The sequence below is a fragment of the Bradyrhizobium manausense genome, from assembly GCF_018130615.1.
In the GTDB taxonomy this organism is placed as follows: Bacteria; Pseudomonadota; Alphaproteobacteria; order Rhizobiales; family Xanthobacteraceae; genus Bradyrhizobium; species Bradyrhizobium manausense_A.
The window spans coordinates 1-114940 of the sequence record NZ_JAFCKB010000007.1; the positions used below are offsets into that span (position 1 = coordinate 1).

Consider the following 114940-nt stretch of genomic DNA (forward strand, 5'->3'; position numbering starts at 1 on the left):
GGCTGATAGAGGCGGGAGAGGCAGTTGAACAGCGTGGTCTTGCCGGCGCCGTTGGGGCCGATCAATCCGAGGATCTGGCCCTGGTGCATGTCGAAGGACACGCCGTTGAGCGCAACGATGCCGCCGAACACGACGCTGACGTCGCGAACAGCGAGCAGGGGCGATGTCCCCTGCGCGAGCTGTGCCTGCGTCATCTCGTCTCGCCCACACCATTCAGTGGGCGATGGGGCGATGCGGACCGCTCCCGATGATCACACAGGCTATCTGAACCCCTCGGCCACTCGCGCAACTTTTCCTCCTGGCTTCAGCTTTTTGCTGATTTCTTTTTTGGATTGCGGCATCAGACCCCCAAGTGCCGCTTCGATGTTTCTTACCATCGCAAGCAGACGTGGTCCAATGTCGTTGATCAAACGCTCTTCCGTGAAGCGGAATGCAGGCGCGCCACAATTGAATGCGTAAGGTCCGGTTCCATCGTTGAGCTTGAGAGCGACGCCGGCCGCGCCGATGTCGTCGTGCCAATCGCCGACGGACAGGGCGAAACCGTATTTCGCGACCGTCTCGCCCGAACGTTCCAGTCCGTCGCGCATCTTGGGCCAGCGGCTGCCGTAATGTTCGCGCAGGATGCGCGTGACTTCGGCGCGGTCCTCGTCGCCGAGCGCCCAGAAATAGGCGCGGCCCATCGCGCTGGTTGCAATCGGCACGCGGGAGCCGACGTCAAGTTGAACGCCGACCGTCTCGCTGCCGCGGCTTTGCCCGAAATAGATCATGCTATGGCGGTCGCGGCCGCCGATCGCCACGGCCCCTCCGGTCGCGCGCATCAGTTCCTCGCGGAACGGTTCGGACAAATGCCGAACACCGAGATTGGCCAGTGCGGCATAACCGAGCGCCATCGCGGCGGGCGCGAGCTGATATTTCTCGAAACGGGGAACGGGTGTCAGGTAGCCGAGCTTCGTCAGCGTATAGGTCAACCGCGAAACCGTCGGTTTCGGCAGGTTGGTGCGGGCGGCAATCTCCTGATTGCCGAGAAGTCCGTCGCTCGGTTGGAATGCGCGCAATACATCAAGCCCGCGGGAAAGCGCGACGACGAAATTCCGATCGGTCGCAGTCTTCTTTCCTGTACGCTTCATCCCTGATCTGCTTCTTGCGCGGAGTCGTTGACAAGCCACGTGCTTCAAAATAACCCTGCCGTCAAGATGCGGAATTAAATTCCGCACCGCGAAATCGAACAAAAGTAAATTCCCCACCAAGGAGGGACACCGTGAGCGAAGTGGTCAAGCTTGAGCGTCATGACGAAGTCGGGATCGTCACGATCGACAGCCCTCCGGTCAATGCGCTGAGTGCCGCAGTCCGCGGTGGCATCTTGGAGTGCATCAAGGCCGCCGTCGCCGATCCAGCGATCAAGGGCATCGTTCTGACCTGCGCCGGGCGTACCTTCATCGCCGGCGCCGACATCACCGAGTTCGGCAAGCCGCCGAAGGCGCCCGCGCTCAACGATGTGCTGGCCGAGATCGAGAATTCGTCCAAGCCCGTCGTTGCTGCGATCCACGGCACTGCGCTCGGCGGCGGCCTCGAGGTCGCGCTCGCTTGTCATTTCCGCGTCGCGGTCAAGGAAGCCAGGCTCGGCCTGCCCGAGGTGAAGCTCGGCCTCTTGCCGGGCGCGGGCGGCACCCAGCGCCTGCCGCGCGCGGTCGGACCGGAACTTGCGGTCAAGATGATCGTCGGCGGCGATCCCATTGGTGCTGCGGAAGCGCTGAAGAACGGCCTGATCGAGGAGATCGTCGAGGGCCCGGCGTCGGGCGGCGAAGCCTTCGTCCGCAAGCTGCTCGCCGAGAAGCGTCCGCTTCGCCGCCTGCGCGACGACGATTCCAAGATCGCGGCGGCCAAGGCCGACCGCTCGATCTTCACCAATGCCGTCGCCGCCATGACCAAGAAGTCGCGCGGCCTCGAGGCGCCGTTCGCGGCCGCCGACGCCGTCGGCTATGCCATCGACTTCCCGTTCGACGAAGGTCTGAAGAAGGAGCGCGAGGGTTTCCTCAAGCTCGTCGCCAGCGACCAGTCCAGGGCGCAGCGTTATGCCTTCTTCGCCGAGCGCGAGGCCAACAAGATCGCGGGCGTGCCTGAAGGCACCAGGTCGCGTCCCGTTAACCGTGTTGCCATTCTCGGCGCCGGCACCATGGGCGGCGGCATCGCGATGTCCTTTGCCAATGCCGGCATTCCCGTCACCCTGATCGAGACCGGCGAGGAGCAGCTCAAGCGCGGCATGGGCATCATGCAGAAGAACTGGGAAGCGACCGCCGCGCGCGGCGGCATTCCGGCGGACGCGCCCGCCAAGCGCATGGCGCTGATCAACGGCGTCGTCGGCATCGAGAACGTTGGCGACGCCGACCTCGTGATCGAAGCCGTGTTCGAGACCATGGCGGTGAAGCAGGAGGTGTTCGGCAAGCTCGATCAGTACGTCAAGCAAGGCGCCGTGCTGGCCTCCAACACCTCGTATCTCAACATCGACGAGATCGCGAAGGCGACCAAGCGTCCGCAGGACGTGCTCGGCATGCACTTCTTCTCGCCGGCCAACGTCATGAAGCTGTGCGAGATCGTGCGCGCGGACAAGACCGCGCCGGATGCATTGGTCACGGCGGTCTCGATTGCGCGCAAGATCGCCAAGGTGCCGGCCGTGGTCGGCGTCTGTGACGGTTTCGTGGGCAACCGCATGCTGGCCCAGCGCAGCAAGCAGTCCGAGAAGCTGCTGTTCGAAGGTGCCTTGCCGCAGCAGGTCGATGCCGTCGTCACCAAGTTCGGCATGCCGATGGGGCCGTTCGCGATGGGCGACCTCGCCGGCCTCGACATCGGCTGGCGCTCGCGCAAGGACCGCGGCATCAAGTCGGAGATCGCGGATGCGCTGTGCGAAGCCGGCCGCTTCGGCCAGAAGACCGGCAAGGGCTACTACAAATATGAAGCTGGCTCCCGCTCGCCGCTGCCCGATCCGGAAGTCGAGAAGCTGATCGACGAGACGCTGCTGCGTCTCGGCCGCAAGAAGCGCGTCGTCAGCGACGAGGAGATCCTCGAGCGCATGATGTATCCGATGGTCAATGAAGGCGCGAAGATCCTCGAAGAAGGCATTGCGGCGCGCCCGTCCGACATCGACGTGGTCTGGCTCTACGGCTACGGCTGGCCGATCTACCGCGGCGGCCCGATGTTCTGGGCCGACACTGTCGGCCTCAAGCACATCGCCGATCGTCTGGCCTTCTACGCCAAGGAGACCAACGACCCGAACCTCGAGCCGGCTCCGCTGTTGAAGAAGCTCGCAGCCGAAGGCAAGACGTTCGCCTCGCTGGCGGCGGCGACGAAGGCGGCTTGATAGGATTGGCGGTGGCCGCAACTTCGTCCTCCGAGGCACGCTCCCGGGCGAGGTTCGAGTTTGTGGCTACCCCTCTCCCCAACCCTCCCCCACAAGGGGGGAGGGAGCCCCAACCGCCAGTGCCAGCCTCACATGGAATTGCTGCCCAGGCAGTGAAGAGTAACGAACTTCAATGACCCATCCCGGCGAACAGTTTTACCCCGAGGGCGTGCATTGGGACGACACCATCGTCCAGGGCACGCTGCCTGACCTGCTTTCGACGGCCGCGGCAAATTTCGGTCCGCGTATCGCGCTGGAATTCCGCGATCGTCCGATCAGCTACACCGAGCTCGCAGCCCAAGCCGAGCGCGCGGCCGCCGCGTTCCTGCGCGCGGGCTGCGGCAAGAACACCTCGATCGCGCTGTTCCTCGGCAATACGCCGGATCATCCTGTCAATTTCTTCGGCGCGCTGAAGGCAGGCGCCCGCGTTGCGCATCTGTCGCCGCTCGACGGTGAGATCGCGCTGACGCACAAGGTCTCGGACTCCGGCTCGCGGCTGCTGGTCACCTCGAACCTCCAGGCCTTGTTGCCGACCGCGCTGAAATTCCTGGAGAAGGGGCTGATTGATCGTCTCGTCGTCTGCGAGGACGACGATTGGGGCAAGGCCGGCACGCCACAGGCGGCGATCCCGAGCGATCCCCGCATCGTCACCTTCAGGGCCTTCGTCGAGGGCGCGCCGCTGCCGGCGCAATGGCCCGCCGTTGCGGTCGATGACGTCGCGCTGCTGCAATATACCGGTGGCACCACCGGTCTGCCGAAGGGCGCCATGCTGACGCACGGCAATCTCACTTCGGCCGTGTCCATCTACGACGTCTGGGGCAAGCCGGCACGTGCCGCGCGGGGCGATGCCATCGAGCGCGTGATCTGTGTGCTGCCGCTGTTCCACATCTATGCGCTCACCGTCGTGCTGCTGTCCTCGCTCAGTCGCGGCAATCTGATCTCGCTCCATCAGCGTTTCGATGTCGAAGCCGTGATGCGCGACATCGAGGTCAAGCGCGCGACCTACTTCCCGGGTGTGCCGACGATGTGGATCGCGATCGCCGCACTGCCTGATCTGGCCAAGCGCGACTTCTCCTCGCTCGTCGCCATCGGCTCCGGCGGCGCGCCGCTGCCGGTCGAGGTCGCAAGGTTCTTCGAGAGCAAGGTTGGCAAGAAGCTCAGGAGCGGCTGGGGCATGACCGAGACCTGCTCGCCCGGCACCGGCCATCCGCCCACGGGCCCGGACAAGCCCGGCTCGATCGGATTGATGCTGCCCGGCATCGAGCTCGACGTGGTCTCGCTGGAGGACCCGACAAAAGTGCTGCCGCCGGGCGAAGTCGGCGAGATCCGCATCAAGGGCCCGAACGTCACCAAGGGCTACTGGAACAAGCCGAAGGAATCCGCTGAGTCGTTCGCTGATGGCCGCTTCCTGACCGGCGACATCGGCTATGTCGATACCGATGGTTATTTCTTCCTGGTCGACCGCAAGAAGGACATGATCATCTCCGGCGGCTTCAACGTCTATCCGCAGATGATCGAGCAGGCGATCTACACTGTTCCCGGCGTGCACGAGGTGATCGTGCTCGGGATTCCCGACCAGTATCGCGGCGAGGCCGCAAAAGCCTTCATCAAGCTGAGGCCGGACGCAAAGCCGTTCTCGCTCGACGAGCTGCGCGCGCAGCTCGCCGGCAAGGTCGGTAAGCACGAATTGCCGGCGGCGGTCGAGTTCGTCAACGATCTGCCGCGCACGCCGGTCGGAAAGCTGTCGCGCCACGAACTGCGCCAGCAGCAGAAACCATCACAATCCACCCAACCAGGAGGTCGCTCTTGACCGACGCCGTCATCGTTTCCACCGCCCGCACGCCGATCGGCAAGGCCTATCGCGGCATGCTCAACGCCACCGAAGGCGCCACGCTGCTCGGCCATGCCATCGGCGAAGCCGTCGCGCGCGCAAAGGTCGATCCGAAGGAGATCGAGGATGTCGTGATGGGCGCAGCGCTGCAGCAGGGCGCGACCGGCGGCAATATCGCTCGCAAGGCGCTGCTCCGCGCCGGCCTTCCCGTGACCGTGGCCGGCACCACGATCGACCGGCAGTGCGCCTCGGGCCTGCAGGCGATCGCGCTTGCCGCGCGCTCGGTGATCTTCGACGGCGTCGAGGTCGCGGTCGGTGGTGGCGGCGAGTCGATCTCGCTCGTGCAGAACGACAAGATGAACGGCTTCCACGCGCAAGATCCCGCGCTGCTCAAGATCAAGGGCGAGGTCTACATGCCCATGATCGACACCGCTGAAATCGTCGCCAAGCGCTACGGCATCTCGCGCGAGAAGCAGGACGAATATTCGCTGGAGAGCCAGCGCCGCACCGCGGCAGCCCAGCAGGGCGGCAAGTTCAAGGACGAGCTCGCGCCGATCACGACGCAGATGGCGGTCACCGACAAGGCGACCGGTGCGGTGTCGATGAAGGAAGTGACGCTGTCGCAGGACGAAGGTCCGCGCCCCGAGACCACCGCCGAAGGCCTCGCCGGGCTGAAGGCCGTGCGCGGCGAGGGGTTCTCCGTCACCGCCGGCAATGCCAGCCAGCTCTCCGACGGCGCCAGCGCCTCGGTGATCATGAGCGACAAGGAAGCGGCAAGGCGCGGCCTCAAGCCGCTCGGCATCTTCCGCGGCTTCGTCTCCGCCGGCTGCGAGCCGGACGAGATGGGCATCGGCCCGGTCTTCGCCGTGCCGCGCCTGCTCAAGCGCCACGGCTTGAAGGTCGATGACATCGGTCTCTGGGAGCTCAACGAAGCCTTCGCGGTGCAGGTGCTGTATTGCCGCGACAAGCTCGGCATCGACCCTGACAAGATCAACGTCAATGGCGGCGCGATCGCAGTCGGCCATCCCTACGGCATGTCGGGCGCGCGCCTGACCGGCCACGCCTTGATCGAGGGTCGCCGCCGCAAGGCCAAGTATGCGGTCGTCACCATGTGCGTCGGCGGCGGCATGGGCGCGGCGGGCTTGTTCGAGGTGCTACAGTAACTTTCTGTCGTCCTGGCGAAAGCCAGGACCCATACTCCGCAGCAGGAGTGTGTCGGACAGACGGCAGTTGCCTTCGCAAAGCGAAGGCCGGTGGTTATGGGTCCCGGCCTTCGCCGGGACGACAAGGGAAGCTCACAGGAGGATCCGATGGATCTCGCATTCACGAAGGAAGAGCAGGCGTTTCGCGAGGAAGTGCGATCATTCTTCCGCGACAACGTGCCGCCGGATACGCGGCGCAAGCTGGTCGAGGGCCGCCACCTCTCGAAGGACGAGATGGTGACATGGTGGCGCATCCTCAACAAGAAGGGCTGGGGCGTCAGCCACTGGCCGAAACAATACGGCGGCACGGGGTGGACCTCGGTGCAGCACTACATCTTCAACGAGGAGCTGCAGTCCTATCCGGCGCCGCAGCCGCTCGCCTTCGGCGTCAGCATGGTTGGCCCCGTCATCTACACCTTCGGCAACGAGGAGCAGAAGAAGAAGTACCTGCCGCGCATCGCCAATGTCGACGATTGGTGGTGCCAGGGCTTCTCCGAGCCCGGCTCCGGTTCGGACCTCGCCTCGCTGAAGACGAAAGCCGAGCGCAAGGGCGACAAGTGGATCATCAACGGCCAGAAGACCTGGACCACGCTGGCCCAGCACGCCGACATGATCTTCTGCCTCTGCCGCACCGACGCCTCCGCCAAGAAGCAGATGGGCATCTCCTTCATCGTGTTCTCGATGAAGTCGAAGGGCGTCACCGTGCGTCCGATCCAGACCATCGACGGCGGCCATGAAGTCAACGAGGTCTTCTTCGACGACGTCGAGGTGCCCGTCGAGAATCTGATCGGCGAGGAGAACAAGGGCTGGGATTACGCCAAATTCCTGCTCGGCAATGAGCGCACCGGCATCGCGCGCGTCGGCGTCTCCAAGGAGCGGCTGCGCCGCATCCGCGATCTCGCCGGCAAGGTCGAATCCGCCGGCAAGCCGATCATCCAGGACGCTGCGTTCCGCGAGAAGCTGGCGGCCTGCGAGATCGAGCTGAAGGCGCTCGAGCTGACGCAGCTGCGCGTCGTCGCCGACGAAGGCAAGCACGGCAAGGGCAAACCCAATCCGGCCTCCTCGGTGCTGAAGATCAAGGGCTCCGAGATCCAGCAGACCACCACGGAGCTGCTGATGGAAGTGATCGGCCCGTTCGCCGCGCCTTACGACGTGCATGGCGACGACGGCTCCAACGAAGCCATGGACTGGACCGCCCAGATCGCGCCGAGCTACTTCAACAACCGCAAGGTCTCGATCTACGGCGGCTCCAACGAGATCCAGCGCAACATCATCGCCAAGGCCGTGCTGGGGCTGTGATGCTTTCTTCCCCCTCTCCCCGTTCTTACGGGGAGAGGGTCGGGGTGAGGGGCCTCCCTCCGCGCAAAGATCGTCGAGAGAGCGGTACCCCCTCACCCGGATCGCAAGAGCGATCCGACCTCTCCCCGCAAGCGGGGAGAGGTGGAGAGGGAGCCCCACGCAACGCACACACTGGTTACTTGAGGAAACAGAAATGGATTTTGATCTGAACGAGGAGCAGCGGCTTCTCAAGGAAAGCATCGACGGCCTGCTGACCGATTCCTACGATTTCGAGAGCCGCAAGAAATACATGAAAGAGAAGGGCGGCTGGAGCCAGGCCGTCTGGGGTAAGCTCGCTGAGCAGGGCCTGCTCGGTCTGCCCTTCGCGGAGGCCGATGGCGGCTTCGGCGGCGGCGGTGTCGAGACCATGATCGTGATGGAGGCGCTCGGCAAGGCACTGGTGCTCGAGCCGTATCTGGCAACGGTTGTGATCGGCGGCGGCTTCCTGCGCCACGCCGGCAGCGATGAGCAGAAGGCCGCGCATGTGCCCGGGATCATCGACGGCAGCAAGACGCTGGCGTTTGCCCAGCTCGAGAAGAACTCGCGCTATGATCTGTTCGACGTCACCACGACGGCGAAGAAGAAGGGCGACGGCTGGGTCATCGACGGCGAAAAATTCGTCGTGCTCAATGGCGAGAACGCGGAAACATTGATTGTCACCGCCCGCACCAAGGGCGGCCGCCGCGACAAGACCGGCATCGGCGTGTTCCTGGTGCCGGCGAACGCCAAGGGCGTCACCAAGAAGTCCTACCCGACCCAGGATGGCCTGCACGCCGCCGACATCACCTTGACCGGTGTTGAAATCGGCCCGGACGCCGCGATCGGTAATCCCGAGGACTCCCTCGCGCTGATCGAGCGCGTGGTGGATGAGGCCCGCGTGGCGCTCTGCGCCGAAGCGGTCGGCCTGATGGACGAGTCGCTCAAGACCACGGTCGAGTACATCAAGACGCGCAAGCAGTTCGGCGTTGCGATCGGCTCGTTCCAGTCGCTGCAGCACCGCGCCTCCGACATGTTTGTGGCGGCCGAGCAGGCGCGCTCGATGTCGATGTTCGCGACCATGGCTGGTGATTTCGAGGACGCCAAGGAGCGCTCCAACGCCATCGCCGCCGCCAAGGTGCAGATCGGCAAGTCGCTGAAATTCGTCGGCCAGCAGGCGATCCAGCTCCATGGCGGTATCGGCATGACCATGGAGGCGAAGATCGGCCACTACTTCAAGCGCCTCACCATGATCGAGAACACCTTTGGCGACACCGAGTATCACCAGCGCCGCGTCGCGGATGCGGGCGGGTTGATCTAGGCGCTGTATCGCCGAAGCGGCAGCCACACAAAGATCGTCATGCCCGGGCTTGTCCCGGGCATCCACGTCTTGGCGGCACGAGGAACGTTGATGACCGGGACGAGCCCGGCCATGACGGCGGAGCAAGCGAGCACGAAAAAGAAGAGGGAGACAGACAATGAAAAACACCCCGTTCGATCTCACCGGAAAAGTCGCGATCGTCACCGGCTCCAGCCGCGGCATCGGCCGGTCCTCCGCCGAACTGCTGGCCAAGCTCGGGGCAAAAGTCGTGGTCTCGTCCCGCAAGGCCGACGCCTGCAAGGAAGTCGCCGACGGCATCAATGCGTCAGGCGGCGATGCCATCGTCATCCCCTGCAACATTGCCCGCAAGGCCGAGGTCGAGGCGCTGATCGCAGGCGCCACGAAGCATTACGGCAAGATCGACATCCTCGTCTGCAACGCCGCGGTGAATCCGTATTACGGCCCGCTGCTCGACATCACCGATGAGGCCTTCGACAAGATCATGGGCTCGAACGTGAAGAGCAACATCTGGCTCTCCGCGCTGGCCATTCCGCAGATGGCCGAGCGTGGCAACGGCTCGGTCGTCATCATCTCCTCGATCGGCGGCCTGCGCGGCTCGACCGTGATCGGCGCCTACGGCATCTCCAAGGCCGCCGACTTCGCGCTGTGCCGCTCGCTCGCCGGTGAATGGGGCCCGAAAGGCGTGCGCGTCAATTGCATCGCGCCCGGCCTCGTCAAAACCGATTTCGCCCGCGCGCTGTGGGAAGACGAAGCCATGCTGAAGCGCCGCACCGCCACCACGCCGCTCCGCCGTATCGGCGAGCCCGACGAGATCGCGGGCGCCGTCGCCTATCTGGCCTCGGATGCCTCGAGCTTCATGACCGGGCAGACCATCGTCATCGACGGCGGCGTGACCACGGCGGCGGCCTAGCCGCTATTGGCCGCGCTCGGCGAGGGCGTTTTCGATGGCGCGCACGACGAGCAGGGCCGATCTCTCGTCGAGATGCACGCCATCGGCCCAGCGCAGCTCGCGCATCGGCGGATCGATCGGCAGCCAGCGATCGCGATCCGGGAATGCCGCATGGACGATCGCCTTGCTCATTTTGACCATGCGCGAGTCCTCGATCTCCGCCGCGAAGGGAATTTCGAGCAGGAAGGCCCGTGATCCCCGCCGCTCGATGTCGTCGACCAGCGCCCTGATGCGCGCCGCATTCACCTGTGCCGGAACGGTGGGGTCGTCGTCATTCATCTGTTGCACGGCGCGGTCGAGATAGACCTTGTTGTCGAATGTGCTCGCCGGCTCGTCGAGCAGGCGATCCCGCCCGGCGCGCGCCTCGGCGGGATCTGGCGGCGTATGATTCCAGGTCTCGTAGGCGGCAACGGCGGTTCGCACCGGGCGCAGGAACAGCGCCTCGCTGCGCGTGCCACCCGAGAATTTCGCGATCAGCGCGTCGTCGGGCAGGCGCGTGAGAACATTGGTCTCGATCAGGACGATTTTCGGCAGGCTCTTCTGCTTCGCCACGATCTCCAGGCTGGTCACCGGCGAGCCGCCGGCGAGAGCGAGATTGCGGACGCGGGGCCGCGAGAAATATTCCTCCTTGAGCCGCCAGGCGACCGAGCTGCCGACCATCACGACGTCGGGCACGGGGTCTCCGACATAGCGGTTGAGGGTGATGATGGTGCCGTCGCGGGTCGTGACCGTCGGCTGCTGCACCGCTGAGCCGAATCGCGCTGTGGCAAGGCCGCAGGCCAGCAGCAGCGCTGCGGCGACGCCAGCGCATTTGATCAGCCACGATTGCCCTGATGAATGCCGCATGGTCAGAACTGGAAATAGATGAAGGCGGCCTCGGGGCCGGCTTCGAGAAAGGCCATCGCCGCCAGCGCGCCATACAGATACGGCTCCCATCGCCGCAATCTGCCGTCGAAGAGCGCGCCGATGCCGAGGTGCTGGATCAGCACGGGCAGGGCGTAGAGCAGCGCCATGTTGCGATACAATTTTGTCGGGTTTGGATTGTCCGTGGCTAAGAACATGCCCGAGAGGTAGCCGACCGCGTGATCGAAGTTCGGCAGCTTGAAGAAGATCCAGAGCATCGTCACGCAGAAGAACACCAGGCCCATGCGGGCAACCCGCACCACCGGTCCGGCGTCGCCGAGAAGCTTCAGGAACGGGCGCTCGACGACGAGCAACAGGCCATGCAGCATGCCCCACAGCGCGTAGCTCAGGCTCGCGCCGTGCCAGAGCCCGCCGAGCGTCATCACGATCATCAGATTGAGGCCGGTGCGGACCGGCCCCTTCCGGTTGCCGCCGAGCGGGATGTAGAGATAGGTCCTGAGCCAGGTGGACAGCGAGATGTGCCAGCGCGTCCAGAACTCGGAGAACGAAACCGAGATGTAGGGCAGGTTGAAGTTCACGGGCAGGCGGTAGCCGAACAGCAGTCCAAGGCCGAGCGCGATCGCCGAATAGCCGAAGAAATCGGCGTAGATCTGGTAGCTGTACAGGAACACGAGCAGCCAGCGGTCCGGCGTGGCTACGGTCTCATAGAGCGGATAGTCCATGTAGGACGTCATCTCGTTGAGATTGTTCGCGACGTAGAGCTTGAAGAAAAAGCCGGTCAGGATCCATTTGGCGGCCTCGACGAGGTCGATATCGGCGAACCGCTTCGGCGCGATCTGCGGCATGAACTGGCCCGCACGGGTGATCGGGCCCGAGACCAGCTGCGGGAAGAAGATGATGTAGAGGAACACGTCCCGCAAGCGAGGTGGCCGCTCCTCGCGCGTCAGGTCCACCAGCAGGCTGATATTGTGGAACACGAAGAACGAGATGCCGATCGGCAGGGGCAGCCGCAGCAGCACATCCAGCGGCGTGACGCCGGTCGGGTAAAGCGCGCTTAGGTCGACGAACAGCAGCTTGTATTTGAAGAACGCCAGCAGCGCGAGATTGAAGACGATGCCGGCCGGCATCCACACCGCGCGGTTGTCGAACGCCCGCACCAGGCAGAGATAGGTCCCCAGCACGGCAAGCAGCAGCAGCGGCAGCAAGGCCGGCTGGCCGGAGCCGTAGAACGCCAGGCTTGCGAGCACCAGCAGCTGGACCTGGAAACGTCGGAGCGGCGGCCAATAATAAGCGCCGAACACGACCGCAACGAAGATGCCGAACTGAAACGAAGTGAACGTCATGCCGCCCCGGATTGCCCGGTCCGGCATGTACCATCTTCGCCTCCGCCCTCCTAGTGTCCCGGCCCGAGCTGGATGTGATGGCCACCTGCCCCGGTGCCCCGCAAGCGGCCTTGACCTTGCCGCCCTAATCCGCTCCCTTTGGCCCGACACAATGCCCCGTCACCGGGAAAACGCCCAAGAAACCCACAAGAGAAAACCCCAAGAGAAACGCCAAGGTAAGCTTTCATGTCTTTCGTCCTCGCCATCGACCAGGGCACCACCTCCTCGCGCGCGATCGTATTTCGCAGTGACATTTCCATCGCGGCCAAAGCGCAGCAGGAGTTTCCGCAGCACTTTCCGGCCTCGGGCTGGGTCGAGCACGAGCCGGAGGATATCTGGACCTCGACCGTGATGGTCTGCCGCGACGCGATCGAGAAGGCGGGCATCGGGCCTAAGGACATCGCCGCGATCGGCATCACCAACCAGCGCGAGACCACCGTGGTGTGGGACCGCGCCACGGGCCAGGCCGTGCACCGCGCCATCGTCTGGCAGGACCGCCGCACCGCGGACATCTGCGCCAAGCTGAAGCACGACGGCCGCGAGCCGTTGATCTCGCAGAAGACCGGCCTGATCATCGATCCCTATTTCTCCGGCACCAAGGTGGCCTGGATCCTCGACCACGTCCCCGGCGCCCGCGCGCGCGCGGCCCGTGGCGAGCTGATGTTCGGCACCGTCGATTGCTATCTGCTCTGGCGCCTCACCGGCGGCAAGGTGCACGCCACCGACGCCACCAACGCCTCGCGCACGCTGCTGTTCAACATCCACACCGGCCAGTGGGACGACGAGCTCTTGGAGATCATCGGCGTGCCCCGTTCGATGCTGCCCGAGGTGAAAGATTCCTCCGCCCGCTTCGGCGAGAGCACGCCCGACTTGTTCGGCGGCGCGATTCCGATCTCGGGCATCGCCGGCGATCAGCAGGCTGCGACCATCGGCCAGGCCTGCTTCCGCCCGGGCATGATGAAGTCGACCTACGGCACCGGCTGTTTTGCGCTGCTCAACACCGGCACGACTCCCGTCGTCTCCAAGAACAAGCTGCTCACCACCATCGCCTACCAGCTCGACGGCAAGCGCACCTACGCGCTCGAAGGCTCGATCTTCGTTGCGGGCAGCGCCGTGCAATGGCTGCGCGACGGCCTCGGCATCATCAAGCACGCCGCTGAAACCGGACCTCTTGCCGATCAATCCGATTCCATGCAGAGCGTCTATCTCGTGCCGGCCTTCGTCGGCATGGGCGCGCCCTACTGGAATCCGCGCGTGCGCGGCGCGCTGTTCGGCCTCACCCGCAACACCGGCCCGGCCGAGCTCGCGCATGCCGCGCTGGAAAGCGTCTGCTACCAGACCTTCGATCTCTGGGCTGCGATGCGTGCGGACTGGCCGAGCTCGGAAACCGCGAGTGTCGTGCTCCGCGTCGACGGCGGCATGACCGCCTCGGACTGGACCATGCAGCGCCTCGCCGATCTGCTCGATGCGCCGGTCGATCGTCCCGTGATCCAGGAGACCACCGCGCTTGGCGCGGCCTATCTCGCCGGCCTCAATGCGGGCGTCTATCCCGAGCCGACGAAGTTCGCCGACAATTGGCGCCTCGAGCACCGCTTCAAGCCGAACATGAGCCAGGCGACCCGCGATCGAAAGCTCGCCGGCTGGGCGCGCGCGGTGAAGGGCGTGCTGGCGAGCGACGAGGGGGAGGAGTGATCCTCCCCGACGGCTATTCCGACATCCCCGCCGGCAAGATCGCGGCGGTCGTTACCCATCTGGAGATGACCGCGCGCCCCGCCCTCCGCGACGATCCGCCTGGCGCGTGGTCCCTGCGCAAGGTCGATGCGCCCGCGCTTGATTGGTATCGCGATCTCTTCCGTCGCGTCGGCGAGGAGTGGCTGTGGTTCTCGCGCGCCCGCATGAACGATTCCGAGCTCGCCGCGATCATCCACGCGCCGGGCATCGAGATCTATGCCCTCGCCGCCGACGGCCGCGACGAAGGCCTGCTGGAGCTGGATTTTCGCGAGGCCGGCCAATGCGAGCTGGTCTATTTCGGTGTCACTACGAGCCTGATCGGACGAGGTGCCGCCCGCTTTCTGATGAATCGCGCACTGGAGCGTGCCTGGTCCGGCGAGGTGGGCCGCGTCTGGGTGCACACCTGCACCCTCGATCATCCCTCGGCCGTTGCCTTCTATCAGCGCTCGGGCTTCCGTCCGTTCCGGCGCCAGGTCGAGGTGGCAGATGATCCGCGCCTCGACGGCACGGCGCCGCGCGATGCGGCAAAGCACGTGCCGCTCATCGGGTAGCGTGCGAAGCTGCCTCCTCACCGTCATGGCGAGGAGCTCTTGCGACGAAGCAATCCAGGCTGCATCCGCGGATAGATCTCTGGATTGCTTCGCGGAGCCCGTCATCGGGCCGCGCTTCGCGCGGACCCGTTGGCTCGCAATGACGGAGCAAGTGGAGCAGTCGCCGCCCTCCCACTCACATCGTCTTCAGAAACTCCACCAGCGCCCGCCGCTCCTGCGGCGTCAGGAGACGCCCGATCACGCCGTCCTTTCCGGTGTTGAATTCGTGCCCGGTGTTGGTGTTGCCCCGGATGCTCGTATCGAGCTCGAATCCCCCGTCCAGCCTGTCGATGCGATATCCGACATTGACCGGGTCATATTCGCGGTTGCCCAGGTAGAATTTCGCCGGCCGCTCGCCAACCGGTGACAGCAGGGCGTAGAGGTTCGGCACCGAGCCGTTGTGCAGGTAGGGCGGCGTGGCCCATATGCCGTTGAGCGGACGCGCCTTGTAGGCCAGCGGCGCCTGGATGCCGTTTTCGCGGTATCCGTTCAGCTCCTCGCGCTGCTCCGGTCCGATCGGCGGTGTCTGGCTGTCGTACCAATGCTTGATGGTCTTTGCGGTGACCTCGCCGAGCGCCAGGCCGAAACTGTCGGAGGCAATGTCGAGCTCCCTGGGAACGATGACCTTGCGATTGATCATGTCCTGGGCCTGCGCCGGGTCGGTGCCGATCCGCGTGATGGGGACGACGTTGAGGCGGAGATAACGCTCGCCTGGATAGCGCGCATCCTTCCGGTTGTCCGGCAGCGACCAGCGGTCGGAGGTCCAGAACTCGGCACTGCTCACCGGCGGCAAATGGCATGCCTGGCAATGGTCCTTGTAGAGCGCCGCGCCTTGCTCGGCGAGCTTCTTGTCGATGGGAGGAAGCTCGGATGGCCATTGCGGCGACTTCAATCCGGAGAAACCCGTGCTTTCATTCGGCTGCTTCCCGGCCAGCGATTTCTCGATCCTGTCCAGGTTCATGATCTCGACGCCCGAGTTGAAAAGCCCGCCCCGCGCGCTCGTCAGATTGATCATCGCGGAGACGCCCATGGCTTCACCGACGTTACGCACCATGGGCTGCTCGATCGATGCGTTGTACTGCACCCAATCGAACCACGAGGCATCCCAGATGCGCGGGAAATGCACGGGCGCCGAGGTGGCGGCATAGTTGGCGGGAATCTTGAGGTCGACCGCAAAGACCTCGTTGCCGATGCGGTTCAACGCGTCGAGCCGGCCGAACCCTTCGACGACGCTCTGCGGAGCAACCATGGTGTCGAGATCGGAGAGTCCCTTGCCCTGCGCCAGGATCTTGTCGAGCTGCGCCAGCAGCTGGCCCTTTTCCACCTCGCTCGGATCTGGTCCGATCACCTTTTCGGCGAACCGGTCGAAGCGGAAGGGCACGAAACGCGTGAACGCCAGCGAGAGGCCGAGCGCGGTTCTGAACTTGCCGAGGTCCGTGAGGGCCGGGCCGCCGTCGACCAGGAATTCCGTCCCCTGATAGGTGAAGCGTCCGGTGTGGCACGCCGCGCAGGTCAGCCCGATCCGCGTCATGTCATTGTAAGGGGCCCGAGGATTTTTCCAGGGTTGTGCGGTGGCATCGACCATCGCCCTGCCGCGCGCCATGCCGACAGGCAGTCCGAGCTTGGGATCGGCCGGATCGGGAATGAAGCCGAAACGATCGAGATAAGCCGGGTCGCTCAAGAGCCCCACCGACGTCAGCGATAGCTCCGGCCGTTCGAGCGCCATGAACCATTCGTAGGGGATGTGGAACGTCGCCGTGCCCTGATCGGCGTGGTGAACCCATGCGCGCTGTTCCGCCCAGTTCTGGTCGAGCCAGCGGGTCTTCTGGGCTGTCGGATAGTCCGGCAGCTTCACCCTGATGCCGTCATAGACCTTGGCGACATAGGGGTAGCCCACCACGCCCGCGACCGCGATGACCGCGGCAACTGCGACCGAGAACAGCAGGGCCAGCGAGGCGACGATCGAATTCGGTTTCCACGCCATTGTGTTCTCCAATCAATTATGAGGCCGTGTCGGCAAGGGAGACGGCAAGGGAGTCGGCAAGCGACCGCAACGCCGCGATGCCCGGCAGGAAGAAGTATTCTCCGCCGCGCGTGCTCACGAACGCCGGCAGGTTGGGCAATCGGCGCCGCGGCGCTCCGGTGCGCGGGATCGTGAAGCTGCCGCTGCCGTCGTTGCCGCCGATCATCGGATCCTTGTCATTCCCGAGGCCGGCGAAGTCTCCGTCGTTGATCCAGACTTTCTGGACGAATTCGAATTGACGGGCGATGTCGGCGTTCACCAGCAACATGATGGCGCCGCGCGCGGCGCCGTCATCGGCGGTCGCGTCCGGAGGCAGGCGCGAGCCATAGGGCAAGCCCTGACGCAGCAGCCGATGCCGATGGACGGATGCGCCATTCGGGCCCGTCAGCCCCGAGCGCGGATTGAGCCGCCGCACATGGGCTCCGACCGGGCAGTTCAGTCCCCGCAGATCGTCAGAATACGTGAATTGATTGTTTCGCATCGGATCTCCGGCGAGCGCCGGGTCGTCTCGCTCGGCCGCCAGGGCCAGCGGTGCGCCACTTGGCCAGCGTCCCATCATCTTCGCCGCCAGCAGCGCGACGTCGATCTCATCAGTGGCGGAGCGCCGCAGAAAATCCCTGAAGGCAAAGACATGCTGGTGCAGCTTGCGCAACACCACGAAAGAGCCGTTGCGGCTGAGACTTGCAGGAGCAGGCAAGTCGGGGACGACACCGGTCTCATCGGGCTGACCGAGCACGAACTCACCAGCCTTGAGGGCTCGCCAGCCGTCGGTATCCGGAATGCCCGCGCCGGGCAGGGCGGGCTCGCCACTGCCTTCGATCGCGGGCTGCGTAATGCCGTCACGATAGCCGAAGTGCTCGATCGGGACAGGCCGGCCATCCGGCCCGGGCAGCAATTTCGCATCGATGGCAGCCAGCGCCGTCAAGCCGTTGTCGCTGATGTCGGACAGCAATGCCTGCGAAGCGGCATCGCGATCCGCTGGCGTCATCGCGCTGACCACGACAAGCGCGTGCACGCTCTTGTCGAACGGTGGATCCCAGCGCGCCGGGGCGCTGTCGCCGACATCGTCGAGCCGGTCGGCGCGCGCCGCCATTCCCTGCTGGAATTCCTGCGGGAAGCTCGACAGGCTGGACTCCGGCGTACCGATCGCCGACAGACCTTGCCATGAGAGGGCGAGGTTGAAACCCAGTGACGGCGATGCGTCCAGGCCCGCCACGGTCGTGCATCGCCCGGCAGCGCCACCGAACCATCGCCGGGCCCGAGCGGGGTCGCTCACGCCGAGCAGATGATAGTGCGCCGCCGGGAAGCGATACGGCCGCATCGCCATGCCCTGGATATCGTTCCGATCCAGGTCGCTGGCATCGGACGGGGCCGGCATGTCCGTCAACCGATCTGGTCGAGGAACGCGTCGAATTTGCCCTTCCAGTCCAGCGCCTTGTTGATGTCCGCGACGGTCGAGTTTGGATAGGCGCAGTAATAACCGGTGGTCTCGATGGCGCTGCCGAGAATGTAATCGCGCAGCTTTGGATAATCGCGCGCGCCCGGATACCCTTCGCAATGGCCCCAGATCGCGTCGATGCCATCGGGAGCCCGCTCGGCGAAATCACGCATATAGTCTTCGACGCCGCCGTCGAAATTCGTTGCAAACAACAAGCGCGTGTCGTTGTCGAAAATGACCCAACGCACGATATGGATCGTGCCGAGAGAGGAGATCTTGCCGCCGTTTGCGGCGGTGAGCCCTTGAAGCGTCCTGCGTAATGCGTCGGCATGATCGGGAAGGATCTTGGTAATCGCGGTCAGGGCGCTGATCTTACCCGTGGTCAGTACAACGGACATGGCAATTCCTCCCTGTTGTCCGCCAGAACCGTTGCGAACGGTTCAAATGCGGCGTGGCTGCATCAAGTCCCCCGATTGCTTCACGCAGGTATTTTATCACGTTTGCAACTACAGTGTGTGAAGTGCTTCACGCATCTCCAACGACATTCCAGCCGCGACGCGCGACGCGATGTCGTGAGGCATCCGATCGTCGAATGGTGCAGCGCTGCTTCCCCACCGTCATTGCGCGGAGCTCTTGCGACGAAGCAATCCAGAATCTCCCAGTACAAAGATTCTGGATTGCTTCGCGGAGCCCGTCATCGGGTCGCGCTTCGCGCGGACCCGGTGGCTCGCAATGACTGAGGGTGGTGCCGTCGCTCAGCGATCTACGGCGAACGGGATGCTCGCAACGAGCGTGAGCGCAGCTACGGCGACCTCAATAATTATACCGCACGCCGACGCTGAATCCCTGTGCGAGCAGGTTCGTCGTGTTGAACGCGGGCAGCGGCCGGACCGGTCCGATGCCGGGGCCCGGCACCAGGGTCGGATTGAGCCCGGTGTCGACCAACCCGCCGGCACGCTGCACGCCGGTCCAATAGATGACGTCATAGCCGGCGATCAGCCGCCAGGCCGGTGCGATCTGATAACCGGCCTTCAGCGCGATCTCCGGCACGACGGCAAAGCGGGTCTGATCGAAATGGCCGATATTGCTGGGGGCGGTGAGGGCACCGCCCGCGGTGGTCGTCGTGACAGCTCCGATCGTGCTCGTTGTCGAGCCCGAAATATCGGCGCTGTTGAGGTTGGCGCCGAGCGCGACCTTGCCGCGCCATTCCAGCGACCAGGGACCATTCTGCCATTCGCCGGTCAGGCCGAGATCGACGCCGTGGAAATTGCTCGTCGCCTTGAAACTGTCGGTGGGCGTGAACACGCCGAAAGCAGGGCTGTTCAACGTGTCGGTGATCCACAGCGTGTCGGACGAGCGCAGATAGCGATAACCGATCAGCGCACTCACGCGCTGTCCGCTCCACATTCCGACATCCTGCCGATAGAGCGCACCCGCGCCAAGGAGGCGTGACGTTTCATTGGCATTGATGCTGCCGGTGCCGAGACCCGGGAAGCCGACGATCATCGAGTCCTGGGCGCCGGTCGCGACGTTCAGGAACGGCCGCGTCAGGATCGGATAAGTGCCGGTGTCGGCGGCAAAGCCGGTCCCGATATTTTCCAGTCCGAAGAACGAGGCCTCGATGCCGCGGCTGCGCTGCGGATCGAACCAATAGCCGGCCGTGATGCGGCCGCCCGAGCGCCAGTCATCGTTCACGCTGGAATTGCCGAACAGCACCGTCGTGGTCGGTTGCCCGAGCACGCCGGCCACGCCCAGCGGCGTGCCGATCGGGGCCGTGGTGACCAGCGCCGGAAGCTTGTCGCCAGTCACGCTCCAGGCGAGGTAATCGACCTCGGCCCAGAACGGATTGAAATCGACCGGCTCGGGCGCAGCTTTCAGCGGCAGGTCGGCGGCCAACGCGCCGCCATTCAGCGAGATCGCCGCGAGCGCCAAGCCAATCGCCGCCGCCGACTGCCGATTCATCGACCTTCCCCAAGGTTCCCCGGAATGAACCATGCGACATCTTGTTCGGCAAGGTGGAGTGGACCGCGGCGCCAAAGGAAACCAGCGGCTGTTGCCGTAAAGCCTCTCATTGCCGATCGGGTCTGCGCGGCTGGATCCACGCCGTCATTGCGAGCGCAGCGAAGCAGTCCAGGCTGCCACCGCGGGAGGATTCTGAATTGCTTCGCTGCGTTCGAAATGACGAAGTGTCAGAGGTGCCGCCCACCGCTAGCTAGTTGTCAAAATTCACCGCCGTCGTATTCGCCCCGCAGACCAGCACCGCGATGCGCTCGCCAGGCGAGGGCTGATAGCGGCCGGAAAGCAGCGCAGCGAACGCGGCGGCGCCGCCGGGCTCGGCAACCACGCGCAGGCGCGACCACAGCGCGGCCTGCGCCTGCCGGATCGCATCGTCGCTGACCAGCACGACGCGCTCGACATGGGCGCGCGCGATCGGAAACATCAGCGCTCCGACGCGTCGCGGCGCGAGGCTGTCGGCGGCGAGGCCGCCGGCCGGCGCGTCGACCGGAGCTCCGGCCGCGAATGCGTCGTGCAGGGTCGGCGCGAGCTCCGGCTCCACGGCAATGATGCGGGTCCTGCCGGCGCTCCAGGCGGCGATGCCGCCGATCAGTCCGCCACCGCCGACGGCCACCAGCAGCGTGTCGATATCAGGCGCGTCCTGCTCCAGCTCCAGTCCGACGCTGCCCTGACCGAGCAAAGTCTCGGCCTGGTCGTAGGCGTGAACCGCCATCGCGCCGGTCCGCGCGACATGCGCTTCGCTGGCCGCGAGCGCATCGGCGTAGCGGTTGCCGGCGATCACGAGCTGGGCGCCATAGCCCCTGATCCGCTCGGCCTTGGCGGGCGAGGTAATGTCGGGAACGAAAATCGTGGCGGGAATGCCGAGCTGCTGCGCCGCATAGGCGACCGCCGCGCCGTGATTGCCGCCGGATGCGGCGACGACACCGGCTTGCGGCACCTGCCGCAGCAACAGATTGGCAAACGCGCCCCGCGCCTTGAACGACCCGGAATGCTGCAGCATCTCGAGCTTGAAAATGACGGGCGCGGCCGGCAGGCCGAAATCGGCGAGATCGGCCTGGACCAGCGGCGTACGCCTGATGTGCGGACGGATGACGGCCTCGGTCGCCGCGATCCGCTCCCGATTGATGTCTGATGTTGCTGTCATGGTGGCGGATGCTAGCGCGTCCGGGTGTTGACATCAATTAGGTAATTAGCAAAATGACGAAATGAAATTTGCGACCGCCATGCGCGCGCTGGCCAATGAGCGCCGTCTCCAGATCCTGGAATGGCTGCGGGATCCGCGGCGGCATTTCCGTGCGCAGGTCGACGGCGATCTGGTCGAGGACGGCGTTTGCGGCCTGCTGATTGCCGAGAAGCTCGGCGTCAGCGCGCCGACCGTGAGCGAACACATGCGGGTGCTGACCTCAGCGAAACTGGTGCGCGCCAAGCGCATCAAGCAGTGGACCCTGTACAAGCGCGACGAGGCCGCAATCGCGGCATTCAAGCGCGCGGTGCGGGACGGGCTGTGAGCAGGGCGCGAGTGTTTTGCTCGTCCTTTTCTCGGCTCCAGACGCAATGCTCCATTTCGAAGATTTCTCTTGCGCGGCACCAACCGCGCCGTGGAAACTGGCCGGCCCTGCCTTGTTCAACGCCAGAGAAGAGCGAGAACCATGTTCCTGATCGGCCAATATGATTCCCCCTTCGTCCGCCGCGTCGCGATTGCGCTGCGGCTCTACGGGCTCGCCTTCGAGCACAGACCGTGGTCGACCTTCGGCGATGCCGACAAGATCGCGCCCTACAATCCGCTGCGCCGGGTGCCTACGCTGGTGCTCGACGACGGTGAGGCGCTGATCGAGAGCGCGATCATTCTGGATCATCTCGACGAGCTTGTTGAGCCCGAGAAAGCGATGCTGCCGCGAAGCGGCGCCGAGCGTCGCCGGCACTTGCGCATCTGCGCGCTCGCGACCGGCCTCGGCGACAAGGCGGTCAGCCTGCTCTACGAGCGCGTGCTGCGGAAGGAGCAGCTCGCGCTCTGGGTCGAACGCTGCCAGGCCCAGATCGGCGACGTGCTCGCCGTGCTGGAGGCCGAGCGCACGAAGGTGACGACGCCGTACTGGCTCGGGGCGCGCATCGGCCATGCCGACGTCGCCGTCGCCTGCGTCGTGCGCTTCACCCGCGAGGCGCATCCGCAATTGTTCGACGCGACGCGCTATCCGGCGCTGTCAGCGCATGCCGATCGCTGCGAGGCGCTGGCGCCGTTCAAGGAGATCGTGCAGCCGCTGGCGCCGCCGAAGGGGTGAGGCACCGCGACCGGACGCGCTTGCCTCTCCGAGGTCGTCCTGGCTTTCGCCAGGACGACACCGAGGGTGCGGTACGCGCCCCGGAATGACCGGATGGGCGAGGCGGCCGGTGTCAGGCACGACCTCCGATCCTGCCTTGATACAGGTGTTTTGCCCGACGGAGCAAGCGATTTTCGGTAAGGCCGAAAAATCGTCAAGCCTGTCAACCCCAGCCCTACTGTGCATGGGGTTGTTTTCGCGTTTCGAGGTCGGGGCGCCTAACCGGCGCCCGCGCGCTTCTTCTGCCAGACCAGATGCACCGCGCAGGTGCAGCCGGGCGGATGCGAGGCGAGGTCGCTCGGCGCCTCGTCGTTCGCGGCCGTCGCGGCAAACGCCTTGTCGGTCGCCTGCTGCGAGGGGATGTAGTTCAGCACCGGCGCGAGCCAGCGCTCGGCCTCGGCGACGCTCATGCCCTTGCGCGCAGCGTAGTCCTCGACCTGGTCGCGCTCGATCTTGCCGACGCCGAAATAATAGCTCTCGGGGTTCGCGAAATAGAGCCCCGACACGGACGAGCCCGGCCACATCGCAAAACTCTCGGTCAGCTTCACGCCGGCGGTGGCTTCCGCATCGAGCAGCTCGAACAGCGTCGCCTTCTCGGTGTGATCGGGCTGCGCGGGATAGCCGGGCGCGGGGCGGATGCCCTGATATTTTTCGAGGATCAGCTCGTCGTTGGACAGCGCCTCGTCCGGCGCATAGGCCCAGAACTCGCGGCGGACGCGGGCATGCATGCGTTCGGCAAAAGCTTCGGCGAGACGGTCGGCCAGCGCCTTGCACAGGATCGAGGAGTAGTCGTCATTCGCCATCTTGAAGCGGTCGGCGACGGCGTCCTCGCCGATCCCTGCGGTGACGACGAAGCCGCCGACATAGTCGGGCACGCCGGCGGGCGCGATGAAGTCCGACAGCGCCGCGTTGAAGCGGCCCTCGCGCTTCTCGAGCTGCTGGCGCAGCGTGTGCAGCGTCGCGATGCTGTTGGTCCGGCTCTCGTCGGCATAGAGCACGATGTCGTCGCCTTGCGCGTTCGCCGGCCAGAAGCCGACCGTGGCGCGCGCCCGGAACCATTTCTCCTTGACGATGGTGTCGAGCATCTTGCGCGCATCGTCGTAGAGCGAGCGCGCAACCTCGCCGACCTTTGCGTCGTCGAGAATGGCGGGGAAGCGGCCGGCGAGCTCCCAGGTCTGGAAGAACGGCGTCCAGTCGATATAGGGCACGAGCTCGGCGAGATCGTAGTCGTCGAAGCTGCGGGTGCCGAGGAAGGTCGGCTTCACCGGCTTGTTCGCCGCGAAGTCGACCGGCACCCGGTTCTTGCGCGCGGCCTCAAGCTTCAGCCGCTTCTTGTCGGCCTGCGCGCGCAGATGCGCTTCCGAGATCTTGGCGTATTCGGCCCGCACCTCGGCGGCATAGGCCTCGCGCTTCTCAGGGCTCAGCAGCGAGGACGCGACGCCGACGGCGCGGCTGGCATCGTTGACATGCACAACGGGACCGGCGCGATAGCTCGGATCGATCTTCACCGCCGTATGCACGCGGCTTGTCGTCGCGCCGCCGATCAGGAGCGGCAGCTTGAGGCCTTCGCGCTGCAGTTCGCCGGCGAAGAACGCCATCTCGTCGAGCGAGGGCGTGATCAGGCCTGAGAGCCCGACGATGTCGGCCTTCTCGGCCTTCACGGTCTCGACGATCTTGGCCGCGGGCACCATCACGCCGAGATCGATCACCTCGTAATTGTTGCACTGGAGCACGATGCCGACGATGTTCTTGCCGATGTCATGGACGTCGCCCTTGACGGTCGCGAGCACGATCTTGCCGGCCGACGAATTGGCGCCCTCGTCGACGCCGTTGGCGGCGTTGCGCGCCTTTTCCTCTTCCATGAACGGCATCAGCCAGGCCACGGCCTGCTTCATCACGCGCGCCGACTTCACCACCTGCGGCAGGAACATCTTGCCGTCGCCGAAGAGGTCGCCGACCACGTTCATGCCGGCCATCAGCGGGCCCTCGATCACGTCGAGCGGGCGCGAGGAGTTCTTGCGGGCTTCCTCGGTGTCCTGCTCGATGAACTCGGTGATGCCATGGACCAGCGAGTGCGACAGCCGCTTCTCCACCGGCCATTCGCGCCAGGCGAGGTCGGCTTCCTTGCTTTCGGTCTTCTTGCCGCGGAATTTCTCCGCGAGCGCCAGCAGGCGCTCGGAAGCGCCCGCGTCGCGGTTGAGGACGACGTCCTCGCAGGTCTGGCGCAGCTCGGGATCGATGTCGTCATAGACGATCATCTGACCCGCATTGACGATGCCCATGTCCATGCCGGCCTTGATGGCGTGATACAGGAACACCGAGTGCATGGCCTCGCGCACCGGCTCGTTGCCGCGGAACGAGAACGACAGGTTCGACACACCGCCCGAGATGTGCGCGCCGGGCAGGTTCTGCCGGATCCAGCGCGTCGCCTCGATGAAGTCGACGCCGTAATTGTTGTGCTCCTCGATGCCGGTCGCGATCGCGAAGATGTTCGGATCGAAGATGATGTCTTCCGGCGGGAAGCCGACGCGGTTGACCAGGATGTCGTAGGCGCGCTTGCAGATCTCGGTCTTGCGCGCGAACGTGTCGGCCTGGCCGACCTCGTCGAACGCCATCACCACGACGGCCGCGCCGTGACGGCGGGCGATCTTGGCCTCGTGAATGAACTTCTCTTCGCCTTCCTTCATCGAGATCGAATTGACGACCGGCTTGCCCTGCACGCATTTCAGGCCGGCCTCGATCACCGAAAACTTCGAGGAGTCGACCATCACAGGGACGCGGGCGATGTCGGGCTCGGCGGCGACGAGGTTGAGGAACGTCACCATCGCGGCTTCGGAGTCGAGCAAGCCCTCGTCCATGTTGACGTCGATGATCTGCGCGCCGTTCTCGACCTGGTCGCGCGCCACTTGAAGAGCGGCGGTATAGTCGCCGTTGGTGATCAGCTTGCGGAATTTCGCAGAGCCCGTGACGTTGGTGCGCTCGCCGACGTTGACGAAGGGGATCGCATCCGTCAGCACGAACGGCTCGAGGCCCGAGAGCCGCAGCTTTGGCGCGATCTCGGGAACGACGCGCGGCTTGTGCGGGGCGACCGCGGCGGCGATCGCGGCGATATGGTCCGGCGTGGTGCCGCAGCAGCCGCCGACGATGTTGACGAGGCCGTCGCGCGCAAACTCGCCGACCAGGCGGGCCATATATTCCGGCGTCTCGTCATACTGGCCGAACTCGTTAGGAAGGCCGGCATTTGGATAGGCGCAAACCAGCGTATCGGCGACGCGGCCGATATCGGCGATATGCGCGCGCAGATCTTCGGCGCCGAGCGCGCAGTTGAAGCCGATGGTGACGGGCTTGGCGTGCCGCACCGAATTCCAGAACGCTTCCGGCATCTGGCCGGAGAGCAGGCGGCCGGATTTGTCGGTGATGGTGCCCGACACCATCACGGGCATGTCGATGCCGAGCTCCTCGGTGATCTCGGCGATGGCGTAGAGCGCCGCCTTGGCGTTCAGCGTGTCGAAGATGGTCTCGACCAGCAAGAGGTCGACGCCGCCATCGATCAAGCCGCGGATCTGCTCGCCATAGGATTTGCGCAGGTCGTCGAAGGTGACGGCGCGGTAGCCGGGATTGGCCACATCGGGCGAGATCGAGGCGGTGCGGTTGGTCGGACCGATGGCACCCGCGACGAAGCGCGGCTTGCCGTCTTCGGCGGCAACGCGCTTGGCGGCATTGCCGGCGAGGCGGGCGCCTTCGCTCGCCATTTCATACACAATGTCGGTGAGGTCGTAATCGGCCTGCGCGATCGACGTGGTCGAGAAGGTGTTGGTGGCGACGATGTCGGCGCCGGCGCGCAAATAGGCGGCGTGAATGTCCTCGATCGCCTGCGGCTGGGTCAGAATCAACAGGTCGTTGTTGCCGCGCAAGTCGCGATGGAAGTTCTTGAAGCGCTCGCCGCGGAAGGCAGCTTCGTCAAACTGGAGGTTCTGGATCATCGTGCCCATGGCGCCGTCGAGCACGAGGATGCGTTCGCGCGCGGCGTTGATGAGGGCGGTACGCTTCGGAGCGGGAGATACGGTCATGGTGTCTTAAGCCGCCTTCTGCGCGCTCTTGGCGCGAATGCCGAGCAAATGGCTGATCGCGAACACGAGATCGGCGCGGTTCATGGTGTAGAAATGGAAGGTGTCGACGCCGTGCTTGGCGAGCTTCTGCACTTGGCCCGCCGCGACGGTTGCGGCCACCAGCTTGCGCGTTTCGGCGTCGTCGTCGAGGCCCTCGAATTTCGCGGCGAACCAGTCCGGCACGGTAGTGCCGGCGCGGGTGACGAAATTGCGAGCCTGCTTGAAATTGTGCATGGGCATGATGCCCGGCACGATTGGGATGTTGATGCCGCGGGCGCGCACGCGGTCGAGATAACGGAAGTAGAGATCGTTATCGAAGAAGACCTGGGTGATTGCGCGCGTCGCGCCGGCGTCGACTTTTGCCTTCAGCGTGTCGATATCGGCATCGAAGTCGCGCGCTTCCGGGTGCTTCTCGGGATAGGCCGAGACGGACACCTCGATATCGGCGTGTCGCTTCTTGATCCCCGCGACGAGCTCGGCCGAGCTCTGATAGCCGTCGGGATGGCTCGCATAGGGCGTGCCGATGCCGCCGGCGGGATCGCCACGCAGGCCCACGATGTGGCGAACGCCGACCTCGTGGTAGCGGTCGACAATCTCGTCGATCTCGCCGCGCGAGGCGCCGACGCAGGTCAGATGCGCAGCCGGCAGCAGCGCAGTCTCCTTGAGGATGCGGGAAATGGTCGAGTGGGTGCGCTCACGGGTCGAGCCGCCTGCGCCATAGGTCACCGACACGAATTTCGGATCGAGCGGGGCGAGCCGGTTGATGGTCTCCCAGAGATTCCGCTCCATATCTTCCGTCTTGGGCGGAAAGAACTCGAACGAGATCGCAGGCCGCTTGGCGGCGAGGTGCCCGTCTTGCCCGTCAGTCTGGGCAGGCGTCGTCAAATCAATCATGGCACCACTCACTGCAGGGGCTCACCAGCGGTCTGGCGGTGGCCGGGTCTAACCTTGGAAGCGGCTAAGATAGGACAAACGCGGATTTCTCGACAGCCCATCGATGATGGGAAATAGCCCACTTTTCACGGAATTATGTCAGATATTGCGATGCAGAGGCCTGGAGTGGGAATGGGTTACGTTGGATAAATATTTCAATAAAATCAATTATATGATATTTTTCTGTTCGGAAATTTGATGCTCAATATTCAGTGGGCAGTCTGAATTCAGAGTAGCATGACCTGCATTTGTCCCACGTCTCGTTCTCGCCGCTCTCTCCGCCGCTCGGCCGACACACGCCAGATCTGCGCCGTTGGCCCATTGCCGCGGCGCGACCCTCCTCTACCTTAAGGCGCCATGATCCCGCTTTCAGTCCTTGACCTCTCCGTCGTCACCACAGGCACAAAGCCCGCCGCGGCGCTGCGCAACAGCATCGACCTGGCGCGCCATGTCGATGGGCTCGGCTATGTTCGCTACTGGCTCGCCGAACATCACAACCTGGCCTCGGTCGCGAGCCCGGCGCCCGACGTGATGATCGGGCAGATCGCGGCGGTGACCAAGCACATCCGCGTCGGCTCGGGCGGCGTGATGCTGCCCAACCACGCCCCCCTGGTCGTGGCCGAACGCTTCAAGATGCTGGAGGCCCTGTTTCCCGGCCGGATCGATCTCGGCCTTGGTCGCGCCCCCGGCACTGACGCTGCGACGGCCTACGCCCTCAGAAGCCGGCTCGATCGCCGCGAGGGCGACGATTTTCTGGAGCGGCTGCATGAGCTGATTTTGTGGGAGACCCGTGAATTCCCCGCAGGCCATCCCTACCACAACGTCGTCGCGATGCCGGATGATAGTCCGCTGCCGCCGATCTGGCTGCTCGGCTCCAGCGACTATTCCTCGGAGCTCGCCGCGCAAGTCGGCATGGGCTTCGCCTTCGCGCATCACTTTGCGTCTCACGATGCAATCGATGCGATGGTGCATTATCGCAACCGCTTCCAGCCTTCGGCCTGGCGCGCGACCCCGCACGCGATCCTCGCCGTTGCCGTCATCACGGCTGACACGGACGAGGAGGCCGAAAAGCTCGCGGCCTCGTTCGACCTCAATCGTCTGCGCCGCGACCGCGGTCAGTATCTGCCGCTACCGAGTGTCGAGGAGGCACTGGCCTATCCCTATACGGATTCCGAGCGCGTCTCGATCGCGCGCAACCGTTCGCGCCTGTTCGTCGGCAATCCGGCAACGGTGCAGAAGAAGCTTCAGCCGCTGATGGACGCGAGCAAGCCGGACGAGTTGATGGTGATCACGGCCGTTTACGACCACGAGGCGCGCAAGAAATCGTATTCGCTGCTGGCGGAGGCGTTTGGGCTGAAGCAGGCGGCCTAGTTATTGATTGTCGTTCCGGGGCGATGCGAAGCATCGAACTCTGGTGCGCACTCGCACCATAGAATCTCGAGGTTCCGGGTTCACGCTTCGCGTGCCCCGGAGCGACGGCATCAATCCTGTTGCGTCTCGCTGAACGTCGCGCGGAACGGGTGGCCGGGATAGACGCCAACGATCCGGAATTCGCGCGAGAAGAATTTTAGCTCCTCGATCGCAAATGCCAGGCCCTTGTCGTCGGGATGGCCGTCGACATCGGCATAAAACTGCGTCGCGAAGAAATTGCCGTCGACCATGTAGCTCTCGAGCTTGGTCATGTTGACGCCGTTGGTGGCAAAGCCGCCGAGCGCCTTGTAGAGCGCGGCGGGGAGGTTACGCACCCGAAATACAAAAGTCGTGACCAGCGGGCCGGAGCCTTGTGCGGCCCATTTCGGCTCGCGCGCCAGCACCACGAAGCGCGTGGTGTTGTGCGCCTCGTCCTCGATGTCCTCGGCGAGGATATCGAGGCCATAGATCTTCGCGGCGAGGCGCGAGGCGATCGCTGCGACCGTCTTGTCGTTGCGCTCGGAGATGTCGCGGGCGCTGCCGGCGGTGTCTGCGTGGACGATGCCCTTGATACCGAGCTTGCGGATGATGCGACGGCACTGGCCGAGCGCATGCACGTGGCTCTCGACGGACTTGATGTCGGAGATCTTGGTCCCCTTCACGGCCATCAATTGATGCCGGACCGGCAGGAACCATTCACCGATGATGAACAGGCCGGAGGCCGGCAGCAAATGATGGATATCGGCGACACGGCCGGCGACCGAATTCTCGATCGGGATCATCCCGAGGTCGGCCTCGCCCGAGGAGATCGCCGACAGCGCGTCCTCGAAGGTGGCGCAGGGCATCGGCTCGGCGTCGGGATAGGCCTCGACGATGGCGATGTGGGAATTGGCGCCAGGTTCGCCCTGGAATGCGATCTTCATCTTGCTCATGACGGGCCTTGTAGCAGCGGCTCAGGATTTGGAAAGGATGCCGCGGGCGGTCTCGAGGTCCGCCGGCGTGTCGACCCCGCGGGGGACGGTGTCGACGATGGTGAAGTCGATGCGCATCCCGGCCTCCAGGGCGCGGAGCTGCTCGAGCTTCTCCTGCAATTCCAGCGGCGAGGGCGGCAGGGAGACATAGCGCTCCAGCGCAGCGCGGCGATAGGCGTAGAGGCCGATATGGTGGTAACGCGGTCCGTCGCCGGTCGGCGCGGTTGCGCGGGTGAAATAAAGTGCGCGCATGCGCCGGCCACCGAGCGAGGTTCCGATCGCCTTCACGACGCTTGGGGCAAGGTCCTCCTCCTCGGTGTGGATCTGTGACGCCAGTGTGGCGATGTCCACGGCCGGGTCTTCCAGCGGCGGCAGCACCTCGCGAATGTTGTCGACCGTGATCGTGGGGAAATCGCCCTGGAGATTCACCACGATCTCGGCTTTTCCCGCCGGATCGAGCTTCTGCATGGCCTCGTGGATGCGGTCGGAGCCGGAGGGATGCTCCGGGCGGGTCATCACGGCCTCGCCGCCATGGGCGGTCACGACCGCCGCGATTTCCGCCGTATCGGTTGCCACCGCAACGCGGCCGATACGGGCGGCCTCTGCCCGCCGCATCACGTGCACGATCATCGGCAGGCCCGCGATGTCGGCGAGCGGCTTGCCGGGCAGGCGGGTGGCGGCCATGCGGGCCGGGATCAGCACCAGGATGCGAGGATCGGTCATTGGTTCAAGCGACTGGGTTCAAGGGCCTGGAAACGGGCGTTTTCCGCATCGAGAAATAGAGTGGGGACGGGCTGAAAGCGGGACCGCTTATACGGGTTGCCAGACCCCGGGCAAACCGATATCTCAATGGCAAAACTCGGGGAAACAATAAGGAACGTTTGATTCTCCCGAGGCTCGTCCTGGCGGCCGCCCGGCCGCTTTTCCTTCTTGCGGTGTGGGGCCTAGCCGGAAATGGACTCTTTCGAACTCAATAAGATTCTCGGTGCCGTGCTCGGTACCTGTCTCATCCTGCTGGTCACGAGCTTCACCGCGAGTGCGCTGTTCTCGCCCAAGATGCCGGAAAAGCCGGGCTTCGAGATCGCCGTGAAGGAAGAGGCTGGTGACAAGGGCGGCGCAGGCGCTGCCGCAGCGGCGTCCGAGCCGATCGAAAAGCTGCTCCAGACCGCCTCCGTCGAGAAGGGCGCTTCCGCCGCCAAGAAGTGCGGCGCATGCCACACATTCGAGAAGGGTGGCCCGAATCGCGTCGGTCCGAATCTCTACGGCATCGTCGGTGACCATGTCGGCGAAGGCCGCGGTGGTTTCAATTTCTCGGCCGCGATGAAGGGCAAGGGCGGCGCCTGGGACTTCGACGCGCTCAACAAGTTCATCGCCAATCCCAAGGCCGCCGTTCCCGGCACCGCGATGGGCTTCGCCGGCATCCCGAAGGACTCGGAGCGCGCCGACGTCATCGCCTACCTGAACAGCCTCTCCGACAGCCCGAAGCCGCTCCCGACAGCTGCGAAATAAGGCTCAACGGTACATCATCTTGGATATGCGGCCAGGCATGAAAGCCTGGCCGTTTCCATATCCGCGCCTCGCGGCGTTGTTATCGGGGCGTTTGGCCGCATCCGATAGGCCGTCCGGCCTTTCAAGATGAGGAAAAAGCAACATATTCCGTCGAAACCTCGCCTATATTGGGAACTTAAAGGAGTAGCCTCCTTCAAGACAGGGATGTTGATTTGGCCATTACCCGACGCGATCTCCTGCTCACCGGCGCGGCCGCTGCCGCGCTTCCCGCCCTCGGCTCCGTGGCGGGTGTTCCCGTCGTCAGGACGGCAGAGGCGCAATCGGCGGGAGAACTTCCCTGGCGCCATGCGCTGTCGCTGTTTGGCGACATCAAATACCCGGCCGGCTTCAAGCGCTTCGATTACGTCAATCCGGATGCGCCCAAGGGCGGCGTGGCGCGCCTGATTTCGCTCGGCACTTTTGATAATTTCAACATTGCGGTCGCCGGCATCAAGGGCTCGCTCGCGCCGGCGGCGGCGCTGATCTACGAAACGCTGATGACGCGCGCCCAAGACGAGGTCGCCACCGAATATGGCGAGCTAGCCGAATCGGCGCAGCATCCGGACGATTTTTCCTGGGTGACCTATCGCCTGCGGAAAGAGGCGCGTTGGCACGACGGCAAGCCGGTGACCCCGGAGGACGTGATCTTTTCGCTCGAGACGCTCAAGAAGCAGTCGCCGATGTACGCCTCCTACTACCGTCATGTGGTGAAGGCGGAGAAGGTCGGTGAGAGCGACGTCAGGTTCACCTTCGACGCGCCGGGCAACCGTGAATTGCCGACCATCGTGGGCGAGTTGACGGTGCTGCCGAAGCACTGGTGGGAAGGCACCGATGCGCAAGGCCGCAAGCGCGATGTCAGTGCGACCACGCTGGAGCCGCCGCTCGGCTCGGGTCCCTACAAGATCAAGGAGTTCGTGGCCGGACGCTCGATCAAGCTCGAGCGGGTCAAGGATTATTGGGGGGCCAACGTCCCGAGCCAGATCGGCACCAACAATTTCGACGAGCTGCGCTTCGAATTCTTCCGGGACAACCTCGTCGCGCTCGAGGCGTTCAAGGCCAACCAGGCCGACTGGATCGCGGAGAACTCCGCCAAGCAGTGGGCGACGGCCTACGACTTCCCCGCGGTCGCGGACAAGCGGGTGCTCAAGGAAGAATTCCCGATCAACGATTCCGGCCGCATGCAGGCCTTCATCTTCAACATCCGCCGCGATCAGTTCAAGGACGCCCGGCTGCGCCGCGCGTTCAACTACGCTTTCGATTTCGAGGAGATGAACAAGCAGCTCTTCTTCGGCCAGTACAAGCGCATCAATAGCTATTTTGAAGGAACGGACCTCGCTGCAACTGGTCTGCCGCAAGGTGAGGAACTGCAGATCCTAGAGACCGTAAAGGACAAGGTGCCCCCAGAAGTCTTCACCACTCCCTACCAGAATCCGGTTGGCGGCAATCCGGAAGCCGTGCGGGCTAATCTGCGCGAAGCAGCAAGACTTCTGAAGGAGGCCGGCTTCGAGATTCGCGATCACAAGCTGGTCGACGCCTCCGGCAAGCCGCTCGCTGTTGAGATACTGGTACAGTATCCTCCTGACGAACGCATCGCTCTGTTCTACAAGCCGTCGTTGGAGCGCATTGGCGTCACGACCTCGATACGCATGGTCGATGATGCGCAGTACCAGAATCGATTGCGCAGCTTCGACTTCGACATGATCATTCACAGTCAGGGTGAGTCCCTCTCGCCCGGTAACGAGCAGCGTGAGTTTTGGGGGGCGCAGGCGGCTGACGTGCCCGGTTCGAGCAACCTGATTGGCATCAAGAATCCCGCAGTGGATGCACTAATCGAGAAGGTAATCTACGCCAAAGACCGTCCGGGTCTGGTTGCCGCGACCCACGCGCTGGACCGTGTGCTGCTGTGGAATTTCTATCTCGTGCCGCAGTTCACCTATCCTTTCTTGCGCTACGCCCGCTGGGACCGCTTTGGCCACGCCGATCCGCTGCCGAAATACGGTCGGTCCGGCCTGCCGACGCTATGGTGGTATGACGCTGAAAAGGCGGCACGCATCGGAAAACGCTCTTGAGGAAGCAATTGCGCATGGCGCAGCTTTCACGCCGGCATGTGCTGGCCCTAGGTGCAGGCGCCCTGAGCGCGCCGCTATTGCGCGGTGCGCGAGCGTCGGAGGCGGCGGCCGAAGCCCACGGCATGTCGGCATTTGGCGATCTCAAATACCCGGTCGACTTCAACCATTTCGACTACGTCAATGTTGACGCGCCGAAGGGCGGCGCGTTTTCGCTGATCCCGTCGGTCCGCGCCTACAACCAGTCCTATTTCACGTTCTCTTCGCTCAATGCCTATATCCTGAAGGGCGAGGGCGCGCAGGGCATGGATATGACCTTCGCGTCGTTGATGGGGCGAGCCAATGACGAGCCCGACGCGATGTATGGGCTTGCGGCAAGATCGGTGCGGATCTCGCCGGACAAGCTGTCCTACGCCTTCACGATCCGATCCGAGGCTCGTTTCCACGATGGCTCCAAGCTCACGGCGCATGATGTCGCCTTCTCGCTGACCGCGCTGAAGGAGAAGGGGCATCCCCTGATCGTCGTGCAGCTCCGCGATTTCGTAAAGGCCGAGGCGCTCGACGATTCCACCGTGGTCGTCACCTTCGCGCCTAACCGCGCACGTGACGTTCCGCTCTATGTCGCGAGCCTGCCGATCTTCTCGAAGGCATATTACGCCACGCGCGCCTTTGATGAATCGACGCTCGATACGCCGCTGGGCTCCGGTCCGTACAAGGTCGGCAAATTCGAGGTCAACCGGTACATCGAATACGACCGCGTCAAGGACTGGTGGGGCGCCGATCTGCCGGTCTGCCGCGGCAGTTACAATTTCGATACGGTGCGCTACGAATTCTACCGCGACCGCGACGTTGCGTTCGAGGGGTTCACTGGCAAGAACTATTTGTTCCGCGAGGAGCTCACATCCCGCATCTGGGCCACGCGTTACGATTTCCCGGCGGTGAAGGACGGGCGCGTCAAGCAAGAGCAACTGCCGGATGAGACCCCGTCAGGCGCGCAGGGCTGGTTCATCAACACGCGCCGCGACAAATTCAGGGATCCGCGCGTGCGTGAGGCGCTGATCTATGCTTTCGATTTCGAGTGGACCAACAAGTCGATCATGTACGGCGCCTATGCGCGCACGCGCTCGCCGTTCCAGAACTCCGACATGATGGTATCAGGCCCGCCTTCGCCTGAAGAGCTTGTGCTGCTGGAACCCTTCCGCGGCAAGGTGCCCGATGAAGTGTTCGGTCAGCCTTTCGTGCCGCCGGTGTCGGATGGCTCGGGACAGGACCGCGGCCTGCTGCGAAAGGCGGGCGAGCTGCTCAATGAAGCCGGCTACCTCGTCAAGGAGCGCAAGCGGGTGCTGCCGAATGGCGAGCCCTTCACCATCGAGTTCCTCAACGACGAGCAGTCGATCCAGCCGCATCACGGGCCGTACTTGAAGAACCTCGCGACGCTCGGCATCGACGCGACATTCCGGCTGGTCGACGCGGTGCAGTACCGCGCCCGACTGGAGGATTTCGATTTCGACATGACGATCGAACGGTTTTCGATGTCGGCGACGCCAGGCGATGCCATGCGGGCGTTCTTCTCCTCCCAGGCGGCAAAAACCAAGGGGTCGTACAATCTCGCTGGTATCTCCGATCCGATCATCGACGCGCTGATCGACAAGATCATCGCAGCCCAGACCCGGGCGGAGCTGACCATTGCTTGCCGGGCTTTTGACCGCGTGTTCCGCGCCGGGCGCTATTGGGTGCCGCAATGGTATGCGAACTTCCATCGGGTCGCCTATTGGGACCAGTTCAGCCATCCCGACAAGCCCCCCAAATACGCGCAAGGCGTCGGCGCTCCGGAAAACTGGTGGTACGACCGCGCGAAGGCGGCCAAGCTCGAGCAGGCGAAATGACATGAGCGCCTATATCGCCCGCCGTATTCTCCTGATGATTCCGACGCTGCTCGGAATCCTCTTTGTCTCCTTCGTGGTCGTGCAATTCGCGCCGGGCGGTCCGGTCGAGCGCGTGATCGCGCAGCTTTCGGGCGCCGACACCGGCGGCAGTTCCCGCATCTCGGGCGGCGGCGACTTTGCGCAACGCGCGCCCGGGCAGCTGGGTGCCGGTGGAGATGCCGTCAACTCGAAATATCGCGGCGCTCAGGGCCTCGACCCCGACTTCATCAAGAAGCTCGAGGCTCAGTTCGGCTTCGACAAGCCGGCGCCGGAGCGTTTCGCTCTGATGGTGTGGAATTTTGCGCGCTTCGATTTCGGCAAGAGCTATTTCCGCGATGTCAGCGTGATCCAGTTGATCAAGGAGAAGCTGCCGGTTTCGATCTCGCTCGGCATCTGGCTGACGCTGATCACCTATCTGATCTCGATCCCGCTCGGCATCCGGAAGGCCGTCAAGGACGGTACGCGCTTCGACACCTGGACTTCGGCGATCATCATCATCGGCTTCGCGATTCCAGGCTTCCTGTTCGCGATCCTGCTGATCATCCTGTTCGCCGGCGGCTCGTTCTTCAACCTGTTCCCGCTGCGCGGCCTGACCTCGGACGGCTGGTCGCAATTCCCCTGGTACTGGAAGATCATCGACTATTTCTGGCACCTGACCTTGCCGCTGCTGTCGATGGGGCTGAGCGCATTCGCCACGATGACGCTGCTTACCAAGAATTCGTTCCTGGACGAGATCCGCAAGCAATACGTCATGACCGCGCGCGCGAAAGGGTGTAGTGAAAGCCAGGTGCTCTACGGTCACATCTTCCGCAACGCGATGCTGATCGTGATCGCGGGCTTCCCGGGCGCCTTCATCCACGCCTTCTTTTCCGGCTCGCTGCTGATCGAGACGATTTTCTCGCTCGACGGGCTCGGGCTGCTCAGTTTCGAAAGCGTGCTGAACCGCGATTATCCCGTGGTGTTCGGCACGCTCTACATCTTTTCGCTGGTCGGTCTTGTGGTCAACCTGATCTCGGATCTGACTTACATGTGGATCGATCCGCGGATCGATTTCGAGGCGAGGGAGGTCTGATGACGCTGACCGCCCCGACCCCGATTGAGACGTCGGCCAAGACGCCGCTTGGCGCGGCCGTGCCGATCACGCGCAAGCCGTTCGCACCGTCGCCGCTGAACAAGCGGCGCTGGGAGAATTTCAGGGCGAACCGGCGCGGCTACTGGTCGTTCTGGATCTTCATGGTCCTGTTCGTGGTCTCGCTGTTTGCCGAGCTGATCGCCAACGACCGGCCATTCCTGATCAAATATGACGGTCATCTCTATTGGCCGGCCTTCGTGACCTATTCGGAGACGACCTTCGGCGGTGATTTTGAGACCGCGGCCGACTACCGCGATCCGTACCTGCAGAAGCTGATCAAGGACAAGGGCGGCAGCATCGTCTGGCCGCTGATCCGCTACTCCTACGACACCCACAATCTCGATTTGCCGACGCCGGCGCCGTCGGCGCCGACCTGGATGCTGACGGAAGCGCAGTGCAAGCCGGTGGTCGAGAAGAAGGGTCTGAAGAGTTGCCGCGACCTCGAATATAACTGGCTCGGCACCGACGATCAGGGCCGCGACGTGGTGGCGCGGCTGATCTACGGCTTCCGTATCTCGGTGCTGTTCGGCCTCTGCCTCACCATCGTCTCCTCGATCGTCGGCGTCGCCGCAGGCGGTATCCAGGGCTATTTCGGTGGCTGGATCGATCTCACGTTCCAGCGCTTCATCGAGATATGGACCGCGATCCCCTCGCTCTATCTGCTACTGATCCTATCGTCGGTGCTGGTGCCCGGCTTCTTCGTGCTGCTCGGGATATTGCTGCTGTTCTCCTGGGTGTCACTGGTCGGCCTCGTGCGCGCGGAGTTCCTGCGCGGACGCAATTTCGAATACATCCAGGCGGCGCGTGCGCTCGGCGTGTCGAATAAAGTGATCATGTTCCGGCATCTGTTGCCGAATGCGATGGTCGCGACCATGACGTTCCTGCCATTCATCGTCTCGAGCTCGGTGATGACGCTGACGGCGCTGGACTTCCTCGGCTTCGGCCTGCCGCCCGGCTCGCCGTCGCTTGGCGAGCTGCTGTCGCAGGGCAAATCCAACGTGCAGGCACCGTGGCTCGGCTTCACCGGCTTCTTCTCGGTCGCGATCATGCTGTCGCTCCTGATCTTCATCGGCGAAGCCGTGCGCGACGCCTTCGATCCGCGCAAGACGTTCAAGTGAGGGCGTGATGGACGCGATCAACCAGCCCCTGCTCGCCGTGCGTAACCTCTCGGTGGCCTTCCACCAGGGCGGCAGCACGACGCTTGCGGTCGACAAGGTCTCGTTCCAGATCAAGCGCGGCGAGTGCGTCGCGCTGGTCGGCGAATCCGGCTCCGGCAAGTCCGTCAGCGCGCTCTCGATCCTGAAGCTGCTGCCCTATCCGAATGCCTCGCATCCCTCGGGCAGCATCCGCTTCAAGGGGCAGGAGCTGATTGATCAGACCGAGCAGCAGATGCGGGAGATTCGCGGCAGCGATATCTCCATCATCTTCCAGGAGCCGATGACATCCCTCAATCCGCTGCACACGATCGAGGCGCAGATCGGCGAGATCATCCAGCTGCATAATCCCACCAGCCATGCGCAGGCACGCCAGCGGACGCTCGAGCTGCTGACGCAGGTCGGCATTCCCGAGCCGGAGACCCGGCTCAAGAGCTATCCGCATCAGCTCTCGGGCGGTCAACGCCAGCGCGTGATGATCGCGATGGCGCTCGCCAACGAGCCGGATCTGCTGATCGCGGACGAGCCGACCACGGCGCTCGACGTCACGGTGCAGGCGCAGATCCTGGCGCTGCTCGCCGAGATCCGCGCCCGGCTCGGCATGAGCCTGCTCTTCATCACCCATGATCTCGGCATCGTGCGCCGCATCGCCGACACCGTCTGCGTCATGAAGGGCGGCGAGATCGTCGAGCAGGGGCCGGTCGAGCAGGTCTTCAAGACCCCGAAGCATCCCTATACGCGCGATCTGCTTGCAGCCGAGCCGAAGCCGGATCCGGCGCCGCCGCAGCCGAACGCGCCGGTGGTGATGTCGGCCGACGACTTGAAGGTGTGGTTTCCGATCAGGCGCGGCCTGATGCGCAAGACGGTCGGCCACATCAAGGCAGTCGACGGCGTGAGCGTCGCCGTGCGCAAGGGCGAGACGCTCGGCGTCGTCGGCGAATCCGGGTCGGGCAAGACCACGCTGGGGCTGGCATTGCTGCGGCTGATCTCGTCGAACGGTCGCATCGTATTTCTGGGCAAGGACATCCAGGGTCTGCGCTTCAAGGAGATGCGGCCGTTCCGGCGCGACATGCAGATCGTGTTCCAGGACCCGTTCGGCTCGCTCAGCCCGCGCATGTCGATTGCCGACATCATCGCCGAAGGCCTCTCCGTGCATCAGCCAAAGCTGTCGCGTGACGAGCGGGAGGCGCGCGTCGTCAAGGCGCTCGAGGATGTCGGGCTGAAGCCGGATACGCGCTTCCGCTATCCGCATGAATTTTCCGGCGGCCAGCGCCAGCGCATCAGCATTGCGCGCGCGGTGGTGCTGGAGCCGGACTTCGTCGTGCTGGACGAGCCGACGAGCGCACTCGACATGCTGTTTCAGGCCCAGATGGTGGAGCTGCTGCGCGAGCTTCAGCGCAAGCGCGATCTCACCTACATGTTCATCTCGCACGATCTGCGAGTCGTCGCCTCGCTCGCAAGCCATCTGATCGTAATGCGCAGCGGCAAGGTGGTCGAGGAAGGCCAGGCAGCGGAGCTGTTCAAAAATCCCAGGACGGATTACACCCGCGCGCTGTTCGCGGCGGCGTTCCGCCTGGAGACGGCCGGGAACGGCGCGGTCGCGACCTGATCCAGCGTGATTGCGATCACGGCAGCAGCGCGATCGCTGCGGCATCCTGTGCGCACGGTCGCGAGATGGTCTCGCGATCGCGACAGGAGGACGGAGATGACATTTTCTGAAGTCGACGCGCAGGCGAAGCGCGAGCTATCCGCAGGCGAACTTGAGCAGGTTGCCGGCGGCAACGTCTGGAACTTCGGTCCCCCCGGCCGGTTCTTCGAGCCGCCGCTGCCGCCGCGCTTTGAGAACGCGCCTCAATTGGGTGGCGGTGGTTTGCTGAAAAATCCGCATCTGCGTCTGTTCTGAGGAGCAGACTCTGAGATGGGTGGAGTAAGCAATGGGTTTCGCAGAGCTCCACCCATCCCACGAGGTGCCGCTAGAGCCGTTTGACCGCGACGATTTCGCTGCCCGCCTGCTTGATCCGTGCAATGGCCGGCTCGATCGGTTCGATCACGGTGGCCATGTGATGCGCGTTGGCGTGAACCATGGTGCCGCCGTCGCGGACGATGGCGACGTGGCCTTTCCAGAAGATCAGATCGCCACGTTGCAGCGTGCTTCGCTCGTGCGGCTCCAGCGCGCGGCCAAGTCCGGCCTGCTGCATGTCGCTGTCGCGCGGACAGCCGGTGCCTGAAGCCGTCAACGACACCTGGACGAGACCCGAGCAATCAATGCCAAGGCTGCTCTTGCCGCCCCAGAGATAGGGCGTGCCGACGAAGCGCTCGGCGATCGCGACGAAGTCCGGCTCGCGATGGTCGAGCGGCGCGAGATGGGCCTTCGGCAGGAACGTGCCCTCGCGCGTGACCGCGAATGTGCCGTCCTCGCGCGTGATCGTGAGCTTCGATCCCAGCACCAGCGTGTCGGCCGGTGGCAGCTTGATCGAGGGGCCGGGGAAGGCGAGCGTCCGCAGCGCGCTGACCTTGTGCGTCGGTGCGGCCACCGGCTTCAGCAGCGCGGCGTCCGGCAGCCAGCCGACATAGCCGTCGTCGCCGAGCTGGCCCCAGGCCCAGCCCTCGCCGTTGCGGTCGTAGACCGTGACCCGCTCGCCGCGCAGGGCCTCCGTCATCAGCATCGCGTTCGAGGAGGGCTGTTCGCGCACCGGCGCAATCGGCGCGACCACCTCGAATTCCTCGCCGGTGACGAAGCGGTCGGCCTGCACCTTGCCCTCGAGATATGTCGCGGCGAGGTCGCTCCGCGCCGGTGTCAGCCGCGGATCGTATCTCGGATCAGGCATAGCGCTCGCTCAGCACCTTGTAGATGGCGCGGGCAGCCTGGCATTCGCCGCCCTCGGGCCGCGCCGGCTTGGCCGATGGCGTCCAGCCATAGATGTCGACATGCAGCCAGCTGCCGGCCTGCTCGACGAAGCGTTGCAGGAACAGCGCGCAGGTGATCGAGCCGGCAAAGCCGCCGGATGGTGCGTTGGTGATGGTGGCCGTCTTGGAGTCCAGCCACGCATCGTAAGGCGGCCACAGTGGCATGCGCCACAACGGATCGTTCTCCTTCACCGCGCAGCGCGCGACGTCGGCAGCCAGCGTCTCATCATTGGTGTAAAAGGGCGGTAAATCCGGCCCCAGTGCGACGCGGGCGGCGCCGGTCAGCGTGCCCAGATCGATCAGCAGTTCGGGCGTCTCCTCGTCGGCCAGCGCCAGCGCGTCGGCGAGCACCAGCCGGCCTTCCGCGTCGGTATTGCCGATCTCGACGGTGATGCCCTTGCGCGAGGTAAAGATGTCGAGCGGGCGGAAGGCGTTGCCGGCGACGGCGTTCTCCACGGCCGGGATCAGCACCCGCAGCCGGATCTTCAGCTTCGCATCCATCACCATGCGCGCGAGCGCCAGGACATTGGCAGCGCCCCCCATGTCCTTCTTCATGATCAGCATGCCGCTCGACGGCTTCAGATCGAGCCCGCCGGTATCGAAGCAGACGCCCTTGCCGACCAGCGTCACCTTGGGATGATCAGGGTCGCCCCAGACGATGTCGATCAGCCGCGGCGCGCGATTCGAGGCCATGCCGACGGCGTGAATCAGGGGAAAGTTCGTCTTCAGATCCTCGCCGATGGTGCAGGCGTAGCTCGCGCCGAATTCGGCCGCGAGCTCTTTCGCGGCTGCGGCCAGCTCCTCCGGCCCCATGTCGTTGGACGGGGTGTTGATGAGATCGCGCGCCAGCATCGCGGCATCCGCCATGCGGTTGATTTCGGCGGGATCGACACCGTCAGGCGGCACCAGCCGGACGTCGGGCCTGTCGGCCTTGCGGTAACGGGCAAAGCGGTAGCTGCCGAGCGCGAAGGCGAGCGCCGCCAGCCGCGTATCGTGCGGTGCGTTGGCAAAGCGATAAGTGCCCGGCGGCAGCAGGCCCGGCAGGGCGCCGGGCCGGAACGGGTCGCGCGATTTGGCGCCGTCGTCCTCGAGGCCGAACAGCACTTGCGCGATCGCACCGTCCGGCGCGGGCAGCGCAAGATAGCTGCCCGGCTTGGCGGTGAAAGCGGTCGCGGTGGCGAACTGGCGTTGTGCCGGCGGCAGCGTCTCGCGCACGGCCTGCCAAGTCGATTGGGTGACGAAAGTGATCGGCGTAGCGGTGGCAGATGTCTCGAAGACGGAAGGCATTGGCGGGTCCGCTGGGTCATTCGGTTGGAGGAGACTTCGCAGAGTTTTGCCATGGCTGCAATCGGCTTTGCGGTCACCGCTCGTGAGCCGCTACTCGCGGAGCAGGAGCCATGCTAGGTTCCGGCCGTGGTTGCCAAGCGGGCTGTCAAGCGCGCAGAAAACGCCGGTGACCAAGACGAAGCATGCCGGGAGGACGTGCAATGGAATTTGTGTGGAGTGTGGTCACATTCGTCGGCCAGGCCATCGAGGCCATCTTTGGCTATGTCGAGCATCACCACTGGGTCTTTGCGTTTCTGGCCGGTGGCTACGTCTTTTATCTCCATGACCGTTCGATTCATGCGCGGTTCGATGCGCTCGACAAACGCATTGACGAAATCCGCAAGCGCCTCGCCATCGAATACTGATCGGCTCGCGAAACCATCTGCGGCCAACGCACGTATCTCCGCCGAGAACGGCCGTTCACGAGGGCGTCGCCGCAGGGCTTTACTGGCGTCGCGGTTGTGGCATTATTGATGAATATTTTTAGGTTGCGCAGCGTGTCTCTGCACGGATGCAGCGCAAGAGAGCGTTGAAGTTCGGCTGATGCCGATCCCGGGGCGTTACCCGACAGGACTCTTTGTCGAAGGCATTTCTCTCAATCGTTTGGGCGACGCAGCATTCGCGACGAGCGGCGCAAAATGGATAGATCGTTTGTCGTTGCGCAAATCTCCGATCTGCATCTGGATGGCTCAGGCCGGCTACTTTCGGCGATCGAGGCCCTCGTCGCCGATCTGCGCGAGCGGATGGCGGCCTTCGCGGATGTACCTGACCGCATCCTGCTGATCACAGGAGACATCGTAAACGATCCGACTCCGCCTGCGCTCGACGAAGCGCTCTCCGTCATCGCGTCCTTGCGGCAGACCGGCCTGTTCACCGATATCCAGGCGGTCGCCGGCAATCACGACGTCAAGCGCCCGAGCCAGCGCAGTGGCCGCCACGACGCCTACGACTATCTGCATCTGCCGCGGACCTCGAAGAGCATCTATTACCGCCAGGCCGGTCTCGACCTGGTGCTGCTCGACTCCAACAGGGCAAGCCTGGCCACGCTTGCTAACGGCAGCCCCGACGAGCGGGCCTACAATGCGATGGTCGCGCAGTCCGCCCGGCTGAGCGTTGAGCTCGCAGGCAGCATCGGCTCGGCCGGACGTGCCGATTATTCCGAGCCCGCGGAAAACCTGGTGCGTGTGCTGGCGCTGCATCATCATCCGCTGCCGCAGGCGACCGGCGAGGGCAAACGGTTTCTCGGCGTTCCGGACGAGCCGCTGATGTATCTCGCCGCGCCCGCGACCTTCCTCGAGGCGGCCACCTCCCTCAACGTCAACCTGGTCCTGCATGGGCACCGGCATGTCGAGGGGCTCAGTCGCTATTCGATTCCCGATCCTCGCGCGCCCCGGAGCGGCGGTGAGGATTTCTGGCGCACGATCTATGTGCTCTCTTGTCCGTCCTCCACCGGGCAGGGCGGCGACGATGCCGGCTTCAACATCATCCATTTTGGTCCGACAGCCGAGCCCGAGCGGCCCGAGTATCAGTTCACAATCGCCCGCTATTCGCGGCTGCGCAGCTATGGCGGCTTCAGGCCGCTCGATTCGAATCTGCCGGATGGGCTCATCAGGCTTCCCATGGGGCGAGATCTGTCCCGCGATCCCGCCATCCAGTCATCGATCGAGATCGCCTCATGCGCGTCGCTGAAACGAGATCAGGTTCTGACGCTGGTCCGCCGGTTGCTGTCACGCCCTGCGTTCTACGACGATGGCGAGCAGAACTGGGCGGACAATCTCTACATCTATCTCATCACCTCCCATGCCTGGGCCGATCTTGACGGCAGGTTCGCCAACGCGGCGTCGAATCCCGACGTTGCGGCGCTGGCGGAGGTGAGGGCGCTACTCCGCCGGTTGATCGGACAATCCGCGGACATGCTCGGCATCGACCACGCCGCGCGCGACGAGCTTTGCGCCGACCGCCTGGTCAATCGTGACGACCTCTCGCGCCGGTGGCCGCGGTTGCCGCGTGAGACGGTCGATGTTGAAGCGAGGGCGCTGCAGCGGCTGCAATTGCTGCGGGACCTGAACGATCAGGTCAAGCTGCTCGGCCTCGATCTGGGCTTGGGCGGTGCGGTGCCGCCGCAAGCCGGCCGATCCCCGCGTTAACCGGCCATTAGGGTTAACAGTCTATTGCTGGCGCGTTCGGCTCGATCAATAGGCTCGAGAGTCAAAGCGTCATGCGTCAACGGTTCCGTCCCGCCCGGCTTCTTGCCTCCGCCTCGCTGATTGCACTGGTGGCCGCGAGCCTCGGCGGCTGCACGGCAATGTCAAAACTTTCCGACGTCACCGGCTCGATCGGTCCGAAGGCGGAAGCCGCGCCGGTTGATCCCGCGCGCGCCACCGAGGTCTATGGCGAACGGTACCGCGCCAATCCCAAGGATCCCGACGCCGCACTGGCCTACGGCCAGGCCCTGCGCGCCAATGGTCAGCGCGCCCAGGCCGCCGCCGTGCTCGAACAGGCGACCATCGCCAATCCCGGCAACAAGCCGCTGCTGGCCCTATACGGCCGCGCGCTCGCCGACAACGGTAATTTCCAGCAGGCCTTCGACGTGTTGTCGAAGGCGCATTCGCCCGATAATCCGGACTGGCGTCTGCTCTCGGTGCAGGGCACCGCGCTCGATCAGATGGGCCGTCACGATGAGGCGCGCGCCTATTATGCGAGCGCGCTGAAGATCGCGCCGGGCGATCCCGGCGTGCTCTCCAACCTTGGCCTGTCCTACATGCTGTCGCGGGACCTGCCCAAGGCCGAGGAGGCGCTGCGGCAAGCCTATGCTTCGCCGCGGGCAAGCTCGCGCGTGCGGCAGAATCTGGGGTTGGTGGTCGGCCTTCAGGGCCGCTTCGCTGAAGCCGAGAGCATCGTGAAGGCGGACTTGCCGCCGGACGAGGCCGCCGCCAATGTCGCCTATCTCAAGGACATGCTGAACCGCAAGGATGGCCCGCGCGGCGCATCGAGGCGGACGCCGGTCGCTGCGCTCAGCCAGCCCGACTGATCAGACCTGATTTTTCGATCCTGAAATTGGCTGCGGACCGCGCGCGGTCCGCAATCCCTGTGTCAGTGCAGCTCGGAGATCTTGATGCCGGTCGGTCCGAGAATGACGACGAACAGCACCGGCAGGAAGAACAGGATCATCGGCACAGTCAGCTTCGGCGGCAGCGCGGCGGCCTTCTTCTCGGCCTCGTTCATGCGCATGTCGCGGTTTTCCTGCGCCATCACGCGCAGGGATTGGCCGAGCGGGGTGCCGTAGCGTTCCGCCTGCTGCAGCGCCAGACACACCGATTTGACGCCTTCGAGCCCGGTGCGCTTCGCCAGGTTTTCGTACGCCACCTTGCGGTCCTGCAGATAGGACAGCTCGGCGGTGGTCAGGGTGAACTCCTCCGACAGTGCGATCGACTGGCCGACGATTTCGGTGGCGACCTTGCGGAATGCCATTTCCACCGACATGCCGGATTCGATACAGATCAGCAGCAAGTCGAGCGCATCGGGAAAGGCGCGTTTGATCGACAGCTGGCGCTTGGAGATCGCGTTCTTGAGGAACAGCATCGGCGCCTGCAGGCCGAGATAGGCCGCGCCGACGCAGATGCCGATCTTGATCGGCATTGGGCGGTCCATATGGGCGATCAGGAACACGTACACGACCGAGCCGACGAACAGCACGATCGGGGCCACCATACGCGCGAACAGGAACGTGACGTAAGGTGCGTGGCCGCGATAGCCGGCCATGATCAGCTTGTCGCGCGCGGCTTCCTGCGCCAGCCATTTTGTGAGGTTGAAGTCCTCGACGACCTTGGAGACGAGCTGCTTCGGCGTCTGGCGCAGGGACACCTTCTCGCTCTTGTTGAGGCGCTCGCGCTCGCGCTGCCGGATGCGCTCGCGTTCGCTTGCCACCGCCTTCATCCGCTTGGAGAGGCCCTCGCCTGCGAACAGCGGCATCACCAGCGTGTACACGGTGGCGCTGGCGGCGATGGCCGCCAGCAGCATGGTCATGAAGTGGGGGTCATGCAGTTTCGTAACGAGGAACTCGACCATGCGGCACCATCAGAAATCGAAGTTGATCATCTTCTTCATCACCATGATGCCGACCGACATCCAGACGACGCAGCCGACCAGCATGAGCTGACCGGTGGGATGGGTCCACAGCAGGGAGATGTAGCCGGGCGTCGTGAGGTAGACGAGGAACATCACGATCGGCGGCAGCGAGCCGATGATGCCGGCCGAGGCCTTGGCTTCCATCGACATCGCCTGGATCTTTTCCTTCATCTTCTTGCGGTCACGCAGCACCTTGGAGAGGTTGCCCAGCGCTTCGGAGAGGTTGCCGCCCGACTTTTGCTGGATCGACACCACGATGCCGAAGAAGTTGGCCTCGGGCAGCGGCATGCGGTCGTAGAGGCGCGAGCAGGCCTCGCCGAGCGGCATGCCGATCGCCTGCGTCTCGATGATGGCCAGGAATTCGCTGCGCAGCGGCTCCGGCGCGTCGGCTGCCACGACCTTGATCGATTCGAACAGCGGCAGGCCGGCCTTGATGCCGCGGACGATGACGTCGACGGCGTCGGGCAGGGCCACCAGGAACTTGTTCTCGCGACGCTTCTTCAGGAAGCCCAGCGCCCAGCGCGGCAGGCCGAAGCCGCCGGCAAAGGCGAGACCGACGGCGCCGAGCAAGCCGCCGCCACCGAACAGCGCGCCAAAGAAAAACACCCCCGCGACGACGCCGGACACGATCCAGAATTTCTGCGTCGTCCAGTCGAGCCCCGCCTGTGAAATGCGGATGTGGAGCGGAACGCTCTTTTCCTGTGCTCGCCGCGCCTCGAGATCTTTGAGCGAGCTCTCGACTTGCTCGCGGCGCGAGCGCTGACTCTTTTCAGCCTGCTTGGCCGCGGGCGCGTCGGCGCGCCCGATCGATGCGCGGCGGCTCTCAGCCTTCCGCTCGCCTGACAGCATGGGATAGAGGAAGACCCAGGCGATGCCGCCGACGGCGGCGGTGGCGAGGAACGCGAGGGCGAGGACCTGAATGTTCATGATTGCGCCAGCCTGCTCACGTCTTTGGTGCCTTCTCCGCGGCGTCGAGCGCAGCAGCAAGGCGCTTCTCCTCGCCGTAATAGCGGGCACGTTCCCAGAATTTCGGGCGGCCGATGCCGGTCGAGCGGTGCTGGCCGATGATCTTGCCGTTGGCGTCCTCGCCGACCAGGTCGTAGAGGAAGATGTCCTGGGTGATGATGGTGTCGCCTTCCATGCCCATCACCTCGGTGATGTGGGTGATGCGACGGGAGCCGTCGCGCAGGCGCGCGGCCTGCACGATGACGTCGATCGAGGCGCAGATCATCTCGCGAATTGTCCGCGAAGGAAGGGAAAAGCCGCCCATCGTGATCATGGATTCGCAACGCGACAGCGCTTCGCGGGGGTTGTTGGCGTGCAGCGTACCCATCGACCCGTCATGGCCGGTGTTCATGGCCTGGAGGAGGTCGAAGGCCTCCGGGCCGCGGACTTCGCCGACGATGATGCGTTCGGGGCGCATACGCAGGCAGTTGCGCACCAGTTCGCGCATTGTGACCTGGCCCTCACCCTCGATGTTGGGCGGCCGGGTTTCAAGGCGCACCACGTGGGGTTGCTGCAGCTGGAGCTCGGCCGCGTCCTCGCAGGTGATGACGCGCTCGTCGTGCTCGATATAGTTGGTCAGGCAGTTGAGCAGGGTGGTCTTGCCCGAGCCGGTACCACCGGAGATCAGCACGTTGCAGCGAACGCGCCCGATGATCTGGAGGATCTCCGCGCCTTCCGGCGAGATTGCGCCGAACTTGACCAGCTGATCAAGCGTCAGCTTGTCCTTCTTGAACTTACGGATGGTGAGTGCGGGGCCGTCGATCGCCAGCGGCGGCACGATGGCATTGACGCGAGAGCCGTCGGCGAGGCGTGCGTCGCAGATCGGCGAGGATTCGTCGACGCGCCGGCCGACCTGGCTGACGATGCGCTGGCAGATGTTGAGGAGCTGCTGATTGTCGCGGAAGCGGATTCCGGTCCGCTGGATCTTGCCGCTGACTTCGATGAAGACCGTGCCGGCCCCGTTCACCATGATGTCGGCGATGTCGTCGCGCGCCAGAAGCGGTTCGAGCGGGCCATAGCCGAGCACGTCGTTGCAGATGTCGTCGAGCAGCTCTTCCTGCTCGGCGATCGACATCACGATGTTCTTGATCGCGATGATCTCGTTGACGATGTCGCGGATTTCCTCGCGCGCGGACTCGGAATCGAGCTTGGCGAGCTGGGCGAGGTCGATGGCCTCGATCAGCGCGCCGAAGATAGTCGCCTTGACCTCGTAGTAATTGTCCGAGCGGCGGGTCTCCATGGCCGGGGCGGGCCGGGCGGGGGCGAGCGGGGGGGAGGCGACCACCGGCGGGGGCGGCGCGCGCGACGCTGTCGGCGCCGGAGCCGGGGCTGGCTCTGGCGACACGGCGCCGGGCTTGGGAGCCCGAAAATCGGTGTCTGTTCCGCTACGCTTACCGAACACTTAACGACTCCATGCGGCGGCCTATTTTCCCCGCAACTTCTCAATCAGCGGTGAAAGCAAGGACGACTTTTGTTTCTTCGTCTCGCTGCGGCCGGTCAGGCGCTGGGCGATCTGGAGAAACATCTCGATCGACTTGTGGTTGGCGGAGATCTCCGCGATCATCTGGCCGTTGTTGGCCGCTGCGCCGAAGATCTGCGGCTCGAACGGGATCGAGACCACCGGCTGGCTCTCGATCGCCTTGGCGAATTCGGTGGCGGCGATCTCCGGCCGCTTGGGAATGCCGACCTGGTTCAGGCAGTACAGCGGCGGGCGGTCGTTGGGGCGGGCGGCCTTCAGCAGATCAAACAGGTTCTTGGTATTGCGCAGATTGGCAAGATCCGGTGCCGCCACGATCAGGATGTCGTCGGCGCCGATCAAGGCGCGTTTGGTCCAGCCCGACCATTGATGCGGGATGTCGAGCACGATGCAGGGCATGGTGGCGCGCAGCGTGTCGAACACCGCGTCGAAGGCGTCGGTACCGAAATCATAGACCCGGTCGAGCGTCGCCGGCGCCGCCAGCAGGCTCAGATGGTCGGTGCATTTCGAGAGCAGGCGGTCGATGAAGGCGGTATCGACGCGATCGGGCGAGAACACGGCGTCCGCGATGCCCTGCGGCGGGTCCTGGTTGTAGTCGAGCCCGGCGGTGCCGAAGGCGAGATCGAGGTCGGCGACCACGGCGTCCATCGCGAGGTCCCGCGCGATCGCCCAGGCGACATTGTGGGAGATGGTGGAGGCGCCGACGCCGCCCTTGGCGCCGACGACCGCGATGATGCGGCCCACCGCCTTGGCTTCCGGCGCAGAGAACAGGTTGCAGATCGAGCGCACGACGTCGATCGGACCGACCGGCGCGAGCACGTAGTCGCTGACACCGCGGCGCACCAGCTCGCGATAGAGCATGACGTCGTTGATGCGGCCGATCACGACCACGCGGGTGCCGGCGTCGCAGACGGTGGCGAGCTGGTCGAGTCCGGTCAGCAAATCGTTGCGGGCGTCGCTCTCGAGCACGATCACATTGGGAGTGGGAGCAGACCGATAAGCCTCGATCGCGGCCGCCATGCCGCCCATCTGGATCTTCAGATGCGCCTTGCCCAGACGGCGATCCTCGCCGGCCGATTGCACGGCCGCAGCGGTTTCCACGGTCTCGCAGAAAGCCTGGACCGACACGCGGGGCGCTGGCGCAATATGCTCCTCCATCGGCGGCGGGGAGGCCTCCGGCTGCTCTTCCTGAGTCTGGCGCGCGTAGCTGATCATTTGCCGGTGTCGCTGAGTTTGGCCTTGTCGGCCTCGGGATAGGTGGTGGTCGTCGGCGTGCCCTTGCGGTATTTCTCGAAGGCGGTGATGCGCCGCGGCGTGTAGGAGGGAGTTTCAGGCCGCGGCTGTTCGAGATCCGACGGATTGTCGATCATGGCCGCCATGTTGCGCTGATAAGAGCAGCCGAAATTGTAATAATCCTTGTTCTCGAACCAGCTCTTGTTCTTCATCGAGGGGCCGAGATCCTCTGGCCACAGGCCGCAGGGGCCGGCGACAGCGGCGATCTTCGAATAGGTCAGCCTGATCGGCGGCAGGAAGCGCTTGTCTTCCGGCTGGTAGGGGCGGGTGGTGATGCCGCGCGGGGGAACGCCCGCTGCTGCCAGCATCGCCTGAATCTCGTGCAGCGATTCCGCCGCCGGCCGCGCATTGGGCGTTCCGGACGGCACGTCGATGTGGATGGCGCCGGTGCCCTCGTGCAGCCAGGTCGAGGCCAGACCCATCACGTCGGCGCGCTGGGCGGCGGTCAGGCCGCCGCGGGCGTGACCGACGAACACGACGATCGAACGGTTCTGTTCCTCGATCGCGATCGGATGACGCTGCTTGTAATCGTCGGGAATGGACGCGGTGGCCACTTCGTCGTGCTGGCAGCCGCCGAGCGCAAGCGCGATACCGACGAGCGCAGCACCGAGGCCGGCGGCGCGGTAGCGGATCTGGGGTCGTGCTGTGTTCATAATTATGTCCCCGTTCCGCGTCAGTCGGTGATGAAGCCGTAGGTGCCGCGGTAGTTCTTTGCCGGCTCGGTCCGGCCCGGCACGCCATAGATCCGATTGATGTTGCCAATCAGCTCGGCCTGCGGATCCGAAGGCGCCGCGAAGCCGTCGTCCGGCCGCGACAGGTCCTTTGGCGACGCTGCACGAACGACATAGGGCGTCACGATCACGACCAGTTCGGTCGTGTTGTTGACGAAGTCGCGGCTGCGGAACAGTGAGCCGAGGACCGGGAGCTGCATCAGCCCCGGCAATCCGCTGATCGCCTGCTTGGTCTGCTGCTGGATCAGGCCGGCCATCGCCATCGCGCCGCCGGAGGGAATTTCCAGCGAGGTCTCGGCGCGGCGGGTCCTGATCGAAGGCACCGTCAGCGAGTTGACCGCGGTCGATGTCACGGCCTGAGACAGCGTGATCGAATTGTCGTTCGACAGTTCCGAGACCTCGGTCATCACCCGCAGGCTGATCTTCCCCTCGCTCAAAACGACGGGGGTGAAGTTGAGCGAGATGCCGAACTTCTTGAAGCTGATCTGGGTGGTACAGACATGCGTGGTGGGGTCGCAGGCATAGCCTGCCGGCACCGGGAATTCGCCTCCCGCGATAAACGTCGCGGACTCGCCGGAAATCGCGGTCAGGTTCGGCTCGGCCAGGGTCCGGATCACGCCCGCGGTTTCCATCGCGCGCAGGGTTGCCTGCACCGACGGGGTCGCACCGAACTTCGTGGTCAGGCTGTTACCGTCCACCAGATTGTGGCCAAGCGCCGTGAACGGGTTGGAATTGGTGAAGCTCACCACGGAGGTGCCGTAGTTGAGGTTCGCGGTGAGGTCGATGCCGAGCTGCTTGACGATGTTGCGCGCGACTTCCGCGACCGTCACCTTCAGCATGACCTGGTCGCGCCCGCGGACCACGATCGAGTTCACGACCTTTTCCGGGCCGCCGGCAAGCCGTGCGGCGAGATCGTTGGCCTGCTGCGCTTCGGCCGGATTGGCCGCGGTGCCGCTCAGGACGACGCCGTCGCCGAGGCCGTCGATCTGGATATCGGAATTGGGCAGGATCTGCTTCAGCGCCGCGCGCACGCCGTTGAGGTCGCGCTTGACCGCGATGTCATAGGCGGCGATCTGCTGGCCGGCGGAATCGAAGAACACGATGTTTGTCTGGCCGACCGAAGCACCGATGATGTAGGCGCGCTGGGACGAGCGCACCACCGCATTGGCGATCTTGGGATCGGCGACGAGCACGTCCTTGATGTCGCGCGGCAGGTCGATCACGATCGACTTGCCGACGCCGAGCGAGAGGAAGCGCGCATTCATCTGGCCGTCGGCCGCGACCGGCGCCGCGGGACGGTAATCCGCTGCGATCACGGGCGTCAGCGCGGGGTTGAGCGTCAGCGCGAGAGCGGCCGAGAACGACAGGGCGCGAACCATCGAGGTCCGCAGCGTCGCCAGATCTGCCCTGCATTTCATGTCGCTTGTCCTCATTGTGCCTTCGACGCCTGGCTCTGAACGCCGTATCGAATGATCGAAATGCCGTCGCGCTTCAGTGCGGTGTCATCGAGCGTGATCTCGCTCATCTTGGTGTCCGCGATGCTGCGCAGCGCCAGCGAGATCGTTCCAGCCTGGCGGGACGAGGACAGCAGCTGGGTTTGTGCAGCATTGAGCTCCAAGGTCACGGTCTTGCCGACCACCGTGTTCTGGCCGTCCTTTTCCTTCGGCGCCTGGTCGATCGCCAGCACGCGGACATTGACCAGAATGACCTCGGACTTGATGATATCGTTGGCGCCGGCGTTCTGGTCCTTCAAGCGGCGCGTGAGCAGCACGTCGACGCGATCGTTCGGCAGGATGAAGCCGCCGGCGCCGGTCTCGGGCGAGATCTCGGTGGAGATGGCGCGCATGCCGCTCGGCAGGATCGCGGCCATGAAGCCGGAACCATCGGCCTTAACCAGCTTCTGGTCGCGGATCGGCTCGCCCTGGATGAAGGGAGCGCGCGCAATCGAGCCGGTAACCTGGGTCGCGCCGTCGGGGCGCTCGCTGCGGCGGATGAAGGCGGCGCTGGCAGTCGCGGTCGGCCAGGTCTGCCACTGCACGTCTTCCGGCTTCACGGTCTGGCCGAGGCCGATATCGTTCTTGGCGACCAGGACGTCGGTGGTGGGAAGCTGCGCGACCGGAGCCGCCGGAGGCGGCGCAGAGTCCGAACTGCTCGCCAGGTACGCGGCGATACCGCCGGCGCAGATGGCGACCGTCAGGACGACTATGCGTGCCCTATTCATACGCTTCACTTTCCACAGAACGCCGCGACGCTGCCGCCGCCGTAATCGGCAGTTGACCAGCTATTCGTCAAAGCATGGTTAATGAGGCGTATCTAAATCGCCTTAACGCCTGGTTTATCCGGACTGTTCAGTGCAGTGCGAGGTGAGCGAGGTCGATCGCTTTCACCCATTCGGTCTCGGGGTAGACCATCAATGCGCCAAGCGCGAGCGCGATGCCGTAGGGAATGCCGGTCTGCTTGTCGTGCAGCCGCGCGAGCCAGGCCTGGCCGGCAAGCCCGTATGGCAATGGCCATTGCCGGAACTGGAGCAGGAGCAGCGTCAGCGCTCCGCCGAACAGCGAGGCGTAGAGCAGGAAGTCCATCAATTGGGCGAAGCCGAACCAGAGCGCCACGGAAGCCGCGACCTTGGCATCGCCGCCGCCCATCCAGCCCATCGCAAAGCAGGTGAAGGCCACGACAAGAAGCAGCGCGCCGGCGCCGACATGGCTCAGCATCTCGTAAGGTGCCATGCCACCGGCAAAGGCGAGCACGAAGAAGCCTGCGATCAGCGCCAGCGAGACGCGGTTCGAAATCGTCATGGTGAAGAGATCGCTGGCGGCTGCGAACGCCATCAGGGCCGGGAAGAGCAGGAGGCGCGCGAGGTCGAGGATCATGGGCTGCGTCTTGAGGCCTGGGTCTGTCGCCGGATCGGGGCGTCGGCGCATGCTAGCGGGCAGTGCTAAACAAACCGAAAACGGCCGCGGCGGCCTCACCACAGGCTGGCGATGCGCATCGCGAGCGTGACCATGGCGAGCAGCAGCGCAAGGCAGACCCAATAGGTCGACGCGTCGATGCGCGTCGTGTCTGCCTCGTTCGCCGCAATCGCGGCATCGGTTCTGTGCTTACGCAACGCCACTGGAACTCGCACACTCCAGAAAAACAAAGGCCCCGGAGGTCCGGGGCTTTTGCGTCGTTTGCCGGTCGGCTTACTTCAGCGACGAGCTGATCGAGCCGAACTTGGTGTTCAGCGTGCTGCCGAGGTTGTTGACGACGGTGATGATGGCCAGCGCGATGCCGGCGGCGATCAGGCCGTATTCGATGGCGGTGGCGCCGGATTCATCCTTCGCGAAACGCGCAATCAGGTTCTTCATGAACTAAACTCCATCTGGGTGTGTGGTCGCCACGTTCGGCGCTGCATTGACGCAACGACCATGTGAGCCGAGCTCTTTCGGTGAAGTTAATTCGGTAGGTCAAACCCGCGTCGAGTGCGATGCTTTTGGCCAAAGTGAATTTCGCCTTAAGGCGGCCGCTGCAATTCGCTCCGGTTGCGAACACGCCGTCAACTTCACCCTCCTTTAAATTTCGCGGAGTAGGCCTAGACGAGATCAGCAGCCTGGAAGCGAAGCGATGATGTCGAGCCTGCCCATGCAAGTCGCCCTGATGCTGGGCGAGACCATAGAGAAGGTGATCCCCGTCACTCTCCTGCTCGCGGCGGTCTTCACGGTGCTCGAGCATTTCTGGGCCTGCAATCCCGGTCCGTCATGGTGGCGCAAGCGGGAGATCGTGACCGACATCTGCTACTGGTTCTTCGTCCCCGTGTTTGCCCGCACCATGCGGATCGGGCTCCTGATCGTCACCGCCGGCATCGTTTTCAACATCCACGACGCCGACGAGCTGATCGCCTTCTACGACAACGGCCACGGTCCGTTGTCGCAACTGCCGCTCTGGGTGCAGGGTGTGCTGTTCCTGGTGCTGGCCGACTTCATGCTGTACTGGCTGCACCGGCTGTTTCACGGCGGCGGGTTCTGGAAATACCATGCGATCCATCACTCCTCGGAGGAGATCAGCTGGATTTCGGCGGCCCGTTTCCATCCAGTCAATCTGATGCTCGGCACGATCGGCGTTGACGTCGTGCTGCTGATGGCCGGCATCTCGCCGAACGTGATGATCTGGGTCGGCCCGTTCACGACCTTCCATTCGGCTTTCGTGCATGCCAACCTGAACTGGACCTTCGGGCCGTTCAGATATGTGCTGGCGACGCCGGTATTCCACCGGTGGCATCACACCGCGCTCGAAGAGGGCGGCGACACCAATTTTGCCGGTACCTTCCCGATCTGGGACGTGCTGTTCAGAACCTTCCGCATGCCGAAGGACGAGCTGCCGCAGGACTACGGCAAGGACGAAGCGACAATGCCCAAGGAAATTGCGGGCCAGCTTGCTTATCCATTCCGGCACTAGGCGTCCTGGGCGACAAAACGCCGGTCCGTTCAAACAATACGTGCCGAGTTTGCGGATCGTTCACGAATTACAGGCAGGTTAATCGGGTCGGGCACCGGCTCCGCTTCTTGACCGATCATGCCGGTTTGTAACGTCCCGGGGTAAGAGTATGCGTAAAGAGTTTCTGCGCCGTCATGCGCGCATCTGTCTCCTGGCTGCGGCCGCTGTGCTGGCTTCGCCGGCCATCGGCCTGGCCGAGCCGACCGTCGATACCATCGCCGTCAATGTCGACCAGGCCAAGCTCGTGCGGCTGCCCGGCAAGGTGGCAACGATCGTGGTCGGCAATCCGCTGATCGCCGATGTCACGCTTCAACCCGGCGGGATGATCGTCGTGACCGGCAAAGGCTACGGCGCCACCAACTTCATCGCGCTCGATCGCGGCGGCGAGATCCTGGTCGACCGGCAGATCCAGGTCGAGGGTCCGAGCGACCGGCTCGTCACCGTCTATCGCGGTGTCGAACGGGAATCCTATAGCTGCATGCCGCTTTGCCAGCGCCGTGTCACGCTCGGCGACAGCGACAATTATTTCAACACCACGATGAGCCAGGCCGGTTCACTGAGCGGCAACGCCAGCGGCAGTGCCGGTGCCAAGCCGAACTAACACGACGAAAATACCGCCAATCTGCCGCGATTTCCGCGCCCCGCGTCGGCTTGCGCGGACGTCGCTCGGAAAGCTTTCCCCGATTTGGGATTCGCTTCGAACATTTAAGCTCGGTTAATGATGTCGGTTCAATCCCGCGATGGGATTCCTCGCAGACCCGTGTTCACACATTCGAAGTAAGCATTGTTTAAGTGGCCATCCCCAGATTGGCCCCTGCTGGAACCGTCCGGCAGAGCAAGCGGCGATGCCTCTCCCTCTGAATGAGAGAAGCGCTCATGCTCCGCCGGCGCCAAACGGGATAAGGGTCATGTTTCGCGGTGCAATGCGACGTTTCGCGAGAGATCGGCGGGCCAACGTCGCCATTATCTTCGCGCTCGTGATCGTTCCGACCATCTTTCTCCTGGGCATGGCGCTCGACTATACCCTTGCCTTGCGCAAGAAGTCGCAACTGGACGCCGCTGCGGACGCCGCGGCGGTCGCCGCCGTGAGGCCGGCGATGTTGACGCAGAGCGACGACACCGTCGTCCAGGCAACCGCGGCGGCTGTCTTTGCAGCGAAGGCGAATCTTCCAGGCCTGTCGGCAGTGCCGACCCCGACGATCAATATCGTCGATTCCGGGCTCCAGCGGACGATCACGGTTTCCTATACCGCGCAATCCGTCAATAATTTCCCGGGCATTCTTGGCAAGCAGACCTGGCAGATTCAGGGAACGTCGACGGCGCGAGCCTCGAGCGCGCCCAACATGAACTTCTATCTGCTGATGGATGACTCGCCGTCGATGGGTATCGGCGCGACCACGACCGACATCAGCAATCTCATCAAGTACACGGCCCCGGCGTACCAGTCAGCGGGAGCCTCGCAGAACTGCGGCTTTGCCTGTCATCAAACCAACATCGCGCACGACGGCGGGACCAAAGATAACCTCACGATCGCCCGCAACAACAATATCACCTTGCGGATCGATCTCGTGACGAGTGCCGTCAATCAGTTGCTCAACACATGGTCGAACTGCCCGCAGTCGGGCGTTTCGGGGGGCGTCATGCAGTGCATGGCGGCGTTGAACAACACCACCTACAAGGCGGCGCTCTACACGTTCGACCTCGGCTTGAATACACTGGCGACCCTGACCACCCCGACCTCCGCCGGAGCCCAGGTTTCCAACATTTCGCTGATGTCGGTCGCCTATCAGAACTGCGTCGTTCCCACGACCAACTGTAAGACCGACAATGGAACGAATATTCTAGGCGCGCTCACGACCCTCAACGGGATCATGCCCGCCCCCGGGCTCGGGAGCAACACGTCGGGCGATACGCCGCAGGAAGTGGTGTTCCTGGTCACCGACGGCGTCGAGGACAAGATCTCCGCGACTTGCCCCAACGCGAGCTTCGCCTCCAACAGTCGATGCCAGCAGCCGATGGACACGTCGATGTGCACGACCATCAAGAACCGGGGCATCAAGATCGCTGTGCTCTATACGGAGTATCTGCAACTGATCGCCAATGTTTCCACCGGCATCCAGAAAACGGATTCCTGGTACATGAGCTGGATCGACAAGTACGACCAGCCTACGTCCTCAACCGGCACGATCGCGCAAAACCTTCAGGCGTGTGCCTCGCCCGGCTTCTATTCTCACGTTCAAACCGGCGGCGATATCTCCGCGGCCCTGACGGACCTGTTCATCAAGGTCGCGTCGAGCACAGCCAGCCTTTCGCAGTAGGACAGCCGCATGACCGGAGTTGAGTCCGTAACAAAGAAGAGGCGCCGCAGTCGCTGCGCCGCTTTCCTTGGCGACAGCAAGGGTGCAACGGCCGTCGAATTCGCGCTCGTTGCCACGCCGTTCCTCGCCCTCATCGTCGCGCTGATTCAGACGTTCCTGGTTTTCTTTGCTCAGCAGCTGCTCGAGTCCGTGGTGCATCAATCCGCCCGCCTCATCATGACGGGGCAGGTCCAGTCTGCGCAGATGACGCAGGCCGCATACAAGCAGAAGGTCTGCGATCAGATCGTGATCTTCTTCAGCTGCACGGGCATCATGGTCGACGTGCAGGTCGCCAACTCCTGGACGACGGCGAACACCAGCATGCCCACCCTGACGTTCGACAGCTCGGGGAACGTCACGAATACTAACTGGCAATTCAATCCTGGAGATGCCGGCGACATCGTCGTTCTCCGCGTGACCTATGTCTGGCCCGTGATGCTCGGACCGCTCGGTTTCAATCTCTCGAATCTGTCGAACGGCAACCGGCAGCTCATGGCGTCGGCCGCTTTCCAGAACGAGCCCGCATCCTAGAAGGAGTTGAGCTATGATCGCCGGCCTGTCGTTTCGCCCGCGGCACCTGTGGACCGACGTTCGCGGCGTTGCAGCGACGGAGTTTGCCATCGTGGTCCCGTTCATGCTGGTGCTCTATATCGGCGGCGTCGAGCTTGGGAACGGGCTGGCCATGAACGTCAAGGTCAGTGCAACAGCCCACAGTGTTGCCGACATGATTTCGCAGAACACGCAGATCAGTACGTCCAGGATGGACAGTATCCTGTCGGCTTCCACCGCCATCATGGCTCCCTATCCCGTCACGGGTGCCGGTGGCGCGTCCCTGATGACGATCACGGTGTCCGGAGTCTCGACCGACGGTAACGGCAACGCGACGGTTCAATGGAGCCGGTCAACCAGTGCGACGGGAGCAAGACTGGTCGGTCAGGCGATGACACTGTCGTCGTTTACCGCACCTGACCCGAAGAATCCGACCAATGCCAATATCTCGCTCGTTCTCAGCGAGGTTTCCTACGACTACACGCCCAACCTCGGTTACACGATCAGCGGCACCGTGAAGCTGACCGACAGCTATTATTTGTTTCCGCGCTGCTCGACGAACAGCCCGAGCAATTCGAGCTTTCCCTATTATGACGTGAAGTATCCGACCACGACGACTTGCACCTGCATCCAGCACTTGCAGCAGAAGACCTGTTAGTCCGCTCGATCGCGGCTACGCGTTGATCTTCCCTGATGATGTCGTGCGTCCACGATAGATGATCGTGTCCGGAGGCCGGTTACGCCCCGTCGCGGCGACTGCGCGAGCAGCATTGATCCTCGACACAAAAAAGGCCGCGCATTTTGCGCGGCCTTTTCCGTTGGTCTGTCGCGCGATCCGGGCCTAAGAGCCCGGCAGGATCAGCCTGCGTCGCGGAGGTTGTCGGCGGCCGACTTGCCGGACCGGCGGTCGGCGACGATCTCGTAGGAGACCTTCTGGCCTTCGCGCAGCGAGCCGAGGCCGGCGCGCTCGACGGCGCTGATGTGAACGAACACGTCCTTGCCGCCGTCGTCGGGCTGGATGAAGCCATAGCCCTTGGTCGCGTTAAACCACTTCACGGTTCCCATGCTCACGGGGGTAGTCCCTTCTCAGATACACAATGTAAGGGCCCGCTTGCGCAGGCCGGTTAGATCGAATTTTTGGAAGGGTCGTCAGCGTGTCTGAACCGGCTGTACCGGTGGATGCTAATATCGTCCGGCCGAAAATCGATGTGTTCATTTTATTGGAATTAAGGCACCAAAACAATCCTGGCGCGCACGATTTTTTGATCCGCCGTGATGCCCACGGCGGATCAGCACACAAATCAGCATTTTAGTGCCGCGCATACGCGCGGAAGAACCGTTAACGGCGCCGGAACTGGCCGCCGCGCTGTCCAGGACGCGGAGGTCCGCCCACCCCACTCGGGCGTTCGTCCTTGTGACGGAAAATCAGCCGGCCCTTTTCCAGGTCGTAGGGCGACATTTCCACCGTCACGCGGTCACCCGCCAGCGTCTTGATGCGGTTCTTCTTCATCTTGCCGGCGGTGTAGGCGACGATCTCGTGCCCGGCGTCGAGCTGCACGCGGTAGCGCGCGTCGGGGAGGATTTCGGTGACCAGTCCTTCGAACTGGATCAGCTCTTCCTTAGCCATGAATTTCTCCAGGTCGTGGACGGCTAGTGCGAATGGGGTTTGCGGTTCGGGTGGCCGTTCGGCCGACTCTCACGGCGCAAAAAGGCCACGCCTTGTATCCCATCAGGCGCTCCGGCGCCATGCGCGGAACGCTGTTCCGAGCGATCGGCTGGCGAAGAATGCATCTTTCCACCGGAGCGGCGGCGGCGAGGCCCCTTTGAGCCGTTGCCGGCCCGTCCGTCGACATGCCTGCCGTCAGCGTGCCGCGCCTCGCCGTGCCGGCCCTCACCGGGCCGCCCGTCGCTCGGCTTGCCGGAACTGCGGTGGCGTCCGTCGGCGTGCCTTTCATCGCCACGCCGTCCGTCACCGTGCCGTGCGCCCTGCGGACGCTGGCCCGGGCGGCCGCCCGGCCGGCCCTGCCGTTGCTGCGGCGCCGGCGCCCCCGGATCGCGGCGGCCGGCATCGGTGCGCAGATCCTCGCGCGGCAGCGCCACGCGGATCAGCTTCTCGATGTCGCGGAGATAGCTGAGCTCCTCGCCGCCTGCGACCAGCGAGATCGCGGTGCCGTCGGCGCCGGCGCGCGCGGTGCGGCCGATGCGGTGCACGTAGGTCTCGGGCACGTTGGGGAGGTCGAAATTGATGACGTGGGTGATGCCGTCGACATCAATGCCGCGGGCGGCGATGTCGGTGGCGACCAGGGTGCGAATCTCACCGGAGCGGAACTGCGCCAGCGTCCGCTCGCGATGGTTCTGCGACTTGTTGCCGTGGATGGCGCTGGCGGGGATGCCGGCCCGCTCGAGCGTCTTCACCACCTTGTCGGCGCCGTGCTTGGTGCGGGTGAAGACCAGGGCGCGGTTGATCGGCTCGTCCTTCAGGAGCTTGGTCAGGAAGGCTGGCTTGGACGCGAAGTCGACCTGGATGATGCGCTGGTTGATGCGCTCGGCGGTCGAGGAGACCGGGGTCACCGCAACGCGGGCAGGGTCGCGCAGCATGGCATCGGCGAGCTCGGCGATGTCCTTCGGCATGGTGGCCGAGAAGAACAGCGTCTGCCGCTTGATCGGCAGCTTGGCGACGATTTTGCGGATGTCGTTGATGAAGCCCATGTCGAGCATGCGATCGGCCTCGTCGAGCACGAGGAATTCGACGCTGCCAAGCTTCAGCCCGTTGCTCTGCACGAGGTCGAGCAGGCGGCCGGGGGTGGCGACCAGCACATCGACGCCCTGCATCAGGGCGCGGACCTGGCGGCCCATCGGCACGCCACCGATGGCGAGCGTCGAGGACAGGCGGATGTGGCGGCCATAGGCGTTGAAGCTGTCGAGGATCTGTCCCGAAAGCTCGCGGGTTGGCGACAGTACCAGCACCCGGCAGGTCTTAGGCTGTGGCTTGATGCGGTTCTCGAGCAGGCGGTGCAGGATCGGCAGCGCGAAGGATGCGGTCTTGCCGGTGCCGGTCTGGGCGATGCCGACGACGTCGCGGCCGGTCAGCGCCGTGGGAATCGTCTGAGCCTGAATGGGGGTGGGGGTGACGTAATTCTCTTCGGCGAGAGCACGTGCGATGGGTTCGGCGAGGCCGAAGTCCTGAAACGAAGTCAAAAGATGGGTTCTTTCCATGTCAAATGCGGACGGCCGACGCAGGCAGCGTGGCGCGCGCACAAGGGTGTCGAGAAGACACCTGCGTGTTTGGGGTGTCGGATGGCTTGGGTGATATGGGGCAAGCCAGAGGCCCGTACGGGCTTAAGAACACGCGGCTCGCAACGACCGCTCGATTCGCAAGCGATCTCCCCCGTCATATGGAACATTGACGGGGCGCTTTCAAGGCAGGTGTTCACCGGGTGTCGATTGCGGTGCAAAAATAGTTATGCCGGAATTTTAGCCAGAGGCAATATTTTGCTCAAAAAATGAACTGTCTGCCGCATAAGCATACATTTTATCCGCCTAAGTTTTAAGCAGAGAAGCTGTGGCCAAACTTTGATTGCAGCGAAATTACCTAGATCGACCAATCACTTGGCAGGTGCCTAGGCCATGGCATGGTTCTTGCGATTCCGTTAATCGCAGGCGGCCGTGGGGCCGTTTCGCAGCGTCTTTTTCACGTCTGCGTCAGGGAGATGATACATCCATGCCTACCAAATCCATTCACGATATAGCGGCGTCATTTAGCCGCCGCGGCGTGCTCGCCGCGTCCGCCGGACTGATGCTCGGTCTGGCGTCCATTTCCGGCGCGAAGGCCGCGGACGACACCATCAAGGTCGGCGTCCTGCACTCCCTCTCCGGCACCATGGCCATCAGCGAAACCACGCTGAAGGACACCATCCTCTTCCTGATCGACGAGCAGAACAAGAAGGGCGGCGTGCTCGGCAAGAAGCTCGAGGCCGTCGTCGTCGATCCCGCCTCGAACTGGCCGCTGTTCGCCGAGAAGGCGCGCGAGCTGATCACCAAGGACAAGGTCTCGGTCGTGTTCGGCTGCTGGACTTCGGTGTCGCGCAAGTCGGTGCTCCCGGTGTTCAAGGAGCTCAACAACATCCTGTTCTATCCCGTGCAGTACGAGGGTGAGGAGTCCGAGCGCAACGTGTTCTACACCGGTGCTGCGCCGAACCAGCAGGCGATCCCCGCCGTCGACTACCTTATGAAGGAAGAGAAGGTGAAGCGCTGGGTGCTCGCGGGCACCGACTACGTCTATCCGCGCACCACCAACAAGATCCTGGAAGCTTACCTGAAGTCCAAGGGTGTCGCCCAGGAAGACATCATGATCAACTACACGCCGTTCGGTCACTCCGACTGGCAGACGATCGTGGCCGACATCAAGAAGTTCGGCTCGGCCGGCAAGAAGACCGCGGTGGTCTCGACCATCAACGGCGACGCCAACGTCCCCTTCTACAAGGAGCTCGGCAACCAGGGCATCAAGGCGAAGGACATCCCGGTGGTCGCGTTCTCGGTGGGTGAGGAAGAGCTCGCCGGCATCGATACCAAGCCGCTGGTCGGCCATCTCGCCGCCTGGAACTACTTCGAGTCGATCAAGACCCCGGCGAACGAGAAGTTCATCAAGGACTGGCAGGCCTTCACCAAGAACCCGAAGCGCACGACCAACGACCCGATGGAAGCCCACGTGATCGGCTTCAACATGTGGATCAAGGCCGTCGAGAAGGTGAAGTCGACCGATCCGGACAAGGTGATCGATGCGCTTCCCGGCATCGAGGCGCCGAACCTGACCGGTGGCGTGTCGAAGATGCTGCCGAACCACCACATCACCAAGCCGGTGTTCATCGGCGAGATCAAGGGCAACGGCCAGTTCGACGTGGTCTGGAAGACCCCCGGTCTCGTGGCGGGCGACGCCTGGTCGAAGGAGCTCGACGGCTCCAAGGACCTGATTGGCGACTGGGTCGGCAAGAAGTGCGGCAACTTCAACACCAAGACCAACAAGTGCCTCGGCTCCGGCTCTTGATCCGGATCTGACATTCGACTGCACGACGGGAGAAGACGGCTATTCCGCCGTCTTCTCCCCACTTCTGCCGGGGTGATCCACAGTGCCAACCAATCTATCCGCTCGTCTCTGCACGCTCGTCCTCTCGCTAGTCTTAATCGCGTTCGCGCTGCCGGCCTTCGCCGGTCCGTTTGAGGATGCGGTCGCCAAATTCGCCAACGACGATTATTCCGACACGGAAGAAGCGATCGGTGCGGTCGCCAGCAGCGGCAACAAGCTCGCTTTCCCGATCATCAATGCGCTCCAGGACGGCCGCCTGATGGCCGACCCGGACAGCAAGAAGGTTTACGTCACCGGCACCGACGGCAAGTCGATCGACGCCGCGACCGGCGAGGCCGTCGCCAGCGTGCCTGACAGTGCCAGCGCCGTCCGGCTCAACAACCGCCTGCGCCGCAGTGTCGACGCTGCGCTCGGCAGCCTGACGCTGCAGTCGCCGGATCTCGGCGCGCGGCTCCAGGCCGCTCAATCCGTTTTCAAGTCGCATGAAGAGACGGCGCTCGACCCGGTCGAAAGCGCGCTCGCCAAGGAAACTAACCGATCGGCCAAGACTGCGCTCGGTGAAGCGCGCGCGGCGATCCTGCTGTTCAAGTCTGACGCCACGGAAGTGCAGAAGCTCGAGGCCGTCGCCACCATCAAGGCGCGCGGCGACCAGGAAGCGCTGGCGCTGCTGTCCGACATCGGCACCGACCAGCCGGCCTCCGTCGCGAAGGCTGCGACGAGCGCGATCGGCTCGATCCAGAATTCGCTGGCGGTCTGGTCCACGGTGCAGAACGCCTGGTACGGCCTGTCGCTCGGCTCGGTGCTGCTGCTCGCCGCGATCGGGCTCGCCATCACCTTCGGCGTGATGGGCGTCATCAACATGGCCCACGGCGAGATGGTGATGATCGGTGCCTACACCACCTTCGTGGTGCAGGAGGTGATCCGCACCCGCTATCCCGCTCTGTTCGACTATTCGCTGCTGATCGCCGTGCCGCTCGCCTTCCTCGTCGCCGGCGCCATCGGCGTGTTGATCGAGCGCAGCATCATCCGCTTCCTCTATGGTCGCCCCCTGGAGACGCTGCTCGCGACCTGGGGCCTGTCTCTGGTGCTGCAGCAGGCGGTGCGCACCATGTTCGGTCCGACCAATCGCGAGGTCGGCAACCCCTCCTGGATGAGCGGTGCATTTGATCTCGGGCAGATCACCATCACCTACAATCGGCTCTGGATCCTCGTCTTCACGCTTGCAGTGTTCATGATCTTGCTCGCCATGCTGCGCTACACAGCGCTTGGCCTGGAGATGCGCGCGGTGACGCAGAACAGGCGCATGGCCGCGTCCATGGGCATCGCCACCTCCCGCGTCGATGCGCTGACCTTCGGTCTTGGTTCGGGCATTGCCGGCATTGCCGGCGTGGCACTGTCGCAGATCGACAATGTCAGCCCCAATCTCGGCCAGAGCTACATCATCGACAGTTTCATGGTCGTGGTGTTCGGCGGGGTCGGCAATCTCTGGGGGACGCTGGTTGGCGCCTTCACGCTCGGCATCTCCAACAAGTTCCTGGAGCCGGTCGCCGGCGCGGTGCTCGGTAAGATCGCAATCCTGGTGCTGATCATCCTGTTCATTCAAAAGCGGCCGCGCGGCCTGTTCGCGCTCAAGGGCCGTGCGGTGGAAGCATGACCCCTCACATGCTGACGCGATCGCTGGACCGCGGCGCGGCGATTTTTCTTGCGATCGTCGCTGCCTGCGGCATCCTCATTCCGCTCTCCAACCTGCTGCTGCCGGCGGGCTCGTTTCTGCAGGTGCCGACCTATCTTGTCGCGCTCTGGGGCAAATACGTCTGCTACGCGATCCTGGCGCTCTCGATCGACCTGATCTGGGGCTATTGCGGCATTCTCTCGCTCGGCCACGGCGCCTTCTTCGCGCTCGGCGGCTACGCGATGGGCATGTACCTGATGCGGCAGATCGGCACCCGCGGCGTCTATGGCAATCCGATCCTGCCCGACTTCATGGTGTTCCTGAACTGGCAGAAGCTGCCCTGGTACTGGCACGGCTTCGACATGTTCTGGTTTGCCGCGCTGATGGTGCTGTTCGTGCCGGGGCTGCTCGCCTTCTGCTTCGGCTGGCTCGCCTTCCGCTCGCGCGTCACCGGCGTGTATCTCTCGATCATCACGCAGGCGATGACCTATGCGCTGCTGCTTGCCTTCTTCCGCAACGATTTCGGCTTCGGCGGCAATAACGGCCTGACCGATTTCAAGGACATCCTGGGCTTCAACGTCCAGGCCGAGGGCACGCGCGCCGCGTTGTTCGCGCTGAGTTGTTTGGCACTGATCTTCAGCTTCCTGATCTGCCGCTCGGTCGTGTCCTCCAAGCTCGGCAAGGTGCTGATCGCAATTCGCGACGCGGAATCGCGCAGCCGTTTCCTCGGCTACCGTGTCGAATCCTATAAGCTGTTCGTGTTCACGCTATCGGCCTGCATGGCCGGTGTTGCCGGCGCGCTCTACGTGCCGCAGGTCGGCATCATCAATCCATCCGAATTCGCACCGGGCAATTCGATCGAGGCGGTGATCTGGGTCGCGGTCGGCGGCCGTGGCACGCTGGTCGGCGCGGCCCTCGGCGCCATCGTCGTCAACTACGCCAAGACGTTCTTCACCTCCGGCGTGCTGGCGCCGTACTGGCTGTTCATGCTGGGTGCGCTGTTCATCCTGGTGACGCTGCTGTTGCCGAAGGGCATCGTTGGCACCTTCAACGCCTGGCGGGAGGCGTCGAGAGAGAGGCGCCCTGCTGCGGCGAGTGCGGCGGCCGAAGACGGCGTCACCGAACCCAAGATGGCGGAGTAGCGGTCATGAACGTCATGGATACCCGCGTGACCTCTGCGATGCTCTATCTCGACGGCGTGCACGTCTCGTTCGACGGCTTCCACGCCATCAACAATCTGTCGCTGACGCTCGAGCCCGGCGAGATGCGCGCCATCATCGGCCCGAACGGCGCCGGCAAGACCACGATGATGGACATCATCACCGGCAAGACCAGGCCGGACGAGGGGACCGTGCTGTTCGACGGCGTCACCGATTTGACGCGGCTGGACGAGACCCGCATCGCCGAGCTCGGCATCGGCCGCAAATTCCAGAAGCCGACGGTGTTCGAGAGTCAGACCGTGCAGGACAATCTCTTGCTCGCGCTCAATGTCGATCACAGCGTCAGGGGCACGCTGTTCTGGCGCGGCAGCAAGGCAGAGTCCGAGCGCATCGACAAGGTGCTGGAGACGATCCGCCTCACCGACGCCCGCAACCGCCTCGCCGGCAGCCTCAGTCACGGCCAGAAGCAGTGGCTCGAGATCGGCATGCTGCTGGCGCAGGATCCGAAGCTGCTGCTCGTCGACGAGCCTGTCGCAGGGATGACCGACGTCGAGACGCATCTCACCGCCGAGCTGCTGAAGGAGATCAATAAGACACACACCGTGATGGTGGTCGAGCACGACATGACGTTCGTGCGCGAGCTCGGCGTCAAGGTGACGTGTCTGCATGAAGGTGCGGTGCTCGCGGAAGGAACCATCGACCAGGTTTCGTCCAACGAGCGGGTCATCGAAGTCTATCTGGGACGCTGAGCGATGCTTGAGGTCAAGGACATCAACCTGTTCTACGGGGCGGCGCAGGCACTGCGTGGCGTCTCGATCGCGGCCGAGCCGGGCAAGGTGACCTGCGTGCTCGGGCGCAACGGCGTCGGCAAGACCTCGCTGCTGCGGGCCATGGTCGGCCAGTACCCGATTTCCTCGGGCGCGATCGTGTTCGACGGCAGCGACATCACCGGTCTCAAGCCCTATGAGCGGGCGCGCAAGGGCATCGGCTTCGTGCCGCAGGGCCGCGAGATCTTTCCGCTGCTGACGGTCGAGGAAAATCTCAAGACCGGCTTCGGCCCGCTCAAGCGCGAAGACAAGCACATTCCGGACGACGTGTTCTCGTTGTTTCCGGTGCTGGAGTCCATGCTCGGCCGGCGCGGCGGCGACCTCTCCGGCGGCCAGCAGCAGCAGCTCGCGATCGGGCGCGCGCTGGTAATGCGGCCAAAATTGCTCCTGCTAGACGAGCCGACCGAAGGTATCCAGCCCTCGATCATCAAGGACATCGGCCGGGCCATCTCCTACTTGCGCAACCTCGGCAACATCGCCATCGTGCTGGTCGAACAATATCTCGACTTTGCCTGCGAGCTCGGCGACAGTTTTGCGGTGATGGATCGCGGTGCGGTGAAATTTACCTGCGACCGCTCCAATCTCGACCCAAGCGAGATCAGCCGCCAGATGGCGCTGTAAGCCTGGACATCGTAGGCTTGTGAAATCCTGCCGCGGCCGGCTGGGGGAGACGGATGCGCAGCGACGTCCTAGTGACCTCTTTGGCAACATCTTCGGTGTTCGACGCCAATCGCGCCCGCGGCGCGGTGCGCTTCGACGTGCATGCCCGCGAGGGCGTGACGCGGCGCGGCGCTTTGCATGAGTCCGGCTCGCTTCGCGTGCGCTTTCCCTCGCCGGAGGACGATGGCCTGTCCGGTGTGTTCGTGAACACGGCCGGTGGTGTCGCCGGTGGCGATCGTTTCGATGTCGAGATCTCGGCCGCGGACGCCGCGCGCCTGACGCTGACCACGGCAGCCGCCGAAAAGGTCTATCGCGCGCCTGGGGCCGCGGCGCAGCTCAATATCTCGCTGAAAGCCGGCGCGGGCGCGCATCTTGGCTGGCTGCCGCAGGAGACGATCCTGTTCGACCGCGCCCGGGTGCATCGCCGTTTCGACATCGAGCTCGACGACGCCGCCTCGCTCCTGCTCTGCGAGATCGTCGTATTTGGCCGCACCGCGATGGGCGAGCGCGTGGAGCAGGGCGAGTTCGTCGACCGCTGGCGGTTGCGCCGTGGCGGCAGGTTGGTCTTCGCCGAGACGATCCGGCTCGACGGCAATATCGGCGCAAAACTCGCGCGAGCGGCGGTCGCCAAGGGTGGTGCTGCGATCGGCACGGCCCTGATCGTGCCCGGTGGCGAGGCGCTGGTCGAGCGCATTCGCGAGGCATCGGATCGTTTCGCCGGCGAGGTCGGGATCTCCGCGTGGAATGGCTTTGCAATCGCGCGGTTCTGTGCCCAAGATGCGGCGCGTTTGCGCGCCGACATGATGACCGTGCTGGCGCGCACCGGCGCCGCGCTGCCCCGGCTGTGGTTGAATTGACGTGTTGAACGGAAGAGATTCTTCATGAACCTGTCTCCCCGCGAAAAGGACAAGCTTCTGATCTCGATGGCGGCCATCGTGGCCCGCCGCAGGCTCGACCGCGGCGTCAAGCTGAATCATCCCGAGGCGATCGCCATCATCTCCGATTTCATCCTCGAAGGCGCGCGCGACGGCCGGACCGTCGCCGAGTTGATGCAATCCGGCGCGCAAGTCCTCACCCGCGACCAGGTGATGCCGGGCATTCCCGAGATGATCCACGATATCCAGGTCGAGGCGACGTTCCCCGACGGCACCAAGCTCGTCACCGTGCACGAACCGATCAGGTAGCTTGAGTTCGTCATTCCGAGGCGCCCAAGGGCGAACCCGGAATCCAGAGGTTTTTAGTTTCGAGATTCCGGGTTCTCGCTTCGCGCGCCCCGGAATGACGGAGGAAGACAGACATGATTCCCGGTGAACTCTTCATCCAGGACGGCGAGATCGAACTCAATGCCGGCCGCAAGACGGTGACGCTGACGGTGGCCAACACCGGCGACCGCCCGATCCAGGTCGGCTCGCACTACCATTTCTTCGAGACCAATCCGGCCTTGAAGTTCGACCGCAAGAAGTCCCGCGGCATGCGCCTCGACATCGCCGCCGGCACCGCCGTCCGCTTCGAACCCGGCCAGACTCGCGACGTCCAGCTGGTCGCGCTCGCGGGGAAGAAGACGATCTACGGCTTCCGTGGCGACGTGATGGGGAAGCTGTGACGTAAGCCGAGGCGAGTGCCGTGATCTACAGTGAGGTGAGCACGCCGGTCGGGCTCCCTCCCCCCTTGCGGGGGAGGGCTGGGGAGAGGGGTATGCCGCACGACGAGGTCCCTCAGTTCCAAAGAAGCCGCGCCAAGCGACTGAGGCGCGCGATGACTCGCGCGGAGACGTTGCTGTGGCGTTACCTGAAGGCAGATCGACTCGCGGGCCTGGCCTTTCGCCGTCAGACCCCCATGGGCAACTACATCGCCGATTTCGTTGCCCATTCCTGCAAGCTCATCGTTGAGGTCGATGGCGAGAGCCACGACTTCGAAGAGCGCATCCGTCACGATGAACGGCGCGACCAATGGTTCGTATCCCGTGGATATCGCGTGCTGCGGTTCACCAACGACGATGTGATGAAAAATCTCGAGGGTGTTGTTCTTTCAATTGCCGAGGCGGCGGAGCAAGCGGCACCCCTCTCCCTAACCCTCCCCCGCAAGGGGGGAGGGAACCCTTCCAGCGATGCGTCCCTGACTGACGATGAGAGTGGCGCGTCTCACGGCGTCGAGGAGGTTTGACGCGTGCTGCCCGCCGTCCACCTCATCTCCGAAGCTGCTGAGCTGGCCGCGCGCCGGCACAATGGCATGGCGCGCAAGGGGCGTGGTGACGAGCCTTACGTCAATCATCTGGCCGAAGTGGCAAATCTGCTTGCGACAGTCACGGGCGGTCGGGACGCCGATCTGGTGGCCGTGGGCTGGCTGCACGATACGATCGAAGACACGGCCACCACGCAGGAAGAGCTTGCGGATAAGTTCAATCCACACGTTGCGAGCCTCGTGGCGGAAGTAACCGACGACATGCGGCTGCCGAAGAGCACGCGTCGTCAGTTGCAGATTGTAGATGCGCCGGGAAAGTCACCCGGAGCTAAGCTGGTCAAGATCGCCGACAAGATCAGCAACATCCGTGCGCGCATTCATTCCGATCCTAGCCAGGAAGAGCGCGAAGATCTCGCCGACTATGTCGAATGGGCTGAAAAAGTTGTTGCGGGTTGCCGTGGCGGCAACGCGACGCTCGACCAACTGTTCGACGACACCGTCAAGCTTGCAAGGAGTTCACTGTGAGCACGAAAATCAAACGTTCCGTCTATGCCGACATGTTCGGCCCGACCACCGGTGACAAGGTGCGGCTGGCCGACACCGATCTGATCATCGAGGTCGAGAAGGACTTCACCACCTATGGCGAGGAGGTGAAATTTGGCGGCGGCAAGGTGATCCGCGACGGCATGGGGCAGTCGCAGGTGACCAACAAGCAGGGCGCGGCCGACACCGTCATCACCAATGCGCTGATCGTCGATCACTGGGGCATCGTGAAAGCCGACGTCGCGATCAAGGACGGCATGATTTCCGCGATCGGCAAGGCCGGCAATCCCGACATCCAGCCCGGTGTGACCATCATCATCGGTCCCGGCACCGATGTGATCGCGGGCGAAGGAAAAATTCTCACCGCCGGCGGCTTCGACAGCCACATCCATTTCATCTGCCCGCAGCAGATCGAGCACGCGCTGATGTCCGGCGTGACTTCGATGCTGGGCGGCGGCACTGGCCCCTCGCACGGCACCTTTGCCACCACCTGCACGCCCGGTCCCTGGCACATGGGGCGGATGATCCAGTCGTTCGACGCCTTCCCGGTCAATCTCGGCATCTCCGGCAAGGGCAACGCCTCACGTCCCGCCGCGCTGATCGAGATGATCAAGGGCGGCGCCTGCGCGCTGAAGCTGCATGAGGATTGGGGCACGACGCCGGCCGCGATCGACAATTGCCTGTCGGTGGCGGACGATTACGACATCCAGGTCATGCTGCATTCCGACACGCTGAACGAGTCCGGCTTCGTCGAGGACACCATCAAAGCGTTCAAGGGTCGCACCATTCACGCCTTCCACACCGAGGGCGCCGGCGGCGGCCATGCGCCCGACATCATCAAGGTCGCCGGCCTGAAGAACGTGCTGCCGTCCTCGACCAACCCGACGCGCCCCTTCACCCGCAACACGATCGACGAGCATCTGGACATGCTGATGGTGTGCCACCATCTCGATCCCTCGATTGCGGAGGATCTCGCCTTCGCCGAAAGCCGCATCCGCAAGGAGACCATCGCGGCTGAGGACATCCTGCACGATCTCGGTGCGCTCTCGATGATGTCCTCGGACTCACAGGCGATGGGTCGCCTCGGCGAAGTCATCATCCGGACCTGGCAGACCGCCGACAAGATGAAGAAGCAGCGCGGGTCGTTGCCGCAGGACAAGGGCAAGGACAACGACAATTTCCGCGTCAAGCGCTACATCGCCAAATACACCATCAACCCCGCGATCGCGCATGGCGTGTCAAAGCTGATCGGCTCGGTGGAGAAAGGCAAGCTTGCCGATCTCGTGCTGTGGTCGCCGGCCTTCTTCGGCGTCAAGCCGGACTGCATCGTCAAGGGCGGGACCATTGTCGCGGCGCCCATGGGCGATCCCAATGCCTCGATCCCAACGCCCCAGCCGGTGCACTATCAGCCGATGTTCGGCGCCTTCGGCAAGGCGCGCACGGCGTCGTCCGTGGTGTTCACCTCGAAGGCCGCGGTTACCGGCGGTCTCGCGCGGAAGCTCGGCATCGAGAAGAAGCTCTATGCGGTCCAGAACACCCGCAGCAAGATCTCGAAGAAGAGCATGATCCACAACGACGCCACGCCAAATATCGAGGTCGATCCGGAGACCTATGAGGTGCGCGCCGACGGCGAGTTGCTGACCTGTCCGCCCGCCGAGGTGCTGCCGATGGCGCAGCGATATTTCATGTACTGAAATAGCGCCTCAACGCATGTCCCCAAAGCATTCCCGATTGCATGCCTCGGGGGCGGCTTTTTCCGGTTTTGCGTTCGATCCCGGCTGGTCTAATGTCCCGCCCGGTATCTAACCCTTCAGAAGAAAAAGCCGGGAGGATTTCTCGTGATCTACGTCGTTGCGACCTTGACCATCAAGCCCGAAACGCGTGCCGAATTCATTGCGGCCGCTATTGCCTGCATCAAGGAGACTCGGAAAGAGCCCGGCAACATTGCCTACGACCTGCATGAGAGCGTCACCGACCCCAGCAAGGTGGTGTTCGTCGAGCAGTGGGAGAACATGGAAGCGCTGGGGCCGCATCGCGCCGCCGAACACATGAAGACGTTCGGCCGGGTCGCCGTAAAATGCTTCGCGGCGCCGCCAAAGATCGAATACATCACGCCCGAGAAGGTCGAGACGAGGTAACAGCGCATGATCCGGGCGACGCAGGTTAAGGGACAGCACCGCTTCACCGAAACGCCGGCCGATACGGTCGTGCTCGATTTCGACGATCGGCACCGCCGCCGCATGGCGATGACGGGAACGCGGGGGCTGAACTTCTTGCTCGACCTGGAGAACGCCGTCGCGCTCCGGGGCGGCGATGCGCTGGTACTGGAGGACGGAAGGCTGGTCGAAGTGGTTGCGGCGCCCGAGCCGCTGCTCGAGATCCGCGGCCGCGACCCGCACCACCTCATCCGCGTCGCCTGGCACCTCGGCAATCGCCATTTGCCGACACAACTCATGGCCAAAGCCCTGCGTATCCGCCGGGATCACGTCATCGAAGCCATGGTGAAGGGGCTCGGTGCGAAGGTGATCGAGATCGAGGCGCCGTTCGATCCCGAAGGCGGCGCTTACGCCGAGGCCGGCCACGCGCATGGACACGATGACCATGCGCATCACGATCATGCACATCATGATCACGGTCACCACGATCATGGCCATCATCACCATGATCATCACGGCCACGACCATCATCATGCCGCGCATGACCATGGGCACGATCATCATCACCACGATGAGCATTGCGACCATCCCGACCATCACCACGGCCACAAGCATGCTCACGACCACAAATGAGCCCGTCGGTGCCGGCGACCTCGCCGAGCGCGAGGCGGCGGCGCTGTACCGGCTGATGACGTGGCTGTCGCCGGCGTTTCCCGTCGGCGGCTTCTCTTATTCCAGCGGTATCGAGTGGGCGGTCGAAGCCGGAGACATCACGGACATTGCCACGCTCGCCGACTGGCTCGATGCCATGCTTGGTGACGGTTCGGGCTTTTGCGACGCGACGTTTCTGGTCCACGCCTATCGTGCCGCCGATGCCGGCGAAGGCACGTCCTTGAACGACATCGCCGAGCTCGCTGCCGCCTTCGTGCCGTCGCGCGAGCGGCAACTGGAGACGACCTCGCAGGGCCGCGCCTTCATCGACATCACCCGCGCCGCGTGGGATGCGGACGGTCTGGATGCGACGGTCGCGGCGTGCCGCACGCCAATGGTCTATCCCGTCGCCGTCGGCGTCGTCGCCGCCTTGCACGGCGTGCCGCTGGCGCCAACGCTGCACGCCTTCCTGCACGCGCTGGTCTCGAACTGGATCTCGGCGGCAAGCCGGCTCATTCCGCTCGGGCAGACCGACAGCCAGCGTGTGCTGGTGTCGCTGGAAGCCGCCGTCGCCGCGACGGCCAACCGGGCGCTGAGCGCGACGCTGGACGATCTCGGCGGCGCGACCTTCCGCGCCGATCTCGCCAGCCTGCGGCACGAGGCGCAATATACTCGGCTGTTCAGGTCATGAGAGGCGTGAAATCTAACCGCTCGTCGTCCCGGCGAAGGCCGAAACCCATAACCACAAATGTGTGTGGTTATGGCAGGACGCAGCCACAGCCTGTCCCATCAATTGAGTTCGGTGGCTATGGGTCCCGGCCTTCGCCGGGACGACATTAGGAGAGAGTATGTCGAAATCTCACGGCCCCTTGCGTGTCGGCGTCGGCGGCCCCGTTGGATCGGGCAAGACCGCGCTGATGGATCTGCTCTGCAAGACCATGCGCGAGCGCTACGATATCGCCGCGATCACCAATGACATCTATACGAAATGGGATGCGGAATTCCTTGTGCGTTCGGGTTCGCTGACGCCGGACCGCATCGCCGGCGTCGAGACCGGCGGTTGCCCGCACACCGCGATCCGCGAGGATGCCTCGATGAATCTCGCCGCAGTGGCTGACATGCGCGCGAAATTCCCCGGCCTCGACCTGGTGCTGATCGAATCCGGCGGTGACAATCTCGCTGCCACTTTTTCCCCGGAACTCGCCGACCTCACCATCTATGTCATCGACGTTGCCGCCGGCGACAAGATTCCATCCAAGGGCGGCCCCGGTATCACCCGTTCCGACCTCCTGGTCATCAACAAGATCGACCTCGCGCCCCATGTCGGGGCGTCCCTCGAGAAGATGAACACCGACGCCAAACGCATGCGCGGCGAGCGCCCCTTCGTCATGACCAATCTGAAGAAGAGCGAGGGGCTCGACCGCATCGTCGGCTTCATTGAAACCAAAGGTGGACTGAAGCGAGCGGGTTGAGACGGGCGGCCCGACGGGCCGCGGCGACATGGCACAGGCATTTTCCGCCGTTAAGGTCTGAGGCAAAGCGGGCCGGACGGAACAAATTTCGGACATGGCGATTGTCTACCTCCGGTGCCCGGGGCAAAGCCGCGATTGGCCAGACGATCGGCCGGGCGGATTAAGCTTTTTGGGCGACCCAAGTTGCGTACAGATGCCTCCTCCGTCATTATCTCTGCCACTGGGCTCCACCCCTGTTTCGGTACATGGCCGTTCGAGCGGCGTTGATATGCTCCGTGTTTATTGCCGACCTCCTGCGTTCGCCTGAGTAGTCGCGTGGTCCGGCTGGGTTTCATCATCGGCTTCATCGCTCTGCTCGGAGCCTTGCTCTCAGGGCTGGCGGCTTATCGCGTCCACGACCAGGAGCTGGCGCTGGACCGGATTGCGCTGGCGCGCGCGATCGACGTTCATGCGAGCCTGGTCCAGGACAGGTCGACCGAGCGTGAGCTGCTGGCGCGTGTCGCCTCAGGCCTGTTCCGCGCGCCGTCGGTGCTGAAGCCCAACATGCTGGAGCCACTGCGGTCGGCGATCTACGCCTTCAAGACAGATTTCGTGGTGGCTGGCTGGGTCGCCCGGCTGCAACCGCGCGAGCTCGGCGCGGCGCAGACCGCGATTGCGGCCGCCGGCTTTCCCAAGCCGCAGATCCGCGACTACAACGACAAGCCGATCGACCCGGCGAGCCTGACCCAGCCGATCGACGTGCTGATGGACCTCGAGCCGCGCAGCGACGAGACCAAGACGTTGCCGGGCCGCAGCTATGATGACGACCCGGTTCGCAGCGCGATGCTGACGCGGGCGAGGGTCGAGAAGCGGTCGGTCGCCTCCGACCCCATACCGCTCTTGCGCGGCAGCGGGCCGATCGGCGTCATCGTCGCGGCTCCCGTCATTCCCGAGGGTGCGACCGAGCCGGTCGGCTTCGTCACCTTTTCGTACGAGTTGGCCTCGCTGATGTTGACCAATGACGATCTGTCGTTGTTCTCTGTCGCGCTCAAGGATCCGCGCAAGGAAGGCAGCGAGCTCGTCGCCAACGACCAGGGTGTCGTCTCCACCCGCATGACGACGCCGGACGGGCCTGCACCGTCAGCGACGCGCACCGTGAGCTTTGGTGGCCGTGACTGGCAGCTCGGCTATTACGCCAAGACCAATTCGGCGCGGCGTGCCGAGCAGACCGCGATCATCGTTGCGGCGATCGGCTTCGCCATCACGGCGATGGTGTGCGGCCTGTTCGGCTACGTCGCCTACAACAATCTGAGACTCAGCCGCGAGATCCAGGTCCGGATCGGCTTCGAGCGGCGGCTGACGGCTGTCATCGACGAGCTCAACCACCGCGTCAAGAACATCCTCGCGGTGATCCAGTCGATCGTCACGCGCACGCTGCGCCACGGCTCGGACATCGATGTGGCGCGTGAGCTCTTGATCGGCCGCATCCACGCCATGTCCAACGTGGTGTCCCTGCTCAGCGAGAGCCAGTGGCAGGGCGTCAAGCTGAAAGGCCTGTTCGAGGCGCGCGCCATTCCGCATGCCGATCGCATCGCCGTCAGCGGTCCGGACATCGCAGTCAGCGCGCGTGCCGCCCAAAGCCTGTCGCTGCTGTTCTTCGAGCTGGCCTCGCATTCGGACGAAGGCCTGTCGCTGGTCGGCAAGCATCCGCACATCACCGCGAACTGGACGGTGACGGGCGAGGAGCCGGAGACGGTGTTTCATTTCCGCTGGGAGGAGTTCAACACCAGCGAGGCGACGCGCCGGCCGGATTCGGATTTCGGCTTGATCCTGCTCGATCGCGTCGCGCCCGAGGCGCTCGGCGGCACCGCCAAGCGCTACTTCACCGATGTTTCCTACGTTTATGAGCTGATAGCGCCGATGGAAACGGTCGTTGACATGACCGAACGCGACCGCACGGACAAGATTTCTGCGCCGGTCAGGCCGGCGAAGTAAATCGCACCGGATGCTGATTTGGCGGCTTTCCTAACGCGGATCGCCACGTCCTGCTTAAATGCCTCAGCTCTTCGGCCTCAACACCAGGTCGACCAGGTTGCGCGCATAGGTCGGCGTGATCGGCGCGATGCCGAAGACGTAGCGATAGAACAGGCTGCCATAGATCGCGTCGTAGAGATCCTCCGCCGGCCCGCCGGCCTGGATGCTGCCGTCGCGCTGGCCGGTCGCGATCATCTCTACCAGCGCGTCGCGCCGGAACTGGAGATAGCGCGTATAGAACAGCTCGGCTGAGCCGGTCTTGGAAATGCATTCGGAGATGACGGCAAGCTGCACCTTGCCGAACTCGCTTTGCAAGGCTTCGGCATAGGCGGCGGCATGGCGGCGCGCGCGCGTCGCGGGCGTGCCCGCGCTCACCGGGGGCAGCGGCAGCATTTGGGCTGCGTGATGGAGAAAGGCGTCGATCAGCAGCGCCTCCCGCGACGGCCACCATTTGTAGATCGTCATCTTGGAGACGTTGGAGTGGCGCGCGACCGCATCGATCGTCGTCGCGGCAAGGCCGGTCGTGGCCATCAGCGCATAGGCGCTCTCGAGGATGGCGTTGGTGGTCTCGATCGAGCGCGGCCGGCCGCGCCGGGGTGCACCCTCGGCTGCATCAGACGTGCCTTTCGCCATGATCAAGCCGGTCTCCTTAGCGACGAGCCGCGGGTCGCTGCGGCCGTTCCGTCTCGCATAGCGCAGGAGCGGCGCCCGGCCTAGCGGAATCGCGCGGCTTGGCGAGCGCGTTTTCGAGCCGGGCTCTAAGCCCGCTGCCGCAAGGCCGCCGGCTCGTCCTGCCGCTTCGACCAGGAGATATAATAGGCCACCGCGGTCATCGCCGCGAAACCGGCAAGGCTCACCCCGATCTGCATCACGACCAGATTGGCGCCGGTGATCAGGATGAGATGGCCGGCGAAGGACAGGAATACGCCGACGCAGAACACGGCGAGCCATTCCTCGCCGCATTTGATCACCATCTGGAGCGGCTTCAGTTGCAGCCCCGGATGGCCGGCCGGAATGTAATGGGTTGCGATAAAGGCAAGCGCAAGGAAATGGAGCACGCGATAGGGCGCGAGGTTTTCCTTGTCGGTCGGTGTGATGCCGTTGAGCACGATGTCCGGCAGATAGGCGGACAATGCGGGTGAATGGCGCATCAAGGTGATGGCCATCGCCGACACCAGATAGGCACCCGCGAGCGCGCGGAGCCAGGACAGGTTGCGCAAGCCGCGGCCTGAGGCGCCGGTGACGGCGAACCAGCCGCCCAGCACCATCAGCATCTGCCAGCAGAACGGATTGAACGTCCATTCCCGGTCAGGATAAGCGTGAAAATTCCAACCGAACCAGCGCGCCGCGAGATACAGCGCGACCGATGCGGCCAGCGTCAGGTTCGGGTGTCGCAGCAGACCCCACAAGGCGAACGGAAAGAACGCCATTAGCGGAATCATCAGCTGTAGAAGGTCGAGGTTGAGCGGCTCTTCCTGGAGCACCAATCCCTGGACCAGGATGCGCAGCGGGTGCTCGAGAATTCCCGAGATATTGTATTCCTCAATGATTTCCGGCGCCATCGATTGTGAGGCGACATAGGCGATGGTGTCGATGTAGAGCACGAACAGCACGACATAGGCGGCATAGAGCCGCCACACGCGGCGGAAGATGCGGGTCGCGGCGACGATATAGCCGCGCTCCAGCGTCATCCTGCCGTGGATGATGGCGACGCCATAGCCCACCACGAACACGAACAGGTCGGCCGCGCCGCTGAAACCGAAATTGCGTAGCGTCAGCAGATTGACGACATTGTTCGGGATGTGGTCGACGAAGACCGACCAATTGGCAATGCCGAGCGTCAAATAGAGCCTGGCGTCGTGCTGGAATGCGGCAAGGTTCGCCTTGACGGACGGTTTCATCGCGGAAAATGACTTCTGGAATCAGGGGCGATGCTTTTAGCGGCAACCGCCTGCCTATCCGAGTAGCGTTTGCGTGAGCGGAGTGGATTGACCGCGCCTGATGAATTATTGCGCAGAGGCGGGCCGTTGAACTCCAACCGGCCCGCTCGTCCAGCCTGCGGCGCAACTTTCTTAATGTGGCATTGCCCTCACTCGGCCGGTTCAGCCGAAGGCTCGTCCGTCGTGCCGACGCGGCTTGCCATGATTCCCAGCGCGACGCCGCCGATCGCAAGGATCGGCAGCAGCCGCTTGACCCCGATAGCGCGCACGATCTGCAAGCCTGTTGCGATCAGCATGGGGTCAGCAAGCATGCTGGGAGCCGCCTTCGCGGCGCGCTCGGCGGCGATGCGCGCGCGCGTCCGAATTTCCCGCTTGTAACCCCAATAGCTCCCTGCGGCGGCGAGCGTCAGCAAGAAGAAGATGCCGGCGCCCGCGAGGCAGGCCGGCACGGGGCCGTATTTCTCCAGCACCGAGATGAAGGCCGCCGCACAGAGGAAGCAGGTGGTGATGAACAGCGCGAACGCTGCGCCCGCCGCCAGCGAGGTCAGCCGCACGGTCGTGCCAGTCGATGTGCTGATGCCGTCGATGATGCGCTGAAACACGGTCTTGCTCCTCGGATCCCCACAAGCCAATTCGTCACCAGCCGGTCACGGCGGCGTAGCCGTCGTGGCCTCAAAATCCTTTGCGCGCTCTAGCGGCGCCAGGCAAAACCGATCAGGAAGCCGATGCCGAGCGCAACACCGACGGTCGCGAGCGGCCGCTGCGTGATTGCGTCTTCCAACGTCTCCTCGAGCGAGCCGTAGGCATCCTGTGCCGCGTCCATCATTGCGCTACCGCGCTCCGAGAAGTCGTCGAGCGTCGAATCCATGTTGTCGCGCGCCTGTTTGTAGCCACGCCGGGCCTGCTTGCCCGTGGCGTTGGCAAACGTATTGAGCGCATCGGTGATCTGGTCGGTGAGGGCGGCGATATCGCTTTTCACGGCTGTTACATCCTTCTCGAGGCGTTCTGCGGTGGCTTTGTCGATCCAGTCTCTCATCCCGGTTTCGTCACTGGTTATGGACATCGGGGGGCTCCAAAACTGTCGGCGGAGATAGCCGGAAAACGCCTCGTCTTCCGGTAAGTTCCGTTCGCGGCAGCCGTCACTCCTGCGGCAGCTGCGGCGAATTCTCCGGCAAGAGATGCTCCTTCAGGATCAATCCGACGATCAGCAGCGGAGACGACAGGAATGCGCCCATCGGCCCCCATAGCCAGGTCCAGAAGGCCAGCGCGACGAACACGGCGAGCGCATTCAGCGCCAGCCTGCGGCCGATGATGGTCGGCGTGACGAAATGTCCTTCCAGGAAAGTGATGCCGCCGAAGGCGATCGCCGCGGCGAGGCCACCGCCGATCGTCGGGAAGGCCAGAATACCGACGACGGCCAATATGAGGAACATCGCGACCGGCCCGATGATCGGAATGAAGTTGAGCGTTGCCGCGAGGGCGCCGAGGCCGGCCGGATTGGGCATGCCCGTAATCGCGCAAACGACACCGGCGGCAATGCCCACGCCGATATTGATGACGGTCACCGTCAGCAGATAGTTACCGAGATGGACTTCGATCTCGTTCAGGATCCGCAGCGTGCGCAGCCGGGCGTCGCGCTCACCGAACGTCATGATCAGCGCGCGCCGCAGGTCGCGCCAGCTCGCGATGAACAGGATCAGGGTGGCGAAGAACAGCAGGAATTCGGTAAAGGTCGGCGACAGGAATTCGAGCGTCGGCTGCACCCATTCGATCTTGGGGAGCTGGAGGCTCGGCAGCGCTTCGGAGCCGCCCACCATGATTTGAAGCTCCTGCCACAGCGCGAGAGGTCGGTCGAAGACGTGCATCTTGCCCTTGAGCTGGCCGGCGAGGTCCGGCAGGCGTGAGCTCCAATCCATCACCGGTGAGGCGATGAGTGCGACGATGAAAGCGACGATCGCGCTCACGGCGGCCACGATCAGCACGGCGCCGACAGCTCGCGGCACCCTTCGCTTTTCCAGGAAGGTTGCGGCCGGTGACAGCATGGTACCGGCGACGACAGCCATCACCACCGGCAGGAAGAACGCTTTAGCGACGTAGAGCACGGCGACGACGGCGATCACGAGCAGGCCGGCCAGCGCAAAGGCAACGAATTCGGTGCGCCGGATTATCGGCGGCAATTCGCTGTGGCTGTCGGGAAGCGGGGTACCCTCGTCGGGCCCGGAAATCAGTCGTTCACTGGGAAGGACGCGCACAATCTCTCTCCCGCACGGAAGCCTCCGCGCGCCCATGAATGTCGGGAAAACGCGCGAGAACGGTCGGGGTTCCATCGCGGCTTCGTGAAGTTGGGGTCGCTTGACTGTGACTCGGCTGGCGCACACGGCGTCGGAACTTGAGTCGGCACTCCCGCGTTGACGGGACAGCAGCATCACCCAGATGCACACATCCAACGGGGCAGCACATGACAACGTTCTCCGTAGTCCGCCGCAGCTTCTCGCCGCGCGTCGTCACCGCTTGTGCATTCGCGACCACTTTGCTGACCGTGCCGTGCGCGGCTCAGGCACAAACGCTCGGCTATGCGCCGATGCAGCCGCAGGCGTATCAGCAGGATCCGGCCTATTCGCAGGGCTATGCAAGCGAAGCGCCGCAGGCCGCCGACGAGGATGCAGTGTTGCCGGATCGTCTCCGCCGCCAGGTCGTGAGCTTCGACCGCAATGAGCCGGCCGGCACCATCGTGATCGATACCGCCAACACCTATCTCTATTACGTGCTCGGTAACGGGCGTGCCATGCGCTACGGCGTCGGCGTCGGCCGCGAGGGCTTCACCTGGTCGGGCGTGCAGAGCATCAGCCGCAAGGCGGAATGGCCTGATTGGCATCCGCCGGCAGAGATGATCGCGCGCCAGCCCTATCTGCCGCGCTTCGTGGCCGGCGGGCCCGGCAATCCGCTGGGTGCGCGTGCAATGTATCTCGGCTCAAGCGAGTACCGCATCCACGGCACCAACGATCCCACCACGATCGGCAAGTTCGTCTCCTCCGGCTGCATCCGCCTCACCAATGAGGATGTCACCGACCTGTTCAGCCGGGTCAATCTCGGCGCCAAGGTCGTGGTGTTGCCGAAGAACGCGCCGCTGATGGCGCGTGGCGGCGATAAGGGCGGTGAATCCTGGCGCAAGCGGCCGGCGGCGACGCCGCTGCCCGCGGGGCGCCAGGCGCTGAACATCTCGGCGTCGTCGGTGGACTAGGAGTTGGGTGAGGTTACATGGTGAGACATTCGATCAGCAAGTCGTTTTGCGGAACGGCGGCGTTCGTCGCGATCGCTTCCCTCGGCCTGGGGCTGACGCCTTCGGCGCATGCGGAGGATTTCTTCTCGGCGCTGTTCGGTGGCTTCCGCATGCGGCCCGCGCCGGAGATCCGCATGCCGTTCCCGAACGACGACATGCCGCGCTACGACGCGCCGCGCCAGCGCGCGTCCTATGGCGGCGGCATGGCCTATTGCGTGCGCGGCTGCGACGGCCGCTACTTCCCGGCGCAAGGTGCGGACGCCGAGAGCAAGGCGCAATCCTGCAAGAGCTTCTGCCCGGCCTCGGAGACCTCGCTGGTCTATGGCGGCGATATCGACGACGCCACCACGGACAAAGGCAAATCCTATTCCGACCTGCCCAACGCCTTCCGCTACCGCAGTGAGATCGTCGCTGGTTGCACCTGCAACGGCAAGGATCCGGTCGGGCTCGCGCAGGTCAAGATCGACGAGGATCCGACCATGCGCAGGGGCGATATCGTTGCAGGCAGCGAAGGCCTCGTCGTCGCCAACCGCAACGCCAACGATCGCCGCGGCGTCGCGATGAACTTCTCGCCCTTGCCGGACTCGGTGCGTGCCAAGTTCCGCCAGGTGCCGGTGGTGGCGAAGGAGTAGGGAGCCTTACGCCGCGCGAATCTTACCGCGTACGCCCCGGCAAAGATCGAGAAAACAGGGCGCGACAGGATCGGCAATCACGTACCGTTCCTGCCTCGCAGACCGAACGGTTTCGACATCTGAAGTGAAAAGGGTAAAATTTTAGGCAGCCGCCCGCCGGTAGAATTACGCATTTACTAGAAGTTGCAATGGGTTGCGCGAATGGAACCGGCGCGCGAGACGGGCGTTAGGACCTCGTTAGCAATTTGCCTGAAGGGGGCCTTGCAATGCTTGTCGGCGTACTCGTCACCTTTCTCGTCGTCATTCTCGTGCTTTATCTCATCAACATGCTGCCAATGGACGGCCGCGCCAAGCAGATCGCGCGCGTGATCGTCATCATCATCGGCATCGTGTCGCTGCTGAAATATCTCGCAGTGTTTTAGCGGGCTCGCGTGCCCAACAAAAAAGCCCCGGCTGAGCCGGGGCTTTCGATGTCAGCACGACGGAACTCAACCCACCGCCTTGGCCTCGCGGCGGCGGGCGGTGAGGATGTACTCGGTGTAGCCGTTCGGCTGCTCGCGGCCCTTGAAGATCAGGTCGCAGGCGGCCTTGAACGCTGTGCCGTCGAAGGCGGGGGCCATCGGCTTGTAGATCGGATCGCCGGCGTTCTGCTTGTCGACGACGACGGCCATGCGCTTGAGCGATTCCATCACCTGCGCTTCCGTGATCACGCCCTGATGCAGCCAGTTGGCGAGATGCTGGCTGGAGATGCGCAACGTCGCGCGGTCTTCCATCAGGCCGACGTCGTGAATGTCGGGCACCTTGGAGCAGCCGACGCCCTGGTCGATCCAGCGCACGACGTAACCGAGAATGCCCTGGCAGTTGTTGTCGATCTCCTGCTTGACGTCGTCTGGCGCCCAGTTCGACTTCGACACCGGAATGGTGAGGATGTCGGACAGCTTTGCGCGCGGGCCGCCCTTGGTCAGCTCCTGCTGGCGCGCGATCACGTTCACCTGGTGATAGTGCAGCGCGTGCAGCGTCGCGGCGGTCGGCGAGGGCACCCACGCCGTGGTGGCGCCGGCCTGCGGATGCGCCAGCTTCTGCTGCAGCATGTCCGCCATCTTGTCGGGGGCAGCCCACATGCCCTTGCCGATCTGGGCGTGGCCGGGCAGGCCGTCGATCAGGCCCATGTCGACGTTCCAGTCCTCATAGGCCTTGATCCAGGCCTGCGCCTTCATCTCGTTCTTGCGGATCATCGGGCCCGCTTCCATCGAGGTGTGGATCTCGTCGCCGGTGCGGTCGAGGAAACCGGTGTTGATGAACATGATGCGCTTGGAGGCGCGCTGGATGCAGGCCTTGAGGTTGACGGTGGTACGCCGCTCCTCGTCCATGATGCCGACCTTGAGCGTGTTCTCGGCCAAGCCCAGCATCTTCTCGACGCGGTCGAAGATCTCGCAGGTGAACGATACTTCGTCCGGGCCGTGCATCTTCGGCTTGACGATATAGGCAGATCCGGTGCGGCTGTTCTTGACCTTGGAGTTGCCCTTGAGGTCGTGAATGGCCAGCAGGCCGGAAACGGCGGCATCGAGCAGGCCTTCCGGCACTTCCTCGCCGGTCTCGTCGAGCACCGCGTCGGTGAACATGTGGTGACCGCAATTGCGCATCAACAGCAGGCTGCGGCCGTGCAACTTCACTTCGCCCTTGCCGTCAGGCGTCTTGTAGGAGCGGTCAGCATTGAGCGAGCGCGTCAGCGTCTTGCCGCCCTTCTCGAAGTCCGCCGACAGCGTGCCGTTCATCAGGCCGAGCGTGTTGCGGTAGACGAGCACCTTGTCCTCGGCATCGACGGCGGCGACGGAGTCTTCCATGTCGAGGATGGTCGAGACCGCAGCTTCCATCATCATGTCGGCGACGCCGGCCGGATCGTCCTTGCCGATCGCGCTGTTGCGGTCGATCGTCACCTCGACATGCAGGCCGTTGTTGACCAGCAGCACGGCGCTCGGCGCCGCCGCATCGCCCTGGAAGCCGGCGAATTGCGCGGCGTTCTTCAGTGCGGTGGCGTTGCCGCTCTTGAGCTTCACCGCGAGCTGGCCCGCGACGACGCTGTAGGCGGTGACGTCGGTGTGGCTGCCGGTCGCGAGCGGTGCGGCGGCATCGAGGAACGCCTTGGCCTTGGCGATCACCTTGTCGCCGCGCGCCTTGTTGTAACCCTTGCCGCTCTCCGACGGATCGTGGGGAATGGCGTCGGTGCCGTAGAAGGCATCGTAGAGCGAGCCCCAGCGCGCGTTCGCCGCGTTCAGCGCATAGCGTGCGTTGGTGAGGGGCACGACCAGCTGCGGGCCGCAGATCTTGCCGATCTCTTCGTCGACATTGGCGGTCTCGACCTTCTGCGTCGCGGGCTCTGGGACGAGATAGCCGATCTCCTTCAGGAAGGCGGTGTAGGCGGCGAGGTCGAACGCCTTGCCCTTGTTGGCGCGGTGCCAGTCGTCGATCTTGGCCTGGAGCTGATCACGGAAAGCGAGCAGCGACCGGTTCTTCGGTCCCAACTCCTTGATGATGGCGGCGACCCCGGCCCAGAACGCATCCGGCGCGATCCCCGTTTTCGGGGCGGCTTCCTTGGCGATGAAATCGAAAAGGACGGGGGCGATCTTCAATCCGTGGGCGTCGACGCGTTTCATGATGGGCTTTCTTGTTGGAAATGGCTGTTTTTGGCTGCTTTTGACCCGTCAGCAGCAAAATGCGCCCGCAAGGGGCGACTTTCGGGACCTATTAGCCCCAAAATCGGGGCTGTGAGAAGACCCCCGGGGGCTTGTCAAAATGTCAAGAAAAGGTGGGGCGGTCTGCTCGGGCCGCGCCCGAGTGCGCAATGCCAATGCAATGGGCGAGGTCCCTCCCCGGCGTCGTCCTGGCGAAGGCCAGGACCCATTACTCCAGGGAGAAGTTTGAGTGGTTCGGGACTGCTGTCGAGCCCAACCGATAGATCACGCGGTGGGTCCTGGCTTTCGCCAGGACGACACCGGTGATGTTGCGCGCAGCCGTGCTCCCTCAAGCGAAGCACACGCCTCAAATATTCGCGGCGAGATCCACGACTTCGTCGAACAGCACGCCTGACGTCTTCAGCATCTGCTCGATTTCGTCCGCCGCATCCGCGACCGTCCGCTTCGACGTGTCGATCACGAGCTCGGCCGCCTCGGGCCGCTCGTAGTCGTTGCCGATGCCGGTGAACGATGCGAGCGCGCCGGCGCGGGCCTTTTTGTAATGGCCCTTGGGGTCGCGCTCTTCGCAGATCTCGGCCGGCGTCGCGACATGGATCTCGCGGAACGCCGTGTCGGCGATGCGGCGCGCGGTGGCGCGGTCTTCGCGCGCGGGCGAGACAGCGGCAACGATCGCGATATGGCCATTGCGGGCGAGATGCGTTGCGACTTCCGCAAGGCGGCGGATGTTCTCGCTGCGATCGGTGGCGGAGAAGCCGAGATCACCGTTGAGGCCGGCACGCAGCGTGTCGCCGTCGAGCAGGATCGGCGAGCCGCCATTGGCGAACAGCCGCCGCTCCAACGCCTTCGCCAGCGTCGACTTGCCGGAGGCGGGCAGGCCGGTGAGCCAGACCACGGCGCCGTTGTGACGATAGCGTGCGGAGCGTTCGTCGGCGCGCAACGCCGATTCCACCGGCACGATGTCGACAGGCACGGCGCGTTGGCCGGCATCGACCGACAGCACCAGACCGCCGCCCGCGATGCGGCCGGAGACCTCGATCACGAGGCGGCCGGTGCGCGGATTCTCGGTGTAGGGATCGGCAGCAATCGGGCTCGACAGGGAGATGTCGATCTCGCCGACATGGTTGCGGCCGATCGCCTTGTTCTCGCGGCTCTCGAGCTCGCCGGGATCGACGGCCTTCTCGATCGCCACCACGGTGGCGCGGCTTTCCTTCGGCCCCGAGCGAACCAGGATCTGATCGCCCTTGGCGAGCGGCTTGTCGTGCAGCCAGAAGATGCGTGCGCGCAGCCGGCGCGTCTCGCGCGGGGCGGCGGCGGTGTGCGCGATGATGTCGCCGCGCTCGATGAACAATTCGCGGTCGAGCGTGATACCGACCGAGCGGCCGGCGCCCTGACGCGTTGTGACCGGGGTCACCGGCCAGCTCTCGACGGTCTTGATCTTGGCGATCTTGCCGGCCGGCATGATCACGATCTCGTCGCCGGCAATCAGGCTGCCGGATTCAATGCGGCCTGCGACGATGCGGCGGTCGTCGAACTTGTAGATCGCCTGCACCGGCAGGCGCAGCGCCAGCGTTTCGAGCGGCCGCGCCGGTTCGAGGCGGTCCAGCGCCTCGACCACGGTCGATCCCTTGTACCAGCCGATCCGGTCGGTGCGTTCGGCGACGCCGTCGCCGTCACGTGCGGAGATCGGGATGATCGCCGCCGGCGTCACGCCGAGGCCGTTGAGATGCGCGGAGATCTCGTCGCTGATCTCCTTGAAACGTTCCGCGGAGAAGTCGACGCGGTCCATCTTGTTGACGACGACAGCGACCTGCTTCACGCCGAGCAGATGCAGCAGGTACCCGTGACGACGGGTCTGGTCGCGCACGCCTTCGAGCGCGTCGATGATCAGCACCGCGCCGTCGGCCTGCGAGGCCCCGGTGATCATGTTGCGCAGGAATTCGGCGTGACCGGGTGCGTCGATCAAAACGATGTCGCGCGAATTGGTGCGGAAGCGGATCTGCGTGGTGTCGATGGTGATGCCCTGGTCGCGCTCGGTCTGCAGTGCGTCGAGCAGGAACGACCATTCGAACGGCATGCCGCGCCGTGCGCTGACGGCCTTCAGCATGTCGAGCTTGCCGTCGGGCAGGCTGCCGGTCTCATGCAAGAGGCGGCCGACCAGCGTCGACTTGCCGTGATCGACGTGGCCGACAATGACGATGCGCACTTGAGGACGCGTGGTGCCGTTCGGAGTGGCGGGCGAAGCGGGGGTGACGATCATGTTCATAGCCGTGATGCGTCCTTGATCAGAGATAGCCGGCGACGCGCAGGCGCTCGAAAGCGTCCTCGGTCTCGTGGTCGAGCGCGCGGCCGGAGCGCTCCGGCACCTTGGTCTGCTCGAGCTCGACCAGGATTTCGTCGATGTTCGACGCGGTCGACGCGACCGGATTGGTGATGTCCTGATCGCCCAGCGAGCGATAGCGCTTGCCGTCCTTGGCGAGATACAGCGGGATGATCGGGATGTTCTCGCGCTTGGTGTAGGCCCAGATGTCGGCCTCGGTCCAATGCAGGATCGGGTGGATGCGCAAATGCGCGCCCTGCGGCGGCGATGCGTTGAAATGATCCCAGAACTCCGGCGGCTGGTCGCGGACGTCCCAATTGCCCTCCAGGCCGCGCGGCGAGAACACGCGCTCCTTGGCGCGGGTGGCTTCCTCGTCGCGGCGGATGCCGGCGATCAGGCCATCAAAGCCGTATTTGGCGAGCGCCATCTTGAGGCCCTCGGTCTTGCGCGCCGCGGAGCGGGCGGCCGGCGGCAGCGTCGGATCGACGGCATCGATCGGCGGGCAGGGCTCGACGCGCAGATCGAGCTCCCACTCCTTGCCGTAGTGATCACGAAATCGATACATCTCCGGAAACTTCTTGCCGGTGTCGACATGGAGCGCCGGAAACGGCAGCCGGCCGAAGAACGCCTTGCGCGCCAGCCAGATCATCACGTTGGAGTCCTTGCCGAGCGACCACAGCAGGGCGATCTTTTTCAAACGACCAAAGGCCTCGCGGAAGATGTAGATGCTTTGCGCTTCCAGCTGGTCGAGATGGTCCATGCTGGGGGCAACATCAGCAGAAAATTCTTGCGAGCCCGAGCGTCCGACGGGGGCGGGGCTGCTCACTCCGGCAACTGCGGAATCGTCCTTGAGAAGATGCATCTCTGCCACTTTGCGTTTGGAGGCTAAAATTCTATAGTTGCGCCGCAGAAGAGAAGAAAAAATTTTCTCTTTGCGCGCTTGAAACGACACATATATAGAAAATAATTCCAGTCAACCCCGGGTGTGGGGGAAGCGAGTATCGTATGCGGTTCTTGCCGGTATTCCTCGATCTCAAGGCCGGCCCGGTGGTCCTCATCGGCGCGGGCGAGCTTTTGCGCGCAAAACTGCGCGTGCTTGCCGCTGCCGGCGCGCGCATCCGCCTGCATGCGATCGATGGCAATCAGGACCTGGGTCTGAGCACTGAAGACGCGGCGCGTATCGAGATCACCAGCGGCGATCCGCTGACCTCTGATCTTGCCGGCGTCATCGCCGTGGTCTGCGCGGGTGCGGGCGATGTCGGTGTGGCGATGTCGGCTCGCGCCAAGTCGCTCGGCCTGCCCGTCAACGTGATGGACGATCTCGAACATTCCAGCTTCATCTTTCCGGCGATCGTCGATCGCGGCGATGTCGTGGTTGCCGTTGGCACGGGCGGCACCTCGCCGGTGGTGGCGCGGCGCGTGCGCGAGAAGATCGAGGCACTGCTGCCGGCGCGCATCGGCGAGCTCGCCGAGTTCATCGGCGGCTTCCGCAAATCCATCAACGAGCGCATCGCCGAGTTTCCGCTGCGTCGCCGCTTCTGGGAGCGCGTCATCGACGGTCCGATCGGCGCGGCCGTGTTGGCCGGTCGCAAGGGCGAGGCTGACACAGCGCTCAAGGCAATCTCCGATCCGTCCGATTTCGCGCGCGCCGACAAGCCGGAAGGTTCGGTCGCGCTGGTCGGCGCCGGTCCTGGCGATCCCGACCTTCTCACCATCAAGGCGTTGCGCGCGCTCCAGGATGCCGACATCGTCTTCCACGACGAGCTGGTTTCTCCAGACATTCTCGACCGCATCCGCCGCGACACCGCGCGCGTTCCGGTCGGCCGCCGTGTCGGCAAGCCGGGTATCGGCCAGGACGCCATCAACGAGCGGATGATCGCGGCCGCGCAATCAGGTCAGCGCGTCGTGCGGCTGAAGGGTGGTGATCCCTTCGTGTTCGGCCGCGGCGGTGAAGAGGTCGAAGCGCTGCGCGCTGCCGGCGTTGCCTATTCGATCATTCCCGGCATCACCGCAGGCCTTGGCGGCGCCGCCGATTTCGAGGTGCCGCTCACCTATCGTCATGAGGCGACCAGGATCACCTTCCTTACCGCGCACAAGGCGCGCGATGCGGAGACGGTGGATTGGTCGATGCTGACCGATACCAAGATGACCGTCGTTGTCTACATGGGCATGACGGCTGCGCCTGCCGTTCGCGCCGGCCTCCTTGCCGCCGGCCGCTCGGCAGAGACGCCGGTGGGCGTTTTTGCCCGCGTCACGCGTCCGGATGCGCAAGGCGCAATCGGCACGCTGCGCGACCTGCCCGAGCTCGTGCGGCAGACCAGCGGTGGTCCCGCCATTCTCATCATCGGCGACGTGGTCCGGCATGCCGGTTCGCTTCGCCGTCAAACACCAAAGCAAATCATCTCTGACCTATTGGATGCAGCCGAATGACCTCTCCGCTTGAACAGAAGAAAATCAAAATCGCCGGCCCCTCGGTCGTGACCGCGAACCGCACCTGGGACGGCATCGTGGTGTATCGCACCGCCGCCAAGAGCTGGTCCGCGGACCTCTCGGAAGCTGCGATCGTGCGCAACTCGGACGACGCCAAGGCGTTGCTTGCAGAGTCGGTGGCCGATGACGTCGGCGCCATCGGTCCCTATATCGCCCCGGTGCAGGTCGGCGTGGACGGCAAGGTCGAACCCGGCAATCTGCGCGAACAGATCCGCCGCACCGGTGTCACCATCGGGCAGCCGGCCCAGGTTTAAGGCATCCTCTTATGTACGCTTACGACGAAATCGATCGCACGCTCGTCAACGAGCGCGTCTCGGAGTTCCGCGACCAGGTCAAGCGCCGCCTTTCGGGCGAGCTCACCGAGGACGAGTTCAAGATCCTGCGGCTTCAGAACGGCGTCTATCTGCAACTGCACGCCTACATGTTCCGTGTCGCGATCCCCTATGGCACGCTGGCGACGAACCAGTTGCGGGCGCTCGCCCATGTCGCGCGTAAATATGACCGCGGCTACGGCCATTTCACCACGCGGCAGAACATCCAGTTCAACTGGATCAAGCTCGCCGAGCTGCCGGATGCTCTGGCCGATCTGGCCAAGGTCGGCATCCATGCGATGCAGACCTCCGGCAACAACATGCGCAACGTCACCTCGGACCAGTGGGCCGGCGTCGCGCCTGGCGAGATCGAGGATCCGCGCATCTGGTCGGAGCTGATCCGCCAGCACACCACGCTGCATCCGGAATTCTCGTTCCTGCCGCGCAAGTTCAAGATCGCGATCACCGCGTCGGACCATGACCGCGCCGCGATCAAGATCCACGACATCGGGCTCAAGTTGATCAAGAACGAGAAGGGCGAGACCGGCTTCGAGGTTCTGGTCGGCGGCGGTCTCGGCCGCACGCCGTTCATCGCCAAGACCATCAAGCACTTCGTGCATGGCCGCGATATCCTGAGCTATATCGAGGCGATCCTGCGCGTCTACAACCAGTATGGCCGCCGCGACAACATCTACAAGGCGCGCATCAAGATCCTGGTGCACGAGCTCGGTATCGAAAAATTCTCGCGCGAGGTCGAGGAGGAGTGGCAGCACATCCGCAATTCCTCGCTGCAGATCGACGACGAGGTGATCGAGGACATCCGCTCGCGCTTCACCTATCCCGCTTACGAGAAGCTGCCGCACATGCCGGACGAACTGCGCCAGGCCGCAGCCGATCCCGAGTTCGAGGCATGGCGCAAGAACTCGGTCGCCCCGCACAAGGTGCAGGGCTATTCCATCGTCACCATTTCGCTGAAGCCGATCGGCAAGCCTCCGGGCGATGCCACGGCCGAGCAGATGGATGCGCTCGCCGATCTCGCTGACAAATATTCCTTCGGCGAGATCCGCGTCGGCCACGAGCAGAACCTGGCGCTGCCGCACGTCGCCAAGCGCGACCTGCCGGCCCTGTGGAAGGCGCTGGACAAGCTTGGGCTCGCGACGCCGAACGTCAATCTGATCACCGACATCATCGCCTGCCCGGGTCTCGATTACTGCTCGCTGGCGAATGCGCGGTCGATCCCGATCGCGCAGGAGCTGACGCGGCGCTTCGCCAACCACGAGCTCGCCAACCTGATCGGCCGTCTCCACATCAATATCTCCGGCTGCATCAATGCCTGTGGCCACCACCATGTCGGCCATATCGGCATCCTCGGCGTCGAGAAGAACGGCGAGGAGGTCTACCAGATCACCATCGGCGGCCGCGCCGACGAAGGCGCTGCGCTGGGCAATCTGATCGGCCCCGGCGTCAAGTTCGACGAGGTCGCCGATGTCATCGAGGACGTCGTGGAAGCCTATCTGGCGCTGCGTGAGCGGCCGGAGGAGCTGTTCATCGATACGGTCAAGCGCCTCGGCGTCGAACCCTTCAAGGAGCGCGTTTATGCCACTCGTTAACGGCGGAAAAATCGCCGACGACAGCTTCGTCAAGCTGGCCGTCGATACGCCGCTGCCCGATGGCGGCGACATCCTGGTGCCGGCCGAGCGTTTCGTCGGCGAGGCGGAGGCGTTGCTCAAGCGCGCCGGCAAGGTCGGTGTGATCTGGCCGAACAATCGCGACATCGACGAGCTCGTGCCGTATCTCGGCAAGATCGCCGCCGTTGCGCTGGTGTTCCCGACCTTCCGTGACGGACGCGCCTACAGCCAGGCGCGGCTGCTGCGCGAGCGTTACAACTACCGCGGCGAACTGCGAGCCACTGGCCAGATCCTGCGCGACCAGTTCGTGTTCATGCTGCGTGCCGGCTTCGATTCCTTCGAGGTCAAGAAGCAGGCGGATGCGGAAGCCTTCATGCAGACAGCCAAGCGTTACTCGGTGTTCTACCAGCCGACCGGCGACGGCCGCATCACGGCGTTGCACCGGCGCATGCAGCTGCGCCACTCCGAGGGGGTCGGCACATGAACGCCATCGCAACCAAGGTCTCGTCCGTATCCACGCTGCCTTCGGCTGCAGAGCTCGATCGCGCCTTGCGCGATGCCTCGCCTCAGGAGGTCGTTGCGGCCGCGTTGAAGGCGGTCGGGCGCGAGAAGCTCGCGCTGCTGTCGTCGTTCGGCACGGAATCGGCGACGCTGCTCAAGGTGGTGGCAGATGTCGATCCGGCCATCCCGGTGATCTTCCTGGACACCGGCTGGCTGTTCGAGGAAACGTTCGCCTATCGCGACAAGCTCATCGCGATGCTCGGCCTGAAGGACGTTCGCTCGGTCAGGCCCACCGAGGAGACGCTGTCACGCGAAGATCCCGACCGCGATCTCTGGTTCTCCGATCCCGACGCCTGCTGCCGTATCCGCAAGGTGGAACCGCTGGCGCGTGCGCTGAAACCGTTTTCAGCCTGGCTCAACGGCCGTAAGCGTTTCCAGGGAAATGCGCGCGCCGACATTGCCGTTGTCGAGGATGACGGTACGCGGTTGAAGTTCAACCCGTTCGCCAACGTCTCGCGCGAGGAACTCGAAGCGATTTTCGTCCGCGCCAAATTGCCGCGTCACCCACTTGCGGCGTCCGGTTTTCGCTCGGTTGGGTGTATGCCTTGCACGAGCAGAACAGCCGAAGGCGAGGATGAGCGCGCGGGTCGCTGGCGCGGCCGCACCAAGACAGAATGCGGCATCCACACGATGAAGATTTCGTAGCACAGCCAAGCTGCGCGGTTGCGAACAAGAAAATCCGGTTCCGTTGACTCGGGACCGTTTCGCCACGAGTTTCGCCTGCATGCCTTCGTCGACACTGGCGTCGTCGAGGTAAATGGAGATGGACATGATGCGTCGTATCGTTCCGCTCGCTGCAGGACTCCTGGTTACGAGTTTCTTGGCAAGCTCGGCTCTCGCCGCTGACATCAATCTGCTGAACGTGTCGTACGATCCGACGCGCGAGCTCTATGTCGAATTCAACAAGGCGTTCGCGAACGCCTATCAGAAGGAGACCGGCAAGAGCGTCGAGATCAAGCAGTCGCACGGCGGCAGCGGATCGCAGGCGCGCGCGGTGATCGACGGCTTGCAAGCGGACGTGGTGACGCTCGCGCTGGCCTACGACATCGACGCCATCGCCGGCAAGGGTCTCACCGCGGCGGACTGGCAGAAGCGGCTGCCGCAGAATTCATCTCCCTACACGTCGACCATCGTGTTCCTGGTGCGCAAGGGCAATCCCAAGGGGATCAAGGACTGGGACGATCTGCTCAAGCCCGGCGTTGCCGTGATCACGCCGAACCCGAAGACGTCGGGCGGTGCGCGCTGGAATTATCTTGCCGCCTGGGGCTTTGCGCAGAAGAAGTATGGCTCAGCCGACAAGGCCAAGGATTTCATCGGAAAGCTCTACCAGCAGGTGCCGGTGCTCGACACCGGCGCGCGCGGGGCGACCGTGACCTTCGTCGAGCGCGGCGTCGGCGACGTGCTGCTCGCCTGGGAGAACGAAGCCTATCTCGCACTGAAGGAATTCGGGGCCGGGAAGTTCGAACTCGTGGCGCCGCCGCTCTCGATCCTGGCCGAGCCGCCGGTCGCGATCGTCGACAAGGTTGCCGACAAGAAGGGCACCCGCAACGTCGCCGATGCTTACCTCCAGTACTGGTACACCAAGGAGGGGCAGGAGATTGCCGCACGCAACTTCTATCGCCCGCGCGATGCCGAGATCGCCAGGAAGCATGAAAATTCCTTCGCCAAGGTCGAACTATTCACCATCGACGATGTTTTCGGTGGTTGGACCAAGGCGCAGAAAGAGCATTTTGCCGACGGCGGCGTCTTTGATCAGATCTACAAGAACTGATCGGGCGCTGTCGGAGGATTTCAGCAGGGGGCTTGGTGAGCGTAATCGCAGCACGACGGAGGACATTGCCGGGCTTCGGTCTCACGATGGGACTGACGCTGACCTGGCTGTCGGTCATCATCCTGATTCCGCTCGCCGGGCTGTTCCTGAAGTCGCTGGAGCTCAGCCCTGAGCAGTTCTGGAACATCCTCTCCAGCCGCCGCACGCTGAATGCGCTCCGCGTCTCGTTCGGCCTCGCCTTTGCCGCTGCCTGCGTCAATCTGGTCATGGGTAGCATCATCGTCTGGGCGCTGGTGCGCTACCGCTTTCCCGGCCGCCGCATCTTCGACGCCATCGTCGACGTGCCGTTCGCGCTGCCGACGGCCGTTGCGGGCGTCGCGCTGACCGCGCTGTTCGCCGAGAAGGGGTGGCTGGGAGCGCCGCTCGCCGCGCTCGGCATCAAGGTGGCCTTTACGCCGGTCGGTATCTTCGTCGCCATGATCTTCATCGGCATCCCCTTCGTGGTGCGTACCGTGCAGCCGGTGCTGCAGGATCTCGACCCCGAGATCGAGGAGGCCGCGGGGAGCTTGGGGGCCAGCCGCTGGCAGACCATCATTCGCGTGATCCTGCCGTCGCTCGCACCGGCGCTGCTCACTGGCCTCGCGCTCGCCTTTGCGCGCGCGGTCGGCGAGTATGGCTCGGTGATCTTCATCGCCGGAAATCTACCCAACGTCTCCGAGATCGCACCGCTCCTGATCGTGATCCGGCTCTCCGAATTCCGCTACGCGGATGCGACCGCCATCGCGGTCGTCATGCTCGTCGTTTCCTTCGTCATCATCTTCGCGGTCAACCGGTTGCAGCGCTGGGCGCAGAACCGGATTCCGGCGCGCTGAGGGCGGACCATGACGATGCAGATCGCCGATTCCGTTTCGTTGTCCTCGCCCGAGGCGAGGGCGCGTGCGCATGCCGCGGCCGCGCGCAACAATCTCCGCTCCGAGCCCAGGGCGGTGCGCATCGCGATCATCGCGCTGGCAATGATCTTTCTCACGGTCTTCGTCGTGCTGCCGCTGGCGCTTGTGTTCGCGGAGGCGTTCTCGAAGGGGATACTTCCCTACCTCTCCGCGCTTGCCGAGCCGGAGGCGCTGGCTGCGATCAAGCTCACGCTGCTGGTCGCGGCGATCTCGGTCAGCCTCAATCTCGTGTTCGGCCTCGTTGCCGCCTGGGCGATTGCCAAATTCGAATTCCCGGGCAAGACCTTCCTGATCACGCTGATCGATCTTCCGTTCTCGGTGAGCCCGGTGATCTCCGGCCTCGTCTTCGTGCTGCTGTTCGGCGCGCAGGGCTATTTCGGTGGCTGGCTCAGGGATCACGACATCCAGATCCTGTTCGCGGTACCCGGCATCGCGCTCGCCACCACCTTCGTGACCTTCCCCTTCGTGGCGCGTGCGCTGATCCCGCTGATGCAGGAGCAGGGCACGCAGGAAGAGGAGGCCGCGATCTCGCTCGGCGCCTCCGGCCTGCAAACCTTCTTCCGCGTCACGCTGCCCAACATCAAATGGGGCGTGCTCTACGGCGTCCTGCTTTGCAATGCGCGCGCGATGGGCGAATTCGGTGCGGTCTCGGTCGTCTCCGGCCACATCCGCGGCGAGACCAATACCATGCCGCTCCTGGTCGAGATTCTCTACGACGAGTACCAGTTCGTCGCCGCATTCGCGATCGCCTCGCTGCTCGCGATGCTGGCGCTGATCACGCTGATCGCCAAGACCATTCTTGAACGTCAGCTCGACGAAGGACAGGACGTCAATGACCATTGAAGTCAAAAATCTCGTCAAGCAGTTCGGCAGCTTTAAAGCCCTCGACGGCGTCGACCTCAAAGTCGATAGCGGCGAACTGCTGGCATTGCTGGGGCCCTCAGGCTCGGGCAAGACGACGTTGCTCAGGATCGTCGCGGGGCTCGATTGGCCTGACGCCGGAGAGGTCTTGATCAATGGAGAAGACGCGCTGGCGCAGGGAGCACGCGAGCGCCATGTCGGCTTCGTATTCCAGCACTACGCGCTGTTCCGGCACATGAGCGTGTTCGAGAACGTCGCCTTCGGCCTGCGCGTGCAGCCGCGCGCGGTCCGCAAGGACGAGGCGACGATCCGCAGGCGGGTGAAGGAGCTGCTCGATCTCGTGCAACTGGACTGGCTCGCCGACCGCTATCCGAGCCAGCTCTCCGGCGGCCAGCGCCAGCGCATCGCGCTGGCCCGCGCGCTCGCGATCGAGCCGCGCATCCTCCTGCTCGACGAGCCCTTTGGTGCGCTCGATGCGAAGGTGCGGAAAGAGCTGCGGAGATGGCTACGCTCGCTGCACCATGAGATCAACGTCACCTCGATCTTCGTCACCCACGACCAGGAGGAGGCGCTCGAAGTCGCCAACCGAGTCGTGGTCATGGACAAGGGCAGGATCGAGCAGATCGGCTCGCCCGATGACGTCTATGAGACTCCGGCGACCGCCTTCGTCCACGGCTTTATCGGCGAATCCATCGAGCTGCCGGTTCGGGTCGAGGGCGGCGTCGTCAGGCTCGGCGACCGTCCGCTCAATCTTGCCGCAGACGGCCTGGTGTCTGGCGCGTCACGACTGTTCGTGCGGCGACATGACATGCTGGTCGGCCCGCCCGGCTCGGGCGCCTTCGAGGGCGCGGTTCGGCACGTCCGGAATTTCGGTCCCGTGCAGCGGGCCGAGGTCGCATTGTCCGGTGGCGAGACTATCGAGATCGACGCCCCCCGTGGCCGGGAACTGCGCGCCGGCGACACAATCGGCCTCGAGCCCCGTCGTTACCGCATATTTACGGGCTGAGACGCCCCGTCATTCCGGGGCGATGCGAAGCATCGAACTACGGTGCGGGCTTCCGCACCAGAGAATCTCGAGATTCTCAGGTGCGCGATTGCGCACCATAGTCCGTGCTGGGCGCGCGCCTCGGAATGACGACTACGATTTTCCTCAAAATTCACCTTTCAGCCACGGTTGGTATGCAACAACGGCCCCTCATTTGGGGGCCCCGATTCATGCGCGCTGCGGCCGCAATTCTCATCACTTTGCTTCTCGCCGGCTGTGCCGGCAACGAGGCGCCGGTCCAGCAGCCGTCGATGTATGCCGATATGTCGGTCCCGGGCGCCAAGCTCGATGCGCCGGCCGCCGCGATCATGATCTCGCAATACCGCCAGAACAACGGCCTCGGCACCGTCGAGATCGACCCCGAATTGATGCGGCTCGCCGAATCCCAGTCCAACGCCATGGCCGCCGCCAACAAGATGGACCATGACGTCCGCGCGCCCTTGGCCAAGCGGCTCAATGCCGGCGGTTATCCGGCAACCGTGGCGGTCGAGAACATCTCGGCTGGCTATCATACGCTGGCGGAAGCGTTTTCCGGCTGGCGCGACTCGCCTCCGCACCGCGCCAATATGCTCAAGGGTGGTGTCACAAAATTGGGCATCGCGGCGAGCTATGCTCCAGGTACCAAGTACAAGGTGTTCTGGACGATGATTTTGGCGTCGACCGACCCACGATAAGCCAGACTTGATCCCGGGATGCATTGACGTAGCGACAGACTGTCGCCACGGTGCCTCGCTCTTTGCTATTGTTCCCGCATGACAGATCACAGCCCGGAAGTCGCAACAGTCCCCGCGAAGGCGCAGCGCGTCCTGGTTCTCCAGGGCGGCGGTGCGCTCGGCTCCTATCAGGCCGGCGCCTATCAGGCGCTCTGCCATTTCGACTTCGAGCCGGAATGGGTTGCCGGCATCTCGATCGGTGCGGTCAACGCCGCCATCATCGCCGGCAATGAGGGTCAAATCCGCGTCAAGCGGCTCAAGGAATTCTGGGAGATGGTTTCCGCGCCGGTGCCGTGGAAGCCGATCGGCAAGAGCGACCACAGCCGCGAGCTGTTCAATTCCACCAGCGCCGCGCTGATCGCGACGTTCGGCGTGCCGGGCTTCTTCGTCCCGCGCGTCCCGCCTGCGCCGCTCTGGCCACCCGGCAGTCCGCAGGCCGAGAGCTATTACGACACCGCGCCGCTGAAGAAGACGCTGGAGCGGCTGGTCGATTTCGACCGCATCAACGACCTCAAGACCCGCCTGTCGGTTGGCGCCGTCGGCGTCACCTCCGGCAATTTCAAATATTTCGACAATTACGAGTTCAAGAAGCTCGGCAAGACCATCGGCCCCGAGCACATCATGGCCTCCGGCGCCTTGCCGCCGGGCTTTCCGTCGGTCGTCATCGACGGCGAGCATTACTGGGACGGCGGCATCGCCTCCAACACACCGCTCGATTTCGTGCTCGATGCCGAGCTCGATCGCGACATGCTGATCTTCCAGGTCGACCTGTTCAGCGCCCGCGGCGACCTGCCGACCTCGTTGCTCGAGGCCACCGAGCGTGAGAAGGACATCCGCTTCTCCAGCCGCACGCGGATGAACACAGACAAGAACAAGCAGTTGCACAACGCCCGCCGGGCCGCGCGCGAGCTCATCAGCAAATTGCCGGACTATCTGAAGAACGATCCGTCCGTCGAATTCCTCGCAAAAGCGTCGCGCGAAAGCACCGTCACCGTGGTGCACCTGATCTATCGCAGCAAGAACTACGAATCCTCGTCCAAGGACTACGACTTCTCCCATGTCGCGATGGTCGAGCATTGGGAAAGCGGCGTGCGCGACGTGCATTTGTCGATGCGCCACAAGGACTGGCTGGAGAAGCCGCAGTCCGGCGAGACCATGGTGACCTACGATCTCACGGGGGACGTCACCGCGCCCCCGCCAAAAAGGAGCGAATAACTATGGGTACTCTGTCAGGCAAGAACGCCGTCGTGACCGGATCGACCAGCGGCATTGGCCTTGCCTATGCGCGCGCGTTCGCGGCTGCCGGCGCCAATGTCGTCATCAACGGCTTCGGCTCACCGGAGGACATCGAGAAGGAGCGCACGAAAATCGAGTCCGATTTCGGCGTGAAGGCGGTCTACTCGCCCGCCGACATGACCAAGCCGGCCGAGATTGCCGGGATGATCGCGCTCGGCGAGAAGTCGTTCGGCTCGGTCGACATTCTCGTCAACAATGCCGGCATCCAGTTCGTCTCGCCGATCGAGGAATTCCCGCTCGAGAAGTGGGACCAGATCATCGCGATCAACCTGTCCTCGGCCTTCCATGCCATCCGCGCCGCCGTTCCCGGCATGAAGAAGAAGGGCTGGGGCCGCATCATCAACACCGCCTCGGCGCACTCTCTGGTCGCCTCGCCCTTCAAGTCGGCCTATGTGTCGGCCAAGCACGGCATCGCCGGCCTGACCAAGACCGTGGCGCTGGAAGTCGCGACCAGCAAGATCACCTGCAACTGCATCAGCCCCGGCTATGTCTGGACGCCGCTGGTGGAGAAGCAGATCCCGGACACGATGAAGGCCCGTAATCTCACGCGCGAGCAGGTCATCAACGACGTGCTGCTCGACGCCCAGCCGACCAAGGAGTTCGTGACGTCGGAGCAGGTCGCAGCGCTGGCGCTGTTCCTGTGCAGCGACGATGCCGCGCAGATCACCGGTACCAACCTGTCGATCGACGGCGGCTGGACGGCGGAGTAAATCCAACCTCTGTCATGCCCCGGCTTGACCGAGGCATCCAGGGCGGGGTCGCCCGGTCAAGCCGGGCGACGACAGCGAGAGTGCGGCGACAGCTTCCGCCTCAATGGCTCCAGGCCAGAGCCGTCACGATCGCGGATTGCAGGTTGAGCTCCGCGAACATGATCTTGCCGGCGACCACGACGAGGACGCTGGCGAGCGCCACGCGCAGTACCGTCTCCGGCACGCGCGTCGCGCTGTAGCTGCCGACGATGATGCCGGGCAGCGAGCCCAGCAGCAGCACGCCCATCAGGCCCCAGTCGACCGAACCGAGCATCCAGTGTCCGATGCCGGCCACCAGCGTCAGCGGCACCGCGTGCGCGATATCGGAGCCGACGATGGTCGCCATCGGCAGGCGCGGGTAGAGCAACAGCAGCACGGTCACGCCGACCGCGCCGGCACCGACCGACGAAATCGACACCAGCACGCCGAGCACGATCCCGGTGACAACCGTGGCAATCACCGTGGTGCGCTCACTGACCTGCTCCATGCGCCGGCGATAGCGCTCCATGATCGACTTGCGGAAGATCAGCGATGTTGCGGTCAGGATCAGCGCAAAGCACAGCACCAGGTTGACCAGGTTCCGCTCGGCATCGCTCTTGAGATCGAGCTTCCACAGCACCAGCAGCGTCAGGGCGCTCGCCGGAATGCTGCCGCAGGCCAGCCGCAGCACCGCCGGCCAGTGCACGCTGCGCGACCAGCCATGCACGACGCTGCCGCCGGTCTTGGTGGCGGCGGCATAGAGCAGGTCGGTACCGACGGCGGTGGTCGGGTGAATGCCGAACAGCAGGATCAGCAGTGGCGTCATCAACGAGCCGCCTCCCACTCCGGTCAGCCCGACAAGCAGGCCGACGCCGAAACCCGAGGCGACGTAAAGCGGATCAATCATGGTCGGGGAAATCTAGGTTTATCTCGTCAGTTGGGCAATATGACGTAGAATAAATTTCCCCCAGGGCGCAACCGCTTGGACGGAATAAGAAAAATTCTGCTCTGAAACGGAACTGGCTAGGTGTTTCGCCTTGTTCTCGGGCTCGTTGCGAAACAGACGTTCCTCGGGGAGCGGCAATATAAGTGCGTAGTACCTATTTACCAAACGCCAGCACGTGCAGGCCCAGCCGCTGCCGCACGATCCAGAACAGCAGCACCGTCTCGAAGGTGAGCGAGATCGAGGTCGCGGTGGCGGCGCCGTGGCCGCCAAAGCGCGGCACCAGCGCGATGCAGAGCACGACGTTCATCACGAAGGCCAGGGCATAGGCCAGTGCGCAGATCTTCTGCTGGCCGAGCATGTTGAGCAGACGCTCCACAGGGCCGATCGCGGCGCGCACCACGAGGCCGATCGCGGCGACGAACATGATGTCGTAGCCGACCACGAATTGCGGCCCGAACAGCCAGAGCAGGGGCTTGCCGAGCGCGAGCAGCACGGCGGTCGCGGCCAGCGACGGCCAGAACGTCCAGTTGATGGCATGCGCGACATAGGCGGACAGCCGCGCCTTGTCGCCGAGCGAATTGTATTCGGCAAAGCGGTGCGCCGTCGTCGCCGACATCGCGTAGTGGATGAAGGACACCAGCGCCAGCGTCTTCACTACGGCAAAGTAGACGCCGACCTCGTCCGACGGACGGAACTGCTGCAGCACCAGCACGTCGGTGTAGGACAACAGCAGGTAAAAGCTTTCGACCAGCAGGATCGGCAGCGACACTGCGAGCCACCCGCTGATGTCATAGGCCTTCGGACCGGGCGCGATGTGACCGGCGAGCTTACGGTTCAGCACCACCATCTGCCCGGTCATGGCGACCCACACGGCGCCTGCGCTCGCGACCATCGCCGCGACCGCGCCGAGATGATAGCCGAGCAGGAACGCGATCGCCGTGATGCCGATGATCAGCGCCTGGCGGATGATGAATTGCGGCATCAGACCGAGCTGCATCCAGTCATGCGAGCGCGCGATGCCGTCCTGGGTGTTGGCGACGACGAAAGCGGGCAGCGTCATGCAGCCGATATAGAGCGGCAGCTCCTCGGCCGGATCGATCCAGGGCGACAGCAGCTTGACGATTCCGGCAAGCGCCAGCGACGTCAGCGTCGAGACGGCAAAGGTGAGCCAGCGGCTGCCGGAGAGAAAGCCGCGCAGCAGCGCGTGGTCGCCGCTGGCGCGATATTCCGGAATGATTTTTTGCGCGGAAGCCGAGATGCCGAAGTCCATCATGCTGCCGAGCAGCAGCACCCAAGTCCAGACATAAACGTAGATGCCGTAGTCGGACGTGCCCATCCAGCGCGCGAGCAGGACCTGCGAGAAATAGGCGAGGCCCGCGCTGATGACGCGGATGATGAAGATGGTGCCGGCAAGCCATCGCGTCAGCGACGCTTCGCTCGAGCCGCCCGTCAACCTGGCGCGGAGCCGCGCGATCAGCCCGGCCGGTCCGGTCGTTGCAGGCTCTGCATCCATCACGGCCAATTCGAACAATCCCCGGGCGTTCCGCGCTTTCTGCGGCAGGCTTGATGCGGTGGTCCCTGGGATTAGCAACCATTCGTTAAGATTCGGTTGGGTGGCTATCCGTTGGCCCGGCTTTCGCCAGGACGACACCTACTCCAAATTCGTATTGAACTCGTACGATTTCTCCGGCCCGACCAACGTGAACTTCAGCGCTGCGCCGTCGGGCTTGACGCCCGGCGGCAATCCGTCAAGCTCGAACGAAAATCGCTTCACGCCGGGCGGGCTGTGCTCGACCAGATCGGGAATCGGCAAAGACCACTCGGGCGTCGGTCCTTCGACGAACAGATTCACCTTGCTGTTCTCGGGCGCAACGATATCCACCACCACGTTCTTGGGTCCGTCGCGCTTGACATCGCGGATGGTGAGCGGATTGGGATCGCCGACATTGGCGGGTTTCGGCACGGTGTCGAGCGCAGTGCGCAGATTGGCGTCTTCGGTCGAGGCGACGTTGTTGAAACCGAGCTCGACATTGGCCTCGACGGGAATGCAGAGCTTTTCGCACACGGCGTAATTGATCTCGGCACGCAACGTCACCGGCTTGTCGGCGGCCTTGGCGACGATACGCAAGGGCAGCACGATCTGGTCGTGATAGCCGATCGAATGGCCGCCCGCGCCGTCGTCGAACTTTTGCGGCGCCGGCCACATCACGGTCACCGCTTCGACATTGTCCGACTTCGAGAAGTCGAACCGCGGTGGAACGCCGGAATCGCCCGGCATGCGCCAGTAGGTCTTCCAGCCAGGCTGGAGCTGGACGGCGATGCCGCCGAGCAGCACCGCGCCGCTGCGCGATCCCGCCAAGAGCCGCACCGCCGAATGTCCGTCGCGCTGCCACGGCGAGGCGTCGTCGGCATGGGCTACCGTCGTCAATGACGACGCAAGCAGGGTTGTTGCGACGCCAATCGCCGCATGCAGGGGAACTCTTGTCAGCATGGCACGTCTTTACAGGGTCACCCCGGGGCAAACCATTGAATTGCTTGTGATGGATGCACTCGAATCAGGTCTCTGCAAGCCTTGATTTGACAGCAGGGCGGCCCGACATCAGGATAGGAATTGAAACCGGAGTGCTTCACCGATGGCTCCCACAGGCAAAAGGACGGGCGAAAGCACGCGCCGCGCGGGCCCCGCGCTTCCCAATTCGGCCGGCTATCTCGACGGCCGGCTCCTGATCGCGATGCCGGTGATGGGCGACGAGCGCTTTGAGCGCTCGGTGATCTATCTTTGTGCGCATTCGGCCGAGGGCGCGATGGGCATCATCGTCAATCACCCGGCCGGCAGCATCGATTTTCCCGAGCTGCTGGAACAGCTCGGCATCGTCAAGAAGGGCGAGCACATCAAGCTGCCGGAGAATGCCGAAAGCATGAAGGTGCTGCGCGGCGGGCCGGTCGACACCGGGCGCGGCTTCGTGCTGCATTCCAGTGACTTCTACATCGAGAACGCGACATTGCGGATCGATGACGGTGTCTGCCTCACCGCAACCGTCGACATCCTGCGTGCGATCGCCAACGGCTCCGGCCCCAAGCACGCCATTCTCGCGCTCGGCTACGCCGGATGGGCGCCGGGCCAGCTCGAGACCGAGATCCAGAGCAATGGCTGGCTGCATTGCGACGCGGATGCAGATCTGATCTTCGGCGACGACGTCGACGAAAAATACGGACGCGCCTTGCGCAAGATCGGAATCGATCCCGGCATGCTGTCGAACGAGGCGGGGCACGCGTAGTTGGTGGCCGTCGTCCTCGCTGCTCGCCCCACTCTCCGCCGTCGTCCCGGACGAGCGCGCCTCGAGCGTGCGCAGATCCGGGACCCATACTCCCAGGGCGGAGTTTGAGGCAGGCTCATCACCATGAGTCTTCGCCAAACCAGGGCCTGTGGTTATGGATCCCGAGTCTGCGCTCCGCTTCGCTGCGCTTGTCCGGGACGACGGCGGAATTTGTGGCTAGTCCAAAGCACCTACTCAGCCGCCTGTTGCTGCACCGTCGGCTCGGTCCCCGCCACCGTTGCGCGGCGCATGTCGCGGGGTTGCGATTGGTCGTAGCGGCGGACGCGGTGCATGGTCTGGCGGTTGTCCCACATCACGAGATCATGCAGCTTCCATGTGTGGACGTAGACGAACTCGGCCTGTGTCGCGTGCTCGTTGAGGTCGCGCAGCAACAGTCGTCCCTCCGGAACGCTCATGCCGACGATCTTGCCGGCATGCGATGAGAGATACAGCGACTTGCGGCGATGGACCGGATGGGTCCGGACCAGTCGCTGCAGCACCGGCTTGAACATCGCCTTCTCGTCGTCGGTGTATTCGGTGAAGCCGAGCGATCCCCGCGAATACATCAGCGAGTGCTCGCAGATGAGGTCGTCGATCTCGGCCTTGGTCTCGTCGTCGAGCGCGTCATAGGCCGCGCGCATGTCGGCGAACTCGGTGTTGCCGCCCTTCGGGTTCACCACGCGCGCCGACAGCAGCGAGAATTTTGCCGGGATGGGGCGGAACGAGCTGTCGGAGTGCCAGAGGCAGTTGCCGAGGTTGAACAGATTGGCGCGGCTGTCCCTGGCGAGCGGCTTGCCGTCCTTGCCGAGGTTCGAAACATCGTTCAAGCCCGAGCTGAGGCGGTATTCGCTGGCCTTGGTAATGTTGCCGCCGCGCGCATCTTCCCGCTGGCCGAAGTTCAGCGCAAAGGCCATCTGCTGCTCGTCGGTGATGTCCTGGTCGTGGAAGACGAGCACCGCGTATTTGTCCATCGCGGACTCGATCTCGCGGGCCTGATCCGGTGTGAGAGGCTTTTGTAGGTCGAGGCCGGAAACCTCACCGACAAAATGCTTCTGAAGCTGCCGGATGGCGATCGTCATGGCGACTCTCCCCGAAGATGAGCGGTTGCTCCGCCCTTGTCGATGAAAAAGCTACTCCGGTGCAGGTTGATGTCAACGCTCCGCGTGCATGGCTCTTACGCGTTGCGCGCCATCAGCCCGCCGTCCACCGGGATCACCGCGCCGGTAAGAAACGATGCCGCGGGCAGGCACAGGCTCAGCGTCATATGCGCGACTTCCTCGGGATCGCCGTAACGGCCGAGCGCCGTGCGGCGCTTGGCGTAGATGGTCTTGTGCTCTTCGGAGATGCGGTCGGTGATCCCGGTGCGGATCGGCCCCGGGCAGATGCAGTTGACGGTGATGCCCTCACGACCGAGCTCCACCGCGAGCGAGCGGGTGAGGCTCGCGACACCGCCCTTCGCAGCAGAATAGGGGCTGTGCAATGCAGTGGCCCCAAGCGCCTCGGTCGAAGCGATGTTGACGATGCGCGGCGACTTCGATCTGCGCAGATGCGGCAACGCGGCGCGGATGATGCGCGGATGCGCCGTCAGCATCACGGCGATGCCTTTGGCCCAGGCATCTTCGTAACCCTCGTCGTCGATCGCGACGCGCACGGAGATGCCGGCATTGTTGACGACGACGTCGATCCCGCCGAAATGCGCCGCGACACCATTGACCACGCGCTTGATCTCGCCGCCATCGGCGACATCGAGCTTCCACGCCTTGGCCGAGCCGCCGCTTGCCGCGATGTCCTTGGCGACCGCATGTGCGCCCTGCTCGTCATGATCGGTCACCGCCACGTTGGCGCCCTCGGCTGCGAACACGCGCGCAGTGGCGCGCCCCATGCCGCTGGCTGCGCCCGTGACGAGAACGACCAGATCCTTTACGGAGCGGCTGAGCTGCTTGAACTCGGACATGGCGTTCCTCGTGTCTCTTGTTTCTTGTTGTGAGATAGACAAGGCTGGCACCGATCCGCAGACAGGTCAAACAAGCAAGAACCAAAGGGAGGCCGCGATGGCGAGCGAGCTCGAATTCACAGGCAAGCAGGTGCTGGTCGTCGGTGGTTCCAGCGGTATCGGCAACGGCATCGCGCAAGCCTTTCGCACAAGAGGCGCGCATGTTGCGGTGTGCGGCACGCGTGCTCGGCACACGGAATATTTGGCGGAGGAGGGCTCCGATCTCACCGGTCTTGCTTATGCACAGCTCGACGTCAGCAACCCCGGCGCGATCGAAGCGTTCAAGCCGTCCTTCGATCGGCTCGACATTCTGGTGCTGGCGCAGGGTGCGGTGATCTATCGCCGCGGCGAGTTCGAGATGGCAGGCTTCCGCAAGGTCGTCGAGGTCAACCTCATGAGCCTGATGGCGTGCGCAACGCGGTTTCATTCCATGTTGCGGGATTCCAAGGGTGCGCTGATCATGGTGTCCTCGACCGCGGCCTATCATTCCACCATGGGCAATCCCGCCTACAATGCGTCGAAGACCGGCGCGGTCGGATTGACGCGGACGCTGGGCGAGGCGTGGGCGGAAGACGGCATCCGCGTCAACGGCATCGCGCCCGGCCTCGTCGATACCAAGATGACGAAGGTGACGACAGACAACCCCAAGCGGCTCGAAGGTGCATTGTCACGCATTCCGCTGCGGCGATTGGGCACGCCGGCCGACATGGCAGGCGCAGCGCTGTTCCTCGCCTCGCCGCTGTCGTCGTACATCATCGGGCAAACGCTGGTTGTCGATGGTGGACTCATTCTCTGAGCAGCAATGGAACTGCGCTCCTCCTGATCGGTTACTTGGGCAGACCCCCGAGGAGGAGCATTATGGACAAGGATCGGATTGTCGGATCGGCCAAGGAATTTGCTGGACGCGCAGAGGGCGCCGTCGGCGATCTCGCAGGCGACGCGCAGACGCAGGCGTCGGGCAAGGCGCGGGAAGCCGCAGGCACGGTGCAGAATCTCTATGGCCAGGCCAAGGACGCCGTGCGTGATGCCACTGACTCCGCCGCGAGCTACGCCAAGGATGCCTATGAGAACAGCGGCGAGACCCTTCGCGATGGCTCACAGGCGCTGTCGAAGAAGGTGCAGGACAATCCGCTCGGCGCGCTGCTGGTTGCCGGCGGCATCGGCTTCGCGCTCGCGCTTCTGATGTCACGCCCGGCACGTCGCCCGCCGCCGCGCTGGCGCTATTACGGTTAGTCGCTCGTCATTCCGGGGCGCGCGAAGCGCGAGCCCGGAATCCATCGAGCCGCCGTCAATGTTGATGAATGGATTCCGGGCTCGCGCCAAGAGGCGCGCCCCGGAATGACAATTTAATTCAGAGCAACGCTTACCGAACCACTTCCGCCGAATGCCCGACGTTACCCGGCGGACGCGGGATCGCGGGATTCGGGTTTCGCGGGGCGGGCGCCAGCTGACGCGGCGCTGGCTGCGGCGAGCCGAAGCCGAAGAATTCCCGCAATGACGGTGTGGCCTGAGCCGGCTGCTGCGGCGTCGTCGGCTTCTTCGGCGCGAGCGGCTTGGGCGGCAGAATTGCGGCGGCTGCGCCCGGCGCGCCAGGCGTACCGGGAGCTGCAGCACCACCGTCGGGAGTCGTCGCCGCGACGGGCGTATCGCCCTTGGCCTGCTCACGACCGACTTCGCGGCGCGGCCAGGAATAGTCGTCGGCACGGCCGGCGGGCGCGGCCAGCGGCTCGCCTTTCACCAGCGTCCGCGCGGCGAGTGCATCGACGGCGGCCGGACGTGTGCCCGGTCCGCCCAGCAATTGATCGGTCGAGATCGAGGCCGCAACCAGCGGCACGATCGGACCGGCGAGCGGCCGCGGCGGGGGCTTGCCGGGCTCGGCGTTGGTATCCGGCGTCGCCGGCTCGCTCGGCAACGCGATCGGGCCGGAGCGCCCCGCCAGCAGGCGCGTGATCTCGCGCTCGACATAGTGCGCGAGTTTTCGGGCGCCCGGCTTTGTGAAGTAGACGCCGTCGCCGCTGCGGAGCTGGCGGATCTGGCCTTCGAAATCCGGGCCCTTCTGCAGGAAGCGGCCGGCTTCGTCGACAAAACCGTCCCAGACATCCACATAGGTGATGCCGGCCTTGGCCGCGCCTTCGCGATAGAGCGAATCCAGGAACAGCATGTCGGCGGTGCCCTTGGGTCCGCGGATCGCGGGCAAGCCGACCCAGAGAACCGGAACGCCCTTGGCCTTCAGGACGTTCGCGAGCTCCTCGATCTTCTTGCCGTACAGTTCGACCCAATGGTCGTCGCGGAATTCGTAGAGGCCGTTCGGGTTGCGCGCGGTCTTTTCAGGTGCGGCGGCCGGCGTATCGGCGTTGTCGGCGTCATCCTGCGGCAGGTCGGTGTCGACAGGCTTGTCGTCGGGCTTGGCGGCGGTGTCAGGCTTGGCCTCGCCCGGCTTTGCGTCACCTTTTCCTTGCGGCTTGGCGCGTGCGCCCTTGTCGTTCTTCTTGTCCTTGTCGGATTTCTCGGGCGCAGCTTCGCGGATCGCGATGCGGTCGTTGAGACCGAGCATGACGACGATGACGTCGGGCTTCTCGGTCTCCAAAATACCCTTCGCGGCCGCAGCCCAATCCGAGGGCTCGCCCTTCGGCTGATACTTGATCAGACCCGAGGTGGTCCGGTGCTTGCGGATCACGCCCATGTCGGGCTGCTCGGTGTAGGCGTCTTCCAGACCGTAGGCGAGCCAGTCGGCCATGGCGTCGCCGATCACCAGCACGTTCTTGTCGGCAATGGTGTCGCGCTTGGCGGGCGCCGGCGCGCGCGAAAAATCCTGGCGCGGGGCCTGCGGCTGTTGCTGCTGGAATGGCGCGAAGAAATCGCCGCCGAACCAGCCGCCGCCGCCGCTGCGCGGCGGGGCCGCGCGTTGCGGCGGGCCGCCGAAGCCGGGGAAGTTGAAGAACTGCGCCGAAGCCGGTCCCGCGATCGAGATCAGAATCGCAAGCGCTGTCCCCAGCGCGATCAGCGGGCCGGTCTCGGTCAGCGCCTTGAAAAAGGATTTGGGCTTCGACATGCGATCTCGGGCGCGCGCAGCGGGTCTGGGATTAGCTCCATATAATAACGGAATCGGGCGCCAAACGGGCAAATTCTCTTGCAGAATCTTAGGGCCATACACCGACGATCGGCCAAAATCCCCGCTCAGGGTTACTTTTGGCGCGATTTTACCGCCCGCGCAGGCGTTCCAGCACGTCGGAGGAGGCAAACCCGTCTGCGGGTACCCCGATCGAGGCCTGGAAATTGCGCAGTGCGTCCCGGGTCTGGCCGCCGAACTGGCCGTCCGGGGTGCCCTTGTAGAAGCCGCGCTGGGCCAAAAGCTGCTGAAGTTCCAGCCGCTCGCCCCTGGACAATTCGCGCTCCTGCCGCGGCCACGGCTGCACGAAGGGTGCTCCGCCACGCAGGCGGTCGGCGAAATGGCCGATCGCCATCGCATAGGCCTCGGCCGGATTGTATTTCATGATGACCCGGAAGTTCTGCAGCATCAGGAAGCCCGGTCCCTGCGCGCCGGCTGGCGCCAGCAGATAGGCCTTTTCCGCCGGATGCGGGAAAGGCTGGCCCGTCGCCCGTTTGAGCCCGAGCTTTTCCCACTGCGCGATCGTCATCATCTTGGCGCGGTCGGCCAGCATGTAGTTGAAGCCCTGCGGCACCACGACCTCAAAGCCCCAGGTCTGGCCGCTTTGCCAGCCGTCCTTCTTGAGATTATTGGCGGTCGAGGCGATCAGGTCGGTTGGATTGTCGACCACGTCGCGCCGTCCGTCGCCGTCGCCGTCCACGGCAAAGCGCTTGAACGCGGTCGGCATGAACTGGGTCGGGCCGAACGCGCCGGCCCAGGAGCCGCGCATCTGCTCCGGTCTGAGATCGCCGCGGTTGAGGATCTCCAGTGCGGAGAGGAATTCGTCCTTGAAATAGGCCTGGCGGCGGCCGATGCAGGCGAGCGTCGCGGTCGATTGCAGCACGCTGCGGTCGCCCATCTGCGTCGAATAGTTGGACTCGATGCCCCAGATCGCGGCGATGATATAACGGTCGACGCCATAGGCCTTCTCTGTCGCGTCGAACTGCGCCTTGTATTTGGCGAGGACTTCCTTGCCCTTGGCGAGGCGGTTGTCGTTCACGAGAATGTCGAGATAGTCCCAGATCGATTTGGTGAACTCGGGCTGCGAATCCATCAGGTCCATGATGCGCAGATCGGGCGTAAGGCCTGCGGTGAAGCGCTGAAAGTTTTCTTGGGTGATGTTGCGCCGTGCGGCATCCGGCCACATGCCCGCGACGCAATTGTCGAAATTGCCCGCCGCCTCGCGGATCGCGGTGGCCGTCATCAGCGGATGGCCGGAGGCACCGTCCTCGCCGCTCCAGGGCTGGGCACCGCCGGGGGTGGGCGCAGGTTGCGACGGTGCCGGGTCCGAGCCGGAGAAAATGCCGCCGAACAGTTTTGACAGGCCATTTTGCCCTTGCTGCCCTTGTTGTCCTTGGGCCTGCGCGGACACCGGGAACAGCAGGCCGGCCGCAATCATTGTTGCGCCGGCTATAATTCCCGTGCGTTTTGCCAGTCCTGCCATCAATTGCATCATGTCCCATCCGTCTGGCCGAAAATTCGCCATCAGGAGGCCTCGTTACGGTTGCCAATATCTTAACAAAGGTGAATTTCTGCTGGTCACCTTTTTCGCAAATTCTCGGAGACCGAGCCCTACATCCGCCTTTGTTACCGGCTGCAAACCGGCTAGCAAGATGTCATTGCTTCTTTCACCTGCGCTCCAGGGTATTCGATCAATCACATGAAAATCCGCAAAGCTGTATTCCCCGTCGCCGGCCTCGGGACCCGCGTCTTGCCCGCGACCAAGGCGATGCCGAAGGAAATGCTCACCATCGTCGACAAGCCGCTGATCCAGTACGTGTACGACGAGGCGCGTGAAGCCGGTATCGAGCACTTCATTTTCGTCACCGGCCGCAACAAAAATGTCATCGAAGATCATTTCGACAGGATGTTCGAGCTCGACACGACGCTGAGCCAGCGCGGCAAGAAGGCCGAGCAGGAGATTTTGGCGCAGAACCAGCCGGAAGCCGGCGCCGTCAGCTTCACTCGCCAGCAGGCGCCGCTCGGCCTTGGCCACGCGGTCTGGTGCGCGCGCGACATCGTCGGCAACGAGCCGTTCGCGGTGGTGCTGCCCGACGAGCTCGTGCTCAATTCGCCCGGCTGCCTGAAGCAGATGATCGAAACCGCTGCAACGCTCGGCGAGAAATCCAACCTGATCGCGGTCGAGGCGGTACCCGATCATCTCACCCATCAATACGGTATCTGCGGCGTCGGCAAGCGCACCGGCAAGATGTTCGAGGTCGACGGCATGGTCGAGAAGCCGGCCAAGGGCACCGCGCCCTCCAACCTCTCGATCACCGGCCGCTACATTCTCCAGCCGGAAATCTTCAAGATCCTGGAGACCCAGGAGCGCGGCGCCGGCGGCGAGATCCAGCTTACCGACGCCATGATCGGCCTTTCCAAATCGCAAAAGTTCTATGGCGTCGAGTTCGAGGGCGAGCGCCATGATTGCGGCTCCAAACCCGGCTTCCTCCGCGCCAACATCGCCTACGCACTGAAGCGGCCCGAGCTGCGCGAGGGGCTGATTGCGGAGATGAAGAAGTATCTGGGGCAGTCCTAGCGCCGCGTCATTGGCAATGACGGAGAGAGACGCTCACGCCACCAGCGACAGCTTCGGCAGGCTCGCCACCACCGATCGGTTGCGGCCGCCGGCTTTTGCGGCATAGAGCGCCTTGTCGGCGGCGGCGACCAGGATCGCCCAATCCATGCCGGCGGTGGGCGCGAGGCTGGCGATGCCGCAGGAGACAGTCGATCCCGCCTCGACGTCCGACCAGCCCTGCACCTTGGCGCGGATGGTCTCGGCGATTCTGAAGGCATCGGCGGCCGAGCTGTTCGGCAGCAGCACGGCGAACTCCTCGCCGCCGTAGCGTGCGGCGCAGTCGCCGGCGCGGCGCACCGAATCCGAGATGCAGATGGCGATGCCGACCAGCACCTGGTCGCCGGCCTGGTGGCCGTACGTGTCGTTGTAGGCCTTGAAGTGATCGGCATCGATCATCAGGAGTGCGATCTGCGTCTTCTCGCGCATGGCGCGCCGCCATTCGATGTCGATGACGGAATCGAACTTGCGGCGGTTGCGCAAGCCGGTGAGTGCGTCCGTCGTCGCCATCTCCTCGAGCTTGTTTTCGGCATCGGCGCGGCGGCTGATCTCGCGGGCGAGGACCAGCGTCGATGCCAGCACGAACAGGATCAGCGCCAGCACCACCGCACCGATGCGATAGGCCTCCTTCTGCCAAAGCTCGAACACGGCGCTGAGCGGTTTACCCGCCACGACAAACAGAGGACCCGAGCCGCTGCTGCGCACGTAGAGGCGCGGCGTCACGTCCACCGGTCCCTTTCCGGCGTAGGATCCGCCGGCCTTGAGATTGTCGGGCTTCCACTCCTGCTGCGTTCCCAGGTTCTTGCCGATGATGTCGAGGTCGAACGGTCGCCGCATCATGATGGTGCGGTCGCGCTTCAGCACGGTGATGGTGTCTGCGGGATCGAGGCTCAGCCGTTCGAACAGCTCGTGGAAATAGCCGAAGCGGATCGAGCCGGCGACCACGCCCAGGAAGCCGCCGTCGGTGTCGCTGATACGCCGGCTCAGCACGATCGAATAGGCTCCGCGGAACAACATCGGTCGGCTGATGAACAGGCCGACATCGGGATTGTCGCGGTGGATCCGGAAATAGTCCTCGTCGGCGCGGTTCTCCGCCGGCGGATCGAGCGTGGAGGCATCAATGGTCAGCCTGCCGTCGGCATCGAAGACCTGGATGGCGCCGAAATGACGCGCCGTGGTGGCGTGGTCGAACAGGATGAGCTGGCGCACCGGCTTCGAGACCGTGGCGATCTCGGGCAGCAGCATGTTGTTGACGACCGCCTTTAGCGACAGGTCGTAGATCTCGATATTGCGGGTCACGTCGGAGTCGATGGTGGTGGCCAGGTTTTCGAGCGTCTGGCGGGCGAGCGCCTCCTCGCCGCGGCGCATGTCGAGCATGACGTTGACGCAAATGGCGGAAAAGCCGATCACCGTCACGACGGACGAGATGATCAGCAGCTTCGCCGAAATGCGCCACGGCCGGCGGGCCTTGGCTTCGCGCCATCCAGACAGCATCGCTTGCTCCCGATATGAGTGGATGCGCCTGAAATCTTGCATAGTGTTTAAGTCGCGACGGCGCTGCTGCAATGAGTTAAGGATTGGTTTCCGCAGGCATCGCTTTTGCGCAGATCAGGCCGCGGACAAAGGTGGGGACGGCGGTGAACGACTACGACGCGCTACGCGATTACCTGCTGCGGCAGAAGCAGATGGAATTCGTGCTGAGCTTTGAGCAGATCGAGGAGATCATCGGTGCGGCCCTGCCGCGTGCGGCCAACCGTGCGTCGTGGTGGGACAGCCTGCGCAGTCCCGACATCCAGATGCCGCAGCGCGAAGCCTGCCTCGCCGCTGGCTTCGTGGCGACGCGGATGCCTGACGGCCAGAGCGTGCGGTTTACCAAGCGGAAGAAGGACGGACGCAGGCCGGGATAGAGCGGCGCAGGCGGTTGAAGCTTCCTTGAAGGGAGAGGGCGGCTCTCTAAAGGTTGCTACGATACCGAACTCATGGATGGATCAGCTCGCAGCTTCGAGCCGCACTTCCGTCAGCAGGCGCATCGCCGCATCCGCATCCATGGGCTCGCCGAAGGCAAAGCCCTGCGCGTACTCGCAGCCCAATTGATACAGCTCGACGGCGTCGGAATCGGTCTCGGCGCCTTCCGCCACCACGTCCATGCCAAGATCATGCGCGAGTGCGATGATCGACTTGAGGATCACCGGGCGCGTGCCGCGGTTGGTGGTGCGGACGAAGGATTGGTCGATCTTGATGGTGTCGAACGGGAAACGCTGCAGATAGGCCAGCGAGGAATGGCCGGTGCCGAAATCGTCGAGCGACAGTCCGGTGCCGAGTTCGCGGATCCGCGTCAGCATCTGCGCCGCATGCTCGGGATTCTCCATCACCAGCGATTCCGTCAATTCCAGCTTCAACGTGCCGCGCGCCACCGAGGAGCGCGACAGCACGGTGCGGATGTCGTGGATCAGGTCGTGGCGCAGCAACTGCCGCGACGAGACGTTGACGCTCGCGAAGATCGGCTCGCGCGAACGCATCGCGCGTTGCCACACCGAGAGCTGCTTCGCGGTCTGGTCGAGAACGAACATGCCGAGGTCGACGATCAGGCCGGTCTCTTCCGCGATGGTGATGAATTCCGACGGCGCCATGCGCCCGAGCTTGGGATGATCCCAGCGCACCAGCGCCTCGAAGCCGGCGACCGAGCGATCCTCCAGCCGCACGATCGGCTGATACAGGATCGTCAGCTCCTGCCGCTCGATGGCGCGGCGCAGCTCGCTTTCCAGTGTCAGCCGGTCCGTCTTCCGCGCCCGCATCGCGGGCTTGTAGACGTCGATGCGGTCGCCGCCGATGCGCTTGGAGTGATACATCGCGAGCTCGGCGTCCTTGATGATCTCGTCAGTCAGTTGCGTCTGAGGATCAGAAAGGGCGAGCCCGATCGAAGCGGTGAGGAAGATCTCGCGGTCGTTGAAGGCGATCGGCGCGCGGATGGTCTTGCGGATGGTCTCGGCGAAGGCGGTGATGCGGGCCGGATCCTGCTCGGACAGCAGGATCAGGCCGAACTGATCGCCTGCGAGCCGCGCCAGCGTGTCCTGCGGCTTCAGGATGCGGGTGAGGCGGCGGGCCAGCGTCAGCAGGATGGAATCGCCGACCGCGATGCCGACGGAATCATTGACCTGCTTGAAGCGGTCGAGATCGATCACCATCAGCGTCGGCCGCAGTGTCGGCATCGACTTGGCGAAATGCGCGACTGCGCCGAGCCGGTCCATGAACAGCTTGCGGTTGGGCAGGCCGGTGAGGTTGTCGTGCACAGAATCGTGCAGCAGCCGTTCCTCGGCGTTGCGCAGTTCGGTGACGTCCGTGAGGGTGCCGACCACGCGCGAGACCTCGCCGTCCGAGCCGACCACCGGCCGCGCCTTCAGCGCGAACCACATGAAATGGCCGTCCGGGGTGCGCA

General features: G+C 64.1%; 107 protein-coding genes (1 of these 107 cut by a window edge). 62 read left to right on the forward strand and 45 right to left on the reverse strand.

Annotated elements, in window-relative coordinates:
- The coding region (locus tag JQ587_RS15150; RefSeq protein WP_212425810.1) for an ATP-binding cassette domain-containing protein at window positions 1–194 on the reverse strand (194 nt) is incomplete at its 3' end.
- A 66-nt stretch (window positions 195–260) separates the two neighbouring features.
- The gene (locus JQ587_RS15155) at window positions 261–1127 is read right to left on the reverse strand and encodes an IclR family transcriptional regulator (RefSeq protein ID WP_212298650.1); all 867 of its coding nucleotides are present in this window, start codon (window positions 1125–1127) and stop codon (window positions 261–263) included.
- 131 nt (window positions 1128–1258) lie between these two features.
- On the opposite strand from JQ587_RS15155, the gene JQ587_RS15160 reads away from it, so the two are divergent.
- The 6 genes from JQ587_RS15160 (at window position 1259) to JQ587_RS15185 (ending at window position 9993) form a co-directional block, all read left to right on the forward strand.
- The gene (locus tag JQ587_RS15160; protein ID WP_212425811.1) at window positions 1259–3355 is read left to right on the forward strand and encodes a 3-hydroxyacyl-CoA dehydrogenase NAD-binding domain-containing protein; all 2097 of its coding nucleotides are present in this window, start codon (window positions 1259–1261) and stop codon (window positions 3353–3355) included.
- 172 nt (window positions 3356–3527) lie between these two features.
- A complete protein-coding gene (gene pimA / locus JQ587_RS15165; protein ID WP_212425812.1) occupies window positions 3528–5204 on the forward strand; it encodes a dicarboxylate--CoA ligase PimA in 1677 nt (558 codons plus the stop codon).
- Window positions 5201–6388: an acetyl-CoA C-acyltransferase gene (locus JQ587_RS15170; protein WP_212298418.1), complete on the forward strand. Its 1188-nt coding sequence runs from the start codon at window positions 5201–5203 to the stop codon at window positions 6386–6388. Before pimA ends, JQ587_RS15170 begins: the two co-directional genes overlap by 4 nt.
- Window positions 6389–6535: 147 nt before the next feature.
- The gene (pimC, locus tag JQ587_RS15175) at window positions 6536–7726 is read left to right on the forward strand and encodes a pimeloyl-CoA dehydrogenase large subunit (protein WP_212298417.1); all 1191 of its coding nucleotides are present in this window, start codon (window positions 6536–6538) and stop codon (window positions 7724–7726) included.
- A 193-nt stretch (window positions 7727–7919) separates the two neighbouring features.
- A complete protein-coding gene (gene pimD / locus JQ587_RS15180; protein ID WP_212425813.1) occupies window positions 7920–9062 on the forward strand; it encodes a pimeloyl-CoA dehydrogenase small subunit in 1143 nt (380 codons plus the stop codon).
- Window positions 9063–9219: 157 nt separating this feature from the next.
- A complete protein-coding gene (locus JQ587_RS15185; RefSeq protein ID WP_212298415.1) occupies window positions 9220–9993 on the forward strand; it encodes an SDR family NAD(P)-dependent oxidoreductase in 774 nt (257 codons plus the stop codon).
- A 3-nt stretch (window positions 9994–9996) separates the two neighbouring features.
- On the opposite strand, the gene JQ587_RS15190 is transcribed toward JQ587_RS15185, so the two are convergent.
- The gene (locus tag JQ587_RS15190) at window positions 9997–10878 is read right to left on the reverse strand and encodes a hypothetical protein (RefSeq protein ID WP_212425814.1); all 882 of its coding nucleotides are present in this window, start codon (window positions 10876–10878) and stop codon (window positions 9997–9999) included.
- Between the two features lie 2 nt (window positions 10879–10880).
- Window positions 10881–12266 (reverse strand): MBOAT family O-acyltransferase, encoded by a 1386-nt coding sequence (locus JQ587_RS15195; RefSeq protein ID WP_212425815.1) that lies wholly within the window; start codon window positions 12264–12266, stop codon window positions 10881–10883.
- Between the two features lie 198 nt (window positions 12267–12464).
- Here JQ587_RS15195 and glpK point away from each other — a divergent pair, with 198 nt between their 5' ends.
- Entirely contained in the window at window positions 12465–13970 is a 1506-nt protein-coding gene (gene glpK / locus JQ587_RS15200) for a glycerol kinase GlpK (protein WP_212425816.1), read from the forward strand.
- On the forward strand, window positions 13967–14560 hold the full coding sequence (locus JQ587_RS15205) for a GNAT family N-acetyltransferase (RefSeq protein WP_212425817.1): 594 nt from the start codon (window positions 13967–13969) through the stop codon (window positions 14558–14560). The genes glpK and JQ587_RS15205 overlap by 4 nt, the downstream gene beginning before the upstream one ends.
- Window positions 14561–14735: 175 nt before the next feature.
- Here JQ587_RS15205 and JQ587_RS15210 read toward each other — a convergent pair whose 3' ends face one another.
- The 5 genes from JQ587_RS15210 to JQ587_RS15230 form a co-directional block, all read right to left on the reverse strand.
- Window positions 14736–16583, reverse strand: a complete 1848-nt coding sequence (locus JQ587_RS15210) for a di-heme-cytochrome C peroxidase (protein ID WP_212425818.1) — start codon at window positions 16581–16583, stop codon at window positions 14736–14738.
- Between the two features lie 16 nt (window positions 16584–16599).
- A complete protein-coding gene (locus JQ587_RS15215; protein WP_212425819.1) occupies window positions 16600–18000 on the reverse strand; it encodes a Dyp-type peroxidase in 1401 nt (466 codons plus the stop codon).
- Window positions 18001–18005: 5 nt separating this feature from the next.
- A complete protein-coding gene (locus JQ587_RS15220; protein ID WP_212425820.1) occupies window positions 18006–18458 on the reverse strand; it encodes a hypothetical protein in 453 nt (150 codons plus the stop codon).
- A 415-nt stretch (window positions 18459–18873) separates the two neighbouring features.
- Window positions 18874–20022 (reverse strand): BBP7 family outer membrane beta-barrel protein, encoded by a 1149-nt coding sequence (locus JQ587_RS15225; protein WP_212425821.1) that lies wholly within the window; start codon window positions 20020–20022, stop codon window positions 18874–18876.
- Window positions 20023–20272: 250 nt separating this feature from the next.
- On the reverse strand, window positions 20273–21220 hold the full coding sequence (locus JQ587_RS15230) for a threonine/serine dehydratase (protein WP_212425822.1): 948 nt from the start codon (window positions 21218–21220) through the stop codon (window positions 20273–20275).
- Window positions 21221–21281: 61 nt separating this feature from the next.
- Here JQ587_RS15230 and JQ587_RS15235 point away from each other — a divergent pair, with 61 nt between their 5' ends.
- Both JQ587_RS15235 and JQ587_RS15240 read left to right on the forward strand, forming a co-directional pair.
- Entirely contained in the window at window positions 21282–21584 is a 303-nt protein-coding gene (locus JQ587_RS15235; protein ID WP_212425823.1) for an ArsR/SmtB family transcription factor, read from the forward strand.
- Between the two features lie 141 nt (window positions 21585–21725).
- Window positions 21726–22355, forward strand: a complete 630-nt coding sequence (locus JQ587_RS15240) for a glutathione S-transferase family protein (RefSeq protein WP_212425824.1) — start codon at window positions 21726–21728, stop codon at window positions 22353–22355.
- A gap of 257 nt (window positions 22356–22612) precedes the next feature.
- Here JQ587_RS15240 and metH read toward each other — a convergent pair whose 3' ends face one another.
- Window positions 22613–26464, reverse strand: a complete 3852-nt coding sequence (gene metH / locus JQ587_RS15245; RefSeq protein ID WP_212425825.1) for a methionine synthase — start codon at window positions 26462–26464, stop codon at window positions 22613–22615.
- Between the two features lie 6 nt (window positions 26465–26470).
- Entirely contained in the window at window positions 26471–27397 is a 927-nt protein-coding gene (gene metF / locus JQ587_RS15250; RefSeq protein ID WP_212298402.1) for a methylenetetrahydrofolate reductase [NAD(P)H], read from the reverse strand.
- A gap of 396 nt (window positions 27398–27793) precedes the next feature.
- Between metF and JQ587_RS15255 the strand changes: the two genes are divergently transcribed.
- The gene (locus tag JQ587_RS15255; RefSeq protein WP_212425826.1) at window positions 27794–28807 is read left to right on the forward strand and encodes an LLM class flavin-dependent oxidoreductase; all 1014 of its coding nucleotides are present in this window, start codon (window positions 27794–27796) and stop codon (window positions 28805–28807) included.
- Between the two features lie 110 nt (window positions 28808–28917).
- Here the strand turns inward: JQ587_RS15255 and JQ587_RS15260 are convergent, their stop codons facing one another.
- Together JQ587_RS15260 and JQ587_RS15265 are read right to left on the reverse strand one after the other, a co-directional pair.
- Window positions 28918–29778, reverse strand: a complete 861-nt coding sequence (locus tag JQ587_RS15260; protein ID WP_212298400.1) for a prephenate dehydratase — start codon at window positions 29776–29778, stop codon at window positions 28918–28920.
- Window positions 29779–29799: 21 nt separating this feature from the next.
- On the reverse strand, window positions 29800–30540 hold the full coding sequence (locus JQ587_RS15265) for a 3-deoxy-manno-octulosonate cytidylyltransferase (RefSeq protein WP_212298399.1): 741 nt from the start codon (window positions 30538–30540) through the stop codon (window positions 29800–29802).
- A 231-nt stretch (window positions 30541–30771) separates the two neighbouring features.
- On the opposite strand from JQ587_RS15265, the gene JQ587_RS15270 reads away from it, so the two are divergent.
- The 7 genes from JQ587_RS15270 (at window position 30772) to JQ587_RS15300 (ending at window position 39545) form a co-directional block, all read left to right on the forward strand.
- The gene (locus JQ587_RS15270) at window positions 30772–31326 is read left to right on the forward strand and encodes a c-type cytochrome (protein WP_212298398.1); all 555 of its coding nucleotides are present in this window, start codon (window positions 30772–30774) and stop codon (window positions 31324–31326) included.
- Between the two features lie 212 nt (window positions 31327–31538).
- Window positions 31539–33434 (forward strand): extracellular solute-binding protein, encoded by a 1896-nt coding sequence (locus JQ587_RS15275; protein WP_212425827.1) that lies wholly within the window; start codon window positions 31539–31541, stop codon window positions 33432–33434.
- 14 nt (window positions 33435–33448) lie between these two features.
- Window positions 33449–35317: an extracellular solute-binding protein gene (locus JQ587_RS15280; RefSeq protein WP_212425828.1), complete on the forward strand. Its 1869-nt coding sequence runs from the start codon at window positions 33449–33451 to the stop codon at window positions 35315–35317.
- 1 nt (window position 35318) lies between these two features.
- The gene (locus tag JQ587_RS15285) at window positions 35319–36428 is read left to right on the forward strand and encodes a microcin C ABC transporter permease YejB (RefSeq protein WP_212298395.1); all 1110 of its coding nucleotides are present in this window, start codon (window positions 35319–35321) and stop codon (window positions 36426–36428) included.
- Window positions 36428–37606, forward strand: a complete 1179-nt coding sequence (locus JQ587_RS15290) for an ABC transporter permease (protein ID WP_212425829.1) — start codon at window positions 36428–36430, stop codon at window positions 37604–37606. Before JQ587_RS15285 ends, JQ587_RS15290 begins: the two co-directional genes overlap by 1 nt.
- Window positions 37607–37613: 7 nt before the next feature.
- Window positions 37614–39251 (forward strand): ABC transporter ATP-binding protein, encoded by a 1638-nt coding sequence (locus JQ587_RS15295; protein ID WP_212298393.1) that lies wholly within the window; start codon window positions 37614–37616, stop codon window positions 39249–39251.
- A 96-nt stretch (window positions 39252–39347) separates the two neighbouring features.
- Window positions 39348–39545, forward strand: a complete 198-nt coding sequence (locus JQ587_RS15300; protein WP_212298392.1) for a hypothetical protein — start codon at window positions 39348–39350, stop codon at window positions 39543–39545.
- Window positions 39546–39615: 70 nt separating this feature from the next.
- Here JQ587_RS15300 and JQ587_RS15305 read toward each other — a convergent pair whose 3' ends face one another.
- Both JQ587_RS15305 and JQ587_RS15310 read right to left on the reverse strand, forming a co-directional pair.
- Entirely contained in the window at window positions 39616–40470 is an 855-nt protein-coding gene (locus JQ587_RS15305; protein ID WP_212425830.1) for a C40 family peptidase, read from the reverse strand.
- Complete coding sequence (locus JQ587_RS15310) at window positions 40463–41836, reverse strand: leucyl aminopeptidase family protein (protein ID WP_212425831.1); 1374 nt, start codon at window positions 41834–41836, stop codon at window positions 40463–40465. Before JQ587_RS15310 ends, JQ587_RS15305 begins: the two co-directional genes overlap by 8 nt.
- 200 nt (window positions 41837–42036) lie before the next feature.
- Between JQ587_RS15310 and JQ587_RS15315 the strand changes: the two genes are divergently transcribed.
- The 3 genes from JQ587_RS15315 to JQ587_RS15325 all read left to right on the forward strand — a co-directional run bounded on the left by JQ587_RS15315 (window position 42037) and on the right by JQ587_RS15325 (window position 44906).
- Complete coding sequence (locus tag JQ587_RS15315; protein WP_212298389.1) at window positions 42037–42240, forward strand: hypothetical protein; 204 nt, start codon at window positions 42037–42039, stop codon at window positions 42238–42240.
- Window positions 42241–42513: 273 nt separating this feature from the next.
- Entirely contained in the window at window positions 42514–44022 is a 1509-nt protein-coding gene (locus JQ587_RS15320) for a metallophosphoesterase family protein (protein WP_212425832.1), read from the forward strand.
- A 71-nt stretch (window positions 44023–44093) separates the two neighbouring features.
- Entirely contained in the window at window positions 44094–44906 is an 813-nt protein-coding gene (locus JQ587_RS15325; protein ID WP_212298387.1) for a tetratricopeptide repeat protein, read from the forward strand.
- A gap of 62 nt (window positions 44907–44968) precedes the next feature.
- On the opposite strand, the gene JQ587_RS15330 is transcribed toward JQ587_RS15325, so the two are convergent.
- From JQ587_RS15330 to JQ587_RS15375, 10 genes are all read right to left on the reverse strand, one after another.
- The gene (locus tag JQ587_RS15330; protein ID WP_212298386.1) at window positions 44969–45943 is read right to left on the reverse strand and encodes a type II secretion system F family protein; all 975 of its coding nucleotides are present in this window, start codon (window positions 45941–45943) and stop codon (window positions 44969–44971) included.
- A 9-nt stretch (window positions 45944–45952) separates the two neighbouring features.
- Window positions 45953–46930, reverse strand: a complete 978-nt coding sequence (locus tag JQ587_RS15335; RefSeq protein WP_212298385.1) for a type II secretion system F family protein — start codon at window positions 46928–46930, stop codon at window positions 45953–45955.
- A 16-nt stretch (window positions 46931–46946) separates the two neighbouring features.
- Complete coding sequence (locus tag JQ587_RS15340; RefSeq protein WP_212298384.1) at window positions 46947–48410, reverse strand: TadA family conjugal transfer-associated ATPase; 1464 nt, start codon at window positions 48408–48410, stop codon at window positions 46947–46949.
- Between the two features lie 21 nt (window positions 48411–48431).
- Window positions 48432–49700, reverse strand: coding sequence for a CpaE/TadZ family protein (locus JQ587_RS15345; RefSeq protein ID WP_212298383.1), 1269 nt, complete (start codon window positions 49698–49700; stop codon window positions 48432–48434).
- A complete protein-coding gene (locus tag JQ587_RS15350) occupies window positions 49697–50431 on the reverse strand; it encodes a CpaD family pilus assembly protein (protein ID WP_212425833.1) in 735 nt (244 codons plus the stop codon). The genes JQ587_RS15345 and JQ587_RS15350 overlap by 4 nt, the downstream gene beginning before the upstream one ends.
- Window positions 50432–50451: 20 nt before the next feature.
- Window positions 50452–51927 (reverse strand): type II and III secretion system protein family protein, encoded by a 1476-nt coding sequence (locus JQ587_RS15355; protein ID WP_212298381.1) that lies wholly within the window; start codon window positions 51925–51927, stop codon window positions 50452–50454.
- A gap of 11 nt (window positions 51928–51938) precedes the next feature.
- Window positions 51939–52730 (reverse strand): Flp pilus assembly protein CpaB, encoded by a 792-nt coding sequence (gene cpaB / locus JQ587_RS15360; RefSeq protein WP_212298380.1) that lies wholly within the window; start codon window positions 52728–52730, stop codon window positions 51939–51941.
- 127 nt (window positions 52731–52857) lie between these two features.
- Window positions 52858–53382 carry an A24 family peptidase gene (locus JQ587_RS15365; RefSeq protein WP_212298379.1) on the reverse strand — a complete coding sequence of 175 codons (525 nt, stop codon included), beginning with the start codon at window positions 53380–53382 and terminating at the stop codon, window positions 52858–52860.
- 95 nt (window positions 53383–53477) lie between these two features.
- On the reverse strand, window positions 53478–53618 hold the full coding sequence (locus tag JQ587_RS15370) for a hypothetical protein (protein WP_212298664.1): 141 nt from the start codon (window positions 53616–53618) through the stop codon (window positions 53478–53480).
- A gap of 76 nt (window positions 53619–53694) precedes the next feature.
- Window positions 53695–53859 carry a Flp family type IVb pilin gene (locus tag JQ587_RS15375; protein WP_018646598.1) on the reverse strand — a complete coding sequence of 55 codons (165 nt, stop codon included), beginning with the start codon at window positions 53857–53859 and terminating at the stop codon, window positions 53695–53697.
- Window positions 53860–54118: 259 nt separating this feature from the next.
- Between JQ587_RS15375 and JQ587_RS15380 the strand changes: the two genes are divergently transcribed.
- The 5 genes from JQ587_RS15380 (at window position 54119) to JQ587_RS15400 (ending at window position 58549) form a co-directional block, all read left to right on the forward strand.
- Entirely contained in the window at window positions 54119–54946 is an 828-nt protein-coding gene (locus JQ587_RS15380) for a sterol desaturase family protein (RefSeq protein WP_212425994.1), read from the forward strand.
- A 148-nt stretch (window positions 54947–55094) separates the two neighbouring features.
- Window positions 55095–55586: a pilus assembly protein N-terminal domain-containing protein gene (locus JQ587_RS15385; protein ID WP_212298378.1), complete on the forward strand. Its 492-nt coding sequence runs from the start codon at window positions 55095–55097 to the stop codon at window positions 55584–55586.
- A gap of 307 nt (window positions 55587–55893) precedes the next feature.
- Window positions 55894–57303 carry a TadE/TadG family type IV pilus assembly protein gene (locus JQ587_RS15390; RefSeq protein ID WP_212298648.1) on the forward strand — a complete coding sequence of 470 codons (1410 nt, stop codon included), beginning with the start codon at window positions 55894–55896 and terminating at the stop codon, window positions 57301–57303.
- A 9-nt stretch (window positions 57304–57312) separates the two neighbouring features.
- Window positions 57313–57873: a TadE/TadG family type IV pilus assembly protein gene (locus tag JQ587_RS15395; protein WP_212425834.1), complete on the forward strand. Its 561-nt coding sequence runs from the start codon at window positions 57313–57315 to the stop codon at window positions 57871–57873.
- Window positions 57874–57886: 13 nt separating this feature from the next.
- Window positions 57887–58549 carry a TadE/TadG family type IV pilus assembly protein gene (locus JQ587_RS15400; protein ID WP_212298376.1) on the forward strand — a complete coding sequence of 221 codons (663 nt, stop codon included), beginning with the start codon at window positions 57887–57889 and terminating at the stop codon, window positions 58547–58549.
- 200 nt (window positions 58550–58749) lie between these two features.
- Here the strand turns inward: JQ587_RS15400 and JQ587_RS15405 are convergent, their stop codons facing one another.
- The 3 genes from JQ587_RS15405 to JQ587_RS15415 all read right to left on the reverse strand — a co-directional run bounded on the left by JQ587_RS15405 (window position 58750) and on the right by JQ587_RS15415 (window position 61107).
- Window positions 58750–58962, reverse strand: coding sequence for a cold-shock protein (locus JQ587_RS15405; protein ID WP_057759442.1), 213 nt, complete (start codon window positions 58960–58962; stop codon window positions 58750–58752).
- Window positions 58963–59230: 268 nt separating this feature from the next.
- A complete protein-coding gene (infA, locus tag JQ587_RS15410; RefSeq protein ID WP_008131890.1) occupies window positions 59231–59518 on the reverse strand; it encodes a translation initiation factor IF-1 in 288 nt (95 codons plus the stop codon).
- A gap of 23 nt (window positions 59519–59541) precedes the next feature.
- Window positions 59542–61107 carry a DEAD/DEAH box helicase gene (locus JQ587_RS15415; protein WP_212298375.1) on the reverse strand — a complete coding sequence of 522 codons (1566 nt, stop codon included), beginning with the start codon at window positions 61105–61107 and terminating at the stop codon, window positions 59542–59544.
- Between the two features lie 505 nt (window positions 61108–61612).
- On the opposite strand from JQ587_RS15415, the gene urtA reads away from it, so the two are divergent.
- The 16 genes from urtA to JQ587_RS15495 all read left to right on the forward strand — a co-directional run bounded on the left by urtA (window position 61613) and on the right by JQ587_RS15495 (window position 76270).
- On the forward strand, window positions 61613–62935 hold the full coding sequence (gene urtA / locus JQ587_RS15420) for an urea ABC transporter substrate-binding protein (protein ID WP_212425835.1): 1323 nt from the start codon (window positions 61613–61615) through the stop codon (window positions 62933–62935).
- An 82-nt stretch (window positions 62936–63017) separates the two neighbouring features.
- A complete protein-coding gene (urtB, locus tag JQ587_RS15425; RefSeq protein WP_212425836.1) occupies window positions 63018–64628 on the forward strand; it encodes an urea ABC transporter permease subunit UrtB in 1611 nt (536 codons plus the stop codon).
- Entirely contained in the window at window positions 64625–65788 is a 1164-nt protein-coding gene (gene urtC / locus JQ587_RS15430) for an urea ABC transporter permease subunit UrtC (protein WP_212298372.1), read from the forward strand. The genes urtB and urtC overlap by 4 nt, the downstream gene beginning before the upstream one ends.
- Before the next feature lie 5 nt (window positions 65789–65793).
- Window positions 65794–66555 (forward strand): urea ABC transporter ATP-binding protein UrtD, encoded by a 762-nt coding sequence (gene urtD / locus JQ587_RS15435; RefSeq protein ID WP_212425837.1) that lies wholly within the window; start codon window positions 65794–65796, stop codon window positions 66553–66555.
- Window positions 66556–66558: 3 nt separating this feature from the next.
- Window positions 66559–67254 (forward strand): urea ABC transporter ATP-binding subunit UrtE, encoded by a 696-nt coding sequence (gene urtE / locus JQ587_RS15440; protein ID WP_212298370.1) that lies wholly within the window; start codon window positions 66559–66561, stop codon window positions 67252–67254.
- A gap of 53 nt (window positions 67255–67307) precedes the next feature.
- Window positions 67308–68150: an urease accessory protein UreD gene (locus JQ587_RS15445; protein ID WP_212425838.1), complete on the forward strand. Its 843-nt coding sequence runs from the start codon at window positions 67308–67310 to the stop codon at window positions 68148–68150.
- Window positions 68151–68174: 24 nt separating this feature from the next.
- On the forward strand, window positions 68175–68477 hold the full coding sequence (locus tag JQ587_RS15450; RefSeq protein WP_007605424.1) for an urease subunit gamma: 303 nt from the start codon (window positions 68175–68177) through the stop codon (window positions 68475–68477).
- Between the two features lie 113 nt (window positions 68478–68590).
- Window positions 68591–68896 (forward strand): urease subunit beta, encoded by a 306-nt coding sequence (locus tag JQ587_RS15455; protein ID WP_092227079.1) that lies wholly within the window; start codon window positions 68591–68593, stop codon window positions 68894–68896.
- A 92-nt stretch (window positions 68897–68988) separates the two neighbouring features.
- On the forward strand, window positions 68989–69456 hold the full coding sequence (locus tag JQ587_RS15460; RefSeq protein WP_212425839.1) for an endonuclease domain-containing protein: 468 nt from the start codon (window positions 68989–68991) through the stop codon (window positions 69454–69456).
- Window positions 69457–69459: 3 nt separating this feature from the next.
- Window positions 69460–69999, forward strand: a complete 540-nt coding sequence (locus JQ587_RS15465; protein WP_212425840.1) for an HD domain-containing protein — start codon at window positions 69460–69462, stop codon at window positions 69997–69999.
- On the forward strand, window positions 69996–71711 hold the full coding sequence (gene ureC, locus JQ587_RS15470; protein WP_212425841.1) for an urease subunit alpha: 1716 nt from the start codon (window positions 69996–69998) through the stop codon (window positions 71709–71711). Before JQ587_RS15465 ends, ureC begins: the two co-directional genes overlap by 4 nt.
- Before the next feature lie 144 nt (window positions 71712–71855).
- Entirely contained in the window at window positions 71856–72155 is a 300-nt protein-coding gene (locus JQ587_RS15475) for a putative quinol monooxygenase (protein ID WP_212425842.1), read from the forward strand.
- A 6-nt stretch (window positions 72156–72161) separates the two neighbouring features.
- Window positions 72162–72806 carry an urease accessory protein UreE gene (gene ureE / locus JQ587_RS15480; protein WP_212425843.1) on the forward strand — a complete coding sequence of 215 codons (645 nt, stop codon included), beginning with the start codon at window positions 72162–72164 and terminating at the stop codon, window positions 72804–72806.
- The gene (locus JQ587_RS15485; protein ID WP_212425995.1) at window positions 72787–73515 is read left to right on the forward strand and encodes an urease accessory protein UreF; all 729 of its coding nucleotides are present in this window, start codon (window positions 72787–72789) and stop codon (window positions 73513–73515) included. Before ureE ends, JQ587_RS15485 begins: the two co-directional genes overlap by 20 nt.
- Window positions 73516–73672: 157 nt before the next feature.
- Complete coding sequence (gene ureG, locus JQ587_RS15490) at window positions 73673–74296, forward strand: urease accessory protein UreG (protein WP_212298364.1); 624 nt, start codon at window positions 73673–73675, stop codon at window positions 74294–74296.
- 315 nt (window positions 74297–74611) lie between these two features.
- Entirely contained in the window at window positions 74612–76270 is a 1659-nt protein-coding gene (locus JQ587_RS15495) for a CHASE domain-containing protein (RefSeq protein ID WP_212425844.1), read from the forward strand.
- Window positions 76271–76333: 63 nt separating this feature from the next.
- Here the strand turns inward: JQ587_RS15495 and JQ587_RS15500 are convergent, their stop codons facing one another.
- From JQ587_RS15500 to JQ587_RS15520, 5 genes are all read right to left on the reverse strand, one after another.
- Window positions 76334–76942: a TetR/AcrR family transcriptional regulator gene (locus tag JQ587_RS15500; protein WP_212425845.1), complete on the reverse strand. Its 609-nt coding sequence runs from the start codon at window positions 76940–76942 to the stop codon at window positions 76334–76336.
- A 125-nt stretch (window positions 76943–77067) separates the two neighbouring features.
- Window positions 77068–78210 carry an OpgC domain-containing protein gene (locus JQ587_RS15505; protein ID WP_212298362.1) on the reverse strand — a complete coding sequence of 381 codons (1143 nt, stop codon included), beginning with the start codon at window positions 78208–78210 and terminating at the stop codon, window positions 77068–77070.
- 188 nt (window positions 78211–78398) lie between these two features.
- Window positions 78399–78851 (reverse strand): hypothetical protein, encoded by a 453-nt coding sequence (locus tag JQ587_RS15510; protein WP_212298361.1) that lies wholly within the window; start codon window positions 78849–78851, stop codon window positions 78399–78401.
- Window positions 78852–78940: 89 nt separating this feature from the next.
- Entirely contained in the window at window positions 78941–79312 is a 372-nt protein-coding gene (locus tag JQ587_RS15515; RefSeq protein WP_212298360.1) for an ElaB/YgaM/YqjD family protein, read from the reverse strand.
- A 76-nt stretch (window positions 79313–79388) separates the two neighbouring features.
- Window positions 79389–80501 carry an AI-2E family transporter gene (locus JQ587_RS15520; RefSeq protein ID WP_212425846.1) on the reverse strand — a complete coding sequence of 371 codons (1113 nt, stop codon included), beginning with the start codon at window positions 80499–80501 and terminating at the stop codon, window positions 79389–79391.
- 206 nt (window positions 80502–80707) lie between these two features.
- Between JQ587_RS15520 and JQ587_RS15525 the strand changes: the two genes are divergently transcribed.
- The 3 genes from JQ587_RS15525 to JQ587_RS15535 all read left to right on the forward strand — a co-directional run bounded on the left by JQ587_RS15525 (window position 80708) and on the right by JQ587_RS15535 (window position 82583).
- A complete protein-coding gene (locus tag JQ587_RS15525; RefSeq protein ID WP_212425847.1) occupies window positions 80708–81490 on the forward strand; it encodes a L,D-transpeptidase in 783 nt (260 codons plus the stop codon).
- A 17-nt stretch (window positions 81491–81507) separates the two neighbouring features.
- On the forward strand, window positions 81508–82161 hold the full coding sequence (locus tag JQ587_RS15530; RefSeq protein ID WP_212425848.1) for a DUF2865 domain-containing protein: 654 nt from the start codon (window positions 81508–81510) through the stop codon (window positions 82159–82161).
- A 266-nt stretch (window positions 82162–82427) separates the two neighbouring features.
- Window positions 82428–82583, forward strand: a complete 156-nt coding sequence (locus tag JQ587_RS15535; RefSeq protein ID WP_008546817.1) for a Thivi_2564 family membrane protein — start codon at window positions 82428–82430, stop codon at window positions 82581–82583.
- A gap of 66 nt (window positions 82584–82649) precedes the next feature.
- On the opposite strand, the gene JQ587_RS15540 is transcribed toward JQ587_RS15535, so the two are convergent.
- The 3 genes from JQ587_RS15540 to cysD form a co-directional block, all read right to left on the reverse strand.
- On the reverse strand, window positions 82650–84815 hold the full coding sequence (locus JQ587_RS15540; RefSeq protein WP_212425849.1) for a malate synthase G: 2166 nt from the start codon (window positions 84813–84815) through the stop codon (window positions 82650–82652).
- Between the two features lie 385 nt (window positions 84816–85200).
- Window positions 85201–87117 (reverse strand): adenylyl-sulfate kinase, encoded by a 1917-nt coding sequence (gene cysC, locus JQ587_RS15545; protein ID WP_212425850.1) that lies wholly within the window; start codon window positions 87115–87117, stop codon window positions 85201–85203.
- A 19-nt stretch (window positions 87118–87136) separates the two neighbouring features.
- On the reverse strand, window positions 87137–87931 hold the full coding sequence (cysD, locus tag JQ587_RS15550; RefSeq protein WP_212298355.1) for a sulfate adenylyltransferase subunit CysD: 795 nt from the start codon (window positions 87929–87931) through the stop codon (window positions 87137–87139).
- Between the two features lie 245 nt (window positions 87932–88176).
- Between cysD and cysG the strand changes: the two genes are divergently transcribed.
- The 12 genes from cysG to JQ587_RS15610 all read left to right on the forward strand — a co-directional run bounded on the left by cysG (window position 88177) and on the right by JQ587_RS15610 (window position 99507).
- On the forward strand, window positions 88177–89601 hold the full coding sequence (gene cysG / locus JQ587_RS15555) for a siroheme synthase CysG (protein WP_212425851.1): 1425 nt from the start codon (window positions 88177–88179) through the stop codon (window positions 89599–89601).
- Entirely contained in the window at window positions 89598–89915 is a 318-nt protein-coding gene (locus JQ587_RS15560) for a DUF2849 domain-containing protein (protein WP_212425852.1), read from the forward strand. Before cysG ends, JQ587_RS15560 begins: the two co-directional genes overlap by 4 nt.
- Window positions 89916–89926: 11 nt before the next feature.
- Window positions 89927–91582: a nitrite/sulfite reductase gene (locus JQ587_RS15565; protein ID WP_212298352.1), complete on the forward strand. Its 1656-nt coding sequence runs from the start codon at window positions 89927–89929 to the stop codon at window positions 91580–91582.
- Window positions 91569–92084 (forward strand): DUF934 domain-containing protein, encoded by a 516-nt coding sequence (locus JQ587_RS15570; protein ID WP_212425853.1) that lies wholly within the window; start codon window positions 91569–91571, stop codon window positions 92082–92084. Before JQ587_RS15565 ends, JQ587_RS15570 begins: the two co-directional genes overlap by 14 nt.
- Window positions 92081–92806 carry a phosphoadenylyl-sulfate reductase gene (locus tag JQ587_RS15575; protein WP_212425854.1) on the forward strand — a complete coding sequence of 242 codons (726 nt, stop codon included), beginning with the start codon at window positions 92081–92083 and terminating at the stop codon, window positions 92804–92806. The genes JQ587_RS15570 and JQ587_RS15575 overlap by 4 nt, the downstream gene beginning before the upstream one ends.
- Before the next feature lie 112 nt (window positions 92807–92918).
- Window positions 92919–93932 (forward strand): sulfate ABC transporter substrate-binding protein, encoded by a 1014-nt coding sequence (locus tag JQ587_RS15580; protein WP_433995294.1) that lies wholly within the window; start codon window positions 92919–92921, stop codon window positions 93930–93932.
- Between the two features lie 35 nt (window positions 93933–93967).
- Entirely contained in the window at window positions 93968–94804 is an 837-nt protein-coding gene (gene cysT / locus JQ587_RS15585; protein ID WP_212298348.1) for a sulfate ABC transporter permease subunit CysT, read from the forward strand.
- Window positions 94805–94813: 9 nt separating this feature from the next.
- Window positions 94814–95725, forward strand: a complete 912-nt coding sequence (gene cysW / locus JQ587_RS15590; protein ID WP_212298347.1) for a sulfate ABC transporter permease subunit CysW — start codon at window positions 94814–94816, stop codon at window positions 95723–95725.
- A complete protein-coding gene (locus JQ587_RS15595) occupies window positions 95715–96749 on the forward strand; it encodes a sulfate/molybdate ABC transporter ATP-binding protein (RefSeq protein ID WP_212425856.1) in 1035 nt (344 codons plus the stop codon). Before cysW ends, JQ587_RS15595 begins: the two co-directional genes overlap by 11 nt.
- A 209-nt stretch (window positions 96750–96958) precedes the next feature.
- Entirely contained in the window at window positions 96959–97462 is a 504-nt protein-coding gene (locus JQ587_RS15600) for a CAP domain-containing protein (protein WP_212425857.1), read from the forward strand.
- A gap of 78 nt (window positions 97463–97540) precedes the next feature.
- Complete coding sequence (locus tag JQ587_RS15605; RefSeq protein ID WP_212298344.1) at window positions 97541–98716, forward strand: DUF3734 domain-containing protein; 1176 nt, start codon at window positions 97541–97543, stop codon at window positions 98714–98716.
- Window positions 98717–98718: 2 nt separating this feature from the next.
- A complete protein-coding gene (locus JQ587_RS15610) occupies window positions 98719–99507 on the forward strand; it encodes a 3-hydroxybutyrate dehydrogenase (RefSeq protein WP_209959058.1) in 789 nt (262 codons plus the stop codon).
- Between the two features lie 100 nt (window positions 99508–99607).
- Here JQ587_RS15610 and JQ587_RS15615 read toward each other — a convergent pair whose 3' ends face one another.
- The 3 genes from JQ587_RS15615 to JQ587_RS15625 form a co-directional block, all read right to left on the reverse strand.
- On the reverse strand, window positions 99608–100432 hold the full coding sequence (locus tag JQ587_RS15615) for a sulfite exporter TauE/SafE family protein (RefSeq protein WP_212425858.1): 825 nt from the start codon (window positions 100430–100432) through the stop codon (window positions 99608–99610).
- 193 nt (window positions 100433–100625) lie between these two features.
- The gene (locus JQ587_RS15620) at window positions 100626–101993 is read right to left on the reverse strand and encodes an oligosaccharide flippase family protein (protein ID WP_212425996.1); all 1368 of its coding nucleotides are present in this window, start codon (window positions 101991–101993) and stop codon (window positions 100626–100628) included.
- Between the two features lie 129 nt (window positions 101994–102122).
- Window positions 102123–102962, reverse strand: a complete 840-nt coding sequence (locus JQ587_RS15625) for a protein-disulfide reductase DsbD domain-containing protein (protein WP_212425859.1) — start codon at window positions 102960–102962, stop codon at window positions 102123–102125.
- A gap of 142 nt (window positions 102963–103104) precedes the next feature.
- Between JQ587_RS15625 and JQ587_RS15630 the strand changes: the two genes are divergently transcribed.
- Window positions 103105–103749, forward strand: coding sequence for a YqgE/AlgH family protein (locus JQ587_RS15630; protein WP_188101517.1), 645 nt, complete (start codon window positions 103105–103107; stop codon window positions 103747–103749).
- Window positions 103750–103979: 230 nt separating this feature from the next.
- On the opposite strand, the gene JQ587_RS15635 is transcribed toward JQ587_RS15630, so the two are convergent.
- Window positions 103980–104867, reverse strand: coding sequence for a TauD/TfdA dioxygenase family protein (locus tag JQ587_RS15635; protein ID WP_212298340.1), 888 nt, complete (start codon window positions 104865–104867; stop codon window positions 103980–103982).
- Window positions 104868–104962: 95 nt separating this feature from the next.
- Window positions 104963–105742 carry an SDR family NAD(P)-dependent oxidoreductase gene (locus JQ587_RS15640; RefSeq protein WP_212425860.1) on the reverse strand — a complete coding sequence of 260 codons (780 nt, stop codon included), beginning with the start codon at window positions 105740–105742 and terminating at the stop codon, window positions 104963–104965.
- Window positions 105743–105839: 97 nt separating this feature from the next.
- Here JQ587_RS15640 and JQ587_RS15645 point away from each other — a divergent pair, with 97 nt between their 5' ends.
- Window positions 105840–106577, forward strand: coding sequence for an SDR family NAD(P)-dependent oxidoreductase (locus JQ587_RS15645; protein ID WP_212425861.1), 738 nt, complete (start codon window positions 105840–105842; stop codon window positions 106575–106577).
- A 62-nt stretch (window positions 106578–106639) separates the two neighbouring features.
- Entirely contained in the window at window positions 106640–107014 is a 375-nt protein-coding gene (locus JQ587_RS15650; RefSeq protein WP_212298337.1) for a CsbD family protein, read from the forward strand.
- Window positions 107015–107144: 130 nt separating this feature from the next.
- On the opposite strand, the gene JQ587_RS15655 is transcribed toward JQ587_RS15650, so the two are convergent.
- Complete coding sequence (locus JQ587_RS15655; protein ID WP_212425862.1) at window positions 107145–108833, reverse strand: SGNH/GDSL hydrolase family protein; 1689 nt, start codon at window positions 108831–108833, stop codon at window positions 107145–107147.
- 148 nt (window positions 108834–108981) lie between these two features.
- Window positions 108982–110385 (reverse strand): lytic murein transglycosylase, encoded by a 1404-nt coding sequence (locus JQ587_RS15660; protein ID WP_212425863.1) that lies wholly within the window; start codon window positions 110383–110385, stop codon window positions 108982–108984.
- Window positions 110386–110589: 204 nt separating this feature from the next.
- Between JQ587_RS15660 and JQ587_RS15665 the strand changes: the two genes are divergently transcribed.
- Window positions 110590–111468 (forward strand): UTP--glucose-1-phosphate uridylyltransferase, encoded by an 879-nt coding sequence (locus tag JQ587_RS15665; protein WP_212298334.1) that lies wholly within the window; start codon window positions 110590–110592, stop codon window positions 111466–111468.
- A 33-nt stretch (window positions 111469–111501) separates the two neighbouring features.
- Here the strand turns inward: JQ587_RS15665 and JQ587_RS15670 are convergent, their stop codons facing one another.
- Window positions 111502–112998: a sensor domain-containing diguanylate cyclase gene (locus tag JQ587_RS15670; protein WP_212425864.1), complete on the reverse strand. Its 1497-nt coding sequence runs from the start codon at window positions 112996–112998 to the stop codon at window positions 111502–111504.
- 143 nt (window positions 112999–113141) lie between these two features.
- Here JQ587_RS15670 and JQ587_RS15675 point away from each other — a divergent pair, with 143 nt between their 5' ends.
- Entirely contained in the window at window positions 113142–113411 is a 270-nt protein-coding gene (locus JQ587_RS15675) for a DUF7662 domain-containing protein (RefSeq protein ID WP_212425865.1), read from the forward strand.
- 81 nt (window positions 113412–113492) lie between these two features.
- Here the strand turns inward: JQ587_RS15675 and JQ587_RS15680 are convergent, their stop codons facing one another.
- A protein-coding gene (locus tag JQ587_RS15680; protein WP_212298331.1) for an EAL domain-containing protein crosses the window boundary here: on the reverse strand, window positions 113493–114940 show its 3' portion. 1429 nt of this gene lie beyond the right edge of the window; only the last 1448 of its 2877 coding nucleotides appear in the window; the start codon falls outside the window, past its right edge — the gene reads right to left on this strand; the stop codon is at window positions 113493–113495.

Coding starts and splice junctions, on each gene's coding strand:
- JQ587_RS15155 (WP_212298650.1), bottom strand. CDS start 1,127: ATGAAGCGTACAGGAAAGAAGACTGCGACCGATCGGAATTTCGTCGTC.
- pimA (WP_212425812.1), top strand. CDS start 3,528: ATGACCCATCCCGGCGAACAGTTTTACCCCGAGGGCGTGCATTGGGAC.
- pimC (WP_212298417.1), top strand. CDS start 6,536: ATGGATCTCGCATTCACGAAGGAAGAGCAGGCGTTTCGCGAGGAAGTG.
- pimD (WP_212425813.1), top strand. CDS start 7,920: ATGGATTTTGATCTGAACGAGGAGCAGCGGCTTCTCAAGGAAAGCATC.
- JQ587_RS15185 (WP_212298415.1), top strand. CDS start 9,220: ATGAAAAACACCCCGTTCGATCTCACCGGAAAAGTCGCGATCGTCACC.
- JQ587_RS15190 (WP_212425814.1), bottom strand. CDS start 10,878: ATGCGGCATTCATCAGGGCAATCGTGGCTGATCAAATGCGCTGGCGTC.
- JQ587_RS15195 (WP_212425815.1), bottom strand. CDS start 12,266: ATGCCGGACCGGGCAATCCGGGGCGGCATGACGTTCACTTCGTTTCAG.
- glpK (WP_212425816.1), top strand. CDS start 12,465: ATGTCTTTCGTCCTCGCCATCGACCAGGGCACCACCTCCTCGCGCGCG.
- JQ587_RS15210 (WP_212425818.1), bottom strand. CDS start 16,583: ATGGCGTGGAAACCGAATTCGATCGTCGCCTCGCTGGCCCTGCTGTTC.
- JQ587_RS15215 (WP_212425819.1), bottom strand. CDS start 18,000: ATGCCGGCCCCGTCCGATGCCAGCGACCTGGATCGGAACGATATCCAG.
- JQ587_RS15220 (WP_212425820.1), bottom strand. CDS start 18,458: ATGTCCGTTGTACTGACCACGGGTAAGATCAGCGCCCTGACCGCGATT.
- JQ587_RS15225 (WP_212425821.1), bottom strand. CDS start 20,022: ATGAATCGGCAGTCGGCGGCGGCGATTGGCTTGGCGCTCGCGGCGATC.
- JQ587_RS15230 (WP_212425822.1), bottom strand. CDS start 21,220: ATGACAGCAACATCAGACATCAATCGGGAGCGGATCGCGGCGACCGAG.
- JQ587_RS15235 (WP_212425823.1), top strand. CDS start 21,282: ATGAAATTTGCGACCGCCATGCGCGCGCTGGCCAATGAGCGCCGTCTC.
- JQ587_RS15240 (WP_212425824.1), top strand. CDS start 21,726: ATGTTCCTGATCGGCCAATATGATTCCCCCTTCGTCCGCCGCGTCGCG.
- metH (WP_212425825.1), bottom strand. CDS start 26,464: ATGACCGTATCTCCCGCTCCGAAGCGTACCGCCCTCATCAACGCCGCG.
- metF (WP_212298402.1), bottom strand. CDS start 27,397: ATGATTGATTTGACGACGCCTGCCCAGACTGACGGGCAAGACGGGCAC.
- JQ587_RS15255 (WP_212425826.1), top strand. CDS start 27,794: ATGATCCCGCTTTCAGTCCTTGACCTCTCCGTCGTCACCACAGGCACA.
- JQ587_RS15260 (WP_212298400.1), bottom strand. CDS start 29,778: ATGAGCAAGATGAAGATCGCATTCCAGGGCGAACCTGGCGCCAATTCC.
- JQ587_RS15265 (WP_212298399.1), bottom strand. CDS start 30,540: ATGACCGATCCTCGCATCCTGGTGCTGATCCCGGCCCGCATGGCCGCC.
- JQ587_RS15270 (WP_212298398.1), top strand. CDS start 30,772: ATGGACTCTTTCGAACTCAATAAGATTCTCGGTGCCGTGCTCGGTACC.
- JQ587_RS15280 (WP_212425828.1), top strand. CDS start 33,449: ATGGCGCAGCTTTCACGCCGGCATGTGCTGGCCCTAGGTGCAGGCGCC.
- JQ587_RS15285 (WP_212298395.1), top strand. CDS start 35,319: ATGAGCGCCTATATCGCCCGCCGTATTCTCCTGATGATTCCGACGCTG.
- JQ587_RS15290 (WP_212425829.1), top strand. CDS start 36,428: ATGACGCTGACCGCCCCGACCCCGATTGAGACGTCGGCCAAGACGCCG.
- JQ587_RS15295 (WP_212298393.1), top strand. CDS start 37,614: ATGGACGCGATCAACCAGCCCCTGCTCGCCGTGCGTAACCTCTCGGTG.
- JQ587_RS15300 (WP_212298392.1), top strand. CDS start 39,348: ATGACATTTTCTGAAGTCGACGCGCAGGCGAAGCGCGAGCTATCCGCA.
- JQ587_RS15305 (WP_212425830.1), bottom strand. CDS start 40,470: ATGCCTGATCCGAGATACGATCCGCGGCTGACACCGGCGCGGAGCGAC.
- JQ587_RS15310 (WP_212425831.1), bottom strand. CDS start 41,836: ATGCCTTCCGTCTTCGAGACATCTGCCACCGCTACGCCGATCACTTTC.
- JQ587_RS15315 (WP_212298389.1), top strand. CDS start 42,037: ATGGAATTTGTGTGGAGTGTGGTCACATTCGTCGGCCAGGCCATCGAG.
- JQ587_RS15320 (WP_212425832.1), top strand. CDS start 42,514: ATGGATAGATCGTTTGTCGTTGCGCAAATCTCCGATCTGCATCTGGAT.
- JQ587_RS15325 (WP_212298387.1), top strand. CDS start 44,094: ATGCGTCAACGGTTCCGTCCCGCCCGGCTTCTTGCCTCCGCCTCGCTG.
- JQ587_RS15330 (WP_212298386.1), bottom strand. CDS start 45,943: ATGGTCGAGTTCCTCGTTACGAAACTGCATGACCCCCACTTCATGACC.
- JQ587_RS15335 (WP_212298385.1), bottom strand. CDS start 46,930: ATGAACATTCAGGTCCTCGCCCTCGCGTTCCTCGCCACCGCCGCCGTC.
- JQ587_RS15345 (WP_212298383.1), bottom strand. CDS start 49,700: ATGATCAGCTACGCGCGCCAGACTCAGGAAGAGCAGCCGGAGGCCTCC.
- JQ587_RS15350 (WP_212425833.1), bottom strand. CDS start 50,431: ATGAACACAGCACGACCCCAGATCCGCTACCGCGCCGCCGGCCTCGGT.
- JQ587_RS15355 (WP_212298381.1), bottom strand. CDS start 51,927: ATGAAATGCAGGGCAGATCTGGCGACGCTGCGGACCTCGATGGTTCGC.
- cpaB (WP_212298380.1), bottom strand. CDS start 52,730: ATGAATAGGGCACGCATAGTCGTCCTGACGGTCGCCATCTGCGCCGGC.
- JQ587_RS15365 (WP_212298379.1), bottom strand. CDS start 53,382: ATGATCCTCGACCTCGCGCGCCTCCTGCTCTTCCCGGCCCTGATGGCG.
- JQ587_RS15375 (WP_018646598.1), bottom strand. CDS start 53,859: ATGAAGAACCTGATTGCGCGTTTCGCGAAGGATGAATCCGGCGCCACC.
- JQ587_RS15380 (WP_212425994.1), top strand. CDS start 54,119: ATGTCGAGCCTGCCCATGCAAGTCGCCCTGATGCTGGGCGAGACCATA.
- JQ587_RS15385 (WP_212298378.1), top strand. CDS start 55,095: ATGCGTAAAGAGTTTCTGCGCCGTCATGCGCGCATCTGTCTCCTGGCT.
- JQ587_RS15390 (WP_212298648.1), top strand. CDS start 55,894: ATGTTTCGCGGTGCAATGCGACGTTTCGCGAGAGATCGGCGGGCCAAC.
- JQ587_RS15395 (WP_212425834.1), top strand. CDS start 57,313: ATGACCGGAGTTGAGTCCGTAACAAAGAAGAGGCGCCGCAGTCGCTGC.
- JQ587_RS15400 (WP_212298376.1), top strand. CDS start 57,887: ATGATCGCCGGCCTGTCGTTTCGCCCGCGGCACCTGTGGACCGACGTT.
- infA (WP_008131890.1), bottom strand. CDS start 59,518: ATGGCTAAGGAAGAGCTGATCCAGTTCGAAGGACTGGTCACCGAAATC.
- JQ587_RS15415 (WP_212298375.1), bottom strand. CDS start 61,107: ATGGAAAGAACCCATCTTTTGACTTCGTTTCAGGACTTCGGCCTCGCC.
- urtA (WP_212425835.1), top strand. CDS start 61,613: ATGCCTACCAAATCCATTCACGATATAGCGGCGTCATTTAGCCGCCGC.
- urtC (WP_212298372.1), top strand. CDS start 64,625: ATGACCCCTCACATGCTGACGCGATCGCTGGACCGCGGCGCGGCGATT.
- urtD (WP_212425837.1), top strand. CDS start 65,794: ATGAACGTCATGGATACCCGCGTGACCTCTGCGATGCTCTATCTCGAC.
- urtE (WP_212298370.1), top strand. CDS start 66,559: ATGCTTGAGGTCAAGGACATCAACCTGTTCTACGGGGCGGCGCAGGCA.
- JQ587_RS15445 (WP_212425838.1), top strand. CDS start 67,308: ATGCGCAGCGACGTCCTAGTGACCTCTTTGGCAACATCTTCGGTGTTC.
- JQ587_RS15450 (WP_007605424.1), top strand. CDS start 68,175: ATGAACCTGTCTCCCCGCGAAAAGGACAAGCTTCTGATCTCGATGGCG.
- JQ587_RS15455 (WP_092227079.1), top strand. CDS start 68,591: ATGATTCCCGGTGAACTCTTCATCCAGGACGGCGAGATCGAACTCAAT.
- JQ587_RS15460 (WP_212425839.1), top strand. CDS start 68,989: ATGCCGCACGACGAGGTCCCTCAGTTCCAAAGAAGCCGCGCCAAGCGA.
- ureE (WP_212425843.1), top strand. CDS start 72,162: ATGATCCGGGCGACGCAGGTTAAGGGACAGCACCGCTTCACCGAAACG.
- JQ587_RS15485 (WP_212425995.1), top strand. CDS start 72,787: ATGCTCACGACCACAAATGAGCCCGTCGGTGCCGGCGACCTCGCCGAG.
- ureG (WP_212298364.1), top strand. CDS start 73,673: ATGTCGAAATCTCACGGCCCCTTGCGTGTCGGCGTCGGCGGCCCCGTT.
- JQ587_RS15500 (WP_212425845.1), bottom strand. CDS start 76,942: ATGGCGAAAGGCACGTCTGATGCAGCCGAGGGTGCACCCCGGCGCGGC.
- JQ587_RS15505 (WP_212298362.1), bottom strand. CDS start 78,210: ATGAAACCGTCCGTCAAGGCGAACCTTGCCGCATTCCAGCACGACGCC.
- JQ587_RS15515 (WP_212298360.1), bottom strand. CDS start 79,312: ATGTCCATAACCAGTGACGAAACCGGGATGAGAGACTGGATCGACAAA.
- JQ587_RS15525 (WP_212425847.1), top strand. CDS start 80,708: ATGACAACGTTCTCCGTAGTCCGCCGCAGCTTCTCGCCGCGCGTCGTC.
- JQ587_RS15530 (WP_212425848.1), top strand. CDS start 81,508: ATGGTGAGACATTCGATCAGCAAGTCGTTTTGCGGAACGGCGGCGTTC.
- JQ587_RS15535 (WP_008546817.1), top strand. CDS start 82,428: ATGCTTGTCGGCGTACTCGTCACCTTTCTCGTCGTCATTCTCGTGCTT.
- JQ587_RS15540 (WP_212425849.1), bottom strand. CDS start 84,815: ATGAAACGCGTCGACGCCCACGGATTGAAGATCGCCCCCGTCCTTTTC.
- cysC (WP_212425850.1), bottom strand. CDS start 87,117: ATGAACATGATCGTCACCCCCGCTTCGCCCGCCACTCCGAACGGCACC.
- cysD (WP_212298355.1), bottom strand. CDS start 87,931: ATGGACCATCTCGACCAGCTGGAAGCGCAAAGCATCTACATCTTCCGC.
- cysG (WP_212425851.1), top strand. CDS start 88,177: ATGCGGTTCTTGCCGGTATTCCTCGATCTCAAGGCCGGCCCGGTGGTC.
- JQ587_RS15560 (WP_212425852.1), top strand. CDS start 89,598: ATGACCTCTCCGCTTGAACAGAAGAAAATCAAAATCGCCGGCCCCTCG.
- JQ587_RS15565 (WP_212298352.1), top strand. CDS start 89,927: ATGTACGCTTACGACGAAATCGATCGCACGCTCGTCAACGAGCGCGTC.
- JQ587_RS15570 (WP_212425853.1), top strand. CDS start 91,569: ATGCCACTCGTTAACGGCGGAAAAATCGCCGACGACAGCTTCGTCAAG.
- JQ587_RS15575 (WP_212425854.1), top strand. CDS start 92,081: ATGAACGCCATCGCAACCAAGGTCTCGTCCGTATCCACGCTGCCTTCG.
- JQ587_RS15580 (WP_433995294.1), top strand. CDS start 92,919: ATGGAGATGGACATGATGCGTCGTATCGTTCCGCTCGCTGCAGGACTC.
- cysW (WP_212298347.1), top strand. CDS start 94,814: ATGACGATGCAGATCGCCGATTCCGTTTCGTTGTCCTCGCCCGAGGCG.
- JQ587_RS15595 (WP_212425856.1), top strand. CDS start 95,715: ATGACCATTGAAGTCAAAAATCTCGTCAAGCAGTTCGGCAGCTTTAAA.
- JQ587_RS15600 (WP_212425857.1), top strand. CDS start 96,959: ATGCGCGCTGCGGCCGCAATTCTCATCACTTTGCTTCTCGCCGGCTGT.
- JQ587_RS15605 (WP_212298344.1), top strand. CDS start 97,541: ATGACAGATCACAGCCCGGAAGTCGCAACAGTCCCCGCGAAGGCGCAG.
- JQ587_RS15610 (WP_209959058.1), top strand. CDS start 98,719: ATGGGTACTCTGTCAGGCAAGAACGCCGTCGTGACCGGATCGACCAGC.
- JQ587_RS15615 (WP_212425858.1), bottom strand. CDS start 100,432: ATGATTGATCCGCTTTACGTCGCCTCGGGTTTCGGCGTCGGCCTGCTT.
- JQ587_RS15625 (WP_212425859.1), bottom strand. CDS start 102,962: ATGCTGACAAGAGTTCCCCTGCATGCGGCGATTGGCGTCGCAACAACC.
- JQ587_RS15630 (WP_188101517.1), top strand. CDS start 103,105: ATGGCTCCCACAGGCAAAAGGACGGGCGAAAGCACGCGCCGCGCGGGC.
- JQ587_RS15635 (WP_212298340.1), bottom strand. CDS start 104,867: ATGACGATCGCCATCCGGCAGCTTCAGAAGCATTTTGTCGGTGAGGTT.
- JQ587_RS15640 (WP_212425860.1), bottom strand. CDS start 105,742: ATGTCCGAGTTCAAGCAGCTCAGCCGCTCCGTAAAGGATCTGGTCGTT.
- JQ587_RS15645 (WP_212425861.1), top strand. CDS start 105,840: ATGGCGAGCGAGCTCGAATTCACAGGCAAGCAGGTGCTGGTCGTCGGT.
- JQ587_RS15650 (WP_212298337.1), top strand. CDS start 106,640: ATGGACAAGGATCGGATTGTCGGATCGGCCAAGGAATTTGCTGGACGC.
- JQ587_RS15655 (WP_212425862.1), bottom strand. CDS start 108,833: ATGTCGAAGCCCAAATCCTTTTTCAAGGCGCTGACCGAGACCGGCCCG.
- JQ587_RS15660 (WP_212425863.1), bottom strand. CDS start 110,385: ATGATGCAATTGATGGCAGGACTGGCAAAACGCACGGGAATTATAGCC.
- JQ587_RS15665 (WP_212298334.1), top strand. CDS start 110,590: ATGAAAATCCGCAAAGCTGTATTCCCCGTCGCCGGCCTCGGGACCCGC.
- JQ587_RS15670 (WP_212425864.1), bottom strand. CDS start 112,998: ATGCTGTCTGGATGGCGCGAAGCCAAGGCCCGCCGGCCGTGGCGCATT.